110 protein-coding genes (2 of these 110 cut by a window edge) are annotated in these 115343 nt (G+C 44.6%); 15 read left to right on the top strand and 95 right to left on the bottom strand.

Annotated features, from left to right (window positions below; all coding sequences use genetic code 11):
* From ASL11_RS25340 to ASL11_RS25330, 3 genes are all read right to left on the bottom strand, one after another.
* A protein-coding gene (locus tag ASL11_RS25340) for an alpha/beta hydrolase (protein WP_056621074.1) crosses the window boundary here: on the bottom strand, positions 1 to 275 show its start. The gene continues 676 nt to the left of window position 1, outside the view; the window shows 275 of its 951 coding nt (coding positions 1-275); its start codon is at positions 273 to 275; the stop codon falls past the left edge of the window.
* Between the two features lie 121 nt (positions 276 to 396).
* A complete protein-coding gene (locus tag ASL11_RS25335) occupies positions 397 to 615 on the bottom strand; it encodes a YezD family protein (RefSeq protein WP_056621072.1) in 219 nt (72 codons plus the stop codon).
* 19 nt (positions 616 to 634) lie between these two features.
* Entirely contained in the window at positions 635 to 1465 is an 831-nt protein-coding gene (locus ASL11_RS25330) for an alpha/beta hydrolase family protein (RefSeq protein ID WP_056621070.1), read from the bottom strand.
* A 327-nt stretch (positions 1466 to 1792) separates the two neighbouring features.
* On the opposite strand from ASL11_RS25330, the gene cysT reads away from it, so the two are divergent.
* Genes cysT through ASL11_RS25310 form a run of 4 tightly spaced genes read left to right on the top strand, consistent with a single transcriptional unit; the run spans position 1793 to position 5660 of the window.
* Positions 1793 to 2599, top strand: a complete 807-nt coding sequence (cysT, locus tag ASL11_RS25325; RefSeq protein WP_056621069.1) for a sulfate ABC transporter permease subunit CysT — start codon at positions 1793 to 1795, stop codon at positions 2597 to 2599.
* Positions 2596 to 3426: a sulfate ABC transporter permease subunit gene (locus tag ASL11_RS25320; RefSeq protein ID WP_056621067.1), complete on the top strand. Its 831-nt coding sequence runs from the start codon at positions 2596 to 2598 to the stop codon at positions 3424 to 3426. The genes cysT and ASL11_RS25320 overlap by 4 nt, the downstream gene beginning before the upstream one ends.
* Positions 3416 to 4501 carry an ABC transporter ATP-binding protein gene (locus tag ASL11_RS25315; RefSeq protein ID WP_056621065.1) on the top strand — a complete coding sequence of 362 codons (1086 nt, stop codon included), beginning with the start codon at positions 3416 to 3418 and terminating at the stop codon, positions 4499 to 4501. The genes ASL11_RS25320 and ASL11_RS25315 overlap by 11 nt, the downstream gene beginning before the upstream one ends.
* Before the next feature lie 43 nt (positions 4502 to 4544).
* On the top strand, positions 4545 to 5660 hold the full coding sequence (locus ASL11_RS25310; protein WP_056621063.1) for a sulfate ABC transporter substrate-binding protein: 1116 nt from the start codon (positions 4545 to 4547) through the stop codon (positions 5658 to 5660).
* Positions 5661 to 5713: 53 nt separating this feature from the next.
* On the opposite strand, the gene ASL11_RS25305 is transcribed toward ASL11_RS25310, so the two are convergent.
* The 12 genes from ASL11_RS25305 to ASL11_RS25260 form a co-directional block, all read right to left on the bottom strand.
* Positions 5714 to 6496 carry a DUF817 domain-containing protein gene (locus ASL11_RS25305; RefSeq protein WP_056621060.1) on the bottom strand — a complete coding sequence of 261 codons (783 nt, stop codon included), beginning with the start codon at positions 6494 to 6496 and terminating at the stop codon, positions 5714 to 5716.
* Positions 6493 to 7308 carry a VanW family protein gene (locus ASL11_RS25300; protein WP_056621839.1) on the bottom strand — a complete coding sequence of 272 codons (816 nt, stop codon included), beginning with the start codon at positions 7306 to 7308 and terminating at the stop codon, positions 6493 to 6495. Before ASL11_RS25300 ends, ASL11_RS25305 begins: the two co-directional genes overlap by 4 nt.
* Before the next feature lie 174 nt (positions 7309 to 7482).
* A complete protein-coding gene (locus ASL11_RS25295; protein ID WP_056621059.1) occupies positions 7483 to 7956 on the bottom strand; it encodes an acyl-CoA thioesterase in 474 nt (157 codons plus the stop codon).
* Positions 7957 to 8014: 58 nt separating this feature from the next.
* Positions 8015 to 9193: a formate-dependent phosphoribosylglycinamide formyltransferase gene (gene purT, locus ASL11_RS25290; protein WP_056621057.1), complete on the bottom strand. Its 1179-nt coding sequence runs from the start codon at positions 9191 to 9193 to the stop codon at positions 8015 to 8017.
* 377 nt (positions 9194 to 9570) lie between these two features.
* A complete protein-coding gene (locus tag ASL11_RS25285) occupies positions 9571 to 11475 on the bottom strand; it encodes a nitric oxide reductase activation protein NorD (RefSeq protein WP_235550579.1) in 1905 nt (634 codons plus the stop codon).
* Positions 11476 to 11503: 28 nt separating this feature from the next.
* A complete protein-coding gene (locus ASL11_RS25280; protein WP_235550578.1) occupies positions 11504 to 12397 on the bottom strand; it encodes an ATP-binding protein in 894 nt (297 codons plus the stop codon).
* Positions 12398 to 12469: 72 nt separating this feature from the next.
* On the bottom strand, positions 12470 to 12610 hold the full coding sequence (locus ASL11_RS36735) for a hypothetical protein (protein WP_157257048.1): 141 nt from the start codon (positions 12608 to 12610) through the stop codon (positions 12470 to 12472).
* Positions 12611 to 12678: 68 nt separating this feature from the next.
* Positions 12679 to 13341, bottom strand: coding sequence for a hypothetical protein (locus ASL11_RS25275; RefSeq protein WP_056621052.1), 663 nt, complete (start codon positions 13339 to 13341; stop codon positions 12679 to 12681).
* Positions 13342 to 13370: 29 nt separating this feature from the next.
* Positions 13371 to 13526, bottom strand: coding sequence for a hypothetical protein (locus ASL11_RS36730; protein WP_157257047.1), 156 nt, complete (start codon positions 13524 to 13526; stop codon positions 13371 to 13373).
* A gap of 302 nt (positions 13527 to 13828) precedes the next feature.
* On the bottom strand, positions 13829 to 14308 hold the full coding sequence (locus ASL11_RS25270; RefSeq protein WP_056621050.1) for a hypothetical protein: 480 nt from the start codon (positions 14306 to 14308) through the stop codon (positions 13829 to 13831).
* A 47-nt stretch (positions 14309 to 14355) separates the two neighbouring features.
* Positions 14356 to 14991, bottom strand: a complete 636-nt coding sequence (locus ASL11_RS25265; protein ID WP_082595807.1) for a trimeric intracellular cation channel family protein — start codon at positions 14989 to 14991, stop codon at positions 14356 to 14358.
* Positions 14992 to 15008: 17 nt separating this feature from the next.
* Positions 15009 to 16085 (bottom strand): Gfo/Idh/MocA family protein, encoded by a 1077-nt coding sequence (locus ASL11_RS25260; protein WP_056621046.1) that lies wholly within the window; start codon positions 16083 to 16085, stop codon positions 15009 to 15011.
* Positions 16086 to 16341: 256 nt separating this feature from the next.
* On the opposite strand from ASL11_RS25260, the gene ASL11_RS25255 reads away from it, so the two are divergent.
* On the top strand, positions 16342 to 16563 hold the full coding sequence (locus tag ASL11_RS25255) for a hypothetical protein (RefSeq protein WP_056621044.1): 222 nt from the start codon (positions 16342 to 16344) through the stop codon (positions 16561 to 16563).
* Here ASL11_RS25255 and ASL11_RS25250 read toward each other — a convergent pair.
* The 3 genes from ASL11_RS25250 to ASL11_RS25240 are packed head-to-tail and all read right to left on the bottom strand — an operon-like array spanning position 16560 to position 17805.
* Entirely contained in the window at positions 16560 to 16946 is a 387-nt protein-coding gene (locus ASL11_RS25250; RefSeq protein WP_056621041.1) for a kinase-associated lipoprotein B, read from the bottom strand. The genes ASL11_RS25255 and ASL11_RS25250 overlap by 4 nt on opposite strands.
* Before the next feature lie 14 nt (positions 16947 to 16960).
* A complete protein-coding gene (locus ASL11_RS25245; RefSeq protein ID WP_056621039.1) occupies positions 16961 to 17284 on the bottom strand; it encodes a thioredoxin family protein in 324 nt (107 codons plus the stop codon).
* A 2-nt stretch (positions 17285 to 17286) separates the two neighbouring features.
* Positions 17287 to 17805: a hypothetical protein gene (locus ASL11_RS25240; RefSeq protein ID WP_056621036.1), complete on the bottom strand. Its 519-nt coding sequence runs from the start codon at positions 17803 to 17805 to the stop codon at positions 17287 to 17289.
* Positions 17806 to 17878: 73 nt separating this feature from the next.
* On the opposite strand from ASL11_RS25240, the gene ASL11_RS25235 reads away from it, so the two are divergent.
* Positions 17879 to 18100: a hypothetical protein gene (locus ASL11_RS25235; RefSeq protein WP_056621033.1), complete on the top strand. Its 222-nt coding sequence runs from the start codon at positions 17879 to 17881 to the stop codon at positions 18098 to 18100.
* A gap of 81 nt (positions 18101 to 18181) precedes the next feature.
* Here ASL11_RS25235 and ASL11_RS25230 read toward each other — a convergent pair whose 3' ends face one another.
* The 16 genes from ASL11_RS25230 to ASL11_RS25155 all read right to left on the bottom strand — a co-directional run bounded on the left by ASL11_RS25230 (position 18182) and on the right by ASL11_RS25155 (position 36038).
* Positions 18182 to 19795 (bottom strand): ABC-F family ATP-binding cassette domain-containing protein, encoded by a 1614-nt coding sequence (locus tag ASL11_RS25230; protein WP_056621030.1) that lies wholly within the window; start codon positions 19793 to 19795, stop codon positions 18182 to 18184.
* 37 nt (positions 19796 to 19832) lie between these two features.
* Complete coding sequence (locus ASL11_RS25225) at positions 19833 to 21782, bottom strand: ABC-F family ATP-binding cassette domain-containing protein (protein WP_056621027.1); 1950 nt, start codon at positions 21780 to 21782, stop codon at positions 19833 to 19835.
* A complete protein-coding gene (locus tag ASL11_RS25220; RefSeq protein WP_235550577.1) occupies positions 21779 to 22828 on the bottom strand; it encodes a M42 family metallopeptidase in 1050 nt (349 codons plus the stop codon). Before ASL11_RS25220 ends, ASL11_RS25225 begins: the two co-directional genes overlap by 4 nt.
* A gap of 153 nt (positions 22829 to 22981) precedes the next feature.
* Positions 22982 to 23272 carry a Dabb family protein gene (locus ASL11_RS25215; RefSeq protein ID WP_056621024.1) on the bottom strand — a complete coding sequence of 97 codons (291 nt, stop codon included), beginning with the start codon at positions 23270 to 23272 and terminating at the stop codon, positions 22982 to 22984.
* Positions 23273 to 23297: 25 nt separating this feature from the next.
* A complete protein-coding gene (locus ASL11_RS25210; protein WP_056621022.1) occupies positions 23298 to 24854 on the bottom strand; it encodes an ABC-F family ATP-binding cassette domain-containing protein in 1557 nt (518 codons plus the stop codon).
* A gap of 105 nt (positions 24855 to 24959) precedes the next feature.
* On the bottom strand, positions 24960 to 26402 hold the full coding sequence (locus ASL11_RS25205) for a DUF6382 domain-containing protein (RefSeq protein ID WP_056621019.1): 1443 nt from the start codon (positions 26400 to 26402) through the stop codon (positions 24960 to 24962).
* Positions 26403 to 26415: 13 nt separating this feature from the next.
* Positions 26416 to 26967, bottom strand: coding sequence for an A24 family peptidase (locus tag ASL11_RS25200; RefSeq protein ID WP_082595805.1), 552 nt, complete (start codon positions 26965 to 26967; stop codon positions 26416 to 26418).
* Positions 26952 to 27617, bottom strand: coding sequence for a pilus assembly protein (locus ASL11_RS25195; RefSeq protein ID WP_157257046.1), 666 nt, complete (start codon positions 27615 to 27617; stop codon positions 26952 to 26954). Before ASL11_RS25195 ends, ASL11_RS25200 begins: the two co-directional genes overlap by 16 nt.
* A 16-nt stretch (positions 27618 to 27633) precedes the next feature.
* A complete protein-coding gene (locus ASL11_RS25190; RefSeq protein WP_056621013.1) occupies positions 27634 to 29892 on the bottom strand; it encodes a hypothetical protein in 2259 nt (752 codons plus the stop codon).
* A 14-nt stretch (positions 29893 to 29906) separates the two neighbouring features.
* On the bottom strand, positions 29907 to 30935 hold the full coding sequence (locus ASL11_RS25185) for a TadE family protein (RefSeq protein WP_157257045.1): 1029 nt from the start codon (positions 30933 to 30935) through the stop codon (positions 29907 to 29909).
* Positions 30901 to 31128: a Flp1 family type IVb pilin gene (locus ASL11_RS25180; protein ID WP_056621006.1), complete on the bottom strand. Its 228-nt coding sequence runs from the start codon at positions 31126 to 31128 to the stop codon at positions 30901 to 30903. The genes ASL11_RS25185 and ASL11_RS25180 overlap by 35 nt, the downstream gene beginning before the upstream one ends.
* Positions 31129 to 31143: 15 nt before the next feature.
* Positions 31144 to 32013 (bottom strand): hypothetical protein, encoded by an 870-nt coding sequence (locus tag ASL11_RS25175; RefSeq protein ID WP_056621003.1) that lies wholly within the window; start codon positions 32011 to 32013, stop codon positions 31144 to 31146.
* A gap of 1 nt (position 32014) precedes the next feature.
* Complete coding sequence (locus ASL11_RS25170) at positions 32015 to 32893, bottom strand: type II secretion system F family protein (RefSeq protein ID WP_082595804.1); 879 nt, start codon at positions 32891 to 32893, stop codon at positions 32015 to 32017.
* On the bottom strand, positions 32890 to 34149 hold the full coding sequence (locus ASL11_RS25165; RefSeq protein ID WP_056621000.1) for a CpaF family protein: 1260 nt from the start codon (positions 34147 to 34149) through the stop codon (positions 32890 to 32892). Before ASL11_RS25165 ends, ASL11_RS25170 begins: the two co-directional genes overlap by 4 nt.
* Positions 34130 to 35260 (bottom strand): hypothetical protein, encoded by a 1131-nt coding sequence (locus tag ASL11_RS25160; RefSeq protein WP_056620997.1) that lies wholly within the window; start codon positions 35258 to 35260, stop codon positions 34130 to 34132. The genes ASL11_RS25165 and ASL11_RS25160 overlap by 20 nt, the downstream gene beginning before the upstream one ends.
* Before the next feature lie 265 nt (positions 35261 to 35525).
* Positions 35526 to 36038 (bottom strand): acyl-CoA thioesterase, encoded by a 513-nt coding sequence (locus ASL11_RS25155; protein ID WP_056620994.1) that lies wholly within the window; start codon positions 36036 to 36038, stop codon positions 35526 to 35528.
* Between the two features lie 133 nt (positions 36039 to 36171).
* Here ASL11_RS25155 and ASL11_RS25150 point away from each other — a divergent pair, with 133 nt between their 5' ends.
* The gene (locus ASL11_RS25150) at positions 36172 to 36654 is read left to right on the top strand and encodes a TspO/MBR family protein (protein WP_056620992.1); all 483 of its coding nucleotides are present in this window, start codon (positions 36172 to 36174) and stop codon (positions 36652 to 36654) included.
* Here the strand turns inward: ASL11_RS25150 and ASL11_RS25145 are convergent.
* The 9 genes from ASL11_RS25145 to ASL11_RS25105 all read right to left on the bottom strand — a co-directional run bounded on the left by ASL11_RS25145 (position 36638) and on the right by ASL11_RS25105 (position 46362).
* Positions 36638 to 38227 carry a serine/threonine protein kinase gene (locus tag ASL11_RS25145; RefSeq protein WP_056620989.1) on the bottom strand — a complete coding sequence of 530 codons (1590 nt, stop codon included), beginning with the start codon at positions 38225 to 38227 and terminating at the stop codon, positions 36638 to 36640. The two genes, ASL11_RS25150 and ASL11_RS25145, sit on opposite strands and share 17 nt — an antisense overlap.
* A 143-nt stretch (positions 38228 to 38370) precedes the next feature.
* Positions 38371 to 39408 carry an SAM-dependent methyltransferase gene (locus tag ASL11_RS25140; protein WP_056620986.1) on the bottom strand — a complete coding sequence of 346 codons (1038 nt, stop codon included), beginning with the start codon at positions 39406 to 39408 and terminating at the stop codon, positions 38371 to 38373.
* 54 nt (positions 39409 to 39462) lie between these two features.
* A complete protein-coding gene (locus ASL11_RS25135) occupies positions 39463 to 40236 on the bottom strand; it encodes an ABC transporter ATP-binding protein (protein ID WP_056620983.1) in 774 nt (257 codons plus the stop codon).
* 19 nt (positions 40237 to 40255) lie between these two features.
* The gene (locus ASL11_RS25130; RefSeq protein ID WP_056620980.1) at positions 40256 to 40609 is read right to left on the bottom strand and encodes a cyclic-phosphate processing receiver domain-containing protein; all 354 of its coding nucleotides are present in this window, start codon (positions 40607 to 40609) and stop codon (positions 40256 to 40258) included.
* A complete protein-coding gene (locus ASL11_RS25125; RefSeq protein ID WP_056620978.1) occupies positions 40587 to 41447 on the bottom strand; it encodes a deoxyribonuclease IV in 861 nt (286 codons plus the stop codon). Before ASL11_RS25125 ends, ASL11_RS25130 begins: the two co-directional genes overlap by 23 nt.
* A gap of 15 nt (positions 41448 to 41462) precedes the next feature.
* Positions 41463 to 42266 (bottom strand): Fpg/Nei family DNA glycosylase, encoded by an 804-nt coding sequence (locus tag ASL11_RS25120; protein WP_056620975.1) that lies wholly within the window; start codon positions 42264 to 42266, stop codon positions 41463 to 41465.
* Positions 42267 to 42365: 99 nt separating this feature from the next.
* Positions 42366 to 43751, bottom strand: a complete 1386-nt coding sequence (locus ASL11_RS25115; RefSeq protein ID WP_056620972.1) for a ribonuclease H-like domain-containing protein — start codon at positions 43749 to 43751, stop codon at positions 42366 to 42368.
* Positions 43748 to 46036: a DEAD/DEAH box helicase gene (locus ASL11_RS25110; RefSeq protein WP_056620969.1), complete on the bottom strand. Its 2289-nt coding sequence runs from the start codon at positions 46034 to 46036 to the stop codon at positions 43748 to 43750. Before ASL11_RS25110 ends, ASL11_RS25115 begins: the two co-directional genes overlap by 4 nt.
* A gap of 59 nt (positions 46037 to 46095) precedes the next feature.
* Positions 46096 to 46362, bottom strand: a complete 267-nt coding sequence (locus tag ASL11_RS25105; RefSeq protein WP_157257044.1) for a hypothetical protein — start codon at positions 46360 to 46362, stop codon at positions 46096 to 46098.
* Positions 46363 to 46465: 103 nt separating this feature from the next.
* Between ASL11_RS25105 and ASL11_RS25100 the strand changes: the two genes are divergently transcribed.
* Both ASL11_RS25100 and ASL11_RS25095 read left to right on the top strand, forming a co-directional pair.
* Positions 46466 to 47074, top strand: coding sequence for a nitroreductase family protein (locus tag ASL11_RS25100; RefSeq protein ID WP_056620963.1), 609 nt, complete (start codon positions 46466 to 46468; stop codon positions 47072 to 47074).
* A 91-nt stretch (positions 47075 to 47165) separates the two neighbouring features.
* A complete protein-coding gene (locus tag ASL11_RS25095; RefSeq protein ID WP_056620960.1) occupies positions 47166 to 48665 on the top strand; it encodes a hypothetical protein in 1500 nt (499 codons plus the stop codon).
* A 56-nt stretch (positions 48666 to 48721) separates the two neighbouring features.
* Here the strand turns inward: ASL11_RS25095 and ASL11_RS25090 are convergent, their stop codons facing one another.
* From ASL11_RS25090 to metH, 17 genes are all read right to left on the bottom strand, one after another.
* Positions 48722 to 49285 carry a prepilin-type N-terminal cleavage/methylation domain-containing protein gene (locus ASL11_RS25090; protein WP_056620957.1) on the bottom strand — a complete coding sequence of 188 codons (564 nt, stop codon included), beginning with the start codon at positions 49283 to 49285 and terminating at the stop codon, positions 48722 to 48724.
* Positions 49282 to 49713 carry a type IV pilus modification PilV family protein gene (locus ASL11_RS36725; protein WP_056620954.1) on the bottom strand — a complete coding sequence of 144 codons (432 nt, stop codon included), beginning with the start codon at positions 49711 to 49713 and terminating at the stop codon, positions 49282 to 49284. The genes ASL11_RS25090 and ASL11_RS36725 overlap by 4 nt, the downstream gene beginning before the upstream one ends.
* 27 nt (positions 49714 to 49740) lie before the next feature.
* Entirely contained in the window at positions 49741 to 50394 is a 654-nt protein-coding gene (locus tag ASL11_RS25080; protein ID WP_056620951.1) for a stalk domain-containing protein, read from the bottom strand.
* A 19-nt stretch (positions 50395 to 50413) separates the two neighbouring features.
* A complete protein-coding gene (locus ASL11_RS25075; protein ID WP_056620949.1) occupies positions 50414 to 51313 on the bottom strand; it encodes a hypothetical protein in 900 nt (299 codons plus the stop codon).
* 10 nt (positions 51314 to 51323) lie between these two features.
* Positions 51324 to 52301, bottom strand: coding sequence for a hypothetical protein (locus ASL11_RS25070; RefSeq protein WP_056620946.1), 978 nt, complete (start codon positions 52299 to 52301; stop codon positions 51324 to 51326).
* On the bottom strand, positions 52298 to 53488 hold the full coding sequence (pilM, locus tag ASL11_RS25065) for a type IV pilus biogenesis protein PilM (RefSeq protein ID WP_056620942.1): 1191 nt from the start codon (positions 53486 to 53488) through the stop codon (positions 52298 to 52300). The genes ASL11_RS25070 and pilM overlap by 4 nt, the downstream gene beginning before the upstream one ends.
* 54 nt (positions 53489 to 53542) lie before the next feature.
* A complete protein-coding gene (locus tag ASL11_RS25060; RefSeq protein ID WP_056620938.1) occupies positions 53543 to 54328 on the bottom strand; it encodes a prepilin peptidase in 786 nt (261 codons plus the stop codon).
* 104 nt (positions 54329 to 54432) lie between these two features.
* On the bottom strand, positions 54433 to 54822 hold the full coding sequence (locus ASL11_RS37690) for a type II secretion system protein (protein WP_056620935.1): 390 nt from the start codon (positions 54820 to 54822) through the stop codon (positions 54433 to 54435).
* A 38-nt stretch (positions 54823 to 54860) separates the two neighbouring features.
* Positions 54861 to 56072, bottom strand: coding sequence for a type II secretion system F family protein (locus ASL11_RS25050; protein ID WP_056620931.1), 1212 nt, complete (start codon positions 56070 to 56072; stop codon positions 54861 to 54863).
* A 29-nt stretch (positions 56073 to 56101) separates the two neighbouring features.
* The gene (locus ASL11_RS25045; RefSeq protein WP_056621828.1) at positions 56102 to 57136 is read right to left on the bottom strand and encodes a type IV pilus twitching motility protein PilT; all 1035 of its coding nucleotides are present in this window, start codon (positions 57134 to 57136) and stop codon (positions 56102 to 56104) included.
* Between the two features lie 131 nt (positions 57137 to 57267).
* Entirely contained in the window at positions 57268 to 58932 is a 1665-nt protein-coding gene (locus ASL11_RS25040; protein WP_056620928.1) for a GspE/PulE family protein, read from the bottom strand.
* A gap of 210 nt (positions 58933 to 59142) precedes the next feature.
* A complete protein-coding gene (locus tag ASL11_RS25035) occupies positions 59143 to 60138 on the bottom strand; it encodes a metal-dependent hydrolase (RefSeq protein WP_056620924.1) in 996 nt (331 codons plus the stop codon).
* A gap of 33 nt (positions 60139 to 60171) precedes the next feature.
* Positions 60172 to 61080, bottom strand: a complete 909-nt coding sequence (locus tag ASL11_RS25030; protein ID WP_056620921.1) for a lysophospholipid acyltransferase family protein — start codon at positions 61078 to 61080, stop codon at positions 60172 to 60174.
* Between the two features lie 17 nt (positions 61081 to 61097).
* The gene (locus ASL11_RS25025; RefSeq protein WP_056620919.1) at positions 61098 to 61871 is read right to left on the bottom strand and encodes a GNAT family N-acetyltransferase; all 774 of its coding nucleotides are present in this window, start codon (positions 61869 to 61871) and stop codon (positions 61098 to 61100) included.
* A 162-nt stretch (positions 61872 to 62033) separates the two neighbouring features.
* Complete coding sequence (locus ASL11_RS25020; RefSeq protein ID WP_082595801.1) at positions 62034 to 65282, bottom strand: discoidin domain-containing protein; 3249 nt, start codon at positions 65280 to 65282, stop codon at positions 62034 to 62036.
* 303 nt (positions 65283 to 65585) lie between these two features.
* Positions 65586 to 66515, bottom strand: coding sequence for a ribonuclease Z (rnz, locus tag ASL11_RS25015; protein WP_056620916.1), 930 nt, complete (start codon positions 66513 to 66515; stop codon positions 65586 to 65588).
* A gap of 100 nt (positions 66516 to 66615) precedes the next feature.
* Positions 66616 to 70053 carry a methionine synthase gene (metH, locus tag ASL11_RS25010; protein ID WP_056620915.1) on the bottom strand — a complete coding sequence of 1146 codons (3438 nt, stop codon included), beginning with the start codon at positions 70051 to 70053 and terminating at the stop codon, positions 66616 to 66618.
* Positions 70054 to 70268: 215 nt separating this feature from the next.
* Here metH and ASL11_RS25005 point away from each other — a divergent pair, with 215 nt between their 5' ends.
* Positions 70269 to 70808: a 1,2-dihydroxy-3-keto-5-methylthiopentene dioxygenase gene (locus ASL11_RS25005; protein ID WP_056620914.1), complete on the top strand. Its 540-nt coding sequence runs from the start codon at positions 70269 to 70271 to the stop codon at positions 70806 to 70808.
* A gap of 83 nt (positions 70809 to 70891) precedes the next feature.
* Here ASL11_RS25005 and ASL11_RS25000 read toward each other — a convergent pair whose 3' ends face one another.
* The 3 genes from ASL11_RS25000 to ASL11_RS24990 all read right to left on the bottom strand — a co-directional run bounded on the left by ASL11_RS25000 (position 70892) and on the right by ASL11_RS24990 (position 72459).
* A complete protein-coding gene (locus ASL11_RS25000) occupies positions 70892 to 71686 on the bottom strand; it encodes an HAD family hydrolase (RefSeq protein ID WP_056620913.1) in 795 nt (264 codons plus the stop codon).
* A 41-nt stretch (positions 71687 to 71727) separates the two neighbouring features.
* On the bottom strand, positions 71728 to 71913 hold the full coding sequence (locus ASL11_RS24995; RefSeq protein ID WP_056620911.1) for a DUF896 domain-containing protein: 186 nt from the start codon (positions 71911 to 71913) through the stop codon (positions 71728 to 71730).
* Between the two features lie 144 nt (positions 71914 to 72057).
* A complete protein-coding gene (locus ASL11_RS24990; protein WP_056620909.1) occupies positions 72058 to 72459 on the bottom strand; it encodes a LysM peptidoglycan-binding domain-containing protein in 402 nt (133 codons plus the stop codon).
* A 145-nt stretch (positions 72460 to 72604) separates the two neighbouring features.
* Here ASL11_RS24990 and lexA point away from each other — a divergent pair, with 145 nt between their 5' ends.
* Positions 72605 to 73222, top strand: coding sequence for a transcriptional repressor LexA (gene lexA, locus ASL11_RS24985; protein ID WP_056620907.1), 618 nt, complete (start codon positions 72605 to 72607; stop codon positions 73220 to 73222).
* 227 nt (positions 73223 to 73449) lie between these two features.
* Here lexA and ASL11_RS24980 read toward each other — a convergent pair whose 3' ends face one another.
* The 11 genes from ASL11_RS24980 to ASL11_RS24930 form a co-directional block, all read right to left on the bottom strand.
* Positions 73450 to 74688: an aminopeptidase gene (locus tag ASL11_RS24980; RefSeq protein WP_056620905.1), complete on the bottom strand. Its 1239-nt coding sequence runs from the start codon at positions 74686 to 74688 to the stop codon at positions 73450 to 73452.
* A 92-nt stretch (positions 74689 to 74780) separates the two neighbouring features.
* Positions 74781 to 76121, bottom strand: coding sequence for a type I glutamate--ammonia ligase (gene glnA, locus ASL11_RS24975; RefSeq protein ID WP_056620903.1), 1341 nt, complete (start codon positions 76119 to 76121; stop codon positions 74781 to 74783).
* Between the two features lie 38 nt (positions 76122 to 76159).
* Entirely contained in the window at positions 76160 to 76570 is a 411-nt protein-coding gene (locus ASL11_RS24970) for a MerR family transcriptional regulator (RefSeq protein WP_047676992.1), read from the bottom strand.
* Between the two features lie 95 nt (positions 76571 to 76665).
* Positions 76666 to 77886 carry a methionine gamma-lyase family protein gene (locus ASL11_RS24965; RefSeq protein WP_442953097.1) on the bottom strand — a complete coding sequence of 407 codons (1221 nt, stop codon included), beginning with the start codon at positions 77884 to 77886 and terminating at the stop codon, positions 76666 to 76668.
* A 31-nt stretch (positions 77887 to 77917) separates the two neighbouring features.
* Positions 77918 to 79246, bottom strand: coding sequence for a GTPase HflX (gene hflX, locus ASL11_RS24960; RefSeq protein ID WP_056620899.1), 1329 nt, complete (start codon positions 79244 to 79246; stop codon positions 77918 to 77920).
* Positions 79247 to 79456: 210 nt separating this feature from the next.
* Positions 79457 to 80722 carry an iron uptake transporter deferrochelatase/peroxidase subunit gene (gene efeB / locus ASL11_RS24955; protein ID WP_056620897.1) on the bottom strand — a complete coding sequence of 422 codons (1266 nt, stop codon included), beginning with the start codon at positions 80720 to 80722 and terminating at the stop codon, positions 79457 to 79459.
* Between the two features lie 19 nt (positions 80723 to 80741).
* A complete protein-coding gene (locus tag ASL11_RS24950) occupies positions 80742 to 81908 on the bottom strand; it encodes an EfeM/EfeO family lipoprotein (RefSeq protein ID WP_056620895.1) in 1167 nt (388 codons plus the stop codon).
* A gap of 27 nt (positions 81909 to 81935) precedes the next feature.
* Positions 81936 to 83423 (bottom strand): FTR1 family protein, encoded by a 1488-nt coding sequence (locus tag ASL11_RS24945; protein ID WP_056620893.1) that lies wholly within the window; start codon positions 83421 to 83423, stop codon positions 81936 to 81938.
* Positions 83424 to 83608: 185 nt separating this feature from the next.
* Positions 83609 to 84586, bottom strand: a complete 978-nt coding sequence (locus tag ASL11_RS24940) for an AAA family ATPase (protein WP_056620891.1) — start codon at positions 84584 to 84586, stop codon at positions 83609 to 83611.
* 125 nt (positions 84587 to 84711) lie between these two features.
* On the bottom strand, positions 84712 to 85713 hold the full coding sequence (locus ASL11_RS24935) for a lipoate--protein ligase (protein WP_056620889.1): 1002 nt from the start codon (positions 85711 to 85713) through the stop codon (positions 84712 to 84714).
* Positions 85714 to 85726: 13 nt separating this feature from the next.
* Positions 85727 to 86206 carry a GNAT family N-acetyltransferase gene (locus ASL11_RS24930; protein ID WP_056620887.1) on the bottom strand — a complete coding sequence of 160 codons (480 nt, stop codon included), beginning with the start codon at positions 86204 to 86206 and terminating at the stop codon, positions 85727 to 85729.
* 111 nt (positions 86207 to 86317) lie between these two features.
* On the opposite strand from ASL11_RS24930, the gene ASL11_RS24925 reads away from it, so the two are divergent.
* Positions 86318 to 87124 (top strand): GNAT family N-acetyltransferase, encoded by an 807-nt coding sequence (locus ASL11_RS24925; protein ID WP_056620885.1) that lies wholly within the window; start codon positions 86318 to 86320, stop codon positions 87122 to 87124.
* 34 nt (positions 87125 to 87158) lie between these two features.
* Positions 87159 to 88025, top strand: coding sequence for an SDR family oxidoreductase (locus ASL11_RS24920; RefSeq protein ID WP_056620883.1), 867 nt, complete (start codon positions 87159 to 87161; stop codon positions 88023 to 88025).
* A 57-nt stretch (positions 88026 to 88082) separates the two neighbouring features.
* Here the strand turns inward: ASL11_RS24920 and ASL11_RS24915 are convergent, their stop codons facing one another.
* The 17 genes from ASL11_RS24915 to ASL11_RS24835 form a co-directional block, all read right to left on the bottom strand.
* Positions 88083 to 88796 carry a YdcF family protein gene (locus ASL11_RS24915; RefSeq protein ID WP_056620880.1) on the bottom strand — a complete coding sequence of 238 codons (714 nt, stop codon included), beginning with the start codon at positions 88794 to 88796 and terminating at the stop codon, positions 88083 to 88085.
* 5 nt (positions 88797 to 88801) lie between these two features.
* Entirely contained in the window at positions 88802 to 89461 is a 660-nt protein-coding gene (locus ASL11_RS24910; protein ID WP_056620878.1) for an alpha/beta hydrolase, read from the bottom strand.
* Positions 89462 to 89505: 44 nt separating this feature from the next.
* Entirely contained in the window at positions 89506 to 90252 is a 747-nt protein-coding gene (locus ASL11_RS24905) for a peptidylprolyl isomerase (RefSeq protein WP_056620876.1), read from the bottom strand.
* Between the two features lie 160 nt (positions 90253 to 90412).
* Entirely contained in the window at positions 90413 to 92998 is a 2586-nt protein-coding gene (locus ASL11_RS24900) for a transglycosylase domain-containing protein (RefSeq protein WP_056620873.1), read from the bottom strand.
* A 180-nt stretch (positions 92999 to 93178) separates the two neighbouring features.
* The gene (gene hfq, locus ASL11_RS24895; RefSeq protein ID WP_056620871.1) at positions 93179 to 93418 is read right to left on the bottom strand and encodes an RNA chaperone Hfq; all 240 of its coding nucleotides are present in this window, start codon (positions 93416 to 93418) and stop codon (positions 93179 to 93181) included.
* 67 nt (positions 93419 to 93485) lie between these two features.
* Positions 93486 to 94457, bottom strand: a complete 972-nt coding sequence (gene miaA / locus ASL11_RS24890) for a tRNA (adenosine(37)-N6)-dimethylallyltransferase MiaA (RefSeq protein ID WP_056620869.1) — start codon at positions 94455 to 94457, stop codon at positions 93486 to 93488.
* Entirely contained in the window at positions 94448 to 95224 is a 777-nt protein-coding gene (locus ASL11_RS24885) for a class I SAM-dependent methyltransferase (RefSeq protein ID WP_056620867.1), read from the bottom strand. The genes miaA and ASL11_RS24885 overlap by 10 nt, the downstream gene beginning before the upstream one ends.
* A gap of 4 nt (positions 95225 to 95228) precedes the next feature.
* The gene (mutL, locus tag ASL11_RS24880; RefSeq protein WP_056620865.1) at positions 95229 to 97364 is read right to left on the bottom strand and encodes a DNA mismatch repair endonuclease MutL; all 2136 of its coding nucleotides are present in this window, start codon (positions 97362 to 97364) and stop codon (positions 95229 to 95231) included.
* 4 nt (positions 97365 to 97368) lie between these two features.
* Positions 97369 to 98808 (bottom strand): S41 family peptidase, encoded by a 1440-nt coding sequence (locus ASL11_RS24875; RefSeq protein WP_056620863.1) that lies wholly within the window; start codon positions 98806 to 98808, stop codon positions 97369 to 97371.
* A gap of 81 nt (positions 98809 to 98889) precedes the next feature.
* Positions 98890 to 101529, bottom strand: a complete 2640-nt coding sequence (gene mutS / locus ASL11_RS24870) for a DNA mismatch repair protein MutS (RefSeq protein WP_157257040.1) — start codon at positions 101527 to 101529, stop codon at positions 98890 to 98892.
* Positions 101530 to 101767: 238 nt separating this feature from the next.
* Complete coding sequence (locus ASL11_RS24865; RefSeq protein WP_056620860.1) at positions 101768 to 103237, bottom strand: putative amidoligase domain-containing protein; 1470 nt, start codon at positions 103235 to 103237, stop codon at positions 101768 to 101770.
* 142 nt (positions 103238 to 103379) lie between these two features.
* On the bottom strand, positions 103380 to 103946 hold the full coding sequence (locus tag ASL11_RS24860) for an outer spore coat protein CotE (protein ID WP_056620858.1): 567 nt from the start codon (positions 103944 to 103946) through the stop codon (positions 103380 to 103382).
* Positions 103947 to 104060: 114 nt separating this feature from the next.
* Positions 104061 to 105020, bottom strand: coding sequence for an aromatic acid exporter family protein (locus tag ASL11_RS24855; RefSeq protein ID WP_056620856.1), 960 nt, complete (start codon positions 105018 to 105020; stop codon positions 104061 to 104063).
* 78 nt (positions 105021 to 105098) lie between these two features.
* Entirely contained in the window at positions 105099 to 105944 is an 846-nt protein-coding gene (locus ASL11_RS24850) for an ABC transporter permease (RefSeq protein ID WP_056620854.1), read from the bottom strand.
* Positions 105937 to 106710, bottom strand: a complete 774-nt coding sequence (locus tag ASL11_RS24845; RefSeq protein ID WP_056620852.1) for an ABC transporter ATP-binding protein — start codon at positions 106708 to 106710, stop codon at positions 105937 to 105939. Before ASL11_RS24845 ends, ASL11_RS24850 begins: the two co-directional genes overlap by 8 nt.
* Before the next feature lie 53 nt (positions 106711 to 106763).
* Complete coding sequence (locus tag ASL11_RS24840) at positions 106764 to 107777, bottom strand: ABC transporter substrate-binding protein (RefSeq protein WP_056620850.1); 1014 nt, start codon at positions 107775 to 107777, stop codon at positions 106764 to 106766.
* Between the two features lie 487 nt (positions 107778 to 108264).
* Entirely contained in the window at positions 108265 to 109785 is a 1521-nt protein-coding gene (locus ASL11_RS24835; protein WP_056620848.1) for a carboxypeptidase M32, read from the bottom strand.
* Positions 109786 to 109928: 143 nt separating this feature from the next.
* Here ASL11_RS24835 and ASL11_RS24830 point away from each other — a divergent pair, with 143 nt between their 5' ends.
* Both ASL11_RS24830 and ASL11_RS24825 read left to right on the top strand, forming a co-directional pair.
* On the top strand, positions 109929 to 110252 hold the full coding sequence (locus tag ASL11_RS24830) for an iron-sulfur cluster biosynthesis family protein (protein ID WP_056620846.1): 324 nt from the start codon (positions 109929 to 109931) through the stop codon (positions 110250 to 110252).
* Positions 110253 to 110303: 51 nt separating this feature from the next.
* Complete coding sequence (locus tag ASL11_RS24825; protein WP_056620844.1) at positions 110304 to 110882, top strand: beta-class carbonic anhydrase; 579 nt, start codon at positions 110304 to 110306, stop codon at positions 110880 to 110882.
* Positions 110883 to 110936: 54 nt separating this feature from the next.
* Here ASL11_RS24825 and ASL11_RS24820 read toward each other — a convergent pair whose 3' ends face one another.
* The 4 genes in view from ASL11_RS24820 to ASL11_RS24805 are tightly spaced (at most 28 nt apart) and all read right to left on the bottom strand, a layout consistent with a single transcriptional unit that may run on beyond the window.
* A complete protein-coding gene (locus tag ASL11_RS24820; RefSeq protein WP_056620842.1) occupies positions 110937 to 113087 on the bottom strand; it encodes a hypothetical protein in 2151 nt (716 codons plus the stop codon).
* A gap of 24 nt (positions 113088 to 113111) precedes the next feature.
* On the bottom strand, positions 113112 to 114290 hold the full coding sequence (locus tag ASL11_RS24815) for an ABC transporter permease (protein ID WP_056620840.1): 1179 nt from the start codon (positions 114288 to 114290) through the stop codon (positions 113112 to 113114).
* Positions 114287 to 115006 carry an ABC transporter ATP-binding protein gene (locus ASL11_RS24810; RefSeq protein WP_056621824.1) on the bottom strand — a complete coding sequence of 240 codons (720 nt, stop codon included), beginning with the start codon at positions 115004 to 115006 and terminating at the stop codon, positions 114287 to 114289. The genes ASL11_RS24815 and ASL11_RS24810 overlap by 4 nt, the downstream gene beginning before the upstream one ends.
* 28 nt (positions 115007 to 115034) lie before the next feature.
* Positions 115035 to 115343, bottom strand: partial view of an efflux RND transporter periplasmic adaptor subunit gene (locus ASL11_RS24805; protein ID WP_056620838.1) — the 3' portion only. Its footprint extends 1437 nt past the window's final position; only the last 309 of its 1746 coding nucleotides appear in the window; its start codon lies off the right edge, out of view — the gene reads right to left on this strand; it ends in the stop codon at positions 115035 to 115037.

Raw genomic sequence — 115343 nt, 5'->3', positions numbered from 1 at the left:
GCATCAGCCATGGCATGAAAGCCATCCTTGCCAAACTTACCCACGGCTTCCAGAGAACCCGCTGTTCGGCCATGTCCCAAGTGATCATTTGCATAGACGGCGTATCCGTTCTTAGTCAGAACATCAGCTAATCGCTCATATCTGGCTGCTGTTTCTGCCATCCCGTGTGCAATCTGCACAATCCCCTTGAATCCCACGTCTTCCGAAGGCAGCCACTCGTACACATAGTGTTTGATTCCCTGCGTATCTTCCCAAATAAAGTGACCTTTACGCATAAGATTCTCCTTCCAAATCTCGCTTCTACTCCTCATTAGTATACGTCTTCTGACGAATGAAAACAGCCCCCATTCCACAAGGCATGGGGGCTGATGATAAATGATAAGTCCAATGATGAATCTAAACTTTACTCTTTTGTTTGTTCGTCGATTTCACCGCTTGTAAAGTGGCTTGCGCTTGTGGCGCAGCCGCGGTCTCAAATCTTTTTCTTTCTGTTTTATCAATCTGTGTAATCTTGCCATCATGAACCACAATTTGTACAGAACCATATTCTAGTCCATCTAAAATTTGCTTAATTCGCTCAACCCAAATTTCGTCTAATTCCAGTGGTTTCGCCATCGTCATGCCTCCATGTCATTTAAATTGTCCAATCATTCCACTCTTTGTTGCGTTTATACGTATAGTTTAGCCAATCTCCCGTTTTCTCCAGCAATTCAGTCGTTGATGGTGTCGTCGAGTACGTATGATTTGCTTGATACACGAGCTCCAGGTCACATTGACCTTCTTTGCGCAGCCAGAACATCTTCTGATATAACGGTGCATAATCGACAGGAATGGTTTCATCTGCTGTTCCATGAAGAACAAATACATCGCCAGTAAATTTACGTAATTGTTCAAACGGTTGATGCTGCGACAAAGATTCGAAGAATCGACTTGTTAGTTTATAACCATGATGATCGATCGAACCACCTAGTGGGAGTTTCTCGTATTCGTTTTTGCCGACGATTCGCATAATATCGTTGTGTGGATGGGCAACAGCCGACCAAAGGACAAGGGTTTTCACGCGATGATCCTTCGCTGCTGTTAAGACTGCAGCGGCACCGCCTAAGCTATGTCCAAGGAGAATAACTCTACTCAGATCCACACAATCAATGGAAACACCATAATCAATCACTCGTCGGGTCTGTTCAATAAGTACATCTAGTCCACCTGCGCCGTAATCCCCTGTACTCTCGCCACAGCCACCATAATCAAAACGAAGTACAAAATAACCTTGTGCGCTAAAAGAACGAGCTGCCTTTACAAAAAGCCGGTCAACACCGATTCGACTCCCGATAAATCCGTGACAAATGATGATCAAGGGCCAACGCTGACAATCGGCTTGAACCGCTGTGGTTTGTTGTGTAGGGTAATGTAATGTTGCGGCTAATTCGACATCGTCGCTTTGAATCGTGATGGCATGCTCCATGCTGGTAACTCCCTTTCATTACTCATATTAATCTTATCTTTTTACTCGGAATTAAAATGTAAACCAATCTTAGCATGTGATGGTACTGGTGTCAATGAGTGTTTTACTTAATTATCCAAACATTTTTCATAAAAATTGTTAAAGATTTTTCTTTCAATGTATGTTCCTATTTTAAAAATGCATTTCTACTATTATAGGAAAAAATAAATACTTAACATCACGTATTTACCCCAAAATTACTTATTGACAGAATAATCCTGGCGCTGTTATAGTCATTTTAATAAAACCAAGTAAGTTGGTATGCTTTATGAGAATAGGTGGTGCTCCATGCGTAACAAGGTTTTTAAAGCGACGGTTCGATCCGTGCTTATAGGCTACTTAATTGTGCTTCTTCTTATCCCCATTGCCACCATCTACGTCAAAGGATTTTCATTAGGCTGGGAACCTTTTTGGAAAGAAGTCACAGGACCTTTAGCATGGAAATCAATTGTATTAACAGTTAAGTTAAGTATTGTTGCAACGGTCATTCAAGCAGTGGTAGGAACGATAATCGCTTATGTGCTAGTCCGATATCAATTCCGAGGACAGAGCATTCTGAACAGCATGGTCGATCTTCCATTTTCACTTCCCACTTCCGTTGCAGGCTTAATGTTCCTCACCCTACTAGGACCACAAAGTCCACTAGGAGCTTGGCTAGACTCGGTAGGAATCAAACTGCTTTACAATCAAACAGCAATTGTTATTGGTCTAGTCTTTGTCACTTTCCCATTCGTAGTACGTACGGTTCAACCACTATTGGAGCAAATTGATCCAGCAGAAGAACAAGCGAGTTTCACTCTTGGTGCAAACAGATTCTATACGTTTTACCGTATCGTATTGCCAGCACTGTTACCTGGCACGATTGCTGGTAGTATGCTCGCTTTCTCCCGATCACTTGCAGAGTTTGGTGCCATCTCCTTGATCTCCGGTAACTTACCCGGTAAAACGATGGTCGCCTCCGTCTATATATATGGTGAAACACAGAACTACAATCCTGAAGGTGCAGCTGCTATCTCACTTGTGCTCCTGACACTCTCCGTCCTGATTTTATGGGGAATCCACTTGTGGACTCGCGGAAAGGGGCGGCTAGCATGAGAAAGTTACTGATCGGCATTTCTTTTTTGGTCATATTCCTACTAATCATATTGCCATTCTTAGGGATTACCTTTGGCGCATTTGAAGATGGCCCTGGTGCATTCTTTGATGCACTTGTTCGTCCAGAAGCTCTGCACGCATTGAAGATTTCATTCATTATCGTAAGCATCGTTACCGTGCTCAATGCCATTATTGGAATTTATATTTCCTTAGAAATTGTTAGAGGTTCATGGATTTCACGTTGGTTGAAACCGATCATTAATGCTCTAATCGACCTACCTTTTGCGGTATCACCTGTCATTGTAGGTTTAATGGTGATCTTGATTTTCGGACCCAACACGGCACTAGGTACATTCCTCGAAGATCATAATATGAAAATCGTTTATGCGATTCCCGGGATGGTTATTGCAACCATGTTTATTACCTTCCCCCTAATGGTTCGTGAAGTTGTTCCCTTATTAGAAGAGATTGGGACACAATCCGAAGAAGCTTCAGCAACCTTAGGTGCTGGACCCATACGTACATTCTTCCAAGTAACGTGGCCGAGTATTCGTTGGGGCGTCGTGTATGGCCTGATTTTAACGATAGCTCGATCACTTGGTGAATTCGGCTCCATTCTAGTTGTCTCAGGGAACATCATTAATCAAACACAAACTGCAACGACACTCGTCTATCAAGACGCTGAACAATTCCAGCTCGTAGCAGCCAATAGCGTGGCCTTCGTATTAGGTCTCATCTCCATTACGATTTTATTATCGCTAGAGTGGTTGAAACGAAGAAGCGAAGCAACAAGAAACCATGGAGGAGGATCCCCACATGCACATTGAAGTAACCAACCTGAATAAACATTTCGGCGACTTTCATGCGATCAAAGATGTTAATTTCAAAATAAAAGAAGGGAATCTTGTCGGTTTGATTGGACCGAGCGGCGGTGGTAAAACCTCCATCCTTCGGATGCTCTCCGGACTCGAAAGCCCGACTAGCGGTGATATTTATTTCGATGGCAAGCTAGCCACTCACCTTCCTGTTCAAGAAAGAGGCATAGGCTTCGTTTTTCAAAGTTATGCGCTATTTAAACATATGACGGTGTTTGACAACGTCGCATATGGGCTGAAGGTGCTCAAAAAATCGAAAGCTGAGATTTATGATCGCGTAACCTATCTGGTCAACTTAATGGGACTCGCAGGCCATGAGCGAAAATATCCGCACCAACTGTCTGGTGGACAACGCCAGCGGGTAGCTTTCGCTAGAGCGCTAGCTCCTGAACCACGGCTGCTTCTACTCGACGAACCTTTCGCCGCGATCGATGCCAAAATTCGTAAAGAGCTTCGCGTCTGGCTGCGAAATTTAATCAACGAGTTCAAAGTAACGACCCTTTTCGTAACGCATGATCAAGATGAGGCGATTGAGGTTGCCGATGAAATCATCTTGGTCCAAGGCGGTAAAATCGAACAACAAGGAAGCCCATGGGAAATTTATACGAAGCCTGCCTCATCGTTCGCAGCTTCTTTCATTGGTGAATCCAATGTCCTTCCCTCCTATTCACCACTTGTTGGATTCCCTACACTTGCAGATCTTCAACAAGATGGCAAATGGCTTCCACATGTGAATGTACTTATACGTCCTGAGAACATCGAGGTTCGTCCACACAATGTAAGTCACCTGGCTACAGCTGGTGAAAAAGGCAAAGTAACGCATGTTCACTTCCGCGGGGATTCCTGGTATCTAGAAGTGGATACAGGTCATATCAAGTTTTTCGCCTATCAGCCCGTGAAAGAACGCATTTATCAAGTTGGCGATGAAGTTAATATTCTTATCCACCAGATTTCCGTATTTACCCAAACAGGTACAACCTGGATTGATAATCAGGCCAAACAAGATCCACAGCCTGTCTTCATATAACCAATACCAAATAAGCTTTAGAAAAGAAGGGGAGTTGTTAACCATGAAAAATTTCAAAACGCTTGGCCTAGTTACAGCAGCTTTATTCACAGCAAGTATTGCTCTTACAGCTTGCGGATCCGGCTCAACGAAGACTGCTAGCACAAGTGCTCCATCTGCTGCTGCAACGACAGCTGCAACAACTGCGGCTAGTACAACACCGAAAGCTGACGGCGGAAAAGTAACGATTACGGTCGGTGCTTACTCCATTTTGAAAGATTCCTTTGATGTGATCCTGCCTAAATTCAAAGAAGAATATAAGAAGAAGACAGGTACAACGGTTGAATTCCAAGAATCCTATGTTGCCTCCGGTTCCCAAGCTACAGCTATCATTCAAGGATTCGAAGCGGACATCGCTCCTCTCTCACTTGAAGGCGATATTCAAAAAATCGTTGAAAAAGGTCTAATTACACATGACTGGAAAAAAACGCCACAAAAAGGTTTCGTAACAACTTCTATCGCCGCTATTGGTGTGCGTGAAGGGAATCCGAAAGGCATTAAGGATTGGTCTGATCTGACAAAGCCAGGCGTTGAAGTCCTCATTCCGAACCCAAGCACTTCTGGTGGTGCTAAATGGGATATCAATGCTGTCTACGGTGCTGGACTCAAAATTTCCGAAGCTGCTGGTAAGCAAGACCCTGCTGTAGCCAAAGATCTTGTAGCTAAAATATACAAAAACATTAAAGTCCTCGATAAGAGCGGCGCCGATTCCCTAGCGACCTTCGATAAAGGTGTAGGCGATGCGATTATTACGTATGAGAATGAACTTGTCGCTCGTATTCAAACTGGCAAGAAATATGTTGAAGTTATTCCACAATACACGACTTCCATTGAAAATCCAGTTGCTATTATTGATAAATATGTCGATAAGCATGGTAATCGTGCAGCTGTTCAAGCGTTCTATGACTATTTGTTCTCTGTTGATGCTCAGAAAGTATTCGCTGACAAAGGCTTCCGTTCTGTTCTTCCAGAAGTCGCTAAGCAATATGAGAAAAACTACACAACGCCTCCAGGCCTATTCAATATCGAATACCTAGGTGGTTGGGACAAAGTGAACAAAGATCTTTACGGTAAAGGCGCTATTTGGGAAACCATCCTTGCCGAAGGCGGAGCGAAATAAACAAATTGCAAAAAGAACCCCCAGAGGCTAAAGCTTCCGGGGGTTTGGCTATTTCATGCACCTTTAACTTGCTTTGGATATTTGATACGCTTCAATTCCGCGACAATGATGATCGTAATAATGACCAACATAAACCAAGAACTAATTTTACCCCAATGAACAATCCGCCAAGAAATTTCTTGATCTGGATAGCGCCAAGCACCAAGAAAGGTTGAAATATTTTCAGCCAGCCAAATAAAAAAAGCAACTAACATGAAGGAAAGGATCGTATGCATGCGATAGGTTTCGGTGGTGACTGTGAACCGAATATGTGACTTAAAAAACAAGATTACAATCAAGGCAATGAGAATCCACCTAATATCATACATAAAATGATGGGTAAAAAAATTAGCATATATAGCTATCGATACCAGGATCGCCATGTATTTGCTAGGCCAATTAACAAGATGAAGATCAAAACGTTTCCACGCCTGACACACATAACTCGATACACTTGCATACATAAAACCGCTGTACAGCGGGACTCCGGCTATTTTCGTCAAGCCTTCCTCTGGATAGGACCACGATCCCATGTGTACTTTATACAACTCCAGCCCAAGTCCGATAATGTGAAATACTGTGATAACCTTCAGCTCATCTACACTCTCTATCTTCGTCCATACCAATACTAATTGCGCGAGAATACACACAAGTAAAATGAAATCATAGCGATGTATGAATGGCAGGGATACTGCTTTGGACACAGCCAATGTCAAAAAGATGATAACAGGAAAAATGCAGCATAAGGCCTGTTTCCAACCAAAAACGAGAAAATCTTTCACATATTCTCTCTTCATTCGTTCTCCTGAGTTCCATTAGATTTCATATACTTAACCTCTGCGTGATTCACATTAACTAGCTCTTCATCAACAATTGAATCATCATGTTTATTTACTTTTTGTCGCCATATTTCGTTGCCTCTGTACCACTTATTTGAAGTTTCGTAGAAAGAATGATTCTTCTCTTTCACTCGATAATCATAAGTCAATTCCGTATCACAGCTTATCGAGCCTTCTAAATACGCTTCCGTGACCTCCAGATGAAATTGAAACCGATTCTCGGTAGGATTATAAAATTGCAAATCTACGTAATTATAAAATACACTCGTTCCCGTACCAAAGGGGATTACTCTGCGGTCGTCTGGGAATAGATCAAAGCTGTGATGGTGCCTTTCTTTAATCACAAGCGGCGTATGTAATGCAAGCCAATATAACATATTCGCTAACTGACACAAACCACCTCCTGTACCTACACGTACTTCGCCATGTGATAGCATGAGACCCTCGATGTACCCCTTTTCTTTACTAGTCCTACCAATTAGCTTCCAAAAGGAAAACGTTTCACCAGGATGTATCACTATCCCATCCACTTCTCTAAGTGCAATTTTCAAATTTACAATCTTATTTTCTTGTAAAATGGGATCCGTATTGCCGAGCACTCGCCGTAATATAGATTTGTGCTTCTTCACTGTGTAAGTATATGGCTGAGTATTTTTATTATAAGCATATTTGATTAGCGGATTTAAATTGATGATACGTCGTTGTAACATCAGCTGCTGGATGCGTAGCCTATATAAGAAAGGAAATCGTTTGCCTATTCGTTGTTTCATGTCAACAAGTCCCACTGATTTTTCATCCTTATCTGTAAAATAAAATGGAGGCAGTCAATCCTCACTTCATTTGACTCCTTTACCATTCAAAAAGTTGTGAGATCGTCACTTTTTCCAAAGAAAAAAGCAGTTCCCTCATTGGGAACTGCTTGCTGTATCAGGTAAACGTATAGCTTATAGACGTGCTTCCTTACGAAGCTTTCGCGCTGTAAACCGTGCTTCCGCGGATTCGAACAGCTTTTTTTCTTCATCCGTCTCTGCAATAATGCCTGGGACTGGACACGGCTGCCCCGCGTCATCTAAGGCGACAAACGTCAGAAACGATGTGGCTGTATGTTTTTTTTCACCAGTCAGAAGATTCTCAGACTCAATTTTCACATAAACTTCCATCGAACTCCGATGCGTCCACGTAACAAATGCTTCCAACTGAATCGCTTCACCTAGCTTTACCGGTGCGAAAAAATCCAAGCTATCACTCGAAGCTGTTACCACACTCTTACGACAATGGCGCATGGAGGCAATCGTCGCAACTTTATCAATATATTGCATCACGCGACCGCCAAACACTGTGTTATGGTAGTTCGTGTCCGCTGGCAAAATAATTTCTGTCAACACGGTTCGAGACAGTCTTGCTGCTTTAGGTTCCATAGTGCTTGCCTCCGGATGATGACTTCAGACATGGTATAGCGTACTTCAGTCATTCAGTTTAGTTGTAATTCAATATGAGCTTTCCAGCTGCTTCTTTAGCTAATCTGCGTGCTTCTTCCACTGTTTCCCCAGAACTCAGAGCAACAGCCATACGGCGACCTACTTTGGTCTCTGGCTTGCCAAATACTCTTACTTGCGTATTCGGGACGGATAACGCCTCGTCAATGCCGCTAATGGTATATTCTACTTGCTCGCGATCGGCTTTCAGCGTGTAGCTGGCACCTGGCGTCAATAAGCGAACGCCTGTTATCGGGAATCCAAGAATCGCTCTCGCATGCAACGCGAACTCACTAAGATCTTGCGTAGCCATCGTAACCATCCCTGTATCATGCGGACGCGGGGACACTTCACTGAAGTATACGCCATCTGCAGTTAGGAATAATTCAACGCCATATAGACCGTGACCACCAAGTGCATCGGTAATCGTTTTTGCCATTTGCTGTGCATCCACAATTTGCTGCTCAGACATCGTATGCGGCTGCCAAGATTCGATGTAATCACCGTCTTTTTGAATGTGACCAATTGGCTCACAGTACGTTGTTCCTGAAACTGAACGAACCGTCAACAACGTAATTTCGGATTCAAAATGGATAAATTCTTCGACGATCACACGTGCGTTTTTGGCACGTCCGCCTTCCATTGCAATGTTCCATGAAGCTTCTACACCTTCAGGTGTACGGCAAACACTTTGCCCTTTTCCAGAGGAGCTCATGATTGGCTTGATCACACAAGGTGTCCCGATTACGGCAACTGCTGCGTGCAATTCTTCAAGGCTATTAGCAAACTCATATTTGGCCGTGCGTAGTCCCAGTGTTTCAGAAGCAAGTCGACGAATCCCTTCTCTATCCATTGTTAAACGGGATGCTGTCGCCGTTGGGATAACACGGTAGCCTTCTTTTTCAAGTTCTACAAGAACAGACGTTGCGATTGCTTCAATTTCCGGCACGATGAGATCCGGGCGTTCTTTCTCGATAACCGCACGAAGCTGCTCGCCATCCAACATTGAAATAACGTGGCTGCGATGCGCAACTTGCATGGCAGGAGCGTTCGCATAACGATCCACGGCAATCGTCTCAATACCGAGTCGCTGTGCTTCAATAATAACTTCTTTACCTAGCTCACCAGAGCCAAGCAGCATAATTTTCTTGGATTTGTTGGATAATGGTGCTCCGTACATGAGATGAAATGCCCCCTAAATGAAAGATGAGTTCAAGCTATGAATGATGATTACGTATGTGATTCATCCGAATAATGTCGGAGTTTGGCGAATTTTACCTAGATTGACCCTGATCTATTGTACTGGATTTTGAGGTTAAAAGATAGATGAGATCTTCAGATTACGCTGTTGGAAGTTACACTAACCGTCACTTTGCCTGCGGCTCAACAGGGGGGAAAATATAAAAATATGTAAAAATATTTCTAATTTGCGTCATTGAGATAGTTTCAAGCGAGTAATGGATTTTCTCCAGTTAATTTTAGGATTTAAGAGATACATCTAGAAAACCAAAAAAAATAACTGGAGTTTATGTAGGTTATTACAAGCAAATGAACTGATCATGACTGGATCGATTTCAGCAATAGTTTACGTAAAATAGGCACAAGCTGTTCATGTAATCCTTCCACATTGGGAACAACGATACTGCTTCGCCCATACATATTACGCATCGCGTTCCGCTGAGTTTCATGCACGTTGCCATTTGCTAGAAAAACGCTGATCACCTCGATACCCATGCGTCTAGCTTGCAGAACTGCTTCATGTGTATCCAAGATGCCGACATCGTTGTAGTTGGCTGCCGAAGGCTCCCCATCTGAGAACACGAGGAGGATGCGCTGCCGCTCTGTGCGCCGCAGCAGCCGCTTCATCATCTCGCGTATTGCGAAGCCATCGCGATTGTCCTGCTGCGGCTCCAGCTGCATCAGAGCCGCTCCACTCCCGGACGCGAGGCAGGAGCCGAAGTCCACCGCAACCTGGAACAGGTTCGGTGCCTCCTGCTCGGTTACGCGGTCCGCATCCTCCCAGAATCCCACAATTTCGTGGGGGATTCTGAGGTTTCGGAGGGTCTCGTGGAATAGCACGAGACCGAGTTTGGTTTCGTCCATTTTGTCATACATGGACGCTGAGCAGTCGACGAGCAGCGCGAACGCCGCGTCGAGCTGGGGTACCGGCGCGCGCTTCTTATAGAAGAGGCGCGGCAGCTCTTGTGTGACGGCTCGCGTTAGCCGCTTATCGAGCCGCCCGAACAGCCGATCGCCGCGCGGGGCGATCCGCCTCTGCTCCAGCGTGCGCCGTATTGCACGCTGCAAGGGCTTCGCAAGCGGCGCTGCGCGCTCGCTCAGGCGCCTGAACCCGTCCTCCTGCGCAGCAGTAGGACGTTCAGGCAAGAGCCAGGTCGCCGTCGCATACGCGGCGACCTCGCCCTCTCCGTGCCCCGCGGCAGCGGGCACGGAAGGCCCTTGGCGCCGCTCAACGGCGGCGCCGGTGCGCTGGGCGCGCTGCGAGCGCCCCTGGGTGATGGCGAGCGCCTGGTCGGCGGCATCGCCCTCACGGGGCGCAGAGCCCTGCGCGGCGGTACGAGCGCCGCGCTCCAGCTCGAAACGCAGCAGCCCTGGGCTGCGGTCGCTGCTCTCACGATGCCAAGTCGGCATCCGCTCTTGGCCCGGCAGTTGACGCTCCCCCTCTTGATCGGGGAGCACATCATCGTTAGCGAGCCGTTTCGCGCGCCTCAACTCGCCTTTATAGTCCGCAGGGAGGGGATCTGCACTCCCGCTTCCCTGCTGTGTCCAGAAGTACGCAGACACAGCATCACGCTCCAACAACGGGGACATCTTCTCCAGTATGTCTTCACACAAAACCGCAACTTGAGCCGTATGCGCCGCTTCCTCTACTTGCTCTAGCATTGCATAGAGTCCACCTAAACGGCCCGTTAACTCGCTGCCAATCGCAGAAGAGAACGACTCACCTTGCCATGACTTTCCAGTAAACCAACCATACACGATCAACAGTAACGCATCTGCCAACTCACCTTTGCTAACATGCGTTCGGAGCTTATGCCCGAAATATCCGCCTAAGATCTGATGCCGATGTGCAAATACAGCTCCCATTCCAGAACGTTGGCTGCGGCAAATTCGCTCCAAGCGCATATCCTCACATAGTGCAAATAAGCTATTCGCTAGCTTCGGAAACCTGACACTTGAACAGTAATGGAGGTAGGTAGTCACTGCCTCTTTTCCTGTAAACCAAGCGCTGCCAAGGCAACGCAGATATACATCGCTTTTCATACCCGCTGTTTTATCACGAAGCGGATAGTCCCACCAAAACTGACTAACCGTCATTTGCAAAGCAGTTTCATCATAATGAGCGTGATATCCAGCCTCAACTTCCAGCTTTTCACGTTTCGTAAATAAACGAGCCAAATCCACCAACTGCATGTGGAGCAGCGCATCGATTTTATCATCCAATCGGCTAAGGCTTCCTACGAACATGGTTTTACAGTAACGTTTCAGCCGTATTCATCACAGCTGCACGTTCCCTTTCATCCTCTAGCTTATCCGCAATCGCCCGCGTAACTGCCCGCATAGGTGGTATATACGCCGCCAAATCACACGCATCTAACAAGGCCCTAATCGAACCGGCTTCATCGGGCAGTTGCCCCATTTCAATCAGGGAAAGTAAATCAGCAGATAGTTGTACGAAAGTACGTATCAACTTTTCATCACGCAACACGGAACGGCTTTTTAACAACTGAAACAATAATTCTCCTTGTAAATAAGGCACTTCCACAGTGACAAAACGATTTTTCAGCGCTTCATTTAACGGAACAGTACCAATGTAGCCTTCATTAATCGCTGCGACAACTCTGAAATTCGGATGCGCAATAATTACTTCGCCTGTGAATGGGTTTGTTATTGATCTGCGGTGATCCAGCACGCCATTGATAAGAGGCAGTGTTTCTGGTTTGGCCATATTAATCTCATCAATGTAGAGCAAGTGTCCTTTGGTCATCGCTTTCATAATTGGACCAGGGATAAACATAATTTGACTGCGGCCTTGCTCATCATGTGTTAGTGTTTTGAAGCCAAGTAACGCCTCCGCATCCAAATCCGTGGAACAATTCACGCTGTGCATAGGCTGATGAAAGATAGCGGATACGTGCTCTGCAAGTTTCGTTTTGCCAGACCCTGTCGGCCCCTTTAAGAGTACATTTTTGCCTAGAAAAAGTGACAAAATCGCATCTGTGAGCAGCTCTTCTGTGGGAGCTTCATATGCTGCAATTCCGATTAGCTTACTGTCCTCGGCGGAATGAAGGATTTGCTTTTGCTCCTCCAATCGCGCTCGAACCTCTGGTGGTAAACCATCTATTTTCAAAAAATCTGTCATCATCGCGTTGGTAATCCTCTCCTGATTGCATTATTCTCTAACTATTATCAGGAAAGCGCGAATTGTCAAGCTTCATCAGGTTAACCAAGGCTCCTCAATGACGGAATGGGCATAGAAAGCCATGGCTTCACCACAAGAAGGGCAGCTTGGTTTAGACCCAAATTCGTTATATACCTGCGCCAAGCTGTAGGCCGTTTCATAATTAATTGCAATCATCACGTCTTCCTTGTGGACATATTCACATATTTTCGAGCTGCAATAGGCGCGAACTTTGTATTTATTACTCATTTGGGACTATTGAACGTATATTGCACCATGGTATTAAACTCGTGCAAGTACATATCCATGCGTTTATTTTTTCGTTGCTGCATGTCGTAGTACATCATTCGGTTTACGAACAAAGCATTTGACGAAATGAAAATATGCGAATCAGGATAAATACGCGTCAAAACATGACGAATCACATTGAGGCTGTCACTAGGTAAAGGCTTCGCAGATACCCAATCCATATGAGCGCCCATGCCTGAACCGAATAATCCAGCTTCCGTCGCTGAATCGTTATACTTGCTTAATCGCTTAACTTGATCATTCATACCTGGATCTTGGAACTCTCCCATATCAACAGCTACGTAGATATTCGTATCCGTCATTGCGATTGAAGTAGTACCTAAACGAGCCTCTTGCATCACTTGATCAGCTACTTCGCGGTTCATGGAAAGATAGGTATTGTGATGTGGATTCTCTTCCTCTATTCGTGATTGATCTACTTTTTTGGCAGGTGCTATTCCCTTCAAATGGTCGCGATGCTTCGCATCTCCAGAATCGGATAGTCCTACACTCTGAATAGAAAGCGATGCCTGTTCTATTTTGTTTGAGTGAGTTGCTGAACACCCCGTCAAGCCGACGAAGGCAGCCGTCATGATGACTGACATTTTCACAGCTTTCATCGTCATTCCCCCCTATTTCTCTGTATATATTACTTGCTTGGGAGCCCATCTGCTTCCTTGGTATACGCAATTAGCGCAATTTCGTACCCTAATTCTTCTTTCATGCGAGTTTCTAGATTGCGAAGATCTTGCATTAATTCCTCATGAATACCTAAATTTGCAAAATGATACGATTCCATTTCCATGTTTATATGCCCCCTTTCTTAATTTTAAATTGACACTAGTTTTAATATGGTCTATTTCCCTTATTTTTACTAAACGTCTCGGTGAAAATATGACAGTTCATCTTCTGACACCCCTAGCTTGATATAGCAAATGGGAATCTGCACTTATTTACATGAGTTATGTACTTCGTGGTAACGCCTGATATATCTGTTTTATTTTCGCAGTTCGATGAAATGTGGATGGTTAAGTAAATCACAAAAAAACCTCCGTCGCCACCACTCAAGTTTGAGCGGTGGCGACGGAGGTTCATTTCACTTTACATCTAATCTTCTTTCTTCCGAGTCTCATCCATATCTTCCAACAGCTTACGTACGGCTTCCGGGTCTACATTTCCTTGATCATGAAAAGCTCGAAGCTTCTGAAGGAGCTCTGCCGCTATGGCCTCATCCTCGGATTGTTCTGCTTCGTGGGAAGGATCAAACCAGATGTAGAAGCCTTCTGGCCCATTTCTCAAAAAGGAAGCATTCCAATGCTCAGGATAGGCATACCCCTGCTCGCCAAAAATCATACCTAGCACATCATCATTCTCTATTGGCATTAAGTAATGAAAGGACTCTGGCTCTCCCGTATTGGTGAAATCTCGGTGCATGTAGGCATAATGCAAGTAATGTTCACCAGTCTCTGAATCCTTCGATATTTCATACAGATCTAACTCCGTTTGCAACAATTCCTTGACGGAAATAATACGGGTCGCAATCGTTTCAGCTGAAATTTTCTGTTGCTGTGTTAAAGATGCTTCCATTTGACTCTCCTCCTATCCCCAAACAATTACTATGCAGCTGAATTGGACTACGAATCTGATCTTCGTGTGGATTCCACTAAAGTATCACGCAAAGAGCGTTTCGGCAGCTTCCATTTGTAGTTAACTGAGAACATGCGCAAAATGATGATAAGTGCAAAAAGAATGGCTAACTGCCATGTGCCCTGTGACCAACCAAGCCCAACTAAAGCGCCCGCAAGCATACCCCAGACCGCATAAATTTCATCTTTGAGCACCAACGGTTTACGACCTGCCAGCACATCACGGACCATACCTCCGCCAATCCCCGTGAGTACCGCGGCAACAATGATGGCACTTAATGGATGGCCCATATTCGTTGCATAGAGCGCCCCTTGGATAGCGAATGCTGCTAAGCCAATTGCATCGAAGAAGGCTTCCCAAGTTTTCCACATTCGAATATATTTCACAGGCATCAGGAAGACAACTGTCATTGCAAATAATGCGATTTGAAAATACATCCCTTGCTCCCACAGAAGTACAATCGGTTTTCCGATGAGCATATTGCGGATGATTCCGCCACCAAATGCTGTAACAAGCCCAAGTACATACACACCTAAGATATCATATTCCTCTTCCATCGCCACAATCGCACCACTAACTGCGAAGGCGATCGTCCCGATGATACTAAATAACTCCCAGTTCACTTGCTTGCAGCCCCTGTCTACTCGATGTCCCAGTTCAATTTCACTTCATCGCCCGTTTGCGACGAACGGTAAATCGCATCTAGGATCAAATTATTCGTGTAACCTGTCATGACAGAAGTAATCGGCTGAGAACCACTCGAAATACTGGACAAGAAATGCTGCACCATTCGTGCACGCGGATCATCATTCGCTGCAGGCGGCGAAAGCTCCGTTTCCACGATTCGATCGAATTTTTCAGCAAAAAGCTTTCCTTTTGCACCTTTCAAATAGGCACCGCCTTCAGAACCAAGCAGCTGCACGACTGGCAAGTTATCCGTCTCCAGTAGGCCTGCCCAGCTGACATCCAAGGAAAGAGTTGCCCCATTTTCAAATTTAATCAAGGCTGTTGCTAAATCCTCGACATCAAATTTCCCTTCCCAATTTGGGGCTCCCCATGTGCCAATCCCTTGCTTGCGCGGTCCGAACTCTGCATAGGTTGATCCATAAACGGAAACCGGCTTTGGATTCCCCATTAAATACAGCGTTAGATCTAACATATGTACACCAAGATCGATTAAGGGACCTCCGCCTGATTTATCCATTTGGGTGAACCATGTTCCCCAGCCTGGAATACCCTTACGTCTCAAATAGCTCGCTTTCGCATGATAAATGTGACCAAGCGCACCTTTTTCCACTTGCTCCTTCACAGCTATGGACGAAGCTTCCCAACGCATTTGGTGCGGAATCATGAGAATCTTGCCCGATTTGCGCTCTGCTTCAACAATTTGACGAGCTGATGCTAAATCGATCGCCATCGGCTTTTCCAGCATGACATGCTTGCCAGCCTCTAACGCCTTTACCGCAATTGGTGCATGCCACTCATTCGAAACAGCAATGACAACGGCATCAATCGTAGGATCCGCTAACAATTTATCTGAATTTGCATATACCTGTTCAATGTTATGATCTTTCGCTCTCATTTCAGCAAGCGGCAAATAGACATCTGTCACACCTGCTAGCTGCGCCCATGGTATCGTTTTAAACGTCTCCATGTGTACATTTCCGATATTTCCGGCGCCAATAATCCCAATGCGAGTTGGTTTTGTTTCTGTCATTTCTGTGACCCTCCAGAACCTGTTAGAATACAATCTTATCTATTATAAATGGGGTTAACCCTCCCCGCAACCATGAATCTGGCTCTCTAAAATTTATCTTAGCGGAACTAGCCCTGTAGCGCTATTATTCACATATAATAAATTGCTAAAACTTTTTTAATAGTTGCACGCAAACATATTTAACATTTGAAATGTATCCTAAATAGTGTAAGGCAGCAACAAAGCAGCATTTACCGTGTAAAGGAGGGTTTTGAACATGCAAGCAAACACAATCCGTTTCAAGAATAAATCGATACCTGTGATGAATTTTACTCATAAACGTTCCCAGATGGAGTTACTTTCAACTAAATTAAAGGAATACGAACTACATTTTGAATTTCGCAGAAAATTAAAAATGATCTCGATGATCGAGATCATTGGTGATGTAGCTATTTTCAAATACAATGATGGTACTAAGTTGTACTTAGAAGTTTCCTAATTGGACGGTGGAAAATATTCTTTACTCAGCTGATCAAGCTCCTGCAGAGAGCGTCGGGCCCATGCTTCCATGTCTGACAGCTTATCGATCTGAGCCAATAGCGCTCTCTTCAGAGACACTTGGTAATCTGGCACCTCACCCGCATAAGGACGAATCGTTGCAATTGGCATTAATGCGATCTCTTGATGGGATAATGCCCTTCTTTGATGAAAAAAAGCTACGCTTGGATCCATCGGATTATGTAAATCTCCTTGTGTTGGGTGATCCTTTACGGCAAGAATGCGAACTGCCGCCTTCATGCTAGAGGTCATTTCTACAACCTCACCATAATAAACCCCTGTTTTATACTCAGCAATAACGCGGTCTCCGATTTGAAAACTCATTGTATACTCCACTCCTATTCTTGTTCTACTAATGGCCTTAGTCTGCGGTATAGCTCATCCACGGATTGCATCCGATATATATATTGCTTCTCTTTCCCAGGTTCGATGATGACCACGCAAGGGACACTTGCAATTTGCCATTCTTGACTGATGTGAGGCAGAAAATTAATATTACATTTCACTAAAGGCATGTTTGGCTTCATCGTCAGGATAATGTCCAACATGCGCTCAGTTACTTTGCAAGTACCGCATAACGGCGTGTACATAAAGACAGCAAATGATTTATCGTGATCTTGATTTACTTTGGATTGTAAATCTTGTTGAGATAACTCTTGCATCGCTATGCCCCTCTTTCATCCAGCCATACTAAGCTTTCAAACGCATAGTCAATCAGATCAGAAAAGTCATCAAGATGGCTCTCATCAATTTTGCGGCCAAAGGATAGCGTAATGAGATTGCGATACTCCTCTGGTTGTTCTCCATACAGATAGGAAATTTGTTGGGTAATACGAGGGCGCTGTTCCCAAAAAGCATTCAATTGTGCTTCAATCATCGGACAATCAGTTTCTGGATCGTTCACATACGTATGAAGCTTAATTAACAGCGTGCACCCAGGCTTAGCCGTAGGATTTTCTAGAATTTCAGCTGCCAAATCACTCAAATGCACATGTAAGTGAATTTCCGCTTTATTCGGTAATCCCACTTGTCTAGCAAATTCAATAGCAAATGTGCGAGACATCGAGGACAAGTCAATTAAATCTTCTCTTCGTGTTATGATGATTTTACCTTCCAAATCCAAATCATAGACGGCTCCTTCAAGCACAACTTTGATATTGTCATAGATCGTCGGATCAAACATCCCCACACACCTTCTTTCATCTTTTCTTTGATTCGATTATACTATGGATATACCACGTAAAGAAGGTGTTCTTATGTCAGACAAGCCTCAAGACCAGCAATCCGACCAGGTCGAACCACAAGGTGTCAAAAAAGTCAGTTTAGCCGACGCGATCAAAGCCAAACTAGCTCAGAAACAAGCGGATCAAGCCGCAGCTCGTGCTAACCCGAAAGCAGCAGGAAATGCGAATCAAACTGCGAAAAGCCAAATGACCAAAAAAGTAAATAACCAACGCCGTCGCACCGGCGGCAGCTAGACAACACTTTGTGTAGCTAAAAGCGCCCTGAGAGTACTACTTCAGGGCGCTTTTTACTTTTATACTTTTTTACTTATATGATTATGCGTATTGAATTTCACGTTGTTTCTTCACGTCTTCGCTTTCCAAGTACTCATCGTACGTCAGCATTTTGTCGATGAGACCTTTCGGTGTCAACTCCATGACGCGATTCGCAATCGTTTGAATGAACTGATGGTCATGGGAGACGAACAGCATCGTGCAGTCGGAATCAACTAGACCATTGTTTAATGCAGTGATGGATTCCAAATCCAAGTGATTCGTAGGCTCATCAAGAATAAGCACATTAGCACCGCTCAGCATCATTTTGGAAAACATACAACGAACTTTTTCTCCTCCTGAAAGGACATTCGCTTTTTTCAATGCTTCTTCACCAGAGAACAACATGCGTCCTAGGAATCCGCGTAGGAATGACTCATCCGGATCTTTGGAATATTGACGCAACCAATCCACAAGAGTTAGTTCGGAATTGAAGTAGTCTTGGCTGTCTTTTGGGAAATAAGCTTGCGATGTCGTTACGCCCCATGAGAACGTACCGCTGTCCGCTTCCATTTCGCCCATCAAAATTTTGAATAAGGTTGTTTTGGCAATCCCGTCTGGGCCTACGAAAGCAACTTTATCCCCTTTGTTCAGGGTGAATGTCACATTGTTCAGTACTTGAACACCATCAATCGTTTTGGAAAGACTTTCAACTGCAAGCAATTGCTTACCAGCTTCACGCTCACCTTTGAAGTGAATAAACGGATATTTACGGCTAGATGGACGAATATCTTCAAGAGTAAGTTTTTCCAATTGTTTTTTACGGGAAGTCGCTTGCTTGGATTTGGATGCATTCGCACTAAAGCGAGCGATAAAGGCTTCCAACTCTTTGCGTTTTTCTTCCGTTTTCTTGTTCGCATCACGTGCCAAACGAAGCGCCAGTTGGCTGGACTCGTACCACCAGTCGTAGTTACCAACGTACATTTGGATTTTACCAAAGTCGATATCAGCAATATGCGTACATACTTGGTTCAAGAAGTGACGGTCATGTGATACGACGATAACAGTGCCTTCGAAACGGGACAAGAAGTGCTCAAGCCATTTAATAGACTCCAAGTTCAAATGGTTGGTAGGCTCATCGAGTAACAGAATGTTCGGGTTACCGAATAGAGCTTGTGCTAAGAGCACGCGAACTTTCTCGTTGCCATCAAGATCCTTCATTTTCGTATCATGCAGGGATGTTGGAATACCTAGACCAATCAAAAGCTCAGCTGCGTCGGATTCAGCTTGCCAACCATCAAGATCTTGGAATTCGCCTTCGAGCTCAGCTGCTCTCATGCCATCTTCTTCGGAGAAATCAGCCTTTGCATACAAAGCATCTTTCTCTTCCATGATTTTGTACAAACGGGAATGCCCCATAACAACAGTTTTCAAAACTTCAATATCATCAAATTCGTAATGATTTTGTTTAAGGACAGCCATACGCTCACCTGGTGTGATGCTCACTTCACCTGTGTTAGGCTCGATTTCACCGGAAAGAATTTTGAGGAATGTGGATTTACCTGCACCATTCGCTCCGATCAAACCGTAGCAATTTCCTGGTGTGAATTTAATATTGGCGTCTTCGAACAGGGCTCTCTTGCCATAACGAAGCGTCACGTTATTTACATTAATCATGGGGTCTATATACCTGCCTTTATAATATTTTCTTCTATCATAACTTATTTCGCTCTATTTCTTCTACTAACTCTGATAAATAAGTCCATCTTTCCATTGCAGCCTCAAGCTCCGCAGCGGTTTGTTGCTCTTGTTCATAGAGATCACGAGCGAGATCAAAGTTACTTCCAGAGTTTTCGATTTGCTTTTTCAAGCTGTCGACTTTGTCCTCCAAAGTAGCAATTGTGCTCTCGATTTCGTCCCATTCCTTCTGGTCTTTAAACGAAAGTTTCTTCGGACGATTCATGGCTGGAGCTGAGCTTGAAGGATTTGCAACAGGAGTACCGCTAGTCGTCTTCGCACTCGCTTGGCGAATAATTTCTTTCCGAGCTTGCTCCGCCTCTTCTTGTTCCCGTTTGTCTTCCAAATAGTCGGAATATGTTCCAATGAAGGGCTCTATCCCACCATTACCGTCGAAGGCAAATAAATGCGTCACGGTTCGATCCAAAAAGTATCGATCATGGGAAACCGTAATAACAGCTCCGGAGAATTGATCTAGATAATCTTCCAGTATCGTCAAAGTTTGGATGTCCAAGTCATTGGTCGGCTCATCGAGAAGCAAAACATTCGGTTCGCCCATTAACGTACGTAACAAATAAAGTCTACGGCGCTCTCCACCCGAGAGTTTGCCGATTGGCGACCACTGCAAATTAGGAGAGAATAAGAAGCGCTCAAGCATCTGTGCGGCCGAAATGGTTTCACCATCCGACGTGCGGATCTGTTCTGCGGCTTCCTTGATGTATTCAATCACACGCATCTTCTCGTCCATTTCGACGTTCTCTTGCGTGTAATAGGCCAACTTGACGGTTGTGCCGGTCTCAATCGTGCCACTGTCGGGCTGAATCCGCCCGGCGAGCATGTTAAGCAGCGTCGACTTGCCGCTGCCGTTCGGACCAATGATGCCGAGACGATCCTTCGGCATCACAATGTAGCTGAAGCCGCTGAGCAGCTGCTTCCCGCCTGAGAAAGACTTGGTGATGTCGTCAAGCTCCATCACCTTTTTGCCAAGGCGGCTGCCAGCCAGCGCCATGTCGAGCTTCTCACCGGGACCGTCAACCTTGCGGTCCCTTAAATCCTCGGCGCGGTTAATACGCGCCTTCTGTTTCGTCGTGCGTGCCTTAGCGCCACGACGGAGCCAGGCCAGCTCGCGGCGGAGGAGATTCTGCCGCTTATCTTCACTAGCGGCTTCGGAATCCATCCGCTCCGCCTTCTTCTCGAGGAACCACTCGTAGTTCCCCTCATAGCTGTAGATCTTGCCCCGGTCCAGCTCCAGAATGCGGGTGGTGACCCGCTCTAGGAAGTACCGGTCATGGGTAACGAGCAGCAAAGCGCCGCGCCATTTGCTGAGGAATTCCTCGAGCCAGATGGCCGTCTCGTTATCAATATGGTTCGTCGGCTCATCCAGGATGAGAAGATCGGCGGGTTGAATGAGCACGCGCGCCATGGCGACGCGTTTGCGCTGACCACCGGACAGCTGGCCGACGGGCTTGTCGAACTCGCTGATGCCGAGCTTCATCAGCACGGTTTTGGCTAAGGTGCTTGCTTCCCAGGCACCTTGCTCATCCATGCGCGCCTGAGCAGAGAATAGGCGCGCTTGTTTCTTCTCGCTTCCGGAATCCTGCTCCAACTCCGCAAGAGCCAGCTCATAGTCGCGCAGCGTCTTCATGAGCGGAGAATCGCCGTGGAATACTTGCTCAAGCACCGTAGAGTTTGGATCGAACTCTGGGTTTTGCGGCAAGTATTCCACACGGAAATGGTTCGCGTGCACAAGCTTGCCGCGATCCGGTGTTTCCAGACCCGCCAGCATCTTCAGCAGCGTGGACTTGCCTGTGCCGTTCACGCCGATGAGCCCAATGCGCTGCTTCTCGTTTAGCGTGAACGAGATATCATCGAAGAGCACTTTGTCGCCATAGGTTTTGGTTATATCGACTGCGCTTAGAATATTCATCCTTGCACCGGCTCCTGGATGTACGCCGCAAGAAGGGCTGCTGTGTTCACTACAGCATCCATATGCGTTCGCTCCATGCTATGTGACGCATGAACTCCTGGCCCTATTAGCGCCGCACGAATGTCACGGCCGCCTCTAAGCGCTGCGGATGCATCGGATCCGTAGCGCGGATAAATGTCCACGGCATAGCCGATTTCCAGTTTCTCGGCATGCTCAATCATTTTCGACGTCATTGCATAGTCGTAAGGCCCTGACGAATCTTTCGCGCAAATGGAAACATCGCGCTCGCTTCCGCTCAAATCGTCACCAAGCGCACCCATATCTACTGCGATAAAGTCTGTAATATCTTCTGGAATAAAAGATGAGCCATGACCCACCTCTTCATAATTGGAGAAGAACAGTTTAATCGTATAGAACGGTTGGATATCTTGCTCTTTCATCCATTTAAGAAGACCAAACAAGGATGCAACGCTTGCTTTATCATCCAAATGGCGAGATTTCACATACCCATTTTCCTTCACCTGTACACGCGGATCGAAAGAGATGAAATCGCCAACGCGGATGCCAAGTGCTTGCACATCTTTTTTGGAGTTCACTAACTCATCAATGCGAACTTCCATATTCGCCTCATCGCGCTTGTACTCTCTCGCATCTTCGTATACGTGTACGGATGGTCTGGACGTAAGAATCGTACCATCATAAACACGCTCATCACGGGTATGAATTTGCACGTACTCATTCTCAATTGCACCCATCATAAAACCGCCAAGCGACGTAATTTTCAACGTGCCATTTTCTTTAATTGAGCGAACCATAGCACCAAGTGTGTCCACGTGCGCGGAAATACCAATTACACGATCAGAACTCGCGCCTGGAATGGTCACGATGCCGCAGCCTTTATTCGTATAAGAAAGCTCAAAGCCAAGTTTACTCACTTCTAGCTCAACTTTTTGCATAATGTGATGCGTATACCCTGTTGGACTAGGAGTCCTCAGCAGCATTTCTAGAACTTCTGTCATGTAAGCTCTATTTAATTTAGACTTCACTTGGATTCCTCTCCCATGTCTATGTAATTTCGCACCTGCGCTAAACACACAAAAAACAGTGCAGCCTAAGAATTTTCGCTCGTCCATGACAACGTCAAGAACGAGCCTCTTCTAAGGATACTACACTGTTCTCCTATGTTTTTCAAACATGGGTTAGCTTACAAAATCAACACAGATGGACGTTCCATCAAGAACTGTTTTCATATGAGCTTTGACTTGTTCGTGCACAGGGTGCGTATCGTAAACCTTCAAATCGTCTAGAGAATCAAATTTCGTAATGAGTGCGATATCGTAAGAACGCTCTAGGTGTAAAATATCAGTTCCAACCTCAATGTGCCTTAAAACCGGGATTTTACCCTCCATGTTCGTAAGAACAGCTTTGGTTACTTCAATGGCTTCTGGACTACGATCTTTGAGTTTAAAAAACACGACATGCGTTAACATCGTTATCTCCTCCGATTTGAATAAATTAATTTGTAACCTTGGCAGACCACTCTTCAACGTCCCATACGCGTGTTACCCAGCCTTCATAGAATTCAGGCTCATGGCAAACAAGAAGGACAGTGCCCTTGTACTCTTTCAGAGCACGCTGAAGCTCCTCTTTGGCCACGACATCCAAATGGTTCGTCGGCTCATCGAATAACAACCAGTTGCTTTCCTGCATAAGCAGTTTGCACAAGCGAACTTTCGCTTGTTCGCCACCACTTAACATGCTCATCGCTCGCGTGATATGCTCATTCTTAAGCCCAACTCGCGCAAGCGCTCCTCGAACTTCGTTCTGAGTCATGGAAGAGAAGGAATTCCATACATCATCAATAGGCGTCATGCTTGGTGCTTTGACCTCTTGCTCAAAGTAGGCAGGACTCAAATAATCACCGCGATACGTCTTACCGCTGAACGGTTCTATTTTGCCAAGAATCGTCTTCAACAAGGTAGATTTACCAACCCCGTTGCAGCCGACGATCGCAATTTTCTCACCGCGTTCAATCGTCACATTCATTCTTGGAAGCAAGGCACGATCATAGCCGATCTCCAAATTTTCCGCTTCAAATACGATTCTACCACTTGAACGCGATTCTTTGAATACGAATGTAGGCTTCATTGCCGTTTCAGGGCGCTCAATGCGGTCAATGCGATCCAACTGCTTCTCACGGCTCTTCGCACGAGTTGAGGTTGACGCCCGTGCTTTGTTACGCGCAATGAAATCTTCCTGCTTTTTGATATACTCCTGTTGTTTCTCATAAGCGTCGATATGCTGCGCCTTATTCATTTCAGCCATATCAAGGAACTTCTCATAATTCGCCGTATATCGCGTCAACTTGGAAAATTCCAAATGATAGACAACATTGACAACTTCGTTCATAAATTCCGTATCATGTGAAATCAGCATGAACGCATACGGATAATCTTTCAAGTACATTTTCAACCACTCAATGTGTTCCACATCCAAATAGTTGGTAGGCTCATCGAGCAATAGTACGGTTGGCTTTTCTAGCAAAAGCTTTGCAAGAAGAACCTTCGTTCTTTGTCCACCACTAAGAGATGTCACATCACGATCTAAACCAATCGCATTTAAACCAAGACCATTACCCATCTCTTCGATTTTCACATCAAGCAGATAGAAATCACCGATCTCCAAACGTTCTTGAATTTCACCCATTTCCTCAAGAAGCACTTCAAGCTCCTCTGGCGTGGCATCTCCCATTTTGTCGGTAATGGCCATCATTCTTTTTTCTTCTTCATACAAAGGCAGGAATGCATCACGCAAAATATCACGGATTGTTCGACCCGCGGCCAACACGGAATGTTGATCCAAATATCCGTAATGGACTCTTGGTGTCCATTCTACTTTGCCTGTATCCTTCAAAAGCTTGCCTGTTAATATATTCATCAACGTGGATTTCCCCACGCCATTAGCTCCTACGATGCCAACGCGTTCACCAGCAAGCAAGCGAAACGAAACATTTTTGAACAATGTACGATCACCAAAGCTGTGGCTTAAATCTTCAATTGTTAAAAGACTCATTTTGTAAAACCAAACCCCTGTCTAGTTCTGAGATAATCACGTATTTTACTCGCGACTTCTTATTATACCACTGCTCATCGCAGACAGGAAGTAGAACTATTTGTATTAGAGCCGAAAAGTCAGTTCTTGTCGAATAATTCGCACAATGTCCCCATCTTTTAACGTATATCCTTGATAGGTGACGAGTGGAAACTCATTCAAAAACGTTCCGTTCGTAGAGCCTGCATCTCGAAGCTGAAAACCATTGCTAGTTTGAACAATTTCCGCATGAATTCTGGAAACACCTACATCTTCCACCACATAATTGACTCTGCTGCTTGAATCCCCTCTACCAATGGTAAACACTTCACTGTTAATAGGAACGGTTTGGTTGACTCCTTCGACTTGCCTCTCCAATCGAGGGCCAAGTTGATCTAGCTTGGGAGATTTCCCAAGTAGCACTGTGGCATTTGAATGTGATGGACTGAGCAAGGTTGTATGCAAGGTCAGATTTTGATAATAGTGCTGGATGTCCAGTGGATCCGTCGCACAAGTAGCATCATCAAGTATGACTTCGTTACCGGGATCATAGATGCTGTGAGCGGTAGAGGAACTTTTCTGATTTTGAATCATTCGACTAGAGAAATCAGGGCGACCTAAGAAAAGTAGAACGAAGCCCACATCCCCCAATAACAAAGTAGTTCCTGCAATGATTTGCAACAGGCTCGTCGAGGGACTTTCCAAATATTGCTGCCACAGAAAAGCAAGTAGAATAAGGATAAAAGCAATCGTCATCCATCGCCACCGTTGCTGTAGAGGAATGAAGGATATCTGCATCTGTTCACGTTTAGACAAGATGGGATTTTCAGATTTGGGTTGGATGTGTTTCGCTTCATCATGCTTCCAATGTGCTTTGGGTAATCCTTGTTCTGGTACCGGGGCTACAATAGTTTCGGACGGTGGGTTAGCAATTGTTTCTCGTTTAAGAATCGGCTCGTCCATCAACTTTAATAACGCTTCCTTATAGGCTTGAAAACTTTTTCTAGCTAAATGTGTAGGCACCCAAGCCTGTAGTTGTACCTGTTCCTCTTCTCCAAGATGTAGGATAAGTTTATGTAGAAGTGCATCTATCGCAAGATAGCTCTCATCGACATCATGAGCTATATTTAGCGGCGCATACGTCAGGTAAACATCCGACCAATCTTGTCCTATGAAAATAAAATTATCTTTCAAGACGAAATTCATCTCACACAGCATATAATTCTTGCTTTCATCCAGTGTACTAACGATCGCGTACATCAATTTGGCAAGTAAATGGATGGAGAAATTCTCTACCTTCAAAACATGTGACAGCATTCGTTTGGAGGACAATCTATACAGTAGTCGAATGTTTGAATCCACCTCATGAATGTCGAACGGCAACAGCCTCGGTATTTGATTGGCTTCTAACATGCGTACCTGCAAATTGGAAAGCTCACTCGCTTCTAAACCTCCTTCCTTGAACAATTCCATAAGATGTCCATGTCGATAAACAAATTCATAACGAAGTCCGAATACTTCTTGTGTCATACAAACACCTCATTCAAAGCAAAGAATAGTAAATCGTAACGGCTACAGCTGGAAAAACCGCGTACATAAAGGGGAATTTGATGTTTTTTTGTTGCTTAAGTTCAAAAAAAGTTTCAAACTTTTTGAGCGCCAGTATAGAGAACAACCAACCTGCAAGCTTACGACTCGTTGTTCTTATTTTTCTTTGAATAAGAAGAAGGAAAAGTCCGATTACTCCTGCCCATAAAATCGCATAAACAAGTGTTTGCACAACAAACATAACGCCCATTATTGCTCCAATAGCAGCAAAAAGTTTGACATCTCCAGCTCCCAATGCCCCAATTGCATACAACACAAGTAACATGATAAAGCCTGTACATGCACCAATGAGAGAAAAAAGTAGCCCGTTCCAACCTTCTGAGCATGTGTGGAACAATACTCCGAATATCGTTCCACACATGGTCAACTTATTGGGCAGCTTTGAATACCTCACATCAATGATAAAGGCAACAGTTATAAAAATAATAAATAGACCAAGACATACCAGAATAAGGTTACTCCTCCCTTTAATTAAGCTCCTACCCAAGCCCGCTCATAGCCCCTTTTTTTCAGAACAATCGTTTGGCTCATAAAAGGGATGGGCAATTGATAGATCAGTTGAGCCTCGATCCCAAAAAACGCCTCCCCGTCTTGCTTCAAACTCGGCAACGTTACAGAAATGACTTTGAAGTTCCTCTTATTAACGAGCTTCACATCACAAAATGCAAACACAATCGGTGTAAAGGCAGCAAGCATCCGCGGCATAACTTGTGATTGATAAAATTCATTCAACTCATCTTGTGCCATGCCTTCGCCAAGCACTCGCTTCTCTTTTTCCCACCGTATGAGTTCTAACAGCGAATCAGGTATGTAAGCCGCGTATTCATTAGCAATTTCCTCTGTACTCGTCACATGCTCCCTCGCTGATTGGACTTGATCCACGACAGTATTAAACATCTCAGCTGCGCGGCTTTGATCATATTTTGATTGAGCTTCTTGAACTAGAATCCTCACAGGATACAGTTGACCCGCAATGGACTTCGTTGCCTCGGAAACGCCAGACTGCAACGCCATTTCTACCAAAGCAATTTGAATGAAAAGGACAAGACCTACTACGAAAGCAAGAAACAATGGCAGAATGAGTGAAGCCTCCAGGACGATGCCGCCTTCTTGCTCTTTGTGCAATTTGAGAAGCAAATCCATGTCTCCTTCCTCAATACGAAACGACGGCAGCTCGGTTCATTTGACAGTGTGTTCCAACAACTTTACATCCTAAAAGACCAGTCCCATCCAGCAACTTCATGACTTGAGGAATAAACCAAAGCTTGATTTCACTCGTTGCATTCGCTTGGATATAGGATGTTTGTTGATTGAGATCTTTACCTGTCTCTAATTCGTGGAGTGCCTGCATTCGGGACATCAGCTTGGTATTATTGCTATGTAACATAAGAAATAAACGGAGATAGTCTTTATACGTCAATTTGAGTGCCGATGAGATGAGCTTTGACGATAATTCAACAGCCTCACCTTTCACCAAAGCGTTCATGTCAACGAATGCCTCGGCTGCACCTTGAGCCGCAGCTGCCAGAAAAACGAGTAACGGGGAGCCTATTTGGAGAAGTTCTTTTTTAGGATCTAATAACGCTTCAACGGTACGAACCGCTAAGCGTAATGAAAACATTTCTGCATAGGCGGAAGACATATTAGCCACACAGGAAGAGAAACCATACAAAAGGTATTCAACCTCTTGATTTACTAAAGCGTGTGTCCCAGGATCAACTAGCTCATTCGACAATTTCGGGTTACCCCTTGGATCTTTCTCTAGTCCATAGGTTCGGAAGTTAAACTTCGTTAACGCATATTCATTCACGTAAAGTTTATCTCGGAGAACTTCCGCAGCGCTATTCAATAAACCAAGCATATCCATTGCCCTCAAACTAGTAGGTTCTGCTTTTTCAATATCATAGGCAACATTGTTCCCTATCGTTGTATCTTGCGCATTCGCTTGTCGATATTTCTGATAATAGCCTGAATCACCTTGGAGCTTACTATAAGTCACAGAATCACTGGATTGCGTACTTGTTAGGCTGCAACCACCTATAGCTTGCTTGGCCTTATCCATAATGGCTTGGATTTTATTCTTTTGTGTCTGCTTATCCGTCGTTGTAGCTTCATTTGCATCCATTCTCGATTTTTCTAACGGACTTTGTTTGGTATGAAAATCATTAGCAACTGTCAGGTAGCTGTCATTGGCTTGATTAACTTTGCTTGTATTTAAGGTAGTATACAAGATGACACTCTCTACAGCAGATCTGAATGATGAAAATAACGCAGCGATTGCTGCAATCGACGTTTGATATTGGTAAAAATAATCATCTCCAATCAAGGACACATGTTGAAACACATCATACACAGACGAGTTTCCTTGAGTAGAAGCGCTCGAGATTCCCGTCAGCTTCGAGCGTATTTCGTCATTTTTTTGCTTGGCTTGTCGCAAGATTGGCTCAATCACCTGCTGTAGTTGTTGAACTACTTTTTCATCTGCAGCCACCTCAAGTTTGGTACGGATGATAAGAGCTGTGTAAGTCATAATTTTCTGCACTAAAGCTTCCAGCTCATTTAACTTTTGTGAAAGTATTCCAGCCTGCTCCTCAAACCTGCTTTTGGCTTCGGCAAGTGATCGGATACTAGCGGCTGCCTCAGGACCTGCTTGTACAAGTGATGCTAATGAAAGATCCATATTCCTTATGCTCGCAGTAAGCGAACGCAAATTCTCTTGAACTTGACTGATTTCGCTGCGAACTTCGTCTACTGTATGAATGCCGATTTCAGCAGATAACTTGTCTAATTCAGCAACTCTAGCACTATAATAGCTATGAAATTCAATAGTTCTGACATAGAACTCTTCCGCGCTCTGCCATGCTTCATCTAGCGAGCTTTCCCGTTGCTCGATCAACTTCTCGAGCTCAGACGCTTCCTTGGCAAATTGCGAACCCATCTGAAAAGGCTCACGGACGCCGCTCTTTTGAAATTTATCAACTATTTCGAGCGTATATTCAATCGGTGCTTTTATTTTCATATCCTCTAAGAGCTGCCCCTCAAATATGACATGACTAGCAAGCGTATAAACTGGCGTAACGCGCAACGCTCCATCGACAGCTTTGGTATTAATAAAGTGAAAAGCATTCGCGGAGACGCCACTCGATAAGTTTTGGATAAAAACATCGTTAAGCAATTTTTCTGACGCCTCTTGAGAGAGACCCATGCCATAAAGCCCTCTCTTCTGCAACTCGGGATCAAAGGAAGACATCACCGATCGTGCAGCTGCATGTAAGGCAGATTCCGTTTCTTTCTCGGCTACTTTTATTCTGGCAAAATCAATGAGTACCGCTTGAAATAAAAAAATTGGCACAATAATAAGGATCAAATAGACAGATACGGTGCCATTTTCTGCTCGTAAGAATCTTTTCAATGGCTCCCCTCTTTCTAATTATGAATAACGACTACAATCCCTTTACGTTCAAGTTCTTTGCGAAAAGCAACCGTGGGCATTCCTTTGCCACTGGCATCCTTCTTAAAAAAATGCCAAACCATGCCTTTCACAGTCGGATCATGCTCGAGTAATTCAACATCCTTCGGTAGCTGTTCGGTGCGAAGCTGAGCTTCCGTCAAACTATAAAACGCTTGATGACCAATGCCTCTTGCGTCTAGAGCATCAATTTTTCTGCTTTTACCAGACGCAGTCGTCCTTACAACCTCTGTCCCCCCTACAAGTGACCTCAAGTACGAAGATGCTTGACGTTCAGATTCAATCCTGACGCTTGGACCTGACAAATCGCTTTTGACCGGATCAACAAGTGCCGCTTTCGCTTTCTCGGAAGATATCCGACCGACTAAAGTTGGCAGATAGGTTCGTGTCAGATCTGTGGTTCTGATCAGTTCTATAGAATCAATAACATGAACGATAGCTTTATTTTCTGTTTGTGTTGTATGCATCCACCGACTAAGAATTGAAGGCATGATAAAAGACTTGTTTACCGTCACTTCAACTCGATGGTCCAATAAATAATTCGCATAGGATGCTGTTCCAGTAACGCCAGTTGGAAGTAATACCGCGGCTTTAGCTAGTTTTTTCTCAACTAAACCATTAGCTTCATTAGTGGGAAGTGCGATACTAGCCCCAGATCTACCTAGTAACATGCCAAATAAGTCGCTTACATTGTCCTGCGTTAGCCGCCAATACAAACCGTCCGTTTCCTGCGGATTATAACTTCCAGTATTTATATCTTTATGGCTGTTAGTCCAAGTAAAAGCTAACTTTTCTGCAGCTGAACGAGCTAGTTGCCCTACATAAACATGTTGATAGGCAAACATGCCTACAAACAACAATGTCACTGTGCAAATTAAGATCACCGGAAATACAAGGGATGCTTCTAACGTAAATGTACCCAGCTCATTGTTGATGAACTGACGAAGTCGACTACGGCGCACAACTGGTGGTCGGGCTCGGCGCACAGGGTGCAACCGCACTGTTATCCTTCAGGTCGGAGTTGGCATCACCGATCAGTTTCTGGAACCATGAGACGATCCATTTTCTGAAAATGATCGCAATTGCAACTAACACCGCTACTATCAATAAAATTTCTAACGTACCTAATCCGTCTTCCTCTTTCCACATACGCTTAAAGAATTCAAGTATTGTTTCCATTTCAACATTCCTCTCCTATTGGTTCATCATGAGTAACGCAGGTGCCGCGACGATGACCATCACCACAACAAAAATTAACACCATCGGGAATACAAGCTTAGAAGATGCTTCCTCACCTAATGTCCGCGATACACTCTTCCTCCGCTGCCACAGCTCCAGTGAAAGAGAATGCAGCGAAACGACAAAGTCATTGCCGCCTCTTCTATAGTTAAGACCTAACGTTGATGCAAACAATGACACTTCATGTAACGCGCAGCGCTTACTGAAGTCCTCTAATACTTTCGTGAAGGAGATATTCATCTCCAGTTCATGCACAGCAACAAGCAGCTCTTTGTAAAGCGGGGAATCCATCATATTTGGCTTTGCTTGAACACAACGGATCCAAGCACGGTTGACTGTCTCTCCAGCATTTACTAAAAGCACGATTGTGCTCAGAAATTCAGGAAGCTCAAGAATCATCGATTGCTGTTTTTTACGTATTTTGTTGTCCAAATCACGAACCATCATCACTGGTGTCCCTATCGCAGCAACAACGCCAAAGGCAAGCAACGAACTATCTTCACCTGCTAGAATGGCAAGTACGGTAACGACGAATAGACACATGATGGAAGCCGATATAAGTTCTGCCATGAACCATTTACTGCCTTGCGAAGACAAGTTTCTTCCATATAAGGTCATACATTTATGATGGATTTTTGAAGTGAAATCGGGGAACCTCTCTAACAATTGGAGCTTATCGATCACATAATAGCTTGTCGGTAAGAGCATTTTCATCCGAAAGGGGTACGTTTGTATCTGAAGCTGACTACCGTATTTCTTCCGTCCGATCACCTGTACTGACATACAAAACACAATTTGTGCCAAGCCAAATAACCATATCCACATCCTACACCTTGATATTCATTATTTTTTGAGTGAGTACATAACAAGCGCCAAGCAACGACAAGCAGACGGTCATGATGAGAATCCCGCTCCCACGATACAGTGGAACCATATAATCTGGCGAGGAAAATGCCAATACAGCAACAATGAGGACGGGAGCAACAACAAGAACTCTCGATTCAAAACGCTTTTGAGCGACCATGACTGAGATTTCCTGGGTTATGTCTAACTTCTCGGCAATGACCGTTGCTGTTCGTTTCATCACCTCAATTAGATTTCCTCCCGTACGTTTACAGGTCAGAAAAACATCAGAAAAACTGAGAATATCTTCTAAATGACTGCGATCTGCAAAATGTTTAAGTGCTGCTTCGATCGGTTCACCATTTTCGACCTTACGGCAAATCAAGCCAAACTCAACGACGATCAAACAAGCTGGATCAGGATACAGAAGCTTCAAATCCTCCCATGCTTCTCGAAATGCCGATTCAATGGATTTCCCCACCGTCATAGAGGAAGAAAGACAACTGAGAGCCTGTTTAAATTGTACATAAAGCATATTCTTACGTTTTTGGATTAATTGCTGCCGACGAAAGCGAGGAAACAGAAAACCCGTAGAACCTAAAGCGGCAGCGAGGATAACATTTTGGTAGAAAATATAACCGATCATGAATGCCGGTATACCTAGCATGAGTATGCCTGCTATTCTCTCTTTGGAGGACAAGTGATAATCGTTATAATCGATGAATACAACTGGGAGGATTGGCCGTGACTTGTGTATTGGGGGGATCTCGCTTTCTATACGAGGGGATTTTCGTCTTTCAAGATATCGTAATAGGAGCCAACTCGCGCCACCCATGAAGATGAGCAGCAACCACACACTCATCCCACAACACCTCCTACTCTTCGAATAAACCAACTGGGTAACTGCTTACCTGCCATTTGAAGTTTGTACATATTAGCAAGTGTCTGCCCCGTATATCGGAGTGTTCCAAGAAGCTTCCCTTCTGGCGACTCCCCGCTTTCCTCAAAGAGAAACAGCGGTTGCAGCTGAACTTCGCCATCCTTCATCCCTACAACTTGTTGAATCTCTGTTACTTTGCGTGATCGATCTCGCATCCGGGAAATATGTACAATGACATCAAGTGCTGAGGCGATCTGCTTACGTATAACTTCAATGGGGAGCGGCGCCGCACTGAGTACCATCGTCTCCAGCCTACTGAGCATATCCTGCGAGGTGTTCGCGTGACCGGTACTTAAGCTACCATCATGCCCCGTATTCATTGCAGCCAGCATATCTAGCGCTTCAGCTCCACGTACCTCCCCAACAATAATTCGATTAGGGCGCATCCGCAGGGAAGATCGAATTAATTCTCGCATCGTGATCGCCCCCTTCCCTTCTGTATTCGCATTTCTCGTTTCCAATCGGACTAAATTGGGTACGGTTTGGATCTGAAGCTCTGCTGAATCTTCAATTGTAATCACACGTTCATGCTCAGGAATCCATGCACTCAGTGCATTAAGAAACGTCGTTTTACCTGAGCCCGTTCCACCGCCAACGAATATATTGAATCCCGCTTCAACCATCATCCTAAGCATTTCCGCAGCCTCACTAGAAATACTTTCCATCCGAATCAAATCCGACATATCCAGTGGCTTTGCAGGAAATTTACGGATTGTTAATGTCGGACCACTTAGAGAGGCAGGTGGAAGCACGATATTTACGCGTGAACCGTCTTTCAACCGTGCATCCACAATAGGCGTGGCTTGATTGACAATCCGATTCACCTTGGAGACAATCATTTGAATTAAATCCTCAAGCTTTTCTGCGCTTTCAATCTCATAGGGATAACGTTCGACTGCACCCATCCGTTCGAAGAAAATACAGCTATGACCATTAACCATTATCTCTGTCACCGTTGGATCGTCGATTAACGGTTGGAGAATATCTAACCCCCGAAAGCTATCGAAAATACGCTTAACACCGACATGCATATCACTCGAAGTCCAGCTATGCGCTCTTGCAGCACGAAAAATGGTTTCTTCGATATGCCCCAGTAACTGTGCATCGCTAACCTCATGTGTGAGATCGAGATTTTCTTTAATCTCCTGCTTTAATTCGTTAAACAGCCCTTGATTCAAGATAAGTATGCGCTCCTTCCTTGGAACTTCCCTCATTTTCATTGCATACAGCTTGCAGCATGACATACACCTGTTCGGAAAATATATCCGATTGCCAAACTTGATCTGCCGAACTCATCACCTTCCAATCAGGAATATAGGGAAGTTTGAATGTTAATTCTTTACCTAGAAAATCGAAAGAATTGGTCTGATTCCCCCTAAAGCTCGTCATAACAAAACGGATTTGAGGATATGCACTCATTTGTTTCAATAGTGTTTCAGTTCGAAAAGCATCATTCCAATCATCTCGGATCAGCCAAATGATCACATCGCTAAGCTCTAAACTCTTGACGATTCTCGGATGAACGGACGTTTCGAGATCCACGATAAGGGTATCGTAGACTGACAGGCCCACTATGGACGCAATGAGTTTTTTCACTTGCTCACCACTCATTTCTTGCATCTCCCGCATTTGCTCAAGTGGGGTTAAATAATCGAACCTTCGAGTAGCATCATGTGATTTCAATAGCGCCAGCTTAGGTCCTATCGACTCCGATGAATCTTTCAAATAATAAAGGAGCTGTGATAATCGCCCTGATTCACCTTGCAACCACTGAGAAGCAACGCTAATGGACTCCATGCTCAGATACAAGACACGTTCACCACGGAATGCCAACTGTTTCGCCATATGAACAGCCGTAATCGATTTACCGGCATTGCCACTGCTGCTATACACGGATATCACACGTGTGCGATTCATATGTGTTCGACCAGAGCCTGACAGAGAACTCTCCGTGTATAAGGCTTGGATGTGTGAGATCAACTCGTGCAGCGGCTGAAAACGGAATAAGAATGGATGGACAGTTTCTGGGGTTTCAGAATTCCTGATATGTGGACTCAAAAATATTTTGCTTAATGATGTACGATGATGCTGTAATAGCGGATAAAATGCATCAGATATCAATAGCACACCACTGTGGTTAGGTTCTTCTAACACCTGCAGTAGGAGTTCAACTTGCGAGAAAAGCTTTACTTGCATACGTTCAGCGAACTCCGTCGCCCGAATGAATATGGCTAATCGTTCGGCATAAATCATGTCGTCGTCTAAGACAAACAATTGAAGCTTCTTCATTGCAGCAACCCCCTCTCCCAGACTTTCGCTATCCAGCGAACTTCGCGTACATACCATTGCCAATGAGTACACAACCCATAACAGCGAGCACGATTGCTATTCGCGTTGTTGTTTCCACCCTCATACTTCCCCTCCTGTCTGCTTCGGAAAAACAAAAAAAGCACGCGCTGACAATAGAGATTAATTCTCTACGATCAGCGGTGCTTCCGCTTGTCCGATTTTCAATTACCCAAATTGTACCACATTTCCCTAATAAATCAATCCCTTATTCCCAAGGATATTTCATTGTGAAGAAACTAGCAAGCTTCTTACTTTCCACGCGTCGAATACGTCTCATCTCAGCGCGGTGCGGAGCGGATTCGTGGAGTTTCTTCTCTTCTTCCGTTTCAGGAATGACATCTGGCACTTCCACGGGCACCTTATTTTCATCTAAAGCAACAAAAGTTAGGAAAGAAGTTGCCGCAATTTTTCTAGCGCCGGATTTCAAATCCTCTGTTACAACCTTAACGAATACCTCCATCGAGCTTTTACCTGTCCAAGTCACGAAAGACTCTAAACAGACAGAATCCGACGTATGAATCGGTGACAAAAAGTCAACAGAATCCGTAGATGCCGTCACAACTGACCTCCGACAATGCTTATGAGCCGCTATGGAAGCAATGTCATCGATATAAGACATCAATTTCCCGCCAAAAAGCGTATTATGGTTGTTTACATCTGTTGGAAAAATACGTGATGTTTTGAAACATCTAGATTCTCTGGAAAATCGCTGCTCCATCTCTGTTTCCCCCTCTATATCTCATGCAAAATATGACTCATCATATCATACTTTTGGCTGGATTTGGTTATAACTTATCCCACGCGTGTAATATAGTAATACAAGCTCATTCACAAATAGGAGGTGTTTGCATGTGTTTACGTTTATCATCGTGTTCTTGATTACTTATGCGCTGTTTTCAATTTCAGGCGTATTGTTCCCCACAGATCTGCCCTACTATGCCACTTTGAAAAAACCAAGCTGGAATCCACCAGCTAAGTTATTCGGTATTGCTTGGGCGATCTTATATGCATTAATTTCTGCATCTGTCGCGATTGTCTACACGAAAACCGATGGATTTCAAGAAGCGGCGAGTAGTTATGTGTTGATATTATTGGTAAATTACGTGGCTAATCAAGCTTTCACCTTTTTCGAATTTAAATTAAAAAACTTACGTCTTGCTTTCCTTGATTCCGCTATTGTGGCTATCACCACGTTTTTATTACTATACGCCACAATTCCTTATTCCAAGCTGGCTGCTTGGTTATTGCTTCCTTATTTATTATGGTCTTGTTTCGCTACACTACTAGCATGGACGATTTATCAGTTAAATAAAAACACTAACCGCGCTTATTGAAACGGGAAAATATCGATTTTTTGGGCAGAAGTGCGAGTTGATTGAGGTTGTGGTCTGGGAGAATCTCGTTGAGGAATGGTTTCAATGCTTCGTAAAAAACGTCCAAATATTGTGGCTGATCTTGAATGCAATCCCCTTTCCACACAGCTTGCAACACTTCGGATCTTGCAATAATGGGCATGTTACACAATGGTTTAGATGGAAATGAGTCCTGCCACTCCGATCGATAATGCGAAGGCAACGCACCATTCGCGATGTAATGCACTTTCTTCCCTCGTTGTTGGTAGGATGTGAATTGCGCTATTCGCTGTCGCGAACGTGGGCGATCACATTTCCCAGGCAAGCTATCCACAATAACGATTATTTCATCTGCACTATAACAAAGCTCCTGTACCGCAGGATGCTCCCACTCAGTCGATACATCCCATAGGATGATCGGCTTTTTGAGCATGTGCAGAAGCTTAAACGCATGAGAGGCCTGCCAATTACCTTGAAAACCATCAGGATTAATGGGTGCCCAAGTGGTAAAACCGTTTATCCATGGTGTAGTGATAGTAGAAGATGGGTCACAAATGTGATCAGAAGGAAACTTGTAGGGGCTTGGTGCATGGCGATCTCCATACAATAACATATATAAATCTGGTTCAATCGTCGGCTGTTCAACAAGCGCGTTGGGGATCTGGAGTGCATGTAATAATCTTGCTAGTGTAATAGCTGTGAAAGTCGCACCGACACCTGCAAATAACCCGCCGATGACGATTAATTTATCAGACGTATTTGATTGGTGTAAGTTGACTGGGAGCCCAGATTCGGTAATAATCAGATCGGCTTCGGGGGTTAAGGAACGTAGTCTAAGCTTCACTTCCATTGCGGTTTGACAGCGGTTCTGAGGTTGATCTTGCAGGAGAAAATGAATCGTTGTGCGTAGGGATTCAGGTATCTCATCTAGTCGTAGTTCCAGTGGTTTAGCCTTGCTATATACATACTGACCTCCGGACAATAAGTAATATAACATAGAGCCAAGTGTATAAAGATCCGTTCGGGCGTCTGTTTGCAGTCCTAGATACTGTTCCGGTGCAGCGAACCCGATCGTTCCCATTTGCATAGTATCGGAAGTTTGTCCTTGTTTAAATTGTCTAGCTACTCCAAAATCAATTAAACGGACTTGATTATGTTGGTTAATCATAACGTTGGATGGCTTGAGATCGCGGTAAATGATGGGTCGGGGCTGAAATGTATGTAAGTAGTGGAAAATATCAAGTAACTGAAAAGCAATTTGAACGATTAGCTTAATGGGTAGTTCACGTTGGTTTTTTTCGAATAAATCCTGTAGAGTTGGACCCTCGATATAGTCCATAACCAGATATCCATATCCACCCTCAGTAATAAAATAATCCACTAACTGCGGGAGCTGTGCATGCCCTAGCTTGGCCAGCATTTCAGCTTCTTCCGAGAAAGCAGTCTCATCGGAACCGACGCACTCAACTTCTTTCACTGCCCAACGCTTGCCCTTTAATTTCTTATCCCTAGCGAGATATACCTGGCTCATGCCGCCTTGTCCAAGCATGGACACAAGTTCGTATCTCCCTCCTACAATTGACCCTTGCCACTGTGGTCTAGGCTTCACAATTAGTAAAAACCCCCTCTTATATCCAAGTCATATTGCTCTTGATTATAAGGGAGGGCTATTGGAAAATCTAGCTATTTTTCCGTTTTTTATATCTTTTGCAAATAAAGTGTCAATTCTTCCCGATTATGAAACAACTGCTTCGCCTTCAAGAGGAACAGTGAGTCATCGAAAATGCGCAGAATATCGCGAACCGTTTGGAACGGTTTTTTATGCATAAGCTTTACGGTAACGATAGCTGTTCCGCCACTTTGCAAAGAGAAAAGTAAATCCGACACAAGATGTCCCATCTGCCGCGGATCCCAGCTCATGTCACAGACTAGTAAATCAAACTCATTCTCACGCAGCTTCACATCATTCGCATTTTTCTTCAGGAACGTCAGCAACGGATTACCAAGTAGACGTGGGTTCATCGCAGCCGGGTCAATCGCCGTAACTTTCAAACCGCGCTCTAGCAGCAAAGACGTCCATCCGCCAGGCGCAGCTCCAATATCAATCGCTTTACGAGCGATACTGAAATCAATCCCGAACCGTTGCTCAGCTTCCAAAAGCTTAAATTTGGCACGTGAAATTTGATCCTCTTCTTTCATGAAACGGATCGCACCACCTGACCAATCTGATAAGTTATCACTTGGTTTTGAAATGCCAACGTAGACCTTTTTGGCGCTTATGTACACCGAAATAATATGATCTGCATAACGGACAACAGGTTCGCCACCACATTCCGCAGTGAGAATTTCATCTATGGCTGCCTTAATAGCAAAAGGTGCATAAGGAACATCAGCACGCTCTTCCTTCCGAATTTGGGTGGCAATTTTCTCGCCATAACCAAATAAACCAGCGGCATAGGCTTCACGAAGCCAAGCTGTCAAATGTGCAATGTCAGCATCCGTGCGACTAAGCTCCCATTCTTGATGAACCGGTTGAACATGTCGCAGAAAGATAGGTTCATTCTCTTGCATGGTTGAAATGACATCGGTCGTATCTTCAGGTACTTGGAAATAAAACACTTCTGTCGGTACCAATAACGTAAATTTCGTAAGTGGAAATAACTTCCGCAGTTCGTCTTGCGCATATTGTGCGAACCCATGATTCGAGGTTCCAATATAGGTTGTTAATTGTGTCATAGCCGCATCCTTTTAATAATCTACATTCTTTTTAGGCTAACTTATTAAATATGCCTATTTGTCCTCAATAACCTTGATCCACGGGCGATCTTGGAACCATTCCAAGGCAACATGAATTCCGAAGGCCTTATAAATATTCTCAGGTGTCAATACATCTTCCTTGCGTCCAGAGGCAATTAATTCACCTTGCTCGATTATCGCAACATGCGTAAATAAAGGCATGATTTCTTCGATGTGATGGGTGACATATACAACCGTTACATCTTGTTTACTAAGCTCATTTACGTCAGATAAGAACCGTTCACGCTCAAACAAATCCAAGCCCGCAGCAGGCTCATCCATAACGAGGATTGATGGCTTACTCATCAAGGATCGTGCAAGCATGACCTTCTTACGTTCCCCTTGTGAAAGGCTTCCCAGAGGCTGATCAGCCAGATGTGGAATACGTACACGAGTAAGCATCTCCAGTGCACGGTCTTTCACTTCCTGTGGAATTTCTTGGTAGAACCTCAGATAAGCGTACTCACCTGTTGCAACGACCTCAAGGACTGGATCAATTAAGCTTAATTTTTCGAAAAGAGATTGAGAAATATAACCAATCTTCTTACGAACTTCCCGCACATCACATTGACCGTACCTGTTTCCGAGCACATCGACTGTGCCACGACTTGGAAATTCATAACCATTCATCATTTCAAGCAGCGTTGTTTTGCCAGAGCCATTTCGGCCCAGCAATACCCAGTGTTCACCGGATTCGATATGTACATTCACATCGTTTAAAATATGGCGTTCTCCACGTATAAAATGAATACCGGATAAATGGATCATAAGTTCGTTTCCTTTCACATTACGGTTTACTTGGATCGTTTTTTTGTGCAACTCCCATCAATACTTCATCAGGCATACGATGCGCATATAGCCCCATTTCATCTGGCTTGACAGCATATAGCATCTGATACATCTGAGCGCATGCGGAAGGACTAGACGTATGAATATAAATTGCTCTTGGAAATTTACGCTGCTGAATCAACCAAATGACAACATCCATGCCCGTTTGCTTCGACATCCAACCCAAATCATGATCCAGAGATAAGATGTCTACAACACATTCCTCAAGCAAAGCAATGCATTCTTTCGCATCTTTGGCTAAAACAAATCCTTGGGGACAAGGACGCGAATCATCTAAGTATACATGAATCATCCTCACATTTCCTTTCCAACAACGAATTTACGAACGCAATCTCTTCCCGGTGCGTGCCATCAAGCCCCGTACCTGTCTCAAGAACAATTGGAATGTCTCGTAAATAATGGGAGTGTAAGAGGCTTTGAAAATTCGAAATGCCAATATGACCCGATCCAATGTTGGCGTGCCGATCACGGCGCGATCCCCATGGATGCACCGAATCATTCAAATGAATAGCTTTCAGATGAGGTAGATAATCTAGCTGATCTCCCTTCGACTCCAGCTCTGCCCAATCCGTTCCTTGCCAAAGACGACTAGCAAAAGCATGACAAGTATCTAAGCAAAAACCAATTTTCTCGGGTGAATCGCACAGCTTACGAACTTGCACCATTTCTTCAAAGGTTAAACCCAGTTGGGAACCTTCACCTGCTTGGTTTTCAAGCAATATGAAAGAAGCTCCCGTGTAACCTTCCGTAGCACTATTCAAACATTGTATTATATTTTTGTAACCTTGTAACGGGTCTTTTCCCGTATATTTACCAAAATGCACCACAAGTCCAACAGAACCGCAGGCATTTGTAATGTCTAGGCCATTTTTGAGCAAGTTAACCATGATCTCACGTTCAGGCTCATCTGCTGCGGGATTTAATGCATAAGGAGCATGCCCGATAGAGAGAATGCCATGTTCCACACACAACTGAGCACATGCATTCGCGTCTTTACGATCGACAACTTTCGTAGCCAAACTACGCGGATTCATCGGAAAATATTGAAAAGCCTTTGCACCAATTGAAAGGGCAGTTTTGGCTGCATTCAAATAACCGCCTCGCGTTCTTACATGGGCGCCGATAAACATGTTCAATCCGACCTTTCACTTCTGGCAATGGGCACAATAAAAACATTTACGGCTTGAGACTTCGGTTTGAATGATAGGGCTCCCGCATCGTAAACAGGGCTCATCTTTGCGATCATAGACACGACATTTCGGATTATATTGTCCTGTTAAACGATCTCCCACGAATAATGGTTCTTCCATATAGCCACCGACGGCAATCGCTTCTCGAAGTAAAGCTTGCATAGCTTGGTAGAGTTGAAGTTGTTCATTATCAGTAAGCGAGGGTACCTTTCGTAAAGGGAGTAGGCCCGCTTCAAAGCAAATTTCATCCGAGTAACAATTCCCTATACCTGAAAGAAAGGTTTGATCTACAAACGTTACTTTAAGATTCCCCCGCTTAGATCGCAGTACGTTCCGAAATTGAGTGAGGTTAAGTTCGAACGGTTCAGGTCCAAGTTTTTGTAAGAGCTTATGGGTTACCTCTGGCGTATGCAGATGCAAGTAACCTAAACGCAATCCAATAAAGGACAAACTGTTGTTACCTAAATGAATGTCCACTTGAATCGTTCGATCTGGCTTCTCTTCTTGAGTACCAAAGAACATCCAACCGCCAAGCATGAGATGTAAAAGCAGGATCTCACCTGTGGCCAAATGAAACAGTAGGTGTTTGGCTCTGCGCTCTATCCTCACAATTCGATTGCCGATAAGCTTCCCCGCAAATTCTTCAGGATCTACATTCAACGATTTCGGGCGTGTCACATCGACTCCCGTAATCGGTACTCCTATGATTAATCGTGTCAACTGCTGACGATACGTTTCCATTTCCGGAAGCTCAGGCACGAGAATCACTCCTTGCCATTTTTATACCTTGTATAACCAATTGGCGGATTGCGTAAACGCGTACCCTAAGGAGAATGGATGAGATGTGATGACTATTCTTTAAATTAAACCTTCGCTCACGTAAGTAGGTTTTGGCGCCTTTTTTCTTTTCGTTATTCCCATTTTATCCGAAGATGATGGATACGAATCTGCTAGTGCTCGTAAACTCATTTCTTTCTTTCGCATTTTCTGCTGCAAACGTGCAAGCCGCTTTTCCCAAGCCTCTTCAATCTCGTTGATCTTGCGGTCACCTCGGTGAAGAGCGCGCCGGCGCCACAGCCTAGCCCACGCTTCCTCTGCATAAAAGACTGCTTGACCCAAGTCCTTTTCACGGTGTTCATAGTACATCGCAAGTTCTAAATAAGGTTCTAGCTGTAACGAAATGCTTGCAGGTTTAAGTAAAATTGCTTGCTTCCATAGCTCAATCGCACGGTTATATTGACCAATTTTCTTATAATAGGTTGCCAATTGAAGTAAGACAGTTTCTTGTTCAGCCGACTGGTTAGCAGTCGTGTTATGCATTAGTTTCTCGAATAAAACATTGAAATACTGCTCCGCCTTGGCAGGCCTTGCCATTTTGTCGAGCCAGAGTCCTGTCCGAAAGAGTTCTTCCGAGTCAATGTTCGGAATGAGCTCGGGATCATTCTCATCTGGACACAGCAGATTACCAAAATGAACAGTCAACGCGGCCAATGTTACGATATCGTGCTCGTTATGAATAAATACACCTTGAAGGATTGCAGGGTCTTTCTCAGCCAAATATTGAAAATACAATGCTGGCGCCATTGACCCTGGCACATCATCTACGCGTTCAAAGCCTAGTCTGCTCTCCTCTACTTTGCTCAACCGACAGGAGGGCAGCGTATTACGCCACAGACTTCTTGAAGCATAAAGAAGATCGAGCTGAAGCAGCTTCTCGTCATCTAGTTTAAGACGATTCAGGACAAAGCGATTCTTCAGAATCGGCCAATCAAACGTACGGCCGTTATAAGAGACGATATGCGTGTATCGTCCTAACAGTTCTTGTAGGTACACCAGCATCGCATGCTCTTCTGCTGGGTTGCGTATCATGAGCTGTTCAACCGTGAACAGCTCACCTGTGTAGTAGCCGATGCCGACCATGAACGGCACGTTGCCAGCACCGACGCCGAGTCCAGTAGTCTCCGTATCGAAGAAGAGCAGCTCTTCGAGCCGGACGACGGCGTCTCCGTCGTGAAAGCAGGACAGCTGCGCAGCAACATCGGCGAGGTCACGCAGCCGATAGATGCCGTGCACGCTGTCCGCGCCGTACTGGCGGCGCCGCATGACGAACGAGCCCGCGGGGCTCGTCGCAATATGGGCGCCGAGCTGCGCCCACTCGCCCCCTGCCTCCGGCGGGGGCGGCGGTGTTGCCCCAGCCGCTGCGGGTCCCCGCAGGCGGCCGAGCCTTTCGCGGAGCCCGCTCATCGGGCACCGCCATCGAGCTCTGCGAGCAGCTCCAGCGCGAGCTTCTTGCCCAGCAGGCCGACCTCTTCGATCGGCCCGACACAGGCCGGGCAGCCGCTGATGCAACCGCAGCTCTTGATCAGGCTGCGCGCCTGATCCATCAGCTGTCCGTGGACCTCGTACAGCCGATCACTAAGACCCACGCCGCCTGGGTAGCGGTCGTAGAAGAACACGGTCGGCAGCTTGCTGTGCACCGCCTTCACTTGCGGAACGACCCGGATATCCATCGGGTCGCACATCAAATACAGCGGCGCTAGATGCGCTAGGACATTGGCAATACCAAGCAGCGCATGCTGCATGTCATTCGCCGATCGACCTGCCGACATCGCCTCGTCGAAAGTAAACCAATAGGAGCTCGTATGCAGCTCCTCTTCTGGCAATCGGATTGGCCCTGAGCCTATATTCTCATGCGTACGCAGACGGATTTTCTTGAAAATCGTTGGCTGTGCATTCACCGTCACCTCGCCTAATTGACGAAGTAGACCGCCAACTCGTCCCTCCCGATTCACGTGCAATACCTTGAGCTGTACAGCCATACTCGCATCCGTGAAGTAGTCCACATTCACTTGCCTCACGAAAGCTTTCTTCTCTTCATAATCCAACTTTTCAACTTGGAATTGTATGCCTTCATGTATATAAATAGCCTCTTCATGAATCAAGGTTGGCGCACTGAAACGATCACATTCCCCAATCACGCGATGACCATTGGTCATATCAATTATGATGAAGTTCTCTTGCGCCGCAGAGCGCAATGAAATGTTATGAGCAGGGAACGACTGCTCCATCCAATACCAACGATCATTGACTTGGTGCAGAACCTGCTCCTCAGTCAAATACTCAAGAACATCGGTGAGTGACTCCTCACCGAACTTCTCATTCGCTTCGAAAGGCAGCTCATAGGCCGCACACTTCACATGATCCACGAGAATGATCAGATTATCTGGATGAATGCGCGCCTGCTCCGGCGGACGCTCGAAGAAATAGCGCGGATTCTGGATCAAATATTGATCCAGTGGATTACTGCTCGCGACGAGAATCGTCAGCGAGGTTTCCTGCCGCCGCCCGGCACGCCCGGACTGCTGCCAAGTGCTGGCTATCGTGCCGGGATAGCCATTGAGCACGCACGCTTGCAGCTGGCCAATATCGATGCCCAGCTCCAGTGCGTTCGTGCTCACAACGCCACGGATTTCCCCGCTGCGTAATCCTCTTTCAATCTCCCTGCGCAGCTTCGGGAGATACCCACCGCGATAGCCGCGGATCGACTTGTTGCCCAGCTCGTGACTCACGAGCTCTTGCAAATAGGTCAGCAAGATCTCCACACGCACGCGGCTACGGGCAAACACAATCGTCTGGATCCCACTCCGCAGCAACTTGCCTGCTAGCGTCCGTGTTTCCAAGACAGAGCTTTTACGTATCCCTAACTGTTGATTCACAACAGGCGGGTTATAGAATACAAAGTGCTTCTCTCCTGCCGGCGCACCATTATTATCAATCAACGCAACGGTTTCACCGATAAGTCGCTCAGCGTGTTCCTTAGGGTTATCTATCGTAGCCGAAGCACATATAAATTGCGGATTAGAACCATAGAAACGGCAAATTCGTTTCAGCCTGCGTATCACATTCGCGACATGACTCCCGAAAACACCCCGATAGGAATGCACTTCATCAATCACAATGTAGTTTAAATTCTCGAACAACTTCACCCATTTGGTATGATGCGGCAAAATCGCGGAATGCAGCATATCTGGGTTCGTGACAACAATATGTCCAGCGTTTCGTATCGCTTGCCGAACTGTAGGTGGTGTATCACCGTCATACGTATGCGTCTTAATATCCACATCCATAAATTCAATCATTTCTTGCAGCTCTGCGACCTGATCTTGTGCCAGTGCTTTAGTAGGGAATAAATAGAGCGCTCGCGAAGCGTCGTTCTCCAAAATCTTCTGAAGGACTGGCAGATTGTAGCAAAGCGTCTTCCCCGACGCAGTCGGAGTCACAGTAACAACGTGATTGCCAGCAGTCACTTGGCGAAACGATTCCGCCTGATGCGTATATAATTGCCCGATGTTTTTATGTCGAAGCGCAACACAAATACCCTCATGCAACCCTTCTGGAAAATCAGCCAGTTTCGGATCTCGTGGGGGTATCGTGTGCCAATATGTGACTTGCTGCATGATTTCAGGCGATTTACGCAGCCCGTCAATCATCTCTATCATTGAAGAAACCTTACCTGTGAAAGGATTCATAAACCGAATCTCCTTACCCATTTCGTTTCTTCCATTTTACAGAATATACGTTCGTATGTCTACATCAAATCAGCTGAATCATCATAATCGTATCGTAGGCCATCATGGTCACTAGTGATCTGAGCATTGACCGACAGCGCTTGGTTGGCACTCTCTTGCATTTTGAACAAAACTTCTTGATAGTCTCTCGAACGGTGCTCTTCTCGATCATGTTTCATGGCAGTTCTTAAAGCTCTCTCAATAATAATGACATCATGACTCGTGAAATTCACGGCTTCTCGCACCTCTTCTTGGTCCATCATGTTCATAACAATTAGCTTTGCCAAATTGCGCCAATGACATACAAGTCAATGAAAAATTGAGAAATTCGTAAACAAGCTCATAATAAGGTAAAATTAGGATGAAATCCACAATAAGGAGGAATAACTAATGTCCACATCACTACCCAATGAAATTGAAGCTCATCGTCAACCGGATCATGAAATTAATCCACAGTTTCTTGAGCGTTGGTCCCCTCGTTCCTTCACGAACCAAGAAGTATCGGAAGAAGTACTGTTAAGTCTATTTGAAGCAGCACGTTGGGCACCATCGGGAAGTAATAATCAGCCTTGGCGTTTCATCGTTGCCCGTACATCTGAGCAACTTGCTAAATTCCATACGTTTATTAATCCGTTTAACCTTGTGTGGTGTGAGAAAGCCCCCGTACTTACTCTTGTTATTTCACACACCAAAAGTCCAAGAGGAACAGACAATCCTAGCCATGCATTCGATGCAGGCACTGCGTGGGGATATTTAGCGCTTGAAGCGAATAATCAAGGGTTAATCACTCATGCGATGGGTGGTTTCGAACGTGAACAAGCACGCGAAGCACTCCAAATTCCTGCCGACTACGAACTTCATGCAGTTATTGCCATCGGATACCGTGGTCCTGCAGATGCACTTCCTGAAAAGCTGCAAGAACGCGAAGTTCCATCTGACAGACTCCCGATAAACGAAACCATTTTCGCAGGTGAGTTTGGTCAAAATTTGTCGAAGTGAATAGAGCTAGTATAGTACTTCAGTACTATACTAGCCTTTTTTTATTCGATATAATAGGAGATATGTAATCCAGAAGAAAGGAGAGTTAATCATGAAATTTCTTATTCCACTCCAGAGTGAAAGAGGAAATGTACTTACCTACGTACTTCTTATTCTCCTTGTTTTGATGATCGTAACACCTGTTATTCTTGCTTCGTCTTCAACGAATCAACTTGCCAATAGCCAAACTGACTATGAGAAAAAGGCTACTGATCTAGCCGTTAGTGGCATGGAATCATTTATTACCTATTTGAAGAGTTACGATACCTATGGAAACGGAATGGACCGCAGAACGTACTTCAATATGTACGGCGGTGGTTCGGGAACGCAAGGATTAGGTTGGGTCGCACGAAACATTACAACTCCAGAGGGCATTGTAACGAGTTACGAGCAATATGTAGAAGTGGCAGCCACCAATACTAGAATCAATGGCCCCGTTACATCTGACAATGTATATAATGTTTTTTTCAAAGCTACCGTCAATAATGCGCATAGCAAATTAATCAAATTTCAAATATCTGCGTTTAACGCAATCGTAGTAACAACACCATCACCTAACCCTACCCCCAATACATCGACCCACATTGAACCGGGGCAAACCGTGCCTATTCCAGCGGGAGTTGGTGTCTTATACGGGAATAGTTCCAATGTTAACGCTGGGAAAAACACAACTCTTTCACCAGCAATTACCAGCTATATGTCCAGTATCAAGTCTAGCGTTTCATCTGCCATTGACGACTATTTGAATGTGACAAAGACACCCGGTCTAATCACCTGTACATCGTGCAGCATAAGTCAAGTAAAGTCGAGTATTACTGCAAGTTCAACCAACCCTGTTGTTATCTATGTGCCAGGTACATTAAATGTCTCCAGCACTGAAACAATTGGTTCGAGTACAAAGCCAGTCATTCTAATTGCCGATAATTATTCATTTAATAATGCAAATCTAGAAGTGTATGGTAGTCTAATAGCAAACCAAACTGCGTCTAATCCATCTACAACGGGAAAAATTACTGGAAGTAATCAACTTGATATAACAATTAAGAGCGGCAATGGCGGCACCTACGGCAACTTGTGGAGCGAAAGTAGCTTTATTACAGGCACGCAAACTACCTTAAAAATTGATAATAACATCTATGCTGGAAGTATGACACTTAGCAATGGAGGTAACGTAACAACTAAACAAATGACAATCGATGACACATTTAAAATTGAAACCCAAACCACCTTAAATATCTCAAATGGCAATCTAGCTTCTGGGAATATTTACGTTAAAAATAATGCCGAGTTTAATGTGTCTTCTGGAGATATCTTTGTATCAGGAGATTTTACCTCTGGGACTCAAATAAACCTTACAACAGGGGGCATTATTGCAGTTGCAGGGAAAATTGACTTTGCAAACAATAAAACAATTACAACCGGAACATCCAATCCGCCTGTAACTTCCTTACAATTAAGTGGGACTTCATCCGCTTCACCTACACCAACGCCAACTTCGTCATCAGCAGTAATTTCAACACCACCACCTGATTGGAATCCTATTAGAAAATAAAATAAGCCCAAATGCTAAGATCAAGTTCCCCTTGGCATTTGGGCTTATTTTACAGTTTAATATTGAAGCAGTTTAAACCCTGTCTCTCTCTTCACATTGTAATTCTCAAACCCTCCGAACAACTTTGAACGCTGAAACGTAAACGTCATAACCATCCTGAATGCTGAACCACCGATCAAATTCCCCGAAATTGGTGTAGTCCCTATAGTAGGTAAATACTGCAACCCTGTAACATGAGAGGTTAGAACTCTTTGATTCGTATAGATTCCAGGAGTTGCTAAAGTTACACTGTCTTGAATAGTCGTAGAATTAAAGTCATACATCGATAAAGTTTTCGCAACAGCATCATAGTATAGCGATTTGACTTTTCTAGTGCCCGATACATAAGTCACATAACGAAAGTCATTCGTCGCTGCAAAAGCTTGATTTGAATCACTGATTTCTTTTGCAATCGTATCCATCGTTTTTCGAATCTCTGCATCAACATTGTATTTCTCTCCACTTGATTTGGATTGGTGGCTTGTCGAGGAAAGCAGCATAAGGACTACTCCCAACAATACAGTGCTAATCGTTAGCGTAGCTAATACCTCAATTAAAGTTAGACCGCGTTCATTCTTCAATTCGTCGACCCCCAGTAAACCGTTACCGTCAAAATACGTGGAACTAGCGTAGCCGGAGTTGTACTGACATCTCGGAATAAGATGATACTTTGAAGTGAAACTAATTTCCTGTTTGTAAACAAAGCCGGCGAGAAAGGGGGAGTTTGTAGGCTGGATTGTTGGACATATAATCCATAAGGTAATGCTGGATCCAATGCGGGATTAAGATCTCCCCAATTTTGCACAACGGGTACGGCAGCAGTGTAAGTGCTCCTATATTCATTTAACTTCTGCTCCGCTAAATGCAAGGCATTCACGCGTAAATCATCATTTTTATTTGACATCATAGAGAAGGAAGAAATATTAAGAAACATTAATACGACAAGACTTAAAACTACTGTCGCAGCCAGCACTTCCAGTAAGGTAAGCCCTCTTTCATTTCTTAGCATTTGCATCCCTTCTCTCTTCCATCAGCTTCATTTTTTTATAGTCTTGTCAATAAGTTCATAGTGATACGACTCTGATAATTTCGTTGTTAAATCCTTGTTCAAAAGTTCTGCATTCTTACTGTATATCGTCCAAGCCAGCATATAGTCATCCGTATTCTTCTTCTCCCAGCCGGTTTGCAATAGAATGATGGCAGCTTTCATTTTGTCGATGGTTTGGGACATCGTGAGATCATCTATGTCTTTCGCGATTTTGCTGATTTCTGCATAGCGATCAACGATACTTCTCAGATCGTTAAAAACTGTGTTTTTAAACATAGGAATTAAATCTTTGGTGATTTGATTATTTCGAATAGCCACATATTGATACATTTTTTTTTGCGAAGCTGTGAAGAGCTCATTTCTATTATCATGGATAAAATCAAGTGCTACGTTCTTGTTATCACCATCCCAACCAACCTGTGCGCCTAACATTTCGGATAAACTTCGTAAAGGTATGTACACCGATCCCTCGTACAAAATCGAATCTTTCGTGAGAGTAGTTGGTTGACCGTTAATTGTTACATTTATTCGTTGGAAGAAGACCTCAACGTTTCGAAATTGATCTTCCGCCCATACCGAACCGCTCATCGTGAATAAGCCAATGATTCCAATTGAAAGAATCAGTTTGTACTTCCTAATCATTCAATTATCCCCTTTTACATTAATTAGTTGGCTTAGATGCTTGTAATTGCTGGAGTTGTTTAAAATACTCTTCATCTGATTGAACCGGATTCGTTCGCTTACTTGGTTCATTTACCGGTAAAGAAGGTAGCTCTTTTAGTTTCCCTACAAAAGATGGCGCATAATAAAAGGAGCATTCCAAAGTAACTAGAAGTTTCGACTCTTGCTCCTCTGTATGATTTGGTATTGTGATGCTCACTGCCGGAAGTACATTCGAAATGTCTGTTTGCTCTGTATGATTACTTTTTACTGCAGCTGTTTGCCAGTTCCATTTTTGAATCGTAATAAAACGCTCACTATGTTGAACCTTATTCATAAAGTCAATGATTTGTGGATACGTACCCGATGCTTGAATTATAAATGATTCTTCCATAATAACCGTTTGAGCCTGATTCTGCTGATTAGCACCTGTTGTAGGACTTGCTGAAGGCACCGCTTGTTGAACGCCGTTCGAGTTTGTCGTATAACCTTGTGTGATGTTCGCTTGCCCCTTCGCATTTATTAAACTATCTGCTGAGCTGCTCGCTGGCTCTTGGTCACCGAATTTAATAGAAAGAATCGATAACCCGACTTGCTGCTCTAGCTCTCTGATACCAAGCAATAAACGCGGTAACTCTTCTTTCGTTGGTACTTGATACAGGACTTGTTGAATTTCATTCTCTTCCACTTTTTTGGGAATAGGACGCTGCAGAATTCGTTTTTTTTCTTGCTCAACTTTACTCAGTTGCATTTGAAGTGTTATATGCTGCTTCGAAGATGGAAGCACATCTCGAACTACGATATATCCATTGATCAAGCAGCCTACAATAATTACGAGAAACAAAATGGTTGCCGGGGATCTCAATCGACCTATGAGATGATTCCATTGTTCTTTATTCATAAGCCCCCCCTTATTTGCTATTAACAGGATTTTTCAGTGTAATTTCAATCACTACTTCATATACGTTATATTTTTGTGCTGTTGCAGCTGGGTTTGCGGTAGAAGGAGTTTTGGCTTCAGCTTCTGTAGATTTTTCAGACTGCATTTTCATTTCGCTTAGCGTTTTACGCGCATCCTCAAAATCCGCATCGGTTAAGGCTGAAGTATCATTCTGGTCAATTTGCGTATTTGTTTCATCATTAAATTTTTTATCTGGCAGTTTTAATCCGTATTCTCGTTTCGCAATTTGCTGATTAATTGTCCATTTGAGTTCGTTTAGGAGCTTATCCCCTTCATTACCGCCTTCTGTAAGCGTGTCTTCAAAGACTTTTTTAATATTTTCATCTGTTTGTAACTGTGTAGCTTGTGTATTTGAAGTTACTGGACTTGGTGAACTCGCAACAACTGCACTAAACGTTTTTTCCGTTTTAACCGCCGTTAGAATCGAAATGGAATTAAACAGTGATGAACTTTGCAGCAAAGAGATGTAATCAGCTACTGATGATAAAGCTGCGAACTCAGTCTTCAAACTTACGATAACCGGAGTAACTTGAGATACGGCAGAATTTGCTCCATTATTTTGTTCTTTGTTCTCATTCTTAGGGATTTCCGCAGACAAAATCCGCCCAGTTACCGGTAGCTTCGTGGAGATCGTCTCTAAAACAGGAATCCAATCGATTCGTTTATTTTTTAAAATATCAATTTCGGCTTGTAAGTTTTGAAAGTTAATTGATTGTTCATCCAATTGGCGCTGCTTGGTTAAAGATTGAATCGAAGCATTGGTTAATACGATCTGATTTTCAACGTTTTGCATATTGCTATTAAAGTAGTGACCTGCATACAGAAGTGATGATGAAAGGATTAGAAAAAATGATAAAGATGCCACCAAAAGGGGTAAAAATATTCGTTTAGATCTGGGTGCCTTAGGCAGCAGATTTATATTTTTCATGATTCAGCCCCCCTTAGAGCTAAACCTAAAGTAACAGCATACATGGAAAAATCATCTTTGAAATCCGAATTACGACTAAAATAATTGGCAGATTGAAACAATTGTACTGGAATCGGGAGCCGCTCGGTCAAAAATGATACGATTTCAGGCATTCTGCTCAAATCACCTGAGATGACCACACCTGCAAATTCTTGATTCCGATTGTTTAACGTATAGCGATAAAAATTCATCAATCTTTCAAGCTCATGTGCCAAATCATTACAATGATTTCGAAAATCAGCATCGCCGTCCAAAAACTCTGAGAAGAGCTGATCTACATTCGTTTTGACATCTGCATTTCCCTGCGGTTTTGCAGCGAAGATGAGCGGAATACTACGAGTAATCTTGAGATCCTCACCATGAAAAATACTAAGATCACCAGCAGTCTCGTTCAAATCAACGATCAATAAGGTGTCTTTTAACTTAGTCAACGATGTGCTCTGCAGCAACCGAAATAAAGAAAGTGCTTTAATTTCAATACTCGTTAGCTTAATCCCTGCGGAATCCAAAACTTCAAGATATTGATCCATTATTTCTTTTGGTGCCGCAACCAGCATAACATCGCATTGCATAGCTGTATCTGCTTTGGATTCTTCCTCTTGGAAATCATCAAACAACCCTTTGCCCCCGCCTAGTTCCTCTTTACCAGCAGCAGCTTCCAATAAAAATTCCTTCCCTGTAGGAGCTTCAGCTTCTTTTTTAAACTTTTTTACAGTTTTTCTTTTTTTATGTACAATCCCATTCATTTTCACAAAATCATAAAGCGGATTCTCGAATGGTAAATGTATATTGTGTTTGATTTCAAAATCGACTAGCTTAGCCAAATCCTTTTCTGGGATATCAGGCAGCTTTAAAAACCTTACCATCACAAGTTGGCTAGGAAAAACCAGATGTATATGCTTTGGTTTCGAATCTAATCGTGTCATCATGGTTTGCAACGTTTGTATCAAGCGAAGCGGTTCTTTAATTCTACCTTCTTCCATCACAAGTGGTGGAAGCTCCTCTGTTACATTCATCTGTATCAACGGTTCATTATTTTTTCTTAGCAATACTTTGCTCATTTTTATGGTTGAATCAGAAATTTCAATTCCCAAGGAAGTTTGTCCTGGTTTCAGCGCTTTTATAAAATTAAATGATGATGTTAGCATATCCGGACTCACTCCTTTGATGAATTTCTGAGATGTTTGCATCGTTATGAACGCTTAATTGAAATGAATCAAGCTTAAGTACCAGTTAATTACGGGCTCTCCCCAAAAGTAACTTATGAAGGCACCCGCAGCTATGAAAGGACCAAATGGAATGCCTTGATCTTCTCGCGACGATTTCACGCGCATTTGTACAAGTCCATATATAGTTCCTAATAAACTAGCAGCAAATAGTGTAAATAAAGTTAATTTGATTCCAGCTATGAGACCAATATATGCGAATAATTTGATATCACCGCCGCCCATACCTTCTTTTTTCAGTATGAAGATAGATGAAAGTGCGATCAGATAAAGTAATCCTCCGCCAACGAAAAATGCTGCTACGTAGTTCCAAAAAGGTAAAGGATGTATCCAAATGCGAAGGAGGAAAGCAACACCCATGCCTGAGAAAACAACTACATCAGGGATGATTCTATATCTACTATCCGCAATTGAACAAATCATTAAGATTGAAACAAAAACAAGTCCGACGATCAGTTCTAATGAAGGTCCAATCTGCCAAGTAGTGATTGCAAACGCAACTGCAGTTAGGAGTTCACCTATGGGATAAATAGGAGAAATTTTAGCTCTGCAATACCTGCAAGCTCCTCGTAATCCTAAATAGCTAAGTACAGGAATCAGATCTAGAGCCTTAAGTTCATGATTGCAGTGAACACAATGTGAGGGTGGATAGGCGATGGATTCTTTTTTTACAACCCTGATACCTACTACGTTAAAAAAGCTTCCAAATACAAGTCCGAATAGTGCAGCTGTGATTGTGTAAAGGAGAGTTAGTGTGTCCATAGTAGCTCCATTCGGGAAAGATTGAAGGATTCAATAAAGGTAACTCGTGAGAGTTACCTCTATTGGGTGTTGTACCAAAAAGTTATTGACTTAAAAATAGTGTATTAATCTGCTGCTGTTGCAGTCCAGCCTGTTGCTGCTGTGTAAGCTACGGTGACTGCTGCGTACGCTGTCCCTGCATTGGAGCCTGATTGTTTAACAGGAGCTACTTTTAAATAATTAGCTGTTACAAGAGTCCCAATTGTCACAGAGGTTCCAGCACTTGTTCCAGCTGGATTAGTATCTGTCAAATAACGAATAGCAGTATCTTTTAACAATTCTACCGATTGTGCGTCTGCATTAACCTTAGAATTATTAATTATTCCCCCAATAGCCGGAACCGCAATCGCAGCAACAACCCCCAAAATTACAATAACAGCCAACAACTCGACAAGCGTTAACCCTTTTTGATTTTTAAGCAGTCTAAGCTTTGTGTTCATCATTTTTTTAAACATAGTACCCTCTCCTTCGAATAATAAAATTAATCATATATTTAATGAATACCACCCATCAGCTTAAACGTGGGGAGCATAACTGCTAATACGATGCCTCCAACAATTCCTGAGAGTAGTAATATCATTAGTGGTTCTAATAGCGATTTCAATCGATCAGCCATTGTATCAACATCCGCCTCGTAGAAATCAGCTACCTTTTCCAACATACTATCCAGAGCACCTGTCTTCTCACCAATCGCTAGCATTTGAACAACCATTGGCGGAAATAGCCATGAATCTTTGAACGGATCTGCGAGTGCTCTTCCGCTCCTGAGACCTTCTCGTGATTCCAAGATCAGCTTTCCTATGACTTCATTGCCCACTACATTTGAAACGATCGTCATGGCTTGAAGCATTGGAATTGCCGCTGCGTACAATGAACTGAAGGTTCGACTAAAGCGTGCGATGGATTGTTTATGCGCCAATTTGCCAAAGACGGGAATCTTGAGCCTAAAATAATCCCAGTAATAATTCCCTTTCTTCGAACGCTTCATTGCTTGAATGATAATACTTGGCGCGATCACGAAGATTGGCATAAGGAACCAATAAGATTTCAGAAGATCGCTCATCTTGATGACGATCCTTGTTGGTAGCGGCAACTCCAATCCCATTGACTTGAAGTTCTCTACATATCTTGGAATTACGAATGTCATCATAAGCGTGACGACTGCTATCGTAACTACACCCATAATGATCGGATAGATCATAGCAGACTTTACTTTTTCCTTGGTGTAATGCTCTTTCTCGTAAAATACAGCTAAGCGATCCAACATATCGTCTAAGTTCCCGCTTGCCTCTCCAGCTCGGATCATGTTGACGAAAACGGTGGAAAATACGGATGGGAACTGAGCGGATGCTACTGAAAGCTGCGTACCTCTCTGCATATCCTCGGCAACTTCCTTCAGAATCTTCTTAAATACTTTGCTCTCTGTTTGCTCACTTAAGATGCGAACAGATTCCACCATATTGACACCAGATTTATATAACGTTGAAAGTTGTCGACAGAACACGGTGAAGTGCTCCATTTTGACCTTCGGGCCACCGAAAGTAATTTCTCGATGCAAGATGCTCTTGCCTTGATCATAGCAATCAAGAATCCATAGCCCTTTTCCCTTCAACTCATCCGTTGCCGATTGAAATGAAGCAGCTTCGAGCACCCCTTTATAGTAATGACCATGATTGTCAACAGCTTGATACCTGAACTTAGGCACTCGAGCTCGCCTCCTTACTTACAGCTCACTTATTGGAGCTCTGCGAAACCAAAGAGCGCTTCTTTCGCCGTATCCACAGTGATTATGCGCTGCTGAAGCAGCTCGCGAAGCGCCATTTCCATGGTCTGCATGCCTTGAGCTTTGCCAGTTTGCATCACAGATCGGATCTGGTGCACCTTCTCCGAACGAATAAGGTTTGCTACCGCTGGCGTATTAACCAACACTTCAATCGCAGCTACACGACCGCTGCCATCTGTGATTGGTAAAAGCCTCTGCGCCAGTACGCCCAACATAACGGATGCGAGTTGTACGCGTACTTGTTGCTGCGCTTCCGATGGAAATACATCAATGATTCTGTCAATTGTTTGAGGAGCATCCGCCGTATGTAAAGTTCCAAAAACCAAATGACCCGTTTCAGCAGCGGTAATGGCAATACTAATCGTTTCCAAATCGCGCATTTCACCCACCAGAATAATGTCTGGATCTTGTCGTAGTGCTGCCCGAAGTCCAGAAGAAAACGAATGGGTATCCACGCCGATCTCCCTTTGATTGACAATACAAGATTTATGCGGGTGCACAAACTCAATAGGGTCTTCAAGCGTGATGATGTGATCATTTCTAGTACGATTGATAAAATCTAAGATCGCAGCTAATGTCGTTGATTTTCCGCTACCAGTAGGTCCTGTGACGAGCACGAGACCTTGTGGCTTTTTGGCAAAATCTTGTGCGATCGATGGTAAACCTAGCACTTCCATTGCCGGTATTTTAGTAGGAATAAGACGAATCGTCAGACTAACGTTTCCTTTTTGTTTATAAACATTGACCCTGTATCTGGAAACATCTGCAATACCAAAGGATAAATCTAAATCCCCTTTGTCTAAAAAGGATTCATACTGTTCAGTTGTCATCAATTCTTTCGCCATCTCTAACGTTGCAGAAGGGATCAGAATCTGATCGTTCACTGGTTTAAGTACGCCATGAATACGAAACATAGCTGGTGAATTAACGGTAATATGTATATCAGAAGCTTTTCGGTCATGAGCAAGCTTCATCAACTCTATCATGGCCACAAGAATCCCCCCCAATCCATGTACATAGGTATATTTACTCATATATACATAGTACTATAGAACTGTCAGTAAAGTGTTAGGAATATTATTCGACATAATTTTTATGGATTAAGCAAAAAAAATAATCAACCATTACCTGTAACACGGAACACTTCCGCTAATGTCGTTTGACCGGAGATCACTTTGCTAATACCATCTTTAATCATCGGTACCAATCCATGTTCAGTTGCGTAATTCTGATACTCGTTATCTGAACGTTTTTGCAAAATCATAGTCCGAAGTGTATCATCAATTGCCAAAATTTCATGAATCGCAAGTCGTCCCTTGTATCCACTTCTCCCGCATTCTCCGCACCCATTGCCTCTACGCAATACCTCAACGGTATATCCATGTCCTTCTAACAACATCTTTTCTTCTTGAGAAGGGACATAGGAAGTTGAACAGCCTGAACAAATTTTACGAACCAGTCGCTGTGCAATAATGCAATTTACCGCGGATGAAATCAGGAAAGGCTCAACTCCCATATCAATTAAGCGAGTAATCGAATTGGCAGCGCTGTTGGTATGTAGTGTACTGAGTACGAGATGTCCGGTCATGGCTGCGCGAATTGCAATCTCGGCTGTCTCTACATCCCTGATTTCTCCAACCATGACGATGTTAGGATCTTGCCGCAAAATCGTACGCAATCCTTTCGCGAATGTCAGCCCAGTAACCGAATTAACCTGTACTTGATTAATACCTTGAAGTTGATATTCCACGGGATCTTCAACGGTGATAATGTTAACTTCCTCATTATTCAATCTAGATAATGCGGAGTATAGAGTTGTTGTTTTCCCGCTGCCAGTCGGCCCTGTAATAAGAACTACGCCATGAGCATTGTTAATTCCTTTTTGAAATAACATAAGGTTGTGCTCAGAGAGTCCTAATTTCTCAATTTCGGTGAGCGTGCTTCCCAGATCGAGAATTCGCATGACAACTTTCTCTCCATGAATCGTAGGAAGCGAGGAGATTCGGATATCTACTTTACGGAATTCAATATCCATCTCAACACGACCATCTTGCGGCAATCTTCTTTCTGCGACGTTCATATTGGCCATGATCTTGATCCTAGCAATAATGACACTCTGCATGTGAGGAGGAAGTGTCCTCTCGGTGCGCATGACCCCATCCACGCGATAACGAATACGCAAACTATCTTCCTGCGGATCTATGTGAATGTCACTCGCTCCAATTTGGATCGCTTGAATAATGATTTGATTAACCGTCTTAACGACTGGTGAATCCTCATCTTCCACGACTGGCTTCGCTTCTTCCGATTCACGAATTGTTAAGTTCTGCATGATCTGCTCAACCGATTCCTGCAGCCCATAATAACGCTTAATCGCCCGTTGGAGTTCATCTTTCGAAGCAATCGTAGGCTCAATACGGAAACCAGTCGTCATACGAAGCTCATCAATCGCAAAATAGTCTAACGGGTCAGCCATTGCCAAAATAAGTTTATTGCCTTCAGTCCGAATGGGTAAAACCTGATGTTGCTCTGCAAGCCGCTGTGGGATAATATTAATAATTTTGGTTTCGATTTTTTGACGGTAAAGCTGGATATGCGGAATACCTAATTGGAACTCAAGGACTTCAATTAATTGCTGTTCTGTGATGTAGTTACGGGTGATCAGCACATCGCCGAGCCTCATATTCAGCTCTTTTTGCTCTCTGAGGGCATTTTTCAATTGTTCTTCCGAGATCAGGCCAGATTCAACCAAAAGATCTCCGATTCTTTTACGAGGAGCCATAACTCCGTTCACCCCCATCGATTTCAAAAAAAAAGGCCAGTTGCTTAATTCGCACCTGACTCATTTGCGCCTATGATAAGAGGCCAACCTATTATTAGAGGCGTAAAATGGATATATACTTTTATTTAAACATAATGTGAAATCTTTGGTCAATGTAAGTTTCATCCAAATCGCGAAATCCTCGCAATCACAGAGTAAGTCACAACATGATCACACATATGGCGGATCCCAAGCTTTTTTGTCCATACCAATCCGATCACTCACAACATTCATTTCCCGATCTAGATGTACATCAACGCCGAAGCTCAGCTTTCGTTTGTGCCAGAATCGCATATCGCGCCACTGTACTTCATATCCACCATTCTTCTCTTTCCAACTCACATAAATATGCTGAGCAAATTGCAGAAATGCACGAACGCCATCTGTCCCCATCGATGCTTTCACGATTGGATGGGATTGCTGTTTATTGTAATCTTTCTTACTATACTGCTCTAGAACTTTCACCTGACCATGGCGAAGCTCACCTAAATAAAAGCTGGTATCACTTTCAAAAACAAACTGCCAATAAAACCAACTTAAACTCGGTACAAGATGACATACACCTGTAGGAATTTTCAACTCGCTATGCACAAGCTTAATGAGCTTATTTCTTTGCGATTTTTGGAACCACACATACAGAAGCGATGCAGCGAAAATAAGGGCAAACATCTCCCCAATATGACTTCCGGCCACTCCTCCCCATAACGCAAACCACAGGATTACACCCGCAGCATGAAGCGTGAACAAGAATGGATCATACAAACACAGCGTATCCAGATGTACCCATTTTTTTGTAAAAGGCCGTAAGCATTGTACACCATAAACATTCAGAGCATCCAGCCCCACATGGCATAGAACAGCAAGAAACGTCCATAGGAATAGATGAAAGAAATTCTCCCAAACACCGAAAACAGCCGCGAGCGGTACACTTATCAACAGAGGCCAGATCAATAAAGCTGGTATTGAATGTGTCACACCTCGATGTATACGAACATAACTCGCATACCCCCGTAATCGGGCAAATGCATCTAAATCCGGCGCATGGGATCCAATCAACGTTCCAGCGAGAATGGCATGACTTAATGCGGGTTGCTGCGTAACCACCGTTTCTAAACAAGCTAATCCTGCGAGGCTAACCCCAAACAATAAGTGGCTTGCAGTATCCATTTATCGATTCCCCCGTCCTTATGTCCATTATGCTTATTGAAGACCGTTTTCCCAACGTTCATGAACGTTAAACCAGTAAAACCAAGAAGCAGGCTGCTCCCGGATAACCCTCTCCACGAAGCTATTTAAAATCAGATTGGTTTCAACCCTTGCAGCTCGGACACCACTTGTATCACAGGCGTGAACAAAAAGAGGTTCACCCACCACAAGCCGGTGCTTGAAACCATAAGAACGGAATCCATAGAAGGGTACGATAGGAATTTGCAGTTCAAGTGCCAACATAGCCGTACCTTCAGGAGTACGCGTCACCCTGCCGAATAGCTTTGACAACGGAAAAGAAGGCCTCCAGAAATCGCCAAGCAAGAAAACGACGCCTCCGGATTGTAAATGTCTCTTTAAGCTGCGATACAATTCCAGTGCGGGAACACTGTCATAATCTAAACCTTTACAACCTAACGCCGCGAACCTGTCATATAAGGGCTTGAGTTCAGGGCTCCCCGCTGAGGCTACAGTAAGACAATCGAACCTTCTTGAGAAATACCAATAGTAATTAAAAAAATTACCTACATGCGGTGTGTAAATAATAAACCCTTTCCCACTGGCTAACTCCTGCGCGGCCTGCAAATGCTCCTCACCTTGCAACTTGAATTTATACGTGGGTAATCGATCCGTTTGGAAACAAATTTCGAACAGTGAAAATACAACATTTCGTAGATAATTTCTTGTAAGTGATCTGACTTTCCGTTCCGACATCGGCCCTAAAACATCTGCCAGATTATGCTTCACATTCTTTAGAAACTCGTTTCGTGAAACGAGATACCATATGGAAGCTACTCCCCAACAAAAGAACGATAATATCCACAATGGAACAATGGGTAACATACGCACCAGAAGACTTCGTTCTCCTTCACCTGAGGTTAGCTTTGCGATCCATTCATACAAGGCAAGCCCACCTCATTTCACTCCGTGTGTAGAAAATGACGTTTATATCGACGCGCCACTTTATCTTTTTGTAAGATGATAAAAAAATCAACCGTCCCAAATAGCTCATCGTACGCAGGATCCCCACCAATTTCAGCTCCAAGCCATTGATAGCCTTTCATCAAAGGCGGTAGTTTGCGAAACATGTCTTTCTCATTACAAGTGAGATCAATCTGCGTGAGACCAGAAATCCGATGTGTTTCAAGAGGTTCTATACCAAATCGATCCGTTAGCACCTGTTTATGCTTCAGCATCGTATAAATTTCATTTAAATCCTCAATCGTTGAAAAGTGTACACTTGCACAGCCTATTAAATGAGTGAAATTTCGCTCACTAATATAACTCGCAATTCCTTCCCACAACATTTGTATAGCCCTTCCGCCGCGATAAGCTGGAGCAATACAACTGCGACCCAATTCCAAAGATTGTTGTCTTAGTTCTGACATAGCGCTTAAATTAAATTCGGTTTCGGAATAAAATCCAATCCCCTCGCTTGCCCGATCACCAGGCAGAAGTCGATAAGTACCGATCACTTGATCGGTTTCAAGGTCTTTAACAATCAAGTGATCACAATACGGATCATAAGCATCACATTCAAGCTTTTGTTCATTCATCAAACGTAAATTCTTCTCTTCCTCCACAAATATTTGATATCGCAGTTGCATGGCTTGCTCAATTTCTTGTTGATGTTTGGCAAGTTTCACGATCAGCTTTGCAGGTTGTGGCGCCGTCAATAGAGGTACTCCATTCATTTTTCCTCACGCCCCTCGACTAGAGTTTACAACTCCAGATTACCAAAGCTTTATTTTCTGCTGATTTGCTGGTTGTGAAGTTTTTGTAAGCATTATGATACTTGCTGAAAAAAATGAAAAAAACACAACCCACCCGAAGGCGAATTGTGTTTATAGGTATCATCAATTGATATATTGCAAATAAATTAATAACCGTTTCAACATGACAGCTGCTTGCGCGCGAGTCGCGAAGGCATTGGGATTAAGTTGTGTCTCAGTGACGCCTTGTATTAACCCTGTTTGCAGGGTAAACGCCATTGCTTGCCTAGCCCAGTTGTCGATCGCATGTTGATCTATAAATGGATTAAGAACTGTATCTTGTTCGTAGTTCACTTGCTGGCTACCTGTGATTTGAATCGTTCTATTGATCATGGCAGCCATCTGCTCACGTGTCACCTGCAATAGCGGTCGAAAAGTCCCATCTTCAAAGCCCTCAATTAAACCCGCTTTAGCCGCTGTGTTGACCATTTGCGAATACCAGTCATTGTCCTTAATATCCTGAAAACCAGAGATTCCAGGATCTGATTCGTTTACTTCTATGCCAAGGGCACGGATGAGCAATGTAGCAAATTCAGCACGAGATATTTCCTTCTCTGGTTCGAAATGTTGTTCATCTACCCCAGAAATGATCCTTTTGGAAGCAAGTTTTTCTACATCTTCTCGTGCCCAATGCGTCCTCATATCTTCAAAATGTTTATCTTTCTGAATGATGGTGTATAACCCACCATATTGGTCTTTAATGACCATCTTCCATGCACCATCGCTACCAGTTAAGATAGACGGAACGAAGGCTATTTCTCCAGTTTCCACATCTAATCGTACAGCGGTAACATTGGTTGTGTAAGAAGTACCAGGAAGAGTGATTGATCTCTCCACTTGCATGTTTGCATAATGACGAATCGGAATGCCGCCTGCTTGGATTTCAAACCCGATTGGATTGGTCAGCAGCAAAGCAGTTTGTTCGGAAGTTGCTTTATCTTTCAGTGTTTCTGCTAGTTGACTTGCTTCATGTCGGATAATCACTGAGAATAGTCCATTCGAACGTTCAGCTTCACTTACATGATTTTTGAATAGAAGCAATGGAATTGTAAACTGAATGGCATTCATATCCAGTTGAATACTTCCATTCATATCCTGTAAATCATTCCATACGCTGGATGCAAATTCAACGACTGTCGTATCGTGATCATCTTGAATTTGTAATAGCAAAGATGAAGCCGAACCCTCATTTATTGCGTTGAAAGCATCCCGTAACTCACCATCATCGGCATGGAATTTGGAGAGCATCCTGCCGTCAGGTGCCGCTTCACGGACACGCTGACTCGAAATTAGAAGTGCCTGAGAACCTGTTGACTTCATAACTCCTGTTAACGTGTAAGTTACACTCGGTCCAGTAGAGGACCAATTATCCGCTTCATCTCCCGCTTCCACTTTAAAACTCATGTTTATGCCTGCAGCTAAGCCTGATAATTGCTTCGTTAGCTCACTTCCGCTCACCGTAGTTAGCAATTCCGAATCTTTATATATCCGGTAGGAAGTGACCCCAACGTTGTCTGTTGCTGCCGACCAGGTTAATGTGACAGAAGAACCCGAACTTGGTGTAACCGTTACATTGGCACCATAGTTCCAGGTAGGAGCTAGTATGTCTTTGAATCCTACCGTGACATAAATCGTTGTCGAGATACCATTATAAGTCGCTGTAATGATTGCACTACCTGCACTTACTGCTGTGATATAGCCGTAACTACTTACGGTAACGACAGATGAATTTGAACTTGTGAAGGTCGTATTCGAGGTTACGTCAGTGATATTATACTGCGGATCATAAGCGTTGATTGTAAGATACTGTGTCCCATTTATCTCCAAGTAAACTGTACTTTCATCTGCTTCAATCCGACTAACGGTAGTTGTCACATTCACACTCGCTGATGCTGTGAAACTACCATAAAATGCTGTAATCGTCGTAACGCCAGGCGAGATACCAGTCACCATGCCACTTGAATTTACACTTGCCACTACTGGATTTGAACTCGTGAAGGTCAGGCCAGTTGTCAACGTTTGTGTGCTGCTGTCATTTTTATAACCAATCACATAGGGAGACCGTGTTGAGCCAGATTGAAGTGAATATGAATAGGAGTCGAATGCAATACGATTCAAATTCGTCAAATTTGTTGATACCGTAATATTGGCTGAAGTTGATTGGCCATTATAGGTTACCGTTAAAGTTGTTGTGCCAGCAGCAACTCCCGTGATAACGCCATTCGCATTGACTGTTGCCACAGCTGTATTCGCGATTCTGTAGGTCGCTCCAGATTGGATAGTGAATGTATTGCCATTCCCATAAACCCCTGTTAAGTAACTGGCTATCGTTCCAGTTGGTTGCAGGTTATAACCTTCGTCATCCAAATACACACGAGTTAGCGTTTGTGCATTAGGATTATTATTCAAACCACCATCAGGACCATATATTTGAAACTCTGCAAGGCTAGCATACCCTCCTGAAGCAACACGCGTAGTTGTTAATCGAAAGTATCGTGCCGTGACATTCCCTTCATCCACATAACGCGGATCTCCCGCCTGCATATTCCCTGTTCGATCGGTAAAGGTATACCAGATGATGCCATCGATTGAAAAATCAATTTTGTAACCATATATATCCTGTATATTGGCATACGTCGTCTCAAAACGCTGCACATTGCGCAGTTGCCCGAGATCCACAACCAGCCATTGCGATAATGATGTGCTACTTGGCGCCCAACTAGTTAACAATTGACCATCCACAGCCTTATCAGAGCCCCAAGAACCAGAGAAACTTGATAATGCAGCCGTAGTCTTATTTTGTGACAGAAGCGTCTGAGCCTCACTCGTTGAATATACGCGAAAATCAAATACACTGGCTTGATCTCCTGGTGAGCCAACGCCTACTACTTGTAATCTGACGAATCTTGCTAGAACATCCCCACTGTCAGTATAAAAAGGGAAATTTATTGCTGTATTCGTAGAACGATCCGCAAAAATACTCCAATTGATGCCATCGATCGATGATTCAATCTTGTAAGCATATGAGCTATTCACATGTTCAAATACAGTTTCAACACGTGAAACATGTACATTTTGTGTAAGGTCTACTGTTAGCCATTGTGGAAGTTGCGAATTACTAGCTAACCATTTGGTATGAATAATACCGTCCACTGCTTGATTTGCACTGTATGTAGCTCCTGTAACAGATGACGCCACAGCAGATTTCCCCTGAGAAACTGGTATTTCAGAGGCATAGGTATCTCTTGATAGACATAAAATCCCAATAATGACACAAATAGAAATGAGTAAGGCAAAATGGTATACAGTCACTCTGTAAACCGGATACGTCATGTCCACCCCCCAGTTATTAAGCGTTTACAACTATTTTATCAGAAGCCCTATCATTCCGTATAGGGCTTCAGATCTAATATTCAAACTATTCTGAATCTTTGTATGACTTCCTAATTTCCTTAATCATAATGAAAAAGATCGAGGATATAAAGATAGAAAGCAGCACTTCACCAAGTGTAATTTCCATACCTTCACCTCGATTTCCGTTGGTTTTGTTTAGTGTATGAGGTGAACACAGGAAATTGACGTTAGGATACAAAAATAAGCTTCTCCCATTCGTAATTAATGGGAGAAGCTTATTTTTTACACTTTGCGTGGTATATCAAAGCTCCAGAAATCCCTCGCTAAGTGACTATTCGAGTGAATTTGTTGTGCCTGGTGAAGCAGTTCATTTACGCTTTCCCCTTGATACCGCGAACTAAGATGCGTCATGATCAGCGCATTCGCACCAGCCTCCTGTGCAGTCCGCGCCGCATCTGTCGAAGTCGCATGATCGAAAGCATAGGCTAGCTCCTGCTTATCCATGGCGAAGGTCGCTTCATGAACGAGAACATCGGCACCTCTTGCCAACTTTTTAGCTCCCTCACAGTAGCGTGTATCTCCTAAAATGACGACCACGCGACCAGGAACTGGAGCACCTAAGAAATCTTGCCCATGTATAGTCCGGCCATCCTCAAGCTGTACCGTGTGTCCTAGTTTCAGTTGGCCATAGATCGGACCTGGTGGTACTCCGAGTTCCTTAAGCTTTTCATTTAGAAGCTTGCCAGGTTGATCCTTCTCCACGATGCGGAATCCAAAACATTCAATACGATGCTCTAAGCGAGCCGTTTCGACAAGAAAGCTTTCGTCTTCGAAAATAATCCCCTCTTCATCAAGCTCTACAAGATGAAGTGTATAACTCAGATGAGCCCCACTGACTTCCAGCGCAGTCTCAACGAATTGCTTAAGCCCCCGCGGACCATATAAGGTCAATGGTGTATCTCCACCCAAATAAGATCGACTCGTCAATATTCCTGGGAGCCCATATAGATGATCACCATGCAAATGCGTGATGAAAATTTTCTCCGTTCGTCCCAACTTCACCGGAGAGTTCAGAATCTGCTGCTGCGTCCCCTCTCCGCAATCAACAAGCCAATATGTTCCCCGTTCGTCTAATAAATTCAAGGCAATTGAGGTTACATTTCGTTGCTTGGAGGGCATACCTGCCCCCGTTCCTAGAAAATACAAGTCCACAAGCCAAACCCCATTCTATCTCAATATCACATCGGCAAAACGGAAAGCGAGGATGCCGCGGAACAGAATCGTTCCTACTCGCTACCTCGCTCTCGCAATCTTATCCTACGTTAAAATAACGTGCTTCTTTATGTGCAAATACAATCGCAGATACGGAAGCTTCCGGCTCCATCATGAATGACTCCGTCAGCTCAACGCCGATATCCTCAGGCTTCAGCAGATTAAACAGCTTCGCTTGATCTTCGAGATTAGGGCAAGCTGGATAACCGAATGAGAAACGTTGTCCGATATATTTGGCTCCGAATCTTTCTTGCATCGTCATATCGACACGGTCTGCAATACCAACAACATCGCGCATAATGTGATGAACACGTTCTGCAAAGCCTTCGGCTACTTCAAGCGCTGTCGCTTGCAACGCATGGGATTTCAAATAATCCCCTTTGTCACGCCACTCTTTTGCCAATTCGTTAATATCATGTCCAGCTGTCACGAGTAGGAAACCTACATAGTCCATTTCGCCGCTTTCTACGGATTTCAAATAATCAGCCAAGCAGAGGTACGGCTCTTTATCTTGACGAGGGAATGTAAATGTCTCAAGCACCTTGCTCGTATCTTGCGGATCATAAATGATGACATCATTCCCGTTCGATTGTGCTGGAAAGAAACGATACATGCCATGAGCCTTAATGATACCGTTATGCTGCGCAGCGTGAAGGATTGAATCTACCGTGTCCTTTAACTGAAGTGCTTTGGAATCCTTATCACTCAGCAGTTGCTCTACTTTACCCTTCAAACCAAGGTGATGACCTAACAGCATTTGCATGTTCACATAAGGCATCAAATGACTAATCGGGTAATCACGCATGATATGACGATCAGTATCTTGTGGCACCTGAACAGGTAGATCCTTAGAAACTGCAGAAGAACTCACACGTGTTAGCTGTGGCAGCTTCTCTTCTTTTTTTCCTGTATCCATAACATCGGATTCTAAGCTTTCACGAAGCTCTTGAATCAACCGTTTACGCTGCTCAGGGTCACTCAACTTGTTCGCGATATCCAGACCATCCATCGCATCCTTCGCATATAGAACAACACCCTCATATTCCGGTTGAATACGTGTCTTGGTGAATTTCCGAGTAAGCGCAGCACCACCGACGAGAATCGGTACATCTACACCTGCAGTCTTTAAATCCTGCGCAGTGATAACCATTTGTTGTGCGGATTTAACAAGTAATCCAGACAACCCGATCGCATCTGCTTGCTCTTTACGATAAGCTTCGATGATTTGCTCCGGTGGTACTTTAATTCCTAAATTGATAATCTTGTATCCGTTATTGGATAGGATGATTTCAACGAGGTTTTTCCCAATATCGTGAACATCCCCTTTGACGGTTGCCAAAATAATTTTGCCCTTCACCGCAGTCTCGGATTTCTCCATGAACGGCTCCAGGAAATTAACGGAAGCTTTCATGACTTCAGCACTTTGAAGCACCTCAGCTACGATAAGTTCGTTGCCATTGAACAAACGCCCAACTTCCTCCATCCCCTTCATAAGCGGTCCATTGATGACCTCTAACGGTGAATAAGTTTGAAGTGCAATCTCCAAATCCGGTATTAAGCCTTCTTTCGTGCCTTCAACAACATAAGAGCCTAGTCTTTCTTCCAGAGATAGGTTGGAAATCTTCTCCTTCTTCTCGACCTTCTTCTCACGGAAATGGGCAACGAATTTCGCCAAGGTATCATCGTTGGTATTATAAATGAGTTCCTCTGCTAGTTGACGCTCCGTATCAGGAATCGACGCATACCGTTCTAGTTTCTCCGTATTTACAATAGCGTAATCAAGACCAGCCTTCGTACAATGGTACAAATAAACAGAGTTCAGAACCTCACGACCTGCATCCGGTAAACCGAATGAGATGTTACTTAGTCCTAGAATCGTTTTGGCGAGAGGATACTTCTCCTTAATCAGCTTGATTCCCTCGATTGTTTCGACGGCAGAGCCAATGTACTGCGGATCTCCTGACCCAACTGGGAACATATTTGGATCAAAAATGATATCCTCTGGATTCATGCCATATTTGCCTGTAAGTAGCTCATACGAACGTGTTGCTACCTCAATTTTGGCTTGACGGGAAACCGCCTGTCCACGCTCGTCAATTAAGATACAAACGACCGATGCCCCATAGCGATGAATCAGAGGTAAAATCCCTTCGAATTTGCTCTCTCCATCTTCTAAGTTAATCGAGTTAATAATCGCTTTACCTTGCGAATATTTGAGCCCGAGTTCGATAATATGATCATAAGTGGAATCAATCATTAACGGAACTTTGACCTTTTTCACAACTTCTTGCATGAATTCTTCTACTGCATAAGCTTCATCAATGTCCGTATCCTGTAGATTAATGTCGATAACATGAGCGCCATTTTTCACCTGGTTACGCGCAATTTCAGAGCCCTCTTCAAATTTGCCTTCTTTAATAAGGCGTTTAAACTTCCTAGATCCGGAGATATTCGTCCGTTCTCCAACCATGATTGGTCGATTTTCCGGCTCGATATATACAGTTTCAATACCTGAAATCGCAGGTGGATGAGAACCGTATTCCCCTCTTGGTTTGTAATTGGCCAGTGTTTCTGCCATTGCCTGAATGTGAGCAGGCGTCGTTCCGCAGCAACCACCAGCAATATTGAGCCAACCTTGCTCAGCAAAGCCAGCCATTTTTTTGGCCAAAGATTCTGGAGACTCATGATAATGCCCATTCTCATCCGGCAACCCTGCATTCGGATAACAACTGATCGCTGTATCCGCAATACCAGAAAGGGTACGAATATGATCCCGCATAAATTCAGGTCCTGTCGCACAGTTCAAGCCCATCGAGATTGGCTTCAAATGCTCAAGGGAAATATAGAAGGACTCAATATTTTGACCAGCAAGCGTGGTTCCCATCGGTTCAATCGTTCCCGAGATCATAATCGGAAGCTCTACACCTAACGTTTCAAAAGCTCTGCGAATCCCAATACTGCCCGCTTTCACGTTTAGCGTATCTTGGGATGTTTCCAGAAGCATTGCATCAACACCTGTTTCGACAAGTGCAAGTGCTTGTTGATAGTAGCTTTCTTCCAGTTGTTCGAACGTCACGCCACCTGTCACAGACAAGGTCTTAGTTGTCGGTCCCATTGCACCTACAACGTAACGTGGCCATTCCGGTGTCGAATATTTCTCAGCGGCAGCAATCGCCAATTTCGCAGCGGCGATGTTCAACTCCCGATGACGGTCTTGCAAATCGTATTCCGCCAGTACGACACTCGTCGTCCCGAACGTATTCGTTTCTATCATATCAGCGCCAGCGGCGAAATAAGCTTCATGAATTTTTTGAATAACATCTGGGCGTGTGACACATAGAATTTCATTACACCCATCGAGATCATCACTTCCGAAATCATCAGCAGTCAAGTCCTCTTGCTGAATCATCGTACCCATGGCACCATCTAGGATCATTATCTTCTTCTTAAGCTGTTCTTGAATCGGTGGTTTCTTCATGGCAAGACTCCCTTTCAACTTTTCCTAAAGCAAAATATAAAAAACGACAAATTATGTTAAGATTTAGTGTAACAGAATACGGCTTCTATGAAAAGATTTTGAATTATGATAAATTCCTATAGGATTTATCGGAAAAATTTATATCCTTCCATCGACAGTTAGCTTGTTATCCTCTATAATATGGTTATATTTATTTAATGAAAGAGGGATGTAACGTGGCACAAATTAGAATCCGGAATACCAATGAGCGCATTGAAGGCGAAGATGAAGTTAAAGCCTTCTTAGATAGTCAAGAAGTCGTATACGAGCATTGGGATGCGAACAAACTTCCTGTAGCACTTCGCGAGAAATTCATTCTTAGCGATGAAGAAAAAGCAGAAATCATTTCCACGTACGAAGCTGAAATTAAAGATCTAGCTGCTAGACGCGGATATGAAATTTGGGATGTCATCTCCCTATCTGATGTAACTCCGAATATTGAAGAGCTTCTAAAAAAATTCGAACAAGTGCACACGCACACCGAAGATGAAATCCGCGCTATCGTTTCTGGAAAAGGAATTTTCATCATCAAATCCGAGGAACTTGGTTATTTCGATGTTGAACTTGAGCCAGGAGATGTGATTTCTGTTCCTGAGAACACGAATCATTTCTTCACCTTGATGGATAACCGTGAAATCGTAGCTGTTCGCCTTTTCATCGAAAAAGATGGCTGGGTAGCTTACAACATTGATGATCCTGACTTTATTAAAGGATAATTGTTACGTTAACAGAATAAAGCCCAATAGCACTTCAGACCATTGCGTCTTAAGTAGCTGTTGGGCTTTATTTCTATACGAAATTAACCATTACTGATAATCGGCAAAATTTCTTGAAGTCGTGACACTTCATAAGCAGGCACGATCTCATCACCACTTTGAAGCCCATGATGATTAATCCAAATGTTACGCATTCCAATGCTTCCTGATCCCAATATATCTGTCGTCAGTTTATCCCCGATCATGATGCCTTCCTCCGCATTAATTTCAAGCAGACCCAGTGCATAATTGAAAATCGCCGCTGCTGGCTTACCTTGTCCAAATTCTCCAGAAATCACGATATGATCAAAGTAAGCAGCAATCTCAGGAACCCCTGCTAGTTTCTCTTTTTGTAAATCCGGTGAGCCATTCGTTAAAAGAAGAAGCTTGTAGTTGCCTTTCAACTCATCTAGAACACGGAATGTTTCTTCATATACATAGGGACGACTGCGGCGTTCGGCTGCAAACAATTCCCCCAGCTTGTACCCTAAGTCACGATCTTCAATCCCTAGTCCTGCAAGCCCTCTTGTCCAAGATTCTGTGCGATAGCCAGGTGCTAGCTTCTCTAATTTGCGGAAGTTTTCATCCTCGCCTTGTGTGAAGTTAGCCCATAGTCCTTCAAATGGGTTAATCCCAATCATTTTGGTAAATGGGAACGTATCGAAAGATTCATATAAACTCCTTGCTTCTTTACGAACAGATGCTTCTAATTCCTCCGGGTTCAACCCATTGACTTGCTTCGCGGCTTCTGCGCATGTTGCAGCAAAAGCTTCCTCCACACTACGATCATCCCATAACAGTGTATCATCCAAATCAAATAGCACAGCTTTCAACGTCATCATTCATTTCCCCTTTGAATGTAGTATCTATTGTAGTAGGTTTATTTCTCTTCGTCAGTAAACTTAATGGAATCTAGTTGAACCTTCAGGTTACCCCTGAATGCATTAATATAGATTTTCCTTAGCTCATTTCGCTCATCAATCTCTGCATCCGTTAGACCAACTGTCTTCGCCTTTCGAGCTAGTTCATTGATTCGCTCAATCGTCTTATCCATGCTGTCACTCATTGTAATCCTCCCAGTCAAAATTTCAATATGAGTACTACTTTGCCATCACCGATTAGGATTGTCAAGGATACAACGCAAAGAGACATAGCAACAGACGGCTATGTCTCGAACAATCATCTATATAGTGAACTAAGAATTAGCTCATTAAGGTAGTAGTAGAACTTGCCCCTCTTGCAATGAACTGTTCGATAAGTGATTCAATGCTCTCAACTTCTCAATATAAGAACGCGTGTTCTCACCCTTCTTTTTGTGAGCTTCTGCAATCCCCCAAAGAGTATCACCACTTTGAATAACAACTTTCTCGTTTAGAGTAGATTTCGCTGATGGTTGCGCGGAAATGATCGGTGTAGACACGGTAACATTGCCATCACCTGCATAGGCTTGTACGATCGCACCGAACGAAAACACAGTTCCAAGAATTACTGCTATCAGTATGAAACGAAGTAGTAGCTTCGAATAACCCCGTTTAATCGTCATCCCTTTGGATGCATGAGCAGTACCACGAAGTGTTGTTGTTCCGTTAGATTGTGAATAAGCCATATACATATAATTCATCCCCCAAACATTTGTTCTGTTATTAGAATAACACGAACACATGTTTGAGTCAACCATTTCTCGAACTTATGTTTGTACGAACTCGGGTTCTATGTTATACTTTGGGTAATGATTCCCAGTATTGGAGTGATATCTTATGAGTAAAATTTCGCAGCGTCAACAAGCAATAATGGAATTCATTAAGAACGAAGTGAAAGATAAGGGTTACCCGCCTTCCGTTCGTGAAATCGGCGAAGCAGTTGGACTAGCCTCCAGTTCTACCGTACATGGCCATTTGGAACGTCTTGAGAAAAAAGGCATGATTCGTCGAGATCCTACCAAACCGCGTGCAATTGAAATTCTAGGGCTGGATGGTGCCGAATCCCAATTCGCTGTCTCCGTCGCTCGTGTTCCCCTCGTTGGTAAAGTAACGGCTGGTGTTCCTATTACCGCCACTGAGAATATTGAAGATTATTTCCCACTTCCTTCAAGTATGGTTGGTGACAACAACGTGTTTATGCTTAGTATTATGGGTGACAGTATGATTGAAGCTGGTATTCATAATGGCGACTATGTCATCGTTAAACAACAACAAACAGCGAATAACGGTGATATCGTTGTCGCAATGACAGAAGATGATGAAGCTACTGTTAAGCGTTTCTACAAAGAGAAGGATCATATTCGCCTTCAACCGGAGAATTCAGCTTTACAACCCATTCTATTGAAGAATGTAACGATCCTTGGACGTGTAATTGGCTTGTTCCGGGATATGTAAGAACGGCAGATACCGCAAAAAAAGCAAGGCTCTCAAAGTGAACTTTCACTTGAGAGCCTTGCTTTTTACCATATAAGAATTTATAAGTTTCCAGTACCCTGTAGAACAACTTCTTATTGGCGATAAAAACCACCATATATAGGGATCTTTGGTCGGAGGTCAAAGTCTCTCTACTAAAACGCGGTCGCTCTTCCTCGAAGGACTTCGATAGAAGTTTTTTCTCACATTTAAAACGTCAATACCCAGTTCCCCGCACGGAAGATAGGTTCGATCGTCCCATCCGCTAGTTCTCCATCGATTTCAAGCTCCGCAGAACCAATCATGAAGTCTACATGAATCAAGGAGCTATTCCCTCCGCGAGCCTTCAGCTCTGCATTCGACAACTTAGTACCATCCTTCAAATTAATCGGATAACAGCTACCCAACGCTAAGTGACAAGAAGCATTCTCGTCAATACCAGTGTTGTAAAAAATACGATTTAAATTAGAAATCGGAGAATCAAACGGAACGAGTGCAACCTCACCTAAATACCTCGCGCCTTCATCCATATCCAGTAAACGTGCCAAATGGTCATAACCTACCTCCGCTTGGAAGTTCACAACCTTGCCCGCTTCGAACGTAAATGTAAACCGATCCACTAAAGCGCCATTAATATTCAATGGCATTGTACTCGCTACCGTACCACTAACACCTGTTCGGTTTGGAATGGTGAACACTTCTTCCGTCGGCATATTCGCTACATAGCGGACACCGCGAGCGTTCTCGTTATCTCCCCCTAGCCAAATATGTCCTTCTGGCAGCTCGACACGCAAATCCGTACCCGTAGCCCGGTATCGCAAAGCTTTATAGCTTCTTTCATTCAATAAGCTATGCGTTGCCTTCAGCGTATCCAAATGGGACTGCCAAGCTGCCACGGGGTTCTCTTCATACACACGGTTGATTTTGAAAATAGCATCCCACATCGCAGGAATACGCTGCTCCTCTGGCAGATCCGCGTACACAATCGATGCCCAAGCTTCTGTTGGTGCTTTAATTAAACACCAGCTAAACTCACCTGTACGCACATAGTGCTGATACTTGGCTCTTGCCGTTGAAGCGGCTTTCGAAGCCCGCGAAATTAAACTGGCATCAATGCCATCATACAAATTCGGATTCGGTACCTTAATGTTCAATAAGGCTCCTCCGTTTTCAACAAAACGCTCGAGCATCGTTGTGTACCACTCCGGGTAATAGTCCATCGAATCTTCTGATGCATAATCAAATTTATTCCGCGTAACGACGTCATCCTGCCAATGCACATGGACAAAATTCGCCCCAGCCTCATACGCTTTCTGTACGATTAATCTGGTTAATTCCAATGTTTCAATGGGAGCTTCAACCAACAAATCTTGGCCTTTATTCAAGTTAACCCCGATTCGGATTACTAACTCTGCATACTTCTCTAAATTCCGATTGAAATTGTCCATAGTTCAATTATTCTCCTTCGCATTAAAAAGCCCATCAGTTCTCATAGACGAGACTGACGGGCTTTAATTATCTAATTGTCATGTTCAAAAACCTAGTAAAGAGACAGATATTGATCTCTTTCCCATTGGTGAACTTGCGTACGGTACATGTCCCACTCAATTTCTTTCAACTCATAGAAATGCGCTAGCGCATGCTCACCAAGTGTATCGCAGACAACATCATCACGAAGCAACTCGTCTAAAGCTTGTTTCAAGTTAAGAGGCAAGCTAGGAATGCCTTCAGCTTCACGCTCTTCTTCCGTCATCACATAAATGTTGCGATCTGTTGGCGGAGGAAGCTGCATTTTGTTCTTAATGCCATCCAAACCAGCTGCAAGCATAACCGCAAGTGCAAGGTAAGGATTTGCTGCTGGATCCGGGTTACGAACTTCAACACGCGTGCTTAGACCGCGGGAAGCTGGAATCCGAATCATTGGGCTGCGGTTACTAGCAGACCAAGCTACATAGCAAGGCGCTTCATAGCCAGGAACCAGACGTTTGTATGAGTTAACAGTTGGGTTCGTAATAGCAGCGAAAGAACGCGCATGACGTAGTACACCAGCCATATATTGTCTTGCAACCGTGCTCAAACCTAATTTGTCGCTCTCATCGTAGAAGGCATTCGTCTCACCTTTGAACAAGGATTGATGACAATGCATACCAGATCCATTCATTCCGAACAATGGCTTCGGCATAAATGTAGCATGCAACCCATGCTGTCTAGCTACCGTTTTAACAACTAGTTTGAACGTTTGAATTTGGTCAGCAGCTTTAATCGCATCTGCATATTTGAAGTCGATTTCGTGCTGGCCTGGCGCTACTTCATGGTGAGAAGCTTCGATTTCAAATCCCATTTCTTCCAGCGTTAGCACGATATCACGACGGCAGTTTTCCCCAAGATCCATCGGTGCCAAATCGAAATATCCACCTTGGTCATTCAATTCCGTTGTTGGATTGCCTTTGTCATCTGTTTTGAACAAGAAGAATTCTGGTTCTGGTCCAACGTTCATTGCAGTGTAGCCCATTTCTTCTGCTTGCTTCAACGCATTTTTCAAAATGGCGCGCGGATCTCCAGCGAACGGAGTACCGTCTGGCATATAGATATCGCAGATCAAACGAGCAACTTTGCTCTCAGTTACCCAAGGGAAAATTACCCATGTATCTAAATCGGGATATAAATACATATCCGATTCTTCAATTCGCACATACCCTTCGATGGAAGATCCATCGAACATCATTTTATTATCAAGCGCTTTCTCAAGCTGGCTCAAAGGAATTTCAACGTTCTTAATACTTCCCATCAAGTCTGTGAATTGCAAACGGATAAAGCGAACGTTTTCAGCTTTGGCAATACGAAGAATATCTTCTTTGGAGTAGTTATTGTTGTAAGTCACGCGTGCATTCTCCTCTCAAATGTAAGCGATTTGGCAACCTATTTGTAAAATCTGGAAAGCTGGCCTTGAATCAATGAAACCTGATCCGGACGTTTACCCCCGCCAATCAATTGTTGCTTCAGCATTTTGTGCAATTGAGAGTCGGTTAATTCCTTACGCTTCACTTCCGTGTGCTCGTTAAGAATAGTTGCATCTTCAGAATCCTTATCTACAGGGATAAGAACCTGCTTGATACCTGCAATGTTAACACCTTTTTCAATCAAATCTTTAATCTCAAGAAGACGTTCCACGTCATTAAACGAATAGAGCCGTTGATTTCCAGCTGTTCTAGCTGGGATGATTAATTCGTGTTGCTCATAGTAACGAATTTGTCTTGCCGTTAGATCTGTCAGCTTCATGACGATCCCAATGGGGAATAACGCCATATTCCTACGTATTTCATCACTCATGCTAATCACTCCTGGTCAGTAAGTACCTCACTCTCATTGTACCTTTCTAACAAAAACGTGTCAAGGAGTGTCAGGTTTGTTCACAGTTTAAATTTTCACAGTAATCCCTTGTCTTCCATATGTTGGATAGCAGTTAGTACACCTAACTTGCAATGTGAGTAGGTCAAACCGCCTTGCATATAAGCGATAAAAGGTTCACGAATCGGAGCATCCGCTGACAGCTCTAAGCTGCCACCTTGAATGAAGGTCCCTGCTGCCATGATAACAGGATGCTCATACCCAGGCATGTCCCAAGGCTCAGGTACGACATGCGAATCGACAGCAGACGCCTTTTGAATGCCTTGTACGAACGTAATCAAATGTTCCGCTGATGTGAAGCGGATCGCTTGGATCAAGTCCGTCCGCTGCACATCCCATCGCGGTGAGCTGACAAAGCCGAGGTCTTCGAATATCGCTGCCGCGAAGACCGAGCCCTTGACGGCTTGCCCCACCAAATGCGGGGCAAGGAATAGCCCTTGAAACATAGCTCGCGTCGCGCCGAGCATAGCTCCGACCTCGCCCCCTATACCGGGGGCGGTCAATCTGTACGCGGCGAGCTCGACGAGGTCGCGTCGCCCGGCGATATAGCCGCCCGTAGGGGCGATGCCGCCGCCAGGGTTTTTGATCAGCGAGCCGGCCATCAGATCGACGCCAACTTGCGTCGGCTCCTGCAGCTCGGTAAATTCACCATAGCAATTGTCCACGAAGACAATGAGCTCTGGGTTGATCTCTTTGACAAATCGGACCATTTCGCCGATTTGTTCGACCGTGAACGACGGCCGCCAGGAGTAGCCACGGGAACGCTGGATGCCGATCACCTTCGTGTTCGGCTGAATGGCTGCCGTGATTGCTGGCCAATCCGGCGAGCCGTCTTCCAGAAGCGCGACTTCACCGTAGTCGATGCCGAAGTCTTGCAAGGAGCCCGTGCCGTCTCCAGGCTTACCAATGACCTTGTGCAACGTATCATAGGGCTTACCTGTGATGTAAAGTAGATGTTCACCAGGACGCAAAACACCGAACAAAGCGGTACCGATCGTATGTGTTCCCGATACAAAGTGTGGGCGAACTAGTGCTGCTTCTGCCCCCATAGCATCGGCATAGACTAGGTCAAGCACTTCTCTGCCTCGATCATTGTAGCCATAACCCGTCGAAGAAGCAAAATGATAATCACTTACTTTATGTGTTTGGAAAGCACGTATAACTTTCCATTGATTTAGATCGATCGTTTTCTCAATTTGACGAAAAGCGCTCTCTACGCGTTTCTCCGCCTTTTCCATTCTGGCAATAACTTTTTCCCCGAAATGCATCTTAGTTGCTCTCTCCCTCATTCTCATCCTGCTCTGGCTTCGCTGAAGATTGATCGTAATCTACCAGCAAATAGGCCTGTTTCACATAATCTTCCTTGTTTACACGAACCTTGAAGATCATGTCTTCCCCATCCACATCGGTCTCAAGCACCTCACCAATACGATACATGAGGGCAATGACATCCCCTTTATTGGCTGGAATGCGGAATTCTTTACTATCGCCCATCAGCTTATCTTCAATCGTAATACGAAGACGTTCTAAATCCTCAGGTGTGTAAGCACTCACCTTCATGAATTCACCTTGGTCAGACAGCAATTCCCGCTCTTCTTTTGAGATAAGATCAATTTTGTTGAAGACAGTGATCTGTTCCTTCTGATGGGCGCCTAGCTGCTCAAGTACCTCTCCAACAACACGCATTTGCTCACCCCGCATATCTGTGGAGCTATCCACCACATGCAGAATCAAATCTGCCTCATTCGCCTCTTCTAACGTGGCACGGAACGAAGCAACTAGATCATGGGGTAGATTTTGAATAAAACCTACTGTATCTGTGAGGACGATTTCCTTGCCGCTTGGCAATATCATTGTCCGAGACGTCGGATCTAACGTAGCGAAAAGTTGGTTCTCAATATAGACGTCTGCTTGTGTTAATTGTTTCAATAACGTGGACTTCCCTGCATTGGTATACCCAACTAACGCAACTTGAAAAACACCACTTTTCTTACGACGTTCCCGATGCAAAGTACGGTGACGCACAACTTCTTCCAGCTGCGCTTTCAGTTCGTCAATACGTCCGCGGATATGTCGACGATCCGTTTCTAGCTTCGATTCCCCTGGTCCTCTTGTCCCGATACCGCCACCCAAACGCGACAAGTTTTTGCCTTGCCCTGACAGTCTAGGTAGGAGATAGCTTAGTTGTGCTAATTCAACCTGGATAATTCCTTCACGTGTTTTGGCACGCTGTGCAAAAATATCCAAAATGAGCTGAGTACGATCGATAATTTTCACATCAAGTGCTGCTTCTAAGTTACGAACTTGTGCACCTGACAATTCCTGATCGAAGATCGCCGTATTCCCACCCAGCTCTTCCAACATCAGCTTTAACTCTTCGACTTTCCCTTTCCCAATAAACCACTTGGTATCCTTAGCTTCTTTGTTCTGTGTCATCGTGTCCAGCACCTGAACGCCGGCCGTTTCCGCCAGCTTTACAAGTTCTTGTAACGAGTATTCAGCCAGCAGCTCATTTTTCTTCTGCTTCTGTGTAATCAAACTGACGAGCACCGCTCTGTCATCGATTTCTTTTTCTACCATATGTGAAGTTGTTTTCATAGTCGTCTCCTTTACTTCCTTCAAAATGCTTAAAATGACCGAAATAAGGCCAAATTGGCCTATTCCTTCATCATTGTGGAGGAAATGATTAGGAAAGTCAATTTGATGCGCAGGAAAATTCGATTATAACCGTCTTGCTAACAAAAAACAGGGCAGTCACACAAGTAGATCACGCTACTCGCGGAACAACCCTGCTCCTACTTCTTCATTTCACTCCAACAATGTCTGCCCTAAATACGAACCTTTCGAAGTAACACCAGGCAATACAGCAAAATAGCCGCCGCCTGTCGTATCCGTATAGGCCAGCATTTGATCCGGCATTTTCGGATTCGTTAAGCGTTTCTGAATTGATTCAAACTGAGTTTGGATATTCCGATTGAAGCACACAAACAACAATCCGGCATTGATGCGACCTACGCTGTCTAGATTTTCCATGAAATTATATCCGCGCCGCAAAATACGTTCACGCTCCGAATTTTCACCTGTACGCGGGTTAGATAAACGTATATGCGAGTCCAATGCTGTCACCTTGCCTTCGGCGTCTGCGGCAAACTGCGGCGTATCGAATTCAGTTGTACCATCCATGGGTGCCCCGGAAACCTTCTGGCGGCCAATGATCTCTTCTTGATCGGAGTATGTTTGTTGATCCCATGTTTCGATCCTCATTTGAATGCGACGAACAACCATATAGGTACCGCCTGCTAACCACGGTGTGCTTTCCCTATCGCTAGCATCAATCCAAACGTTATTTTTCATAAAAGTCTCATCTTGTAACGCAGGGTTAGCCGTACCATCCTTAAAACCAAATAAATTCCGTTTCGTCCCTTGCGCCTTCACTCCTAGTTGACCTGTTTGTTGCCAACGCAAGTGTGCAACGCCTCTAGCCGCTTTGGTTAAGTTGCGAATCGCATGGAAACAGATGATCGGATCGTCTGCACAAGCTTGAACCACGATGTCCCCATGAGTCAACTGTTCTTGAAGTGAATCTTTATGAAAGATCGGCATCTCGGTCAAGCCAACCGGTTTACGTGAACGAAGCCCGAAACGGTCAACCCCTTCCTTTTCAAAAAGAGAGGCACCTATAGCAAATGTAAGAGTTAATTTCCCTGTATCAAGACCAAGCTGCTCGCCGGTATCCGTTGGTGGAAAAGCCGCATCCTGTGGCTCCACAGCTAGCGGTTTACCTGCCATCAGGGAGGCAGCCATCTCCGTCCACTGCTTCATAAGTGCTTGCAGCTCTTTCACATCACTAGTCGTTACATCGAAAGCCGCGACATTAGCAAAATTTTGTGCAGGAGTGACAACTCCCGTTTGGTGGGTGCCATAGAAATCCAGCGTTTCACTGGTCGTGGTAGCGGCAGCTTTATTCGTTGGCAGCGCGGCTTGCGCCTTCCCCAGCAAATCTCCCAAAACAACGCCGGCCGCACCCGCAGCGGTCATTCCTAAGAAGGCTCGACGATTCATTTTGTCCAACATACCACTTAACCTCTTTCCTCTATTTACTTAGCGTTCCCGGCATTTTTACAAGCGGTTCAGCTAAAGCTTCTAATTTATTCTTCAAATCGACTTGTTTGGCTTGTTCTAATTTACTGAAATCATTCCATGTTGGACCAACAGGCGAAAGTGTGTTCATCGTCTCGATAACTGTCGCTAAGCTCTTGCTGATTTTCTCATCCAACGCCGCATCTTTCTTCTTCAATTCAGCTTTAACTAGATCGTAGATTGCTTGAGCGCCTTCTACATTTGCACGGATCACCGGCACTGTCGCACCGCTCCAACGTTCCTCTTCACCTGTAATTTTGCTGGACTGCGCTTCCTCCATTAATTCTCCGACACCAGCGATAAAATCAGTAGGTGCTATCGTTGTAGCCGCAATCGCTTGTTGCATTTTCTTACCATCTTCAAGCAAACGCGCCGCAAAAGGCTCAGCATCCTTGAGGTTTTTCTTCACAAACAATAAGTATTCGATTCGGTGATACCCTGTAAAAGCAGGATCCTTCTCATTTTTGAAATCATCAACACGCGCATCCATCACACCGTCCAGCTCACTGAACGTTTCGATGATTGGCTCAATTCTCTCATACGGCATTCGAGCAAGTCCATATGCTTCTGTCGCTTTTTTCAAATCACCACTTTTAACGGCGGTGTTCAGTTGATCAAGTAATGTCACCAATTGGTTACCTTGGTCTTGCACATATTTGTTATAGGATTTAGCCGCTTCCTTAAGCGCAGCAGAAGCCTCAATGACATCTTTATTAACAGCACCTTTGTTATCAGCTATAGATGTTGTCAGCTCAGTCAACGCCGCTTTCAAATTCGTGTTCAAGGCAGTCAATGTTGGTAAATCTAGCTTATCTTCTTTCAAGGCAGCTTGTAATGGTGTCAAAAATTTCTCTATTTTAAAATACAATTCCGGATATTTCGGTTTTACTTCATCTTCAAAGCTCGCCCATTGCTCTTCGAGCTGGTCTGCCCATTTCTTAGCATCCTTCACTTTTGAAGTGTCTAATTGACCTTTCAAACCATCAATACTTGTAACTAGTTTCGCGGACCCATCTTTGAGTGGGACTTTCGCAACTTCTGTTGTCTCTGTTTTACCACAACCAGCAAGTACCACTGTGACCGCTGTAGTTAAGAGTAACATTTGTAGACTTTTTTTCATGGGATAGACCCTCCACTTTTCTTTGAATTAGGATTTATTGTTTATTGACATATGTCTGTTAGACATGGTTTTAAGACGGTCCCTTACCACTGCTATGAGCGCCAGAAGCAACAAGAGGAACTGTGGGATTGCGCTCTCTAACGTAGGATATAGCGCTACGGCATCCCAGCTAGGCAGCCAATTGGCTGTTGTTGCTGGCAAATAACCGGCTAACTGAAGTCCATGAACGCCCATCCCGGCAAATTTAAAGCATAAGTAGAAAACAAAAACACTTGATATCAAGAAAAAAGGACGCATCGGGATACGCAGTCCGATCTTCAGAATTAAAAAGGCAATAATGAGCAGCAAACCTACACCAACCCCAATTCCGCCAAGCAGCGAAGCCAATGAAATTGAGGATGCCATCCCGATCATAAATAAGACCGTCTCCGTCCCTTCACGGAACACAGCAAGGAAAGCAAGTAAGCTAAGCGAAGCTAGGCTTCCAGTTGCTAATGCTTTGACACTTTGATTACGAATATAAGATTGCCAATTCGAAATACTTGCCTTGCTATGCAGCCAATAGCTCATATACAGGAGCATCAGAGCTGCAAAAACTCCAGTACACCCGGCAATTAGAAAATTGTTATTCCCAAAAGCACTTGCCGAGAATAACTGTTGAACCACAATGCCCAGCGCCAAGCTGACAACGAGTCCGCTATAAACACCGAACCAAATCCATCTTTTCTTATCTTCATGGCCAGCCTTTTTGAGAAACCCGAGTAACGCTATAACGACTAGTAAGGCTTCTAGCCCTTCCCGAAGGATTATCGTTGTGGCATCAAGCATCGTGTAGCTTGTCTTCGACGCTAACGGTTGTAAATCAGCATGCATCCGAGAAATCGTCACAGCGGCTTCCTCAGTTTGAGGCGGACTAGCGGAAAGCTGAGCGTAAGCTGTTACCATGTCTCGCTCCATGGAGGTATAAACGGCTGAGGACTGTGTCAATACAATTCCCTCAATAAGCAACCAGGAGTTGCGAAGCGTTTGAATACTCTCGGAAGCTCCCTCTATATCCTTCTCCTTCACTTGATTTGATGCTTTCTCCAACAAAGTTACTAGTGATGTAACGGTTACTTTACTATCACTCTTCGCGGAGGACCCGAACGCAGAGAGATCTCCTTCAATAAAAGAAGTGTTCAACGTATGTAAATCCTTCAACTTCGCAGCAAGCTTCTGAGCATCGACAGGCTGCTTCATTGTTTGCAAGGAAGCTTCTCCCATAGCTCCTTCAATCTTCTGATAGGCTGCTAAGGATTGCTCTTTAATCCCATCTTCATAGCTAAGCCAATTAATTTGAAAAGCTTCAAACAACTTCGTTGCTTGCTCGATATTCCCGCTTTCCGCAGCTTGTATGGCGCTTACGATGCCTGCATCTTCTTTGGCTAGTTCATCCTGAGGCTTGGCAATGACGATCAATGGCACAGAGAGAAACAATAGTAGAGCAATCCAACTGGATAAAATGACTTTACGCATACATGACAACCCCTTTAGAGTGGTAAACATTTAACCGTCATACATTTATTTATGTATAATATTGATAATCATTATCAACACAATAATTACTCTGTATATTTTACACTGATCCTCTCAACTGTCAATTACTTTCCCATAAAAAAAAAGCCAATTAACTTAAATAAGTTAATTAGCTCTTTGATCTGTCATTTAAATTTCACATCTTCAGGACGTATCGACATCAGTTCAAGTTTGGATGGTGCGTTCACATATTGACTTAACAATCGTACGGCCTGATGCCTCATCGCTTTCTCCAAAATATTCCTAACATACCTCGCATTGCTGAAAGATCGCCAAGTCATCGCTTTCTCTTCGGCTAGATGTTGCTTTAGCTTCGCTAGTGTTTGTGGCAGCAGAACATATTCCCGATCCTTCGCCATCAACTCCGTAATTTGGATCAATTGATCAATGGCATAATCCTCAAAATCAATTTGAATCGGAAACCGTGAAGGAAGTCCAGGGTTCGTTGCTAGGAATTGCTCCATTTCTTCACTATATCCCGCTAGGATGAGGATGAAATCATTTTTCTTATCTTCCATTCCTTTGACCAGCGCATCAATCGATTCCTTGCCAAAATCCTTCTCACCGCCACGTGCCAAGCTATATGCTTCATCAATAAATAGGACGCCGCCCATCGCTTTTTTCATGAGTTCACGCGTTTTTAGTGCGGTATGCCCAATGTATTCACCTACGAGGTCTGCACGCTCCACTTCAATGAAATGCCCTTTACTCAGTACACCCATGGCATGAAACATACGACCTAACAATCGTGCTACTGTCGTCTTCCCAGTTCCAGGGCTGCCCTTGAAAATCATATGGTACACATGAGCATTGCTCATAAGTCCGGCTTCAACTCGAAATTGAGAGATCTGCAGCAGCGCATAAATTTCATGCACCAGCTCTTTGACATTTTCTAAGCCAATCAGTCCATTCAGCTCTTTGAAAACATCCGATAGCGGACCCTCCATTGGCGTCCTTTTGCCAGAGATCATCGGCTCGGCGTCGGCAAGGGGTGAAGCGCCTGACTGCCCACCTGATCCCTCAACAGTTCGCCGCTGACTGCCAGGTTCCGGCTGCCGTAAAACGATGTTGATTTGTCTGGATGGCAAGCTTCTACCACTCATGAGGATCACCTCGTTTACTTGATGGTTTATTAGTGCGTATCCACCATCCTACGCTTGTAAACGCCATTTTAGACCGCAGCCTCTGCCAGAAACCAATAGTCTTTGTTTATTAACATCAATGGCGCTTAAGTCAGCATAAGTAAGGCCACGAATGTCTCCTTATCCAGAGCACCGAAATAGCGTTTCAGTTCCACATCTGCCATTCGTTCACGAACCGCACTTTCCTCATATCGCGTGCCAACCAGCTTATGTTCTAGTTCAGCGACATCATAGGCACCGAAGAAATCACCAAATATTTTAACATGCTGCAAATGTCCTTCTTCGATATTTAAGCGAATATCTACTCTACCAACACCTTCAATTCTTTTGGCATGCTGAATGGTGCTCTTAGGTGATTTCCCATAATTCCAATCCCAGTTCTGATACCGCTCTTCCGATATCTGATGAATCTCTGTCCAATCTTCCTCTGTTAGCTTATAGCTAGGTACATGCTCAGCATTGACTCCGAAAATGGAACTAAGTAACTTAGATCGAAACTCTGCCATCGCAATTGGTTCTTTCAGAAACTCCACAATATTCGCGACCCGACTACGGATTGATTTAATACCTTTGGATTGAATTTTATCGGGATCAACGCGAAGTGCCGAAACGACATTCTCTATCTCCGAATCAAATAAAAGCGTCCCATGACTGAACATTCTTCCCTTGGTAGAAAATTGCGCATTGCCTGAAATTTTGCGTTCACCAACTTGGATATCATTGCGCCCTGTTAATTCAGCTTGAATTCCTAGTGAATGCAACGCTTCAACAACTGGCGCTGTAAACTTCTGAAAATTATGAAACGAATTGCCGTCATCTTGGGTGATGAAGCTGAAATTCAAGTTCCCCAGATCATGATAGACCGCACCACCACCGGACAATCGACGAACCACATGCAGGTTATTCGCTTTCACATACTCGGGATTAATTTCTTCAAGTGTATTTTGGTTTTTGCCAATAATAATTGAAGGTTCGTTTATATAAAAGAGTAAATAACTCTCCCCAGCTGGGAGCTTACGCAAGGCGAACTCTTCAATGGCTAGATTGATTCTTGGATCTGTGATTCCTTCATTATCTATAAAAAGCATACGTAATCTCCTTCTATTTCACTAAATTTGTCGTAAGTGTGCGGTTTAACGTCAGCATGCCAAGAGATGCATAGAAAAGCAATGCACGTTCATTAAATTCCCAAACATTTAACTCGAGTGATTCGGCTTCGCGTGCTCGTGCCCATTCAGCAGCAGCCTGATAAAGTCTCTTGCCAATTCCTTGACGTTGATGTACGGAGGCAACGGCAAGTTCATTTAAATAAGCATATTTACGCGGCATAAGCGCTTCATAGTTTGGACTTTGCTTCATCTCTAACATCGCGACACCGACTACTTCCTGTCCAATCTCTGCCACGATAATCTCTTTGTCCTCCCGATCCGAGAAGCTTCGATACCAGCCCATCGCAACAACATGATCAAGTTTGGCAAATCGATCTGGCAATGCCTCGGCATGTTCTTCCTGACCTTCACGAATGATCGTATTCACAGCATCATAGTCCTCCCATGTGGCTGTTCGCAATCGTAGTTGCATCGTTTTCTTCCTCCCCAAATACGCATTGATAAATTATTGATTTTTAAATTGAATTTTTATACACTAAATTGTATATTTATGTAATAACTTTTGAGGATGGAGGCAATTTCCATGCAAACAGAACAATATTTTTTCGAATACCTTGATCGTATTGCTGCAAATACTTGGCCAGCGGAAAGTAATACTATGGTAGATCATTGGCTCATTCGAGCATCAAACGGGATAACGAAAAGAGCAAACAGCGTTTTCGCTATTGGGTCATACCCTCGTGATGACAATTGGTTATCGCATGTTGAACAATTTTACCATAGTCATGGGTTACCTGCTATTTTTCATGTTAGTTCAGCCTCTCCTGATCAATTAGACAACCTGCTCCAAGACCAGGGCTACGAATTAGATACTCCTTGTTATATGATGACAGCTGATTGCCAGCAAGTGGCTTCTCACGCTGAAGAACGCATAAAGAAGCAATATTCTTCTGCACTGGATCTTGAATTAGTAATTACACAATCCGTTACGAGTGAGTGGCTAGATGCCTTCCTTTTCTTAGAGCAGTACCCTGAGGAACGTCGGGGCTTTTATCAAGGTTTATGTGAGCGAATGCCAGCATCGAAAGCCTTCTTTACATTGAAAGACCAAGGTCAGACTGTCGCACTTGGCACTGCCATCGTTGAAGGAGAATGGGCTGGCTTCGTTAATGTGATCGTACACGAAGAACACCGCGGCAAGGGATACGGCTATGCCATTCTTCATGCAATGACGATATGGAGCATCACACAAGGCGCGACGCAGCAATATTTGCAAGTGATCGCAAACAATGTGCCCGCAGTTACGTTATACGAGAAACTAGGATATCAAATGAAATATGGCTATCATTACCGAGTGAAGTATGATTTGACTGCTCTTGTATCATCCTAACTAAGAATTTCTTAGGATGAAAGGAGCCGATTACATGACAGCCACCAAGGAAAAACCCGTTTTCCCATCACAGCATCAAAACCATCAACCTGGTATCGAATCAGAAATGAAGCCACTTCCTGAATTTGAGAATGCGAACTATAAACCCGCTGGTAAACTAAAGGATAAAGTTGCCATCATCACTGGAGGCGACAGCGGTATAGGGCGCGCTATTGCCGTGGCTTATGCCAAAGAAGGTGCCGATGTCATCATCGTCTACCTGAATGAGCATAAGGACGCAGAAGAAACACACCGACATGTGGAACAAGCGGGTCGCAGGTGCCTACACATTGCAGGCGACATTGGTGAAGAGAGCTTTTGCAAGCAAGTCGTTGACCAAGTCGTCAAAGAGTTCGGTAAGCTAGACATTCTTGTTAACAATGCCGCAGAGCAGCATCCTCAGAAAAGTATAACAGATATAACGTCAGCGCAGCTTGAACGAACGTTCCGAACGAATATTTTCTCCTACTTCTATATGACGCAAGCCGCCCTTCCTCATCTAAAGCAAGGTAGTGCGATTATAAACACCGCTTCAATTACTGCTTACCATGGTCACGAACAATTAATTGATTATTCATCAACGAAAGGTGCAATTGTCACCTTCACGCGTTCGCTCTCCCTGCAGTTGAACGCCAAAGGCATTCGAGTGAACGGTGTTGCTCCTGGTCCCATCTGGACACCGTTAATTCCATCTACATTTACAGCGCAGGAAGTTGAGGTCTTCGGCTCTACGACACCGATGAAACGGGCCGGACAGCCTAGTGAATTGGCACCAAGCTATGTATTCTTAGCCAGTGAAGACTCCTCTTACATGGCAGGGCAAATTCTACATATCAACGGTGGAGCCATCGTAAATGGATAAATGAACAAAAAGCATGACAAGGAGCGGCCTTCCCCGCTACCCTGTCATGCTTTTTATTCATTTGAGCCCGAGCTTCAATTGCAGTTTGGTTAAATACCAATTCGTATAGGCTAGCGTTTCTCTTGTATCATGATAAGGCATGAAAAGAACATCTGACTTGGCCCCGGAGACTCGCGGATCTTTGAAACCAATCGTTTCTGCAATATCAAGTGAACGAGAGCTATGAAACTTATGCGTGATGATAATTGCGCTAACAAGTGACTTCTCATCCATAATCTGCTTACTGAACAGTAAGTTCTCATAGGTACTCGTTGCCTTGGGCTCAATAAGTATACTTGACTTCGGCAATCCATTCTTCACCAAATAGTCCCTCATGCCCTCAGCTTCAGTCAGCTTAGAACCATTATGATCCAAACCACCAGATACAATAAGTTGCTTGAAGCGCCCCTGCTTGTACAACTCCACAGCCAAATCCAGTCGCTCTTGCAGCCCAGGACTTGGAATATCATTACGCAGCGAAGCTCCTAGTACAATGCCTACATCAACTTGCTTAGGCAAACTCGACTGATTTGGGCCTACCTGTACTTTCCACTGGATAAACACAACCCAACTCACCAGCAAGGCAAAGGAGATCAAAACGAATTGAAACGTCCTTACAAATATACGGTACAACCTAGATGGTGTTTTCCCTTTCGAGGTGCTTGCCTTCTTCTTCGTTGGTGCAGGTGCGATGGCGCGTTGTTTTTTGTTCATACTAGGCTTTGCCGGCATCCTTCCTACTCCTTATCCAGAAATGTACTTACCTGCCGAAATAAGGCTGGGGCGTCCTCGCTCAAACAGATTAAATGATCCGATTTAGCGTGCCAGTGAAGCTCTCGCTGCCCTCTAAGCTTGCTATAAATATACCGCGCACTCTGCGGATGAATGACTTGGTCTCTTTCCGCTTGTGCAATAAGGGTAGGCTTATTTACTAAACTGAGCTCCGGTTTCAGATGTCGGACAAGCCTAGTAAACTGCCAGGTCGCTACCAATGGCGTCGATTTCCCCTTGATTAAACTAATTTTACGTTGATACTTCCATTCCTCACGAAGGACGTTCAAGAGCCGGCCTGGACTCACATAAATGACTGCCGTGTTTAACAGTATGAGTCTACGTACAGGGTAACGAACCGATAAGTAGGCTGCCAATAGACCTCCCATTGAAAATCCAACCATATCAAAGGAGCCATAAGTCTCTGTCATTTTGGCCGCATGCCATTCGGCTGCCTGCACCCAATCTTCCCAACGCGAAGCGTGAAGCTGATGTCGGCATTCTCCATTCCAAGGAAGGATTGGCACCTCACACAGCTGACCACGCTCTCGTAAATGCCGAGCTAACGGCTCAACCTCATAAGGTCCACCTGTAAATCCATGGAACAATAGGCACGGTTGTTTCATGAGATCCACTCCTATCCTTTTATGAAAGCGTTGTTTATGTTAGTTTATTTTTCTTTGATTAAAATGGTGTTAATCGTTACTTTCTCTTTTGGCTTACTAGGGGTGGATTCTCCACCCATTTCCACTGGAGTTTCAGCGATTTTCGATATTGTGGCCATACTGTCTGCTGTGACTTTTCCGAAAATCGAATAATTCGGCGTACTGTTCAAATTCGCGCAATCCGTACCCGAGCAAATGAAGAATTGGCTGCCATTTGTATTCGCACCTGAGTTAGCCATCGCCACAGTACCTGGTTCATACTTATGCGTTGTTTTCAGCTCGTCAGCAAATTTATAACCTGGACCCCCTCTGCCTGTCCCTTGCGGATCTCCCGTTTGGATCATGAAGGTTTTGATAATACGGTGAAACGTCACATTGTTATAGAAGCCTTCTTTGGACAAAAAGACGAAGTTATTGACCGTTTTCGGTGCCTCTTTGGCGTACAAGTCGATTGTAAAAGTTCCTTTCGACGTTGTTACTTCAGCCTGATATGTTTTGTTCGTATCAATCATCATTTCTGGGGCTTTGCTCCATTGCTTGCCAGCTGATGCGGATGTCGATGCCGCCGGTGTTGCTGCTGCAGAAGAAGTTGGAGCAGTTGTTGTTGGTGCAGAAGTGCTAGAACCAGGCGTTGCCGTGCCGCCAGTTGTTTCCGTAGGTTTATTGCCGCAAGCGGATGCGATCAGGGTTAAAGTAAGCAAGGAAGCGGTGATTAGCATTTTGGACTTCATGGATTTAGTAGCTAGTTTCATGTAATGGACCTCCAGTTTGATATTGTTTGATGATGCGTGCACGTACGTGCCTTAGGGCAAGAAAATATTTGCCCAACCGTTATAGGAAGTAACGGCTTGTCCGCTTTGGCACGTTGGAGCTATAAGGCCCTTAAGGGCCTTATTATGCTCGCAATGTTAGTTAATTGCCGTTGCCGTTCTTCGGTTTCTCGTCAATCGGCTTATTCACCGGTAATGGCGTCGGCGTCGGACTCGGCTTAGGACTTATGGACGGGCTAGGTGTTGGTGTTGGACTTGGCCCTGTTTCCGTTCCTGTACCAGGTTTGATCGTTGCCCCAGGGGATGTCGAAGGGCTAGGCTTCCCACTAGGTGATGGGGATGGATTAGGATTATTCCCCCCATTACCTGGCGATGGTGACGGCGAAACCAATGGGGATGGTGACGGAATTCCGCCATTCGGAAGCGAATCATCCTTCGGAATTTCAACAGTAGCGATATTCGACTTCGCACCTGGTGTATTCGATTCGTTCGCCAGAGGTACCACATAATATTGGTAAGTTTCACCACTATTTATCGTCGTGTCTTCGACCAGCACTTTAGGTGTTTGAACAATCATTTTCGCTTCAGCCTCTGTCGCGCTTTTACGATAAACTTCGTAGCTAACTTTCTCTCCGAGAGAGGTCCATGCTATCTTAACACGCTTTGACTCCGGTACATAAGTGGCCGTAACATCTGAGATTCCACTAGGCGGTTCCTTCAAATCGTCCACATTGGCAGGCTTAACGAAGTTGGTAATTGGCTTGCCGTCTAGCGCTTTTGACATGACGGTCTTGAAGATAGCAGCCGTACTGCCGCTACCCACCGTCACATAATGTTTGGAATCGACCTTATCGAAACCTTCCCATACAGCCGCAGTCCATTCAGGCGTATAGCCAACAAACCATACATCTCGATCGTACTGTTCAATGCCCTTAATATCAAGTCCTGTTGAACCCGTTTTCCCTGCAACCGGTCGATTGAACTTCGCTTTCACACCCGTACCACCCGTCTCCACAACACCTTGCAGCAGCAGGGTCATATAGTAGGAAGTGCTTGGCTGCATAACTTGCTTTTTCTCAGGCTTATATGCTGCAACTTCTTTACCTTGAGCATCAGTAATGCGCAAAATCGCATGTGTTTTATTTTGCGAACCTTGGTTGGCAAAAGCAGTATAGGCTCCAGCCATTTGCAATGGCGATACACCATCCGTCAGACCACCTAGCGCAACAGCTAAATTCTGATCTTTCTGAGGATTTAAGGTGGTACCTAGTTTATTAGCAAATGCAGTCCCCGTCCCAACACCTATTTTACTTAATAACCATACAGGTGCTAAATTGTAGGATTTCTTGACGGCTTCAAACATAGTAACTTGACCATGTGTTTGCCGATCATAGTTTTGTGGTGTGTACGAACCGAAAGACGTCTGCGTATCATCTAACATCGAATAGGGTGTGTATTTACCACTATCTAAAGCAGGTGCATAGACAGCAATTGGTTTAAAAGACGACCCTGGCTGTCTTTTGGAATACACACGACTGAACCCTTTGGTTTTATAATCCCGGCCACCGATTAACCCCATGATACCACCGGTTTTATTATCAAGTATAACCATGGCGCTCTGAATTTTCTGACCATCGGTCGCATCCTTCTGGAAAAAACTCGGATCTGCGTAGGTTTGCTCAATAGTTTGCTGAGCTTTAATATTCATCGTTGTGTAAATTCGATAACCTTTGGTCAGCAGCTCATCTTCTTCAATACCATACATGTCCTCCGCTTCATTAACCACATAGTCCACGAACGAAGCATATTCTTTCGTCCCTCCTGTGCTTGTCGATACAGGCGGTACGTAATCGACATCAGCAGCTTTGGCGCGCTCAGCCTCCGTAATATAACCCTGATCCGTCATCAGTCTTAGAACAACTGCTCGACGTTCTTTCGATAAATCTGGATGGGTTAAAGGTGAGTAGCGGGAAGGTGCTTTGGGTAGAGCGGCAAGTGTCGCCATTTCCCATACTTCCAACTCGTTCAAATTCGATTTATTAAAGTACACCTTGGCTGCCGCTTTAATGCCGTAAGCATTACTTCCGAAGAAAATACGATTCAAATATTTCTCTAGAATCTCATCCTTCGTAAACCGCTCATCAAGCGCAAACGCAATCGACATTTCCGTACCCTTCCGGAAGGCTGTCTTTTCCGAGCTTAGGAATACATTCTTGGCAAGCTGCTGTGTGATCGTGCTTCCACCTTCAACTGCGGACATATGAATAATATCCGTGACAAGCGCACGCCCGATGGCTCTCAAGTCGACACCTGAGTGTTCTTTAAAACGACGATCCTCCGTAGCGATAAAAGCTTGCTTCAGCCGTTCCGGAACGTCTTTGATATTGACGCTTTCCCGATTTTCACCGCGATAGATTTTCGATATTTCAGTGGCAGGTTTATCTTTCCCATCCTTATCTTTGCCTTCTTCTTGCGCATAAATAAGGGTCGACTCTGTTGTGGAGATAATTTTATCAATATTTGCATCCAGGATTTTGAAGCCGCTCATGATGACAACAATATAAATCCCCGTTGCGCAAATCACAGCAATAATTGCAGCAATGATGGAACCCATAATGAGCTTGCGTGCATTGAATTTTTTCTTCTTAGAGCCCTTATTCTGGTTTGGTTTGGACTCCCTTGGCTTGGTTTGCGGCGTGGATGGATGTCTCGTAGGTTTTTTATCCATATTCACCAACTCCCTTACGTTTCGTTTCTCTCTAGATAGATAGTCGATTTATCAAGCCCAATGAAAAATCGCCTAAATTTCAACAAAAGAACAACCTTTATACAAGGTTGCTCCCAAAAGTTTCTATTCGGTTAGACGTTTCAGTCCATTAAAAAGTTGCAAATTGAAGCGATATACAGATTATTCCGTTGCTTCTGCAGCCGCCATTAACGAAACAGCACGCTGTGGTGTGAAGGTAGAGATAGCATGCTTGTACACCATTTGTTGACGGCCTTCGCTGTCAATGATGATAGTGAAGTTATCAAATGCACGAATAAGTCCTCTAATTTGAAAGCCATTCGTTAAATAAACGGTTACGGGAATGCTTTCTTTACGCAGCTGATTTAGAAAATTGTCCTGAATATTAATGGATCGGTTCATCAGTATGTCCCCCTTAATGGAATGAAACTTTCGCCCAAACGGCGCTATTTTCTATTGGTGATATTTGTTAATTATATTCTATTTTATGTACAAACTTTCCTGCTAGTATATCACTAATCATTTCGAAATGGGCAGAAAAATTTGCTGTATCTGTCACATCAACCCAATCAATGTCCTTCATGTGCCGAAACCAAGACAATTGACGCTTCGCAAATCGACGTGTATCCCGCTTGAGCAGGATCACAGCATCTTCGAAACTGAGCTCATGCTCCAGATAACTAACAATCTCTTTGTAACCGAGAGCTTGCATGGAAATGGCTGACTTTGGGGTGCCAGCGGCCAGAAGCGTTTGTACTTCTTCGACCAATCCTTCCTGAATCATCGCATCGATGCGTTCTTCAATCCGCTGATAGAGCAGGGCTCGGTCCATCGTTAGTCCAATGATACATAGTTCGTAAGGAGATTCTTTTTTCTGGGAGGCCAAATGAGCAGTCATAGTTTCTCCAGATATATGGAAAATCTCAAGTGCTCGAATGACACGCCTGCGGTCATTCGCATGCAGACGATTAGCACTTTCGGGATCAATTTCCCGCAATTTGGCATGAAGGGCTTCTTCCCCATACGTGTTTGCGAATTCTTCCTGCAATTGCCTAAATTCCTCATCCATGCTGACATCCGTGAATTGATAATCATAGCAAACCGATTCGATATATAATCCTGTGCCACCTACGATAAATGGCAGCTTACCGCGCGAGTGGATGTCTTGAATTAATCCTTTTACTCGCTCTTGAAACTCGGCTGCAGAAAACGAATACGATGGATCATGAATATCAATTAGATGATGCGGGACGATTTGCTGCTCCGCCTCGCTCGCTTTGGCGGTTCCGATGTCCATACCACGATACACCTGCATCGAATCACCAGAAATAATTTCACAATCGAAGCGCTGAGCAATTTCCAAGCTAAGCTTGGTCTTGCCAACAGCGGTGGGACCAAGTAGCACGAGTAATTTCGGCTTGGCTGATGGGGCTAACACAATCGAATCACTCCATACGTTGTTTTCGTTGTTGAACGTAACACATGCTCGAACCCTAATCGAGCAAACTCAGAACTGTCTCGGTTTTCCTTAAGCACAATACTTTTGCGCGCAACGCGTCTTGCTTCAGCGATCGAAGCCAAGCTAACGGCTTCATCGTTCGCACGATGCCGAAGTGGGGATATCGCATGCGATTCCTCAATCGGACTGCGAAACATGGGATCAAAATAGACCACATCCACACTCTGCGAGTCTAACTGCTGCAAATAGGATAGGTGATGCGTGTGCCTAACCTCGATACGTCTCATTGCAGCATTCAATTCTGGTATTTCTGATTGATACTGCACCAAACCTTCTTGAATCAGCATGGCTGGGATCTTCTCACTCTCAAGCGCTGTAACACGCCCTTCCATACCGACCACATAGGAGAATACGATGGCATCCGACGCAAGCCCCGCTGTACAATCCACAATACGGTCGCCAGAAACTGCTCCTGATGCCTCAATGAGTAAATCAGGCTCCCCCCTCTGCATCCGTTTGATACGAACGAGAGACATACTTGGATGGAAAAAAGTTGCAGGGTGGTCTTCTTCATAGTACCTGATCTCTTCCCTTGTCACAAGCAGAACAGAACTATCCTTATAATTTCTCCTAAGAAGTTCCAAAGAATACTTCTTCCGGGGCACATTTCGGCCCCCATATAATACGGATAAGCGTGCGGCTTCCGCCACCAATTCAGCAGACGGGTTATACGAAGTTGTTACTAGCACAGGGTTACATCACTCGCTTAAACATTTTTTCTAACTCATAGGTTGTAAAACTTACTACGATCGGTCGCCCGTGCGGACACGTATAGGGATTTCGACAGCCCGCGAGACGATCAATTAATGTCTCCATCTCCAATATACTGAGGCTTTGATTAGCCTTTATTGAAGCCTTACACGAGCACATAATCGCTGCCTTCTCACGCAGTTTGGCGATATCCAACGCTTTGCGATCAGCAATAATGAGCTCACACATCTCTTCGACGATGCCCTTCTCTTCTCCTGATGGGAACCAATGAGGATGCGCACGTACAAGGAACGTGTTACCACCAAAGGCTTCCATATACACGCCAACTTGTTCAAATAAGCCAAGCTTATCCGCAATAACACCCGCTTCAGACGGAGTAAATTCCAGCGTAATCGGAACGAGCAATTCTTGGCTCGCCTCAGCAGGATTGCCAAAATGCTCATAAAAATATTCATAATTAATGCGTTCATGTGCTGCATGCTGATCAATTAAGTACAAGCCTGTTTCATTCTGCGCAATCAAATAGGTGCCATGCATCTGTCCAATCGGATCTAAACGAGGAAACGTTGGGAGCTTAGGTGCATCGTTGTCCTCACTCGACGGCATCAAATCCATAAATGCCTCATTCGTGCGACGTTGCTGTTGAATAGAAGTGTTTCGAAATGCTGAATCGCGTACAGGCATGTAGCTCTGAGTATTTGCTGTCGTTTTTTTCGACGCAAATCCACTATCGGAAGGTGGAACAGTTCTCGAATAAGTCACGTCAGACGGCTGCTTTTGCAAAGGTGGCGTGGAAGGAAATGGCGCTGCCTGACGGTAGTCTGGAGCCGTTTCTTTAATCTGAGGTGGTAACCACTTGGTGTCATCCGTCCTCTGGTTAGAGCTTGATTCCTTCAAACCATTTAAGCCATCCAAGCCATTCGATGCTTCCAAGCCATTCAATGCATGCAAACCCTTCGAATCTTTCGAATCCTCAGCATCTTTATGATCCTTATAAAATTCCGCATCGAGCTCCATCGACGGACTGCGAGTTTCTTTTGGCGACTCCACGGTACGTGTGAGTTCCAATTGTTCCTGAACGTAAGCGCCTTTCGGCACTGATGACGCTTTGACTCCCGTAGGAATCAACACTTGTCTGCCGAATAGCCGTTTCACCTCGGCTTCGATCAGTGCCGTTAGCTCCGCTTCTTTACTGAAGCGGACCTCCAGCTTGGATGGATGCACGTTGACATCCACGAGCGCAGGGTCCATCCCGATGTGCAGCGCAGCAACGGGAAAGCGATTGATCGGCAGCAGGGTGTGATACCCCTGCAGCAGGGCCTGATTCAGCGCGAAGTTACGCACATACCGACCATTGACGATGGTCGAGATGCCACCGCGATTAGCGCGTGTCATTTCGGGCTTGGCGACGAAGCCCGAGATCGTATAATCCAAGCTTTCCACTTGGAGTGGAAGCATTTGCTTGGCAATTGCTGTGCCGTATATGCCGGCAATGACTTGGAGTAGATCCCCATTGCCTAACGTTTGGAGCAATACATTGCCATTATGCTTCAAGGTGAAAGCAATGCCTGGATGAGCAAGCGAAAGTCGATATAAATAATCGGAAATATGCCCAAGCTCCGTCTGGATCGTTTTCATATATTTCAATCTAGCAGGTGTATTATAAAATAAATCACGTACTGTCACTTCTGTTCCGCGCGATGCGGCTGTTTCTTCCACAGCACGAATCGTGCCGCCCTCGATGGTGATTTTACGTCCTAACCCATCATTCGTTGCACTCGTTACACACTCAAGCCTGGAGACAGAAGCAATACTTGGCAAGGCTTCGCCACGGAAGCCTAGTGTACGGATCGAGAACAGATCCTTGCTCGTTGCAATTTTACTCGTAGCATGCCGCTGGAAAGCTAATTCACAGTCCTCAAGAGCCATGCCTGAGCCGTTATCGGATACCCGAATTAAGGTTAAGCCACCTTCTTCAATCGTGACATCAACACGGGTACTCCCCGCATCAACCGAGTTCTCAACCAGCTCTTTCACGACCGATGAAGGCCGCTCCACCACTTCACCTGCTGCAATTTGGTTCGCAATATGCTCGCTTAAGAGCTGAATTTTTCCCATTGTCTTAATTCCCCTTTGTAGCCTGTATAGAAACGTTCTCCCCTTGGTGAACGACCTTCAGCTGCGGAAAATAATCATCAAATACATCGACATTGACATAGCTCATACCGTTTACAAGCATCAGTTTATCGGATTCAATGGCAAACGCATGCGTTCCCTTGCTATCCGTGATATCTACCGTACGATTCGGATCATTCCATGTAATTTTGGCCCCGATAAGAGCAGCTAGCCCACGTGCCGAAGCATAGAAGTTACCTTTTTCACTGAAGCTGCCGAAGCCATACCCAACGTCAACACCGTTATACGTAACATTATGTTTTGTAAACGACACTTGGATATCTGAAATACCTGTTTCATGAAGTGCTGTAATAAGCTGTGCCGACACGCCATCAACCTTCAAGTCCGGTGTAATGCCTACTTTGTTCACTTTTCGCATTTTGGGTGTTAAGTATTCTTCAACTGTGACCTTCAACACACTTTGATCTGGAAGCTCAAAGAGCTGCTGAACGCTTCCTTTACCAAATGTTTGCATACCAATCACTTTCGCAACTCCGTAGTCCTGTAAAGCACCCGAAAGTACCTCTGAAGCACTTGCACTATTCTCATTCGCTAAAATATAAACAGGAATCCCCAGCGGACTTCCATCTTCAAAAGTCACAGGATCATCCACACCATCACGGTTCTGGGTATGAATGAGGACGCCATCTTTTACAAAATGCTTGGCAATATTACGAGCCGTTTCTAGATAACCACCGGGATTATCACGAACATCTAGAATTAATGACTTCAGTCCTTTGGCTTGCAGCGCACTTAGTTGTTTGTCAAATTCTTCATCAGCTTCATCAGAAAAGTCCGTGATTTGTACGTAACCCACGCCATTGGCAAAACTTTTGCTGTACACTTCCGGGGAATTTACAGCTTGGCGAGTAAGTTCGAACGTTATTTCTTTATCCCCGCGAAGTACGGTCACCTTTACTTTGGTACCTGCGACGCCAATAATTTTACTCCGAACAGCATCAATTGAAGTTGTCGAAGCAGCTACGCCATCCACAGCTTTGATATAATCATCAGACTGCAACCCAGCTAATTCTGCCGGGGAACCTGGGATTGTTCTCGAAACATATACACCTTGGTCATCAAGCCCAATTACGCATCCAATGCCTTCAAAGCTATTTTCAAGCGTATTCGAGAATTGACCGTAATCCTGAGGTGTGAAGAGTACCGTATACGGATCCTTCAACCCAGCAATCATCTGCTCAATGCTCTGATTTTCCAGTGCCTCTAGGGAAACGCCGCTCACATGGTTTTCGACAAGTGTCTTACGCACGAGAACGGTTTGTAGATCTTCTTGTGCCATGGCACTTGCAGGCATAACGACGGCTAGAGCCGATGCGAGTGCCAAAGTTGCTTTAACTGCTTTCTTATTCAAAGGTGAGAAACTCATATGCATATCTCCGTTCCAGTAGTAATCTAAAGTCAAGTTAAGAAGTATAAGGTTAAAAATAACTGAAACTGGCGCCTTTGGTTACTGTAGTTTTTGCTTCCATTCGTAAACTAAATTAAGCGCTTGTAGTGGCGTCATATTGATGAGATCAATCCCCTTCAACTGGTCAAGTACCAGTTGGGATTTGCCGTCAGGCTTCTTCTTGACGGCAACATCAGCTGGACTGTCCTCCTCGAAGAGGGACAACTGCCGGATCGGTGTTGCCACGGGAGGTGCAATTGTGGCAAAGGCAGCGATCGCTGCGGCTTGCGGTACAGCTGACGCTGCCGCGCGCTCTTCAAAGCCATTCAGCAGCGCGTACGAGCGCTGAATGATCGCGTCTGGCAGCCCGGCGATTTCGGCACAGTAGATGCCGTAACTCGTGCTAGCTGCCCCAGGGATGAGCTTGCGCAGGAAGGTCACCTGCCTGCCGCTTTCTTTCACGGCCATGCAGTGATTGCGCAGATGCACAAGGCTCTCTTCCAGATGGGCGAGCTCATGGAAATGCGTCGACACGAGCGTCTTGCAGCCGATCCGATCGTGAAGGAATTCAATGACGGCCTGAGCGATCGCCATCCCTTCTCCAGTCGAGGTGCCGCGGCCCAGTTCATCAATGATGACAAGGCTCTGACTCGTCGCCTTCTCCGTCATGACCTGGATGTCCATCATCTCGACCATGAACGTACTCTGACCGCCGATGAGGTCATCGGCAGCGCCAATCCGCGTAAAAATCCGGTCCGTGACCGGGATGCGCGCGGATTTCGCAGGTACAAAGCAGCCGATCTGCGCCATGAGGCAGATCACGGCTACTTGCCGCATATACGTACTCTTACCGGCCATGTTCGGCCCGGTAATGAGCAGAATGCGGCCCTGCTCTTGAAGCAGGCTCGTCCCGTTCGCGATGAACGAGCCGTCCTGGATGACAGCCTCCACCACGGGGTGTCGTCCGTCTTCAATAGCAAGATCGAAGCCTTCGCCGATCTCCGGTTTGCGGAAGTGATGCGCCGCGCTGACCGTCGCTAGCGATTGATACACATCGGCGGTGGCAATAACCTCCGCCAGCTTCTGCAATCTGGAGATATGCTTCGAAATCCGGTCGCGCAGCTCCGTGAACAGCTCATACTCCAGATCAATCATTTTATCCTGCGCTTCCAGAATAAGCGCTTCTTTCTCTTTAAGCTCTGGCGTCACATATCGCTCCGCATTCGCAAGCGTTTGTTTACGCTCATAGCGCCCTTCCTGCAGGGCGGACATGTTGGCTTTCGTAACCTCGATAAAGTAACCGAACACTTTGTTATAGCCGATTTTGAGCGACTTAATGCCAGTAGCTTCTCGTTCTTGACGCTCCAGCTCGGCAATCCATTGCTTCCCGTTCTTGCTAGCTTCACGAAGCTGATCTAGGTAAGGTTGATAGCCTTCGCGAATCATTCCCCCGTCACGAATGGAAACAGGTGGCTCGTCCTCAATCGCATTGGCAATCCAGGACATGACATCATCACAGACGTCCATATTCTCAACGAGCTTCCGCAGTGTTTCGGATCCCGACGTGGCACATAACTGCTGCAGCATCGGAACTTGCTGCAAGGAGTGCTTCAACGCGATCATATCGCGGGCATTGGCATTGCCATAGGAGATTCGAGCGACCAAACGCTCCAAATCATAGACTTCCTTCAGGGCTTGCTTCACATCTTCTCGCACAATCAATTGATTGTAGAGCAGATTGACAGCTTCTAATCGTTCCTCAATCCGCGCCACATTCATAAGTGGCTTCTCGATCCAACGGCGCAGCATTCGCGCACCCATGGCAGTTACCGTTTTGTCCAAAAGCCACAATAACGACCCTTTTTTCGCACGCTCACGAACCGTTTCAACGAGTTCTAAATTTCGACGAGTAAACGGATCCATCGTCATAAATTGATCCGGTTCATAGATGCGAATGTGCTTCACATGCGTTAGTGCTCTTTTTTGCGTTTCTTTTAAATAAGCAAGCAATGTAGCAACACCTTGTCGACTGATGCTAGATAAATTTGATAACGCGGCATCTTCTGCAAAATGCTCATCAAGCAAGGTTTCGTCCGCTCTGCTCCACTCCGTTAGCACCATATTTCGGCCCCACGCAGCACCAGACTCGCGAATCGTTGTCAGCAGCACTTGACTGGTCACAATTTCAGATGGATTATAGACATTTAACTCATCAACGACGAGCTCCCAGGAATTAGCCAGCTTCGTTGTGTAAAGCTCCCCTGTTGAAATATCACAGGCTGTAAAGGCATATCCATCCGCTTGGTTGACCAAAGATACGATATAGTTGTTGACGGATTCTCCAAGGAGTTTGCTATCCATCACTGTACCTGGCGTAACGATCCGTACGATTTCTCGGCGTACAACGCCTTTGGCCTCAGCAGGATCTTCCACCTGTTCACAGATGGCAACTTTGTAGCCTTTCTCAATTAAGCGGGACATATAGTTGTCCGCCGCATGATGAGGGACGCCGCACATCGGAATTTTCTCTTCACCGCCACCTTCACGGCCTGTTAACGTAATCTCTAATTCGCGTGAAGCATTAATGGCATCTTCAAAAAACATCTCATAAAAATCGCCCAGACGAAAAAATAAAAAAGCATCTGGAACTTGTGCCTTCACGGCTAAGTACTGCTGAATCATCGGCGTATATGTAGCCAACTTGTGTTCCTCCAACCTATTCCGTTATTAAGGTGAACTCTTTGAAACTATCATTCTTATTTTCATCCGTACACAGCTTAATAGAAGTCATTCTGCTTGCGGCATACCCAATAATGGCCCAGCAAGCAGAACAACGAAATTCGTGTACAGCCTTCACATTTCATTCATTTTCCAACCAATTTCCAACTACTACTAATCTCATAAATATCCCTAACTCTATGATGCGATAGATAATCTATTATAACATGATTCCTTCATCAAATGCTTCTTTCAACACCCCGGGTGCAATTTTCCATGCGAACCGAATGTCCGCCATTTCGTTCCACGACACCATGGAATTGATTTGTGATCGAAGACCTTCCAACAATCCTGCATGGACCTCATACCCCTTGAGCTGCTCCAAGTCCTTCCATAGCTTCTCTACTTCATCTTTTAGCCTCCGTTTATCACCACTGTAATACGCGGCTTGGATATCAGGTTCTTGCAGTGGCTTCCGCGTTAAACGCCAGTAGTTATTCACGATCAGCGCAGCCAATGCGAATACACCGCGAGTGATGACGGGAGAGGCCAGCCAACTCGGCAACGTCCGGTACTCGAACCCCCCATGCGACTTCTTACGGAAGTCTCCAAGATAGCCATATCGTGGGCGCCGACCACGCGTCGATTCATCCTCGATCAAGATCAGCGGCAGCGCGAGATAGTTATCCAGCGCACGCAGCAGATGCCCATTCATCCAGCAGCGGCTAAAATGCAGGTGACCGCCCAGCGGGTAGCCGCGCACGGGCATGCCACCCGAGCACCAGGCGAGACTATGGTCTGTGATCTTCCGTGCGGCAAGCCCCATGGTTACACGCACGTTCTTTGCGAGCTGCAGTGGGTCCACGCTAGGCTGTGGGCGCAGCTCAGCCAGCGGCAGAATCACGCGATGCCCGCTTAGCACGATAGCGTCGCTGCCTACGGCGCCATCGCGGGTTAGGAAGCGGTCGGCGAAGACGACCTTGCCCTGCGGGTTCACGAGCAGGAACTCCGGATCGCAGCCGAGCATTGCTCGCTCTTTGCGCTCCAGCTCTTTCGCAAGTGATTGATCGTATTGATCGATCGCTTGCGCGAAGAGCTGCACCAATCTCCCGTTCAGCTTCGGAACGGGATCGACATCCAGCACGAGTGTATGCCCCGTCGGTGTGATGCCAATGGTGACGAGGCCATAATCTAAGCCAAGGGCATAGATCGCTTTGACGGATTCTCGGCTCGCCCTCCGAGAGTGGAAATTGATTTGTGCTGGACCCACTTCTATGTAAGCAGCATTCACATTCACTTGTCTTTGATGCTGCAAGGACTTCTCCGAAAGCAGGACCGTCTCCTTTTTCTCATAAATAAGAAGCGTTTGGAGATGAAACACAGCTACTTTATATTTATGCGTAAAAAGCACGGGTTCCCTTTTCCCTCTTGAGGAGACTGTCTGTGAGGTGATCGTTTTCATACCGTGAAGTTGTAACAGCGTATCTCGCTTCCTCCGATTCTGAGCGCGCATGATCGCTTTAATGGGCTGCAGAGCAAGCTTCTGGGGATATTCATCATGTGCAGCTCCCCAATGAATGATGAGCTGACCTTGCCAATCCACCGGAAGATTGGTTCCACTCGGAATACGGATTCGTTCGGCCAGCTCCTGTGCGTCTTTCTCCTGTGCATGCAGGAAGAAGGTTTCCATTCTAACACCTCCTATTCACCTATTACCACTGCTCCTGGCGCTTTATATACGCGAATGCCCAAATGTGCGAATACAACAAAAAAGAGGGCAAATGCCCTCTGCCGAACCTCTTTAGCCCGCATATAATGGCGTATAAGATCCCCTAATCCAGTTCATCCTCGAGCAGATCGGCGTCCAGATCCTCAAAATCACCATCGCCACTGTCATCGAAATCCACGTGCTTGTCGTCGAAGTCATTGCAGCCGTTGGTGCAAACGACTACACAGACTTTCGTTTCGGCAATGAGCTCAACTTGAAACTCGCGTTCCACCCGAATGATGACGCTGTCGCCGCTTGAAGAGATGCTGGCCTCTACGCAGTTCGGCTCTTGCGTCGCGACAGCTGATACTTCGGCTGTCGTCGGCTTATGTTTTTTGTCCAAGTAGCTTAGTCCAACGATTTCTACATACGATACGGTTTCTTTTGCTACGTCTGTTTTGGTGTTACGATCGTAAGAATACCAGATGTTGATATCGTAAGTACCAACTACCTCTACGCCCTCTCCAGAATGGACAGCCTCGAATTGGTTATTAATAATCCAAGCGCCCAAAATACTGGTTGGAGAATAAGGCGGAGTCACGGTATGACTTACATGAGAAAATTTGCGACCTTTACCGCAGACAGCCTTTGTAATGATCTCTCTGCATTGCAAATCTTTATCTAATGACATCCTTTCAACCTCCTCCATACAATCATTCATTACAAGTGTATGCAGGACAGTAGTCTAGAGTGACAATTATTTTATATTATTTTTGAGATTCGAAAATACTGATATCTGTCAGAGTCAACCCGCTTCAGGTCGGTGTTTTTTTTGCTTTTTGGCAATACCTAAGTAGTGCATTAACTCTCTGTTAAGCTGTAAAATCGCTGATCTCACTTCGAATTCTTCTCGACTCTCGGGCAATGGCATCCCCTTGTAACGAGCATTCAGCTCTTGTAATTCTTTCTCTGCTTCCCCTGTATAATAGTCTTCCTTCACAGATTGGCTAATATCTTCGAAGATCGCAGCAACCAACTCTCCTTGTGGTAAGGTCTGATACACCCCGGCAACGAGATCAATCATCCGATGGATCGACTCCAGCTGTTCACCTCTCATGTAGAAATACACGCGCCAATAGGGATCCCAACCAAACAATAACGTATTCTCCATTGACCGTTTCGCCAAGCTTGCCCCGCGTTCAATTTCCTCACTGACTTCGAGAAGCTCTTTCCCATCCCAAATCACCGTATTATCCCGAAGATGCTTCGCAATGTTGACAAAAATGTCGGAAAACAATCCCTCTATTTGTTGTTTATGAGCGATAAGTGCGGCATCAGCCTTTGGCATATAAGCAATATTGATAAGAGTAGCTGAACCCAGTCCAATAACTAGCAAGATTAGTTCATTAAATACTGTCGGCCAGTCCGCTGATTCATAAGCAAAAAGATGCAGCATGACGACCGCGCCTGTTACAGCCCCTTCGGTAATCCGGAGCCGAACTAGAACTGGAAACACGATAAGAATAAATAAACTAACGACCCAAATATGGAACCCAAGCAGGTTAAATAAGACCGAACCGATGAGTAGTGCCAGAATGGATGCCGCGATACGGTGCAAGGCACTTTGGATGCCTTTCTTCTTCGTCACTTCAATGCCCAGAATGGCAAGAAGCCCCGCTGCTCCAGGCGTATGAACCCCTAATATATACGCCAGATACATCGCGATTATGACCGCAATGGCTGTTTTGAGCACACGAAAGCCCATAGTGTTTCACCTCTTTTACAGGTTTTTCTATGGGCTCATTATTTCATTTTGCATAGGGCTGTGGCAAGTCTTTCCTGATTACCGATGCTTCGTTAATTTTTTCTCTAAATTGGCTACGAGCTGATACATCACCGTTGCGACGATTGCGATTACGAACAGGGTAGATATCACTAAGGTGAAATTAAAAACTTGAAAACCATATATGATTAAGTATCCCAGCCCCTTCTGGGACACTAGAAATTCACCAACGATGACGCCGATCCAGGCCAAGCCTACATTGACTTTCAGCGTAGAAACGATAGCAGGAAAAGAGGATGGCAAGATCGCTTTGAGAAATACCTTACGCTGATTGCCTCCAAATAACTTAACGACCTTAACGTAGTTATGATCCACTTCCTTAAAGCTGCCATAAACGACAAGCGTCGTAATAATGACCGTGATCGACAGTGTTGTTGCAATAATAGACAGTAAGCCAGGCCCAAAACCGACTATAAATAAAGGACCCAGTGCAACCTTAGGCATACTATTCAGCACGACAATGTAAGGATCCAGTACACGCGACAGAAATGGCGACCACCAAATCACAACCGCTAAAGCTGTTCCCATGATCGTCCCCAAGAAAAATCCAATAATCGTCTCCTCTACTGTGACCGCTACATGTGGAAGCAGCGTACCGTCTAGCAGTTTTTCCCAGAGTAGTGCGAATACCTTGGTCGGATAGCTAAAAAGCAGGACATCAATCCACTTCAAACGTGAGGCTATCTCCCATAGGGATAAAAATAGAAGTAAAATGGCCGCTTGAAAAAGTCGTACCCACTTCGTCTCTCTCTTCCTCGCCTTCAGAAAACGCTGATGTACGTCCTGCTTTAATGTCTCATTCGGTTGATTGGTTTGGATGCGCTGGTGGTTATCGTGATTATCCATGCTGCACACCCCCAAACTCCTGCCAAATTTGCCGAAATAGTGCATGAAATTCAGGCAATTCTCTCGCTTCAAAAGGCACTGCTGCCCTTACCACCTCTGGCATAAGGAACGACCTGCGAATCCGCCCTGGATTCGGAGCCAGTACGATAATGCGATCACTCATCGCAATCGCTTCTGAAATATCATGCGTGACCAGAATCGCTGTTTTCTTCTTAGCGCGCAGCGTCTCTACAACCAAATCTTCTAGCTGCAGCTTCGTTTGATAATCCAGTGCAGAGAAAGGCTCATCTAGTAGAAGCAGCTCAGGTTCTGTTGCCAATGTTCGAACAAGTGCAACGCGCTGTCTCATCCCGCCAGACAACTGCGCAGGATAATAATCTTTGAATGCTAGCAGACCCATTTCCTCCAATAAGTGAAGCGCCCCCTGCTTCTTCTCTTTCGTCAGAATGCCTGCGATTTCCAGTCCCATACAAGCATTAGCTTCAATCGTCCGCCAAGGAAATAAGTAGTCCTGCTGCAGCATGTAACCCACTTTTGGCGATGGTCCCTGTACGTGATGCCCTGCCACGGTTATCCGGCCTGACGTCGGTGGAAGGAGTCCCGCAATGATGGATAAGAGGGTAGTTTTGCCACAGCCACTAGGTCCAATCAGACTGACGAACTCTCCATTCGCTATGTCAAACGATATTCCTTGTAAGGCAAGCGTTGCCCGCTCCTCAGTTACGTAAACCTGTGTGACATCTCCGACCTGAACAGCTGTGTCCATGGCACCTAACCTCCTCTTATCTTCATCCTGCGTTGAGTAGTTCGTACATGAGATTATTTCTTAACGTTTGATTTCGCTTTTTCTGCAAAAGTGTTATTCACCAGTTTGCTCCATGCCACTTTCTCTTTTAGCTCTCCAGCTGATGTCATCACGTCAAGCAAGTTATTCCATTCTTTCTCATCCACAATGCCATCCGTTGCGAAAGAGCCCTGATCTTTGTATCGTTTCACAACATTTTTCACAATCGCGACATCGATATCTTTAAAATAAGGCAATACCGCTTCCGTGATTTCATCTACGCTCTTCGCGGCAACCCATAACTGCGCCCGTTGAATCGCATTCGTGAATTTCTGAATGGTGGCCGGGTTGGCTTTGATGAAGCTTTGCTTTGACATAAACACGGTATAAGGCAACTGTCCGCTTTCAACTCCGAAGGATGCAAGTACATAACCCTTGCCCTCTTTCTCAATGATCGATGCTTGCGGCTCGAAAAGCTGTACGTATTCACCAGTTCCCGAAGCATATGCCGATACGATATTCGCAAAATCAATATTTTGGATTAGCTGCAAATCTTTCTGCGGGTCGATGTTGTGCTTCTTCAGTGTGAACTCGCCAGCCATTTGCGGCATGCCGCCTTTACGTTGCCCGAGGAATACTTTCCCTTTGAGTGCATTCCAATCCAGCTTATCGACTTTAGTTCGAGCAACTAGGAAAGTGCCGTCCGTTTGGGTCAATTGTGCAAAATTAATAACTGGATCATCCGAGCCTTGTTGTGACACGTAAATCGATGTTTCTGATCCAACAAGCGCAACATCAATGGCATTCGAGAGCAGCGCAGTCATCGTTTTGTCTCCACCAGGTGTTGTTGTCAGTTCCACATCGAGCCCTTCATCTTTGAAAAAGCCCTGTGATAGCGCAACATACTGCGGTGCATAGAACAAGGAACGCGTCACCTCACCAATGCGCACCTTCGTTGTTTCTTCCGTTTTGGTTCCACACGCTGAAGCGATTAAGCTTAAGAGCAGAACGACGGATAATGTGAATCCCCATCTTTTCCGATTGTTCATAGGACGTCCCTCCGATTTGAATTGTAATGTATCCTATGCAGGAGCCCAGACGTCGGTTAATGGTTCTTCCAGAAAAGCTAATGGAGTTGAATACATTTGGGATTTATGACGAAGATGCTGCGGTGTTTGTGCGTGTGCACGAAGACAGGTTGAGGTTTGAATGAGGTTTTAAGCATATCGCAATCCTCCAATCCTATCGCGAGGCGAATCGTTGAAGTTGGCGACTTCTCCGTGCAACTTTGTTACGGAGGTGGAGTTTGGTGGCGGGTAGGAAAGTTAATCGTGAGAGGGCAGTCGATCGAGGGAGTAACTGTTGATGGTCGGATAGAAGGAAGCGATAGTTGATAGTTGGTTGGACGATGAGAGTAAGATAGAGATGAAAGACAAGTAGCGACACGAAAAAACAGCTTCCCCCGACGAAAAATTCGTCAGAAAAAGCTGTTTTATCTCACACTCTTATGAATAAAAACATTGAGCTCTGTTATTACTAAATGCCATAGATTTCCGAGTACTTCTCTTCCAGATACGCGACCAAGTACTCCGGATTCAACGGCTCGCCCGTTACTTGTTGAATGATTTCGTTCGGTGTCAGCAGTTTACCATGCTGGTAAACCTTCTCTGTCAACCACTCTTTAATCGGTGCTAGGTTGCCTTCAGCAATTAAGCTATCAAAGTTAGGCAGTTCTTTGCGAAGCGTGTTCGTGAATTGCGCCGCGTACATGTTCCCAAGCGCATACGATGGGAAATAACCGAACGCACCGCCAGACCAGTGTACATCCTGTAGGACACCTTCGCCGTCGTTCGGAGGCGTAACTCCCAAATACTCCTCGTATTTGGCATTCCACGCCGCAGGTAAATCCGCTACAGCGATCGTGCCGCTGAATAGCCCTTTTTCCAGCTCATAGCGAATCATAATATGTAAGTTGTACGTAAGCTCATCCGCTTCAATTCGGATCAAGGATGGCTCGATATGGTTAATCGCACGATAGAAATCGTCTACGCCAACCTCATCGATTTGCCCGCTAAAGGTCGTCTGAAGTTCACCGTAATAGCGATCCCAGAACTGTTTGCTGCGGCCAATGACGTTCTCCCAGAAGCGGGACTGCGACTCGTGAATCCCCATCGAAGTACCAGAGCATAGATTAGTTCCAACGAGGTCAGTAGAAATATTTTGCTCATACAGCGCGTGTCCGCCTTCATGAATCGTTCCGAATAGGGCTGATGTGATGTCATTTGGCAAGTAACGCGTCGTAATCCGCACATCGCCTGGGTTTAACGCTGTCGCAAATGGGTGTACCGTCTCGTCCAGACGGCCAGCGTCGAAGTCATATTGCATCTGTTTCAAAATAGAAAGCGAGAATTGCTTCTGCTTCCCAATATCAAACTGTTGATCTAAGAAGGAACGATTCGGCTGATTCGCTGAATCACTAATCTTTGCAAGGAGTGGCACAGCCTTTTCTCGAAGGGTGCCGAATACTTCATCCAGCTTTTCAACGGTCATCCCTGGCTCGTACATATCCAGCAAGGTGTTATATTTATGCCCTTCATAGCCCCACAGCTCAATAAACTCCTGTGTAGCCGCCACGATTTTCTCCAAATATGGCTGAAAAGACGCCCAATCCGAATTATGCTTCGCGCCTTCCCATGCGGACTCTGCTTGTGACGTTAACACGACATAAGCTTGATATTTGTCAGCTGGAATTTTTTTGCTGCGATCGTATTCTTTTTTGCATTCTTGCACCATTTTGCGGGATATGGGATCTAACTGCTCTAGCTCATCCGGCTGCATGAAGAAATTAACATAGTCGCCCATCTCTTCCGATGTAGACATTCGAAATACCTCGGTGGAGAGCTCACCGACAACCTCAGAACGTGTTTCGATCCCTTTTTTTGGAGCACCTGTCCGCATGTCCCAATAGATCAAAGAGATTGCCTCTTCGTACTGCTTCATTTTACGAACATAAGCTTTGAACGATGCCAATTTGGCATTACCAACACTAACACTCATGTGCTCATCTCCTCCCAAATGTTTCATAAATATCATACTTCCAACGAGAGTTAGAATCAAATTTCGATCTGAATGTGGTAGAATAAGGACTAGCATTTATTCAGCATTCTGTTTGTTGTGCAACGAAGTGAGGAGATGACGTTATGAACATTACATTTACCGATACAGCTAAACAACGATTAACGCCTTGGATGGAGCAAAATAACACCCTACTTAAGCTCGTTTTTGATACAGAAGGCTGTGGCTGCTCCGTGAATGGCGTACCTACCCTATGGTTGGTTTCTGCGGCTAATGCTGAAGATATTTCCGCTGTAACCGATACGTTTCCTTTGATATATAAAGCGAAGGACGAGATCTTTTTTGAGGACAACATGAAAATCGACTTCCATGAAGGCAACAAATCCTATATACTGAAGAGTAATAATCAGATTTACAATGCGGGTATGAGCTTAGTCGATAAACGATAAAGCTGCACAAACATAGACATGCAGCACATCAACTTACCTGGAGGGAAACCCATGTCTTTAATTAATGAGATTTTAAGCTACAACAAGGATTTCGTTGAAACGAAGCAATATCAAGAGTTTCTGACTACGAAATTTCCTGACAAACGAATGGTTGTCATCACGTGTATGGATACGCGACTTGTGGAATTACTTCCAAAGGCGATGAATCTTCATAATGGAGATGCCAAAATCATTAAAAACGCTGGCGCCATTATCTCTCACCCCTTCGGAAGTTTAATGCGTAGTATTATCGTCGCTGTTTACCAGCTGGATGCCGATGAAGTATTCGTCATTGGACACTATGATTGTGGTATGACAGGACTTAACTCGGAAACAGTCATTGCCAACGCAAAAAAAAGAGGCATCTCCGACGATGTCATTGAAACATTGGGACATGCTGGCATTGATCTAAAACGCTGGCTCACTGGTTTCGAGCATGTGCGCGATGGCATCGAGAAAAGCGTTAATATTATTCGGAATCATCCTTTACTTCCCAAAAATTTACCCGTACATGGTCTGATCATCGACCCAGAAACAGGTCGTTTAGATCTCGTTGACGCGGCATACCCGCCTGCACCAGAGGTATTATAAAAAAGAAAAAGAGTAGATCCAGTTCTTACTGGACCTACTCTTTTTTATTTGTCGTTATGGCTTAATCGTACGGATCAAGCGTTTCGCTTCACCATTCGGAGTGGAGATAACCTCATAAATGTTGAAATAGGAGCCTGTATTCAGTTGCTCAGATCTAATATTGGTAAATTCGAGGAACTGAACGCCAGACAAAATCCTTTGCTGACCTGTAAAGGTCATTGGTTTGGAGCTCAGTAAGCGTCCTTCGGTATCTACAACCTCAAACACGAGTGAAGAGAAATTCGCATCTGTGATGACTTGTGCTTGGCGCTGAACATCTAGATCTAATCGCAAACGATAACTATAGGACCCATCTTTACTATACGTAGCGCTAAGCGAGTAATCGTCGAAGTCGATCGTAAATGGATACACAGAGATTGGTCCCGTCTCTGGGATTGGCTGCACTTCCGTTTTAAATGAACCAACTGCCAAACGGTTCGTATCATAGAGATTTAGTGCAAGTTTATCTGCATCCTCACTATCTGGCACCATGTAAGAATAATTCAACACATAGCTCGTGTTTGGTGCAATGTTTTTGGCCACATTGGTTTGTCGCACACCTGTATAGGTGTAGCCATCTTCATTCGTCAGATCGGTTTGGAAATCAGGCAAAGCCAATGTTGTCGTGCTTTTATTCGTTAGTTTATACTTCGCAACTACCGTCTTATACCCGAAGTCTGTGTTCACACTCATTCCTAGTTCAACGAGCGACATGTCCATATTCGAATCCATGCTATTCGTCGAGGCTAGCTTAAATGGTTCACCGATCTTATACGCTGACGCAGCAGCATAAGTTGTCGCTTCGCCAGCAACACCTGCACCTGCAAGTGAAGTCACGGAAACGGGCAGCGAAGCTACTTGCTTCGAATTATCCGTGTTACCTGCAGCACCTGTTCCTGATCCCGTTCCTGTTCCTGTAGTTGCTCCTGCAGTTGTGGAGGCAGCCGCGCTTTGCTTCTCCAGTACGACCAGTTGTAACGCTTCTGCATTAAGTGAAGCGGGTACAACACCTTGGAAATGGAACGTCGTCGACTCATTCGGAGATAAGTAGGCAGAACGAACGGCATTATCGCTCGATGTCACACCTACATTACTACGACTCGCCTGGAATTCTCCAGTCAAGTTAGGAACTGTAACAATGCCATCACTTTCGTTCGTCAATGTCACATTCGCTTGCACATGTAACCCATCTGTTTGCTGAACAGCTGATGCCCATGAGGTCGACATAACTAGCCCGTTCAAAGCATCACTCGCATCTTTATTCGGGTAGGCAATTTTGTCACTGAGACGGCCTACTGAGAAGGTTTTAGCTGCATTCAGTGTACCCAGAAGTGTCGTTTTCACTTTTCCTTTAGGCGAGAACAGCAATGATAATTTACTCGTATCCAGTGTAGCGGGAACAGCTGCTTGAAGCGTCGCTGTCACAGGCTGATCAGGAAGCAAGGCACCTACATTAGCTACAAACTGAGCGCCATACGTCAACCCTTTGCTATCTTGGAAATTGAGTTCTAGTCCATCTGGCAGCTTCACACTGGCACTGCTTTCGTTAGACAGAGTCAGATCCGTGTAGACCATCCACACGCCATCTTTGTACACTTTATAGCTTTGTCCTAATTTAGCGGTAACTAACGTTTCTTCAGCGAGCGTCGTATCAATCTCTTTTAAGTTAATAACGGCTTGTTGTTCCAACGTTTGACCTGTTTCGACCATCGCAGATTCGACAGAAAGCGCGCCGATATCAGATGTCGTATTATTATTCCATCGGAAAATATCTACCTTCAAATCGGAAGGTGTCAGATTGTTCGGAACTTCTGACGTAAATTTAAACGTCCCCGTTTCTCCTGCCTTCACACGTGCAACAACCTTCTCATTGAGCTTCGCAGTATACGTAATGCCATTGGCATCAATGACTTTTACGCCATAATTATTGAAATCGACGATTGTATCACTATGATTGTTCAAGCCTAATGAGAAACGAAGCGAACCATCCTCGGCACCAACCGATAACGACACTTTGTCCAGAGTAAAATAGACGGAATCACTGAGAAATACACCTTCCTTGCCAGCGAAAGCTGATGTTGCCAGAGGAAGTGTTAAAAAGCTTGCAGCGGTTAGCAATAAAGCCGAACGGCTGAGCAGTCGTTTCATCTTACGTTGTTGGATCACTGGGAGTCCTCCTTGTAGTTACATTTAGTCAGAACGCAATGCGTCGATCGGACGCAGTTTAGATGCTTTGTTTGCCGGATATAAACCGAAAACCACTCCGACTAATACAGAGAATAAGAAAGAATAAAGGCCTACATTAAAGGAAAGACTGGTCGACTGCTTCGGACTAAAATACGGTAAAGCATATGAGAATCCGATGCCTAGCAGCAGTCCAATTAAACCACCCATACCACTAATAACGACCGCTTCCACTAGGAATTGAAGCAAAATATTACGACGCTTAGCCCCAATTGATTTGCGAATCCCAATTTCACGTGTTCGCTCACTTACTGTAACTAACATAATATTCATGATTCCAATTCCACCGACGAGCAAGGAAATCAAAGCAACCGCCACTAATTGATTCGTAAGTGTATTCGTTGCTTCAGTCCGTGCTTTCAACAACTCGTCCTGATTCGTTAATACAAATCCAGTATCGCTCTTAAATTTATACGTCAAGTACTGCTTCATCGTCTCTTGCGCAGTATAAATATCGTCCTTCGTAGGTGCTTCGACATACGTTGTTCGAATTTGACCCAGCTTGAATTGACGTCTAGCAGATTCTAACGGCACGATAACTGAACTGTCTACAGAAGCTCCTCCAATATTGGATCCCTTTTCCTTAAGTGTACCGATCACGTTGAAAACAACACCATCAATGTTGATATTTTCACCAACTGGATTCAATGTCCCAAAAAATTTCTTCGTGACTTCACTTCCCAGAATGGCTACATTCGAACGAAATTCAAGGTCTGTCGGCGACAAATTTCGACCCTTGTCGATTGTTGCTTTGATGATGTCGAAATAGCGGTCATTCGTTCCAAGGACGTTATATTTTTCTTGCGTGCGATCATATTTGACATTAGAACCATTCTTGGACATCGTTGGTGCAATGGATTTGAATTCTGGGAAATTCTCGAAATTCATCAAGTCATCATAACTGAGCTGTGTCGCACGCCCATTCCCCGTCGCGGTTACGACGAGCAAATTCGTTCCCATGTTCTCGTATTGCTTCGCAATAGCTTCCGAAGTTCCTTGTCCGATGGAAACGAGTGTGACAACTGAGCTTACGCCAATAATAACGCCAAGCATGGTCAGGAATGTACGCAGCGGACTTGAAATGATCGTCCGAAGGGACATCCGGATCAGTTCATTTACCTTCATACACTCACCTCTTGCTGCACTAGCGACTTCTTCGTGTCATTCCGATAATCGTCCACGATGACGCCGTCGCGGAGGGCAACGACACGCTTTGCATTATCCGCGATATGATGATCATGCGTAATGAGAACAATGGTGTTACCTTGTGCATTCAGTTGCAGGATAAGCTCCAGCACTTCCTCACCTGTACGCGAGTCCAAAGCACCTGTCGGCTCATCCGCTAGAATCAGCGAAGGTGAGATCGCCAATGCACGCGCAATGGCTACCCTCTGCTGTTGACCGCCTGACAGCTCACTTGGCCGGTGATGACCACGTTCTCCCATGCCCAGCATTTTCAACATCGCATTCGCACGTTCCTTACGCTCTTTCTTAGCAATGCCAGCATAGATCATCGGGAGCTCAACGTTTTCCATCGCGGTTAGTCTTGGAAGCAGGTTAAATTGTTGGAAAATAAAGCCGATCTTCTGATTTCTAAGCTCTGCCAATTCATTATCACTCATACGCTCCGTTACGACACCGTCCAAGGTGTAACTGCCTGATGTTGGCACATCCAACAAGCCGATCGTATTCATCAGTGTCGATTTACCGGATCCACTGGGCCCGATAATGGCAACGAAATCTCCATCGGCAACAGATAACGATATGTTACGTAGAATGGGAAGATCTTCCTCACCGCGCCTATACGTTTTCGTTATATCTTTCAGTTCAATGATATTCATCAAAGAAATAGCTCCTTTCAGGGCAGCCTTATCTGTTACCGCCACCGGCATTACCACCACCGGTAGTACGCTGTGCAGCTCCGCCTCCAGCATTACCACCTGCTGCTCCGCCAGCTCCACCTGCTCCACCTTGCTGGAAGCCACCTGCTCCGCCACCGCCAAAGCCACCTGCTCCACCGCCTTGCTGGAATTGCTGTCTTAAGCGATTGATCTCATCTGTACTTAGATTTTGCTGTCTTCTAACAGCCGCAGGCAATACGACTTTATCGCCTTCTTTAAGTCCATCCGTGATCTCAATTTGTGTTGTCGAACGAATACCAATTTTCACTTCATGTTC

It is taken from the genome of Paenibacillus sp. Soil750 (genome assembly GCF_001428045.1).
Taxonomy (GTDB): domain Bacteria; phylum Bacillota; class Bacilli; order Paenibacillales; family NBRC-103111; genus Paenibacillus_E; species Paenibacillus_E allorhizoplanae.
The sequence above is the reverse complement of the archived record's forward strand: the minus strand, read 5'-3'. Positions and strand labels throughout refer to the sequence as shown.

Bases quoted from the DNA above. Each gene is read 5' to 3' on its own strand.
- ASL11_RS25335 (WP_056621072.1), bottom strand. From the start codon at position 615: ATGGCGAAACCACTGGAATTAGACGAAATTTGGGTTGAGCGAATTAAG.
- ASL11_RS25330 (WP_056621070.1), bottom strand. From the start codon at position 1,465: ATGGAGCATGCCATCACGATTCAAAGCGACGATGTCGAATTAGCCGCA.
- cysT (WP_056621069.1), top strand. From the start codon at position 1,793: ATGCGTAACAAGGTTTTTAAAGCGACGGTTCGATCCGTGCTTATAGGC.
- ASL11_RS25320 (WP_056621067.1), top strand. From the start codon at position 2,596: ATGAGAAAGTTACTGATCGGCATTTCTTTTTTGGTCATATTCCTACTA.
- ASL11_RS25315 (WP_056621065.1), top strand. From the start codon at position 3,416: ATGCACATTGAAGTAACCAACCTGAATAAACATTTCGGCGACTTTCAT.
- ASL11_RS25310 (WP_056621063.1), top strand. From the start codon at position 4,545: ATGAAAAATTTCAAAACGCTTGGCCTAGTTACAGCAGCTTTATTCACA.
- ASL11_RS25305 (WP_056621060.1), bottom strand. From the start codon at position 6,496: ATGAAGAGAGAATATGTGAAAGATTTTCTCGTTTTTGGTTGGAAACAG.
- ASL11_RS25300 (WP_056621839.1), bottom strand. From the start codon at position 7,308: ATGAAACAACGAATAGGCAAACGATTTCCTTTCTTATATAGGCTACGC.
- ASL11_RS25295 (WP_056621059.1), bottom strand. From the start codon at position 7,956: ATGGAACCTAAAGCAGCAAGACTGTCTCGAACCGTGTTGACAGAAATT.
- purT (WP_056621057.1), bottom strand. From the start codon at position 9,193: ATGTACGGAGCACCATTATCCAACAAATCCAAGAAAATTATGCTGCTT.
- ASL11_RS25280 (WP_235550578.1), bottom strand. From the start codon at position 12,397: ATGATGACAGATTTTTTGAAAATAGATGGTTTACCACCAGAGGTTCGA.
- ASL11_RS36735 (WP_157257048.1), bottom strand. From the start codon at position 12,610: ATGATTGCAATTAATTATGAAACGGCCTACAGCTTGGCGCAGGTATAT.
- ASL11_RS25275 (WP_056621052.1), bottom strand. From the start codon at position 13,341: ATGAAAGCTGTGAAAATGTCAGTCATCATGACGGCTGCCTTCGTCGGC.
- ASL11_RS36730 (WP_157257047.1), bottom strand. From the start codon at position 13,526: ATGGAAATGGAATCGTATCATTTTGCAAATTTAGGTATTCATGAGGAA.
- ASL11_RS25270 (WP_056621050.1), bottom strand. From the start codon at position 14,308: ATGGAAGCATCTTTAACACAGCAACAGAAAATTTCAGCTGAAACGATT.
- ASL11_RS25260 (WP_056621046.1), bottom strand. From the start codon at position 16,085: ATGACAGAAACAAAACCAACTCGCATTGGGATTATTGGCGCCGGAAAT.
- ASL11_RS25255 (WP_056621044.1), top strand. From the start codon at position 16,342: ATGCAAGCAAACACAATCCGTTTCAAGAATAAATCGATACCTGTGATG.
- ASL11_RS25250 (WP_056621041.1), bottom strand. From the start codon at position 16,946: ATGAGTTTTCAAATCGGAGACCGCGTTATTGCTGAGTATAAAACAGGG.
- ASL11_RS25245 (WP_056621039.1), bottom strand. From the start codon at position 17,284: ATGCAAGAGTTATCTCAACAAGATTTACAATCCAAAGTAAATCAAGAT.
- ASL11_RS25240 (WP_056621036.1), bottom strand. From the start codon at position 17,805: ATGTTTGATCCGACGATCTATGACAATATCAAAGTTGTGCTTGAAGGA.
- ASL11_RS25235 (WP_056621033.1), top strand. From the start codon at position 17,879: ATGTCAGACAAGCCTCAAGACCAGCAATCCGACCAGGTCGAACCACAA.
- ASL11_RS25230 (WP_056621030.1), bottom strand. From the start codon at position 19,795: ATGATTAATGTAAATAACGTGACGCTTCGTTATGGCAAGAGAGCCCTG.
- ASL11_RS25225 (WP_056621027.1), bottom strand. From the start codon at position 21,782: ATGAATATTCTAAGCGCAGTCGATATAACCAAAACCTATGGCGACAAA.
- ASL11_RS25215 (WP_056621024.1), bottom strand. From the start codon at position 23,272: ATGTTAACGCATGTCGTGTTTTTTAAACTCAAAGATCGTAGTCCAGAA.
- ASL11_RS25210 (WP_056621022.1), bottom strand. From the start codon at position 24,854: ATGAGTCTTTTAACAATTGAAGATTTAAGCCACAGCTTTGGTGATCGT.
- ASL11_RS25205 (WP_056621019.1), bottom strand. From the start codon at position 26,402: ATGACACAAGAAGTATTCGGACTTCGTTATGAATTTGTTTATCGACAT.
- ASL11_RS25180 (WP_056621006.1), bottom strand. From the start codon at position 31,128: ATGGAAACAATACTTGAATTCTTTAAGCGTATGTGGAAAGAGGAAGAC.
- ASL11_RS25175 (WP_056621003.1), bottom strand. From the start codon at position 32,013: ATGTGGATATGGTTATTTGGCTTGGCACAAATTGTGTTTTGTATGTCA.
- ASL11_RS25170 (WP_082595804.1), bottom strand. From the start codon at position 32,893: ATGAGTGTGTGGTTGCTGCTCATCTTCATGGGTGGCGCGAGTTGGCTC.
- ASL11_RS25160 (WP_056620997.1), bottom strand. From the start codon at position 35,260: ATGAAGAAGCTTCAATTGTTTGTCTTAGACGACGACATGATTTATGCC.
- ASL11_RS25155 (WP_056620994.1), bottom strand. From the start codon at position 36,038: ATGGAGCAGCGATTTTCCAGAGAATCTAGATGTTTCAAAACATCACGT.
- ASL11_RS25140 (WP_056620986.1), bottom strand. From the start codon at position 39,408: ATGACACAATTAACAACCTATATTGGAACCTCGAATCATGGGTTCGCA.
- ASL11_RS25135 (WP_056620983.1), bottom strand. From the start codon at position 40,236: ATGATCCATTTATCCGGTATTCATTTTATACGTGGAGAACGCCATATT.
- ASL11_RS25130 (WP_056620980.1), bottom strand. From the start codon at position 40,609: ATGATTCATGTATACTTAGATGATTCGCGTCCTTGTCCCCAAGGATTT.
- ASL11_RS25125 (WP_056620978.1), bottom strand. From the start codon at position 41,447: ATGTTTATCGGCGCCCATGTAAGAACGCGAGGCGGTTATTTGAATGCA.
- ASL11_RS25115 (WP_056620972.1), bottom strand. From the start codon at position 43,751: ATGAGCGGGCTCCGCGAAAGGCTCGGCCGCCTGCGGGGACCCGCAGCG.
- ASL11_RS25110 (WP_056620969.1), bottom strand. From the start codon at position 46,036: ATGAATCCTTTCACAGGTAAGGTTTCTTCAATGATAGAGATGATTGAC.
- ASL11_RS25100 (WP_056620963.1), top strand. From the start codon at position 46,466: ATGTCCACATCACTACCCAATGAAATTGAAGCTCATCGTCAACCGGAT.
- ASL11_RS25095 (WP_056620960.1), top strand. From the start codon at position 47,166: ATGAAATTTCTTATTCCACTCCAGAGTGAAAGAGGAAATGTACTTACC.
- ASL11_RS36725 (WP_056620954.1), bottom strand. From the start codon at position 49,713: ATGCTAAGAAATGAAAGAGGGCTTACCTTACTGGAAGTGCTGGCTGCG.
- ASL11_RS25080 (WP_056620951.1), bottom strand. From the start codon at position 50,394: ATGATTAGGAAGTACAAACTGATTCTTTCAATTGGAATCATTGGCTTA.
- ASL11_RS25075 (WP_056620949.1), bottom strand. From the start codon at position 51,313: ATGAATAAAGAACAATGGAATCATCTCATAGGTCGATTGAGATCCCCG.
- ASL11_RS25070 (WP_056620946.1), bottom strand. From the start codon at position 52,301: ATGAAAAATATAAATCTGCTGCCTAAGGCACCCAGATCTAAACGAATA.
- pilM (WP_056620942.1), bottom strand. From the start codon at position 53,488: ATGCTAACATCATCATTTAATTTTATAAAAGCGCTGAAACCAGGACAA.
- ASL11_RS25060 (WP_056620938.1), bottom strand. From the start codon at position 54,328: ATGGACACACTAACTCTCCTTTACACAATCACAGCTGCACTATTCGGA.
- ASL11_RS37690 (WP_056620935.1), bottom strand. From the start codon at position 54,822: ATGTTTAAAAAAATGATGAACACAAAGCTTAGACTGCTTAAAAATCAA.
- ASL11_RS25045 (WP_056621828.1), bottom strand. From the start codon at position 57,136: ATGATAGAGTTGATGAAGCTTGCTCATGACCGAAAAGCTTCTGATATA.
- ASL11_RS25040 (WP_056620928.1), bottom strand. From the start codon at position 58,932: ATGGCTCCTCGTAAAAGAATCGGAGATCTTTTGGTTGAATCTGGCCTG.
- ASL11_RS25035 (WP_056620924.1), bottom strand. From the start codon at position 60,138: ATGGATACTGCAAGCCACTTATTGTTTGGGGTTAGCCTCGCAGGATTA.
- ASL11_RS25025 (WP_056620919.1), bottom strand. From the start codon at position 61,871: ATGAATGGAGTACCTCTATTGACGGCGCCACAACCTGCAAAGCTGATC.
- ASL11_RS25020 (WP_082595801.1), bottom strand. From the start codon at position 65,282: ATGACGTATCCGGTTTACAGAGTGACTGTATACCATTTTGCCTTACTC.
- metH (WP_056620915.1), bottom strand. From the start codon at position 70,053: ATGAAGAAACCACCGATTCAAGAACAGCTTAAGAAGAAGATAATGATC.
- ASL11_RS25000 (WP_056620913.1), bottom strand. From the start codon at position 71,686: ATGACGTTGAAAGCTGTGCTATTTGATTTGGATGATACACTGTTATGG.
- ASL11_RS24995 (WP_056620911.1), bottom strand. From the start codon at position 71,913: ATGAGTGACAGCATGGATAAGACGATTGAGCGAATCAATGAACTAGCT.
- ASL11_RS24990 (WP_056620909.1), bottom strand. From the start codon at position 72,459: ATGTATATGGCTTATTCACAATCTAACGGAACAACAACACTTCGTGGT.
- lexA (WP_056620907.1), top strand. From the start codon at position 72,605: ATGAGTAAAATTTCGCAGCGTCAACAAGCAATAATGGAATTCATTAAG.
- ASL11_RS24980 (WP_056620905.1), bottom strand. From the start codon at position 74,688: ATGGACAATTTCAATCGGAATTTAGAGAAGTATGCAGAGTTAGTAATC.
- ASL11_RS24970 (WP_047676992.1), bottom strand. From the start codon at position 76,570: ATGAGTGATGAAATACGTAGGAATATGGCGTTATTCCCCATTGGGATC.
- ASL11_RS24965 (WP_442953097.1), bottom strand. From the start codon at position 77,886: ATGGAAAAGGCGGAGAAACGCGTAGAGAGCGCTTTTCGTCAAATTGAG.
- hflX (WP_056620899.1), bottom strand. From the start codon at position 79,246: ATGAAAACAACTTCACATATGGTAGAAAAAGAAATCGATGACAGAGCG.
- efeB (WP_056620897.1), bottom strand. From the start codon at position 80,722: ATGTTGGACAAAATGAATCGTCGAGCCTTCTTAGGAATGACCGCTGCG.
- ASL11_RS24950 (WP_056620895.1), bottom strand. From the start codon at position 81,908: ATGAAAAAAAGTCTACAAATGTTACTCTTAACTACAGCGGTCACAGTG.
- ASL11_RS24945 (WP_056620893.1), bottom strand. From the start codon at position 83,423: ATGCGTAAAGTCATTTTATCCAGTTGGATTGCTCTACTATTGTTTCTC.
- ASL11_RS24940 (WP_056620891.1), bottom strand. From the start codon at position 84,586: ATGAGTGGTAGAAGCTTGCCATCCAGACAAATCAACATCGTTTTACGG.
- ASL11_RS24935 (WP_056620889.1), bottom strand. From the start codon at position 85,713: ATGCTTTTTATAGATAATGAAGGAATCACAGATCCAAGAATCAATCTA.
- ASL11_RS24930 (WP_056620887.1), bottom strand. From the start codon at position 86,206: ATGCAACTACGATTGCGAACAGCCACATGGGAGGACTATGATGCTGTG.
- ASL11_RS24925 (WP_056620885.1), top strand. From the start codon at position 86,318: ATGCAAACAGAACAATATTTTTTCGAATACCTTGATCGTATTGCTGCA.
- ASL11_RS24920 (WP_056620883.1), top strand. From the start codon at position 87,159: ATGACAGCCACCAAGGAAAAACCCGTTTTCCCATCACAGCATCAAAAC.
- ASL11_RS24915 (WP_056620880.1), bottom strand. From the start codon at position 88,796: ATGCCGGCAAAGCCTAGTATGAACAAAAAACAACGCGCCATCGCACCT.
- ASL11_RS24910 (WP_056620878.1), bottom strand. From the start codon at position 89,461: ATGAAACAACCGTGCCTATTGTTCCATGGATTTACAGGTGGACCTTAT.
- ASL11_RS24905 (WP_056620876.1), bottom strand. From the start codon at position 90,252: ATGAAACTAGCTACTAAATCCATGAAGTCCAAAATGCTAATCACCGCT.
- ASL11_RS24900 (WP_056620873.1), bottom strand. From the start codon at position 92,998: ATGGATAAAAAACCTACGAGACATCCATCCACGCCGCAAACCAAGCCA.
- hfq (WP_056620871.1), bottom strand. From the start codon at position 93,418: ATGAACCGATCCATTAATATTCAGGACAATTTTCTAAATCAGCTGCGT.
- mutL (WP_056620865.1), bottom strand. From the start codon at position 97,364: ATGGGAAAAATTCAGCTCTTAAGCGAGCATATTGCGAACCAAATTGCA.
- ASL11_RS24875 (WP_056620863.1), bottom strand. From the start codon at position 98,808: ATGAGTTTCTCACCTTTGAATAAGAAAGCAGTTAAAGCAACTTTGGCA.
- ASL11_RS24865 (WP_056620860.1), bottom strand. From the start codon at position 103,237: ATGGAAACCTTCTTCCTGCATGCACAGGAGAAAGACGCACAGGAGCTG.
- ASL11_RS24860 (WP_056620858.1), bottom strand. From the start codon at position 103,946: ATGTCATTAGATAAAGATTTGCAATGCAGAGAGATCATTACAAAGGCT.
- ASL11_RS24855 (WP_056620856.1), bottom strand. From the start codon at position 105,020: ATGGGCTTTCGTGTGCTCAAAACAGCCATTGCGGTCATAATCGCGATG.
- ASL11_RS24850 (WP_056620854.1), bottom strand. From the start codon at position 105,944: ATGGATAATCACGATAACCACCAGCGCATCCAAACCAATCAACCGAAT.
- ASL11_RS24845 (WP_056620852.1), bottom strand. From the start codon at position 106,710: ATGGACACAGCTGTTCAGGTCGGAGATGTCACACAGGTTTACGTAACT.
- ASL11_RS24840 (WP_056620850.1), bottom strand. From the start codon at position 107,777: ATGAACAATCGGAAAAGATGGGGATTCACATTATCCGTCGTTCTGCTC.
- ASL11_RS24835 (WP_056620848.1), bottom strand. From the start codon at position 109,785: ATGAGTGTTAGTGTTGGTAATGCCAAATTGGCATCGTTCAAAGCTTAT.
- ASL11_RS24830 (WP_056620846.1), top strand. From the start codon at position 109,929: ATGAACATTACATTTACCGATACAGCTAAACAACGATTAACGCCTTGG.
- ASL11_RS24825 (WP_056620844.1), top strand. From the start codon at position 110,304: ATGTCTTTAATTAATGAGATTTTAAGCTACAACAAGGATTTCGTTGAA.
- ASL11_RS24815 (WP_056620840.1), bottom strand. From the start codon at position 114,290: ATGAAGGTAAATGAACTGATCCGGATGTCCCTTCGGACGATCATTTCA.
- ASL11_RS24810 (WP_056621824.1), bottom strand. From the start codon at position 115,006: ATGAATATCATTGAACTGAAAGATATAACGAAAACGTATAGGCGCGGT.